Source organism: Faecalibacter bovis (genome assembly GCF_017948305.1).
GTDB classification, from domain to species: domain Bacteria; phylum Bacteroidota; class Bacteroidia; order Flavobacteriales; family Weeksellaceae; genus Empedobacter; species Empedobacter bovis.
In genome coordinates this window covers 732,058-847,400 of the sequence record NZ_CP072842.1, presented here as the reverse complement: position 1 = coordinate 847,400, position 115,343 = coordinate 732,058, and the positions used below count along the sequence as shown (strand labels likewise).

General features: G+C 31.7%; 95 protein-coding genes, 7 tRNA genes and 1 riboswitch (2 of these 103 only partly in view). Of the genes, 50 read left to right on the top strand and 52 right to left on the bottom strand.

The window, feature by feature from the left end; genetic code table 11:
- The 6 genes from J9309_RS04045 to J9309_RS04020 form a co-directional block, all read left to right on the top strand.
- Nucleotides 1-1,572: the 3' portion of a DUF5686 family protein gene (locus tag J9309_RS04045; RefSeq protein ID WP_230477222.1), read on the top strand. It extends 984 nt beyond the left edge of the window; 1,572 of the gene's 2,556 nt are visible here — the last part of the coding sequence; its start codon lies beyond the left edge, outside the window; it ends in the stop codon at nucleotides 1,570-1,572.
- 42 nt (nucleotides 1,573-1,614) lie between these two features.
- Entirely contained in the window at nucleotides 1,615-2,103 is a 489-nt protein-coding gene (locus tag J9309_RS04040; protein WP_230477221.1) for an inorganic diphosphatase, read from the top strand.
- 90 nt (nucleotides 2,104-2,193) lie between these two features.
- Nucleotides 2,194-3,645: a T9SS type A sorting domain-containing protein gene (locus J9309_RS04035; RefSeq protein ID WP_230477220.1), complete on the top strand. Its 1,452-nt coding sequence runs from the start codon at nucleotides 2,194-2,196 to the stop codon at nucleotides 3,643-3,645.
- A gap of 168 nt (nucleotides 3,646-3,813) precedes the next feature.
- Complete coding sequence (locus tag J9309_RS04030; protein WP_230477219.1) at nucleotides 3,814-4,311, top strand: lipocalin-like domain-containing protein; 498 nt, start codon at nucleotides 3,814-3,816, stop codon at nucleotides 4,309-4,311.
- A complete protein-coding gene (locus J9309_RS04025) occupies nucleotides 4,301-4,774 on the top strand; it encodes a hypothetical protein (RefSeq protein ID WP_230477218.1) in 474 nt (157 codons plus the stop codon). Before J9309_RS04030 ends, J9309_RS04025 begins: the two co-directional genes overlap by 11 nt.
- Nucleotides 4,775-4,866: 92 nt before the next feature.
- Nucleotides 4,867-6,300, top strand: a complete 1,434-nt coding sequence (locus J9309_RS04020) for a M28 family peptidase (protein WP_230477217.1) — start codon at nucleotides 4,867-4,869, stop codon at nucleotides 6,298-6,300.
- A gap of 42 nt (nucleotides 6,301-6,342) precedes the next feature.
- On the opposite strand, the gene J9309_RS04015 is transcribed toward J9309_RS04020, so the two are convergent.
- Nucleotides 6,343-7,719 (bottom strand): tryptophanase, encoded by a 1,377-nt coding sequence (locus J9309_RS04015; protein ID WP_230477216.1) that lies wholly within the window; start codon nucleotides 7,717-7,719, stop codon nucleotides 6,343-6,345.
- A gap of 115 nt (nucleotides 7,720-7,834) precedes the next feature.
- A complete protein-coding gene (locus J9309_RS04010) occupies nucleotides 7,835-8,248 on the bottom strand; it encodes an acyl-CoA thioesterase (protein ID WP_230477215.1) in 414 nt (137 codons plus the stop codon).
- 80 nt (nucleotides 8,249-8,328) lie between these two features.
- A riboswitch (adenosylcobalamin (AdoCbl) riboswitch) is annotated at nucleotides 8,329-8,483 on the bottom strand.
- A gap of 108 nt (nucleotides 8,484-8,591) precedes the next feature.
- On the opposite strand from J9309_RS04010, the gene J9309_RS04005 reads away from it, so the two are divergent.
- Nucleotides 8,592-9,743: an LOG family protein gene (locus tag J9309_RS04005; RefSeq protein ID WP_230477214.1), complete on the top strand. Its 1,152-nt coding sequence runs from the start codon at nucleotides 8,592-8,594 to the stop codon at nucleotides 9,741-9,743.
- 41 nt (nucleotides 9,744-9,784) lie between these two features.
- Here the strand turns inward: J9309_RS04005 and J9309_RS04000 are convergent, their stop codons facing one another.
- The 4 genes from J9309_RS04000 to J9309_RS03985 all read right to left on the bottom strand — a co-directional run bounded on the left by J9309_RS04000 (nucleotide 9,785) and on the right by J9309_RS03985 (nucleotide 13,224).
- Nucleotides 9,785-10,672, bottom strand: coding sequence for a hypothetical protein (locus J9309_RS04000; RefSeq protein ID WP_230477213.1), 888 nt, complete (start codon nucleotides 10,670-10,672; stop codon nucleotides 9,785-9,787).
- A 4-nt stretch (nucleotides 10,673-10,676) separates the two neighbouring features.
- Nucleotides 10,677-11,522, bottom strand: a complete 846-nt coding sequence (locus tag J9309_RS03995; protein WP_230477212.1) for a hypothetical protein — start codon at nucleotides 11,520-11,522, stop codon at nucleotides 10,677-10,679.
- Between the two features lie 10 nt (nucleotides 11,523-11,532).
- Nucleotides 11,533-12,369 carry a hypothetical protein gene (locus tag J9309_RS03990; RefSeq protein WP_230477211.1) on the bottom strand — a complete coding sequence of 279 codons (837 nt, stop codon included), beginning with the start codon at nucleotides 12,367-12,369 and terminating at the stop codon, nucleotides 11,533-11,535.
- 234 nt (nucleotides 12,370-12,603) lie between these two features.
- Nucleotides 12,604-13,224 (bottom strand): helix-turn-helix domain-containing protein, encoded by a 621-nt coding sequence (locus J9309_RS03985; RefSeq protein ID WP_230477210.1) that lies wholly within the window; start codon nucleotides 13,222-13,224, stop codon nucleotides 12,604-12,606.
- A gap of 149 nt (nucleotides 13,225-13,373) precedes the next feature.
- Between J9309_RS03985 and J9309_RS03980 the strand changes: the two genes are divergently transcribed.
- The 6 genes from J9309_RS03980 to trxA all read left to right on the top strand — a co-directional run bounded on the left by J9309_RS03980 (nucleotide 13,374) and on the right by trxA (nucleotide 15,166).
- A tRNA-Met gene (locus J9309_RS03980) sits at nucleotides 13,374-13,446 on the top strand.
- An 8-nt stretch (nucleotides 13,447-13,454) separates the two neighbouring features.
- Nucleotides 13,455-13,527 (top strand) — tRNA-Met (locus J9309_RS03975).
- A gap of 174 nt (nucleotides 13,528-13,701) precedes the next feature.
- A tRNA-Met gene (locus J9309_RS03970) sits at nucleotides 13,702-13,774 on the top strand.
- An 8-nt stretch (nucleotides 13,775-13,782) separates the two neighbouring features.
- Nucleotides 13,783-13,855: transfer RNA gene (locus J9309_RS03965), tRNA-Met, on the top strand.
- Nucleotides 13,856-13,935: 80 nt separating this feature from the next.
- Nucleotides 13,936-14,571 (top strand): suppressor of fused domain protein, encoded by a 636-nt coding sequence (locus tag J9309_RS03960; protein WP_230477209.1) that lies wholly within the window; start codon nucleotides 13,936-13,938, stop codon nucleotides 14,569-14,571.
- 229 nt (nucleotides 14,572-14,800) lie between these two features.
- A complete protein-coding gene (gene trxA, locus J9309_RS03955) occupies nucleotides 14,801-15,166 on the top strand; it encodes a thioredoxin (protein ID WP_317192143.1) in 366 nt (121 codons plus the stop codon).
- Nucleotides 15,167-15,227: 61 nt separating this feature from the next.
- Here the strand turns inward: trxA and J9309_RS03950 are convergent, their stop codons facing one another.
- Nucleotides 15,228-16,652 carry an amino acid permease gene (locus J9309_RS03950; protein ID WP_230477208.1) on the bottom strand — a complete coding sequence of 475 codons (1,425 nt, stop codon included), beginning with the start codon at nucleotides 16,650-16,652 and terminating at the stop codon, nucleotides 15,228-15,230.
- Nucleotides 16,653-16,777: 125 nt separating this feature from the next.
- On the opposite strand from J9309_RS03950, the gene J9309_RS03945 reads away from it, so the two are divergent.
- Nucleotides 16,778-17,686, top strand: a complete 909-nt coding sequence (locus tag J9309_RS03945) for a ketopantoate reductase family protein (protein ID WP_230477207.1) — start codon at nucleotides 16,778-16,780, stop codon at nucleotides 17,684-17,686.
- A gap of 58 nt (nucleotides 17,687-17,744) precedes the next feature.
- Here the strand turns inward: J9309_RS03945 and J9309_RS03940 are convergent.
- The 8 genes from J9309_RS03940 to J9309_RS03905 all read right to left on the bottom strand — a co-directional run bounded on the left by J9309_RS03940 (nucleotide 17,745) and on the right by J9309_RS03905 (nucleotide 23,601).
- Nucleotides 17,745-17,819 (bottom strand) — tRNA-Pro (locus tag J9309_RS03940).
- A gap of 45 nt (nucleotides 17,820-17,864) precedes the next feature.
- Nucleotides 17,865-17,939 (bottom strand) — tRNA-Pro (locus J9309_RS03935).
- Nucleotides 17,940-18,001: 62 nt separating this feature from the next.
- The gene (gene trpB / locus J9309_RS03930; protein ID WP_230477206.1) at nucleotides 18,002-19,183 is read right to left on the bottom strand and encodes a tryptophan synthase subunit beta; all 1,182 of its coding nucleotides are present in this window, start codon (nucleotides 19,181-19,183) and stop codon (nucleotides 18,002-18,004) included.
- 13 nt (nucleotides 19,184-19,196) lie between these two features.
- Nucleotides 19,197-19,868, bottom strand: a complete 672-nt coding sequence (locus J9309_RS03925; protein WP_230477205.1) for a phosphoribosylanthranilate isomerase — start codon at nucleotides 19,866-19,868, stop codon at nucleotides 19,197-19,199.
- The gene (gene trpC / locus J9309_RS03920) at nucleotides 19,868-20,650 is read right to left on the bottom strand and encodes an indole-3-glycerol phosphate synthase TrpC (protein WP_230477204.1); all 783 of its coding nucleotides are present in this window, start codon (nucleotides 20,648-20,650) and stop codon (nucleotides 19,868-19,870) included. Before trpC ends, J9309_RS03925 begins: the two co-directional genes overlap by 1 nt.
- Nucleotides 20,647-21,633 carry an anthranilate phosphoribosyltransferase gene (gene trpD / locus J9309_RS03915; RefSeq protein ID WP_230477203.1) on the bottom strand — a complete coding sequence of 329 codons (987 nt, stop codon included), beginning with the start codon at nucleotides 21,631-21,633 and terminating at the stop codon, nucleotides 20,647-20,649. Before trpD ends, trpC begins: the two co-directional genes overlap by 4 nt.
- Nucleotides 21,634-21,636: 3 nt before the next feature.
- Nucleotides 21,637-22,203 (bottom strand): anthranilate synthase component II, encoded by a 567-nt coding sequence (locus tag J9309_RS03910; protein WP_230477202.1) that lies wholly within the window; start codon nucleotides 22,201-22,203, stop codon nucleotides 21,637-21,639.
- Nucleotides 22,204-22,206: 3 nt separating this feature from the next.
- On the bottom strand, nucleotides 22,207-23,601 hold the full coding sequence (locus J9309_RS03905; protein WP_230477201.1) for an anthranilate synthase component I family protein: 1,395 nt from the start codon (nucleotides 23,599-23,601) through the stop codon (nucleotides 22,207-22,209).
- 337 nt (nucleotides 23,602-23,938) lie between these two features.
- On the opposite strand from J9309_RS03905, the gene J9309_RS03900 reads away from it, so the two are divergent.
- The 6 genes from J9309_RS03900 to J9309_RS03875 all read left to right on the top strand — a co-directional run bounded on the left by J9309_RS03900 (nucleotide 23,939) and on the right by J9309_RS03875 (nucleotide 31,827).
- Nucleotides 23,939-24,709 carry an enoyl-CoA hydratase/isomerase family protein gene (locus J9309_RS03900; RefSeq protein WP_230477200.1) on the top strand — a complete coding sequence of 257 codons (771 nt, stop codon included), beginning with the start codon at nucleotides 23,939-23,941 and terminating at the stop codon, nucleotides 24,707-24,709.
- A gap of 52 nt (nucleotides 24,710-24,761) precedes the next feature.
- Nucleotides 24,762-25,523 (top strand): SH3 domain-containing protein, encoded by a 762-nt coding sequence (locus J9309_RS03895; protein WP_230477199.1) that lies wholly within the window; start codon nucleotides 24,762-24,764, stop codon nucleotides 25,521-25,523.
- A 6-nt stretch (nucleotides 25,524-25,529) separates the two neighbouring features.
- Complete coding sequence (locus J9309_RS03890; protein ID WP_230477198.1) at nucleotides 25,530-26,234, top strand: SDR family oxidoreductase; 705 nt, start codon at nucleotides 25,530-25,532, stop codon at nucleotides 26,232-26,234.
- A 214-nt stretch (nucleotides 26,235-26,448) separates the two neighbouring features.
- Nucleotides 26,449-27,504: a glycosyltransferase family 9 protein gene (locus J9309_RS03885; protein ID WP_230477197.1), complete on the top strand. Its 1,056-nt coding sequence runs from the start codon at nucleotides 26,449-26,451 to the stop codon at nucleotides 27,502-27,504.
- An 87-nt stretch (nucleotides 27,505-27,591) separates the two neighbouring features.
- Nucleotides 27,592-31,002, top strand: coding sequence for a hypothetical protein (locus tag J9309_RS03880; protein ID WP_230477196.1), 3,411 nt, complete (start codon nucleotides 27,592-27,594; stop codon nucleotides 31,000-31,002).
- A gap of 93 nt (nucleotides 31,003-31,095) precedes the next feature.
- Nucleotides 31,096-31,827 (top strand): GLPGLI family protein, encoded by a 732-nt coding sequence (locus J9309_RS03875; protein WP_230477195.1) that lies wholly within the window; start codon nucleotides 31,096-31,098, stop codon nucleotides 31,825-31,827.
- Between the two features lie 52 nt (nucleotides 31,828-31,879).
- On the opposite strand, the gene J9309_RS03870 is transcribed toward J9309_RS03875, so the two are convergent.
- Nucleotides 31,880-34,099, bottom strand: coding sequence for an NADP-dependent isocitrate dehydrogenase (locus tag J9309_RS03870; RefSeq protein WP_230477842.1), 2,220 nt, complete (start codon nucleotides 34,097-34,099; stop codon nucleotides 31,880-31,882).
- A 347-nt stretch (nucleotides 34,100-34,446) separates the two neighbouring features.
- Between J9309_RS03870 and J9309_RS03865 the strand changes: the two genes are divergently transcribed.
- The 4 genes from J9309_RS03865 to J9309_RS03850 all read left to right on the top strand — a co-directional run bounded on the left by J9309_RS03865 (nucleotide 34,447) and on the right by J9309_RS03850 (nucleotide 37,477).
- Entirely contained in the window at nucleotides 34,447-35,400 is a 954-nt protein-coding gene (locus J9309_RS03865; RefSeq protein WP_230477194.1) for an endonuclease/exonuclease/phosphatase family protein, read from the top strand.
- Nucleotides 35,401-35,425: 25 nt separating this feature from the next.
- Nucleotides 35,426-35,899 carry an Lrp/AsnC ligand binding domain-containing protein gene (locus tag J9309_RS03860; protein ID WP_230477193.1) on the top strand — a complete coding sequence of 158 codons (474 nt, stop codon included), beginning with the start codon at nucleotides 35,426-35,428 and terminating at the stop codon, nucleotides 35,897-35,899.
- Nucleotides 35,900-35,908: 9 nt separating this feature from the next.
- Nucleotides 35,909-36,652 carry a deoxyribose-phosphate aldolase gene (gene deoC, locus J9309_RS03855; RefSeq protein ID WP_230477192.1) on the top strand — a complete coding sequence of 248 codons (744 nt, stop codon included), beginning with the start codon at nucleotides 35,909-35,911 and terminating at the stop codon, nucleotides 36,650-36,652.
- Nucleotides 36,653-36,739: 87 nt separating this feature from the next.
- Nucleotides 36,740-37,477: a DUF4184 family protein gene (locus J9309_RS03850; protein ID WP_230477191.1), complete on the top strand. Its 738-nt coding sequence runs from the start codon at nucleotides 36,740-36,742 to the stop codon at nucleotides 37,475-37,477.
- 22 nt (nucleotides 37,478-37,499) lie between these two features.
- Here the strand turns inward: J9309_RS03850 and J9309_RS03845 are convergent, their stop codons facing one another.
- Both J9309_RS03845 and J9309_RS03840 read right to left on the bottom strand, forming a co-directional pair.
- Nucleotides 37,500-38,564 (bottom strand): diphosphomevalonate/mevalonate 3,5-bisphosphate decarboxylase family protein, encoded by a 1,065-nt coding sequence (locus J9309_RS03845; RefSeq protein WP_230477190.1) that lies wholly within the window; start codon nucleotides 38,562-38,564, stop codon nucleotides 37,500-37,502.
- 15 nt (nucleotides 38,565-38,579) lie between these two features.
- Nucleotides 38,580-39,578: an NAD-dependent epimerase/dehydratase family protein gene (locus tag J9309_RS03840; protein WP_230477189.1), complete on the bottom strand. Its 999-nt coding sequence runs from the start codon at nucleotides 39,576-39,578 to the stop codon at nucleotides 38,580-38,582.
- A gap of 389 nt (nucleotides 39,579-39,967) precedes the next feature.
- Between J9309_RS03840 and J9309_RS03835 the strand changes: the two genes are divergently transcribed.
- Together J9309_RS03835 and J9309_RS03830 are read left to right on the top strand one after the other, a co-directional pair.
- On the top strand, nucleotides 39,968-43,099 hold the full coding sequence (locus tag J9309_RS03835) for a SusC/RagA family TonB-linked outer membrane protein (protein WP_230477188.1): 3,132 nt from the start codon (nucleotides 39,968-39,970) through the stop codon (nucleotides 43,097-43,099).
- Between the two features lie 11 nt (nucleotides 43,100-43,110).
- Nucleotides 43,111-44,613, top strand: a complete 1,503-nt coding sequence (locus tag J9309_RS03830) for a RagB/SusD family nutrient uptake outer membrane protein (protein ID WP_230477187.1) — start codon at nucleotides 43,111-43,113, stop codon at nucleotides 44,611-44,613.
- Nucleotides 44,614-44,673: 60 nt separating this feature from the next.
- Here the strand turns inward: J9309_RS03830 and J9309_RS03825 are convergent, their stop codons facing one another.
- Entirely contained in the window at nucleotides 44,674-45,573 is a 900-nt protein-coding gene (locus J9309_RS03825) for a CorA family divalent cation transporter (RefSeq protein WP_230477186.1), read from the bottom strand.
- A gap of 135 nt (nucleotides 45,574-45,708) precedes the next feature.
- Between J9309_RS03825 and tyrS the strand changes: the two genes are divergently transcribed.
- The gene (gene tyrS, locus J9309_RS03820) at nucleotides 45,709-47,004 is read left to right on the top strand and encodes a tyrosine--tRNA ligase (RefSeq protein ID WP_230477185.1); all 1,296 of its coding nucleotides are present in this window, start codon (nucleotides 45,709-45,711) and stop codon (nucleotides 47,002-47,004) included.
- A gap of 49 nt (nucleotides 47,005-47,053) precedes the next feature.
- Here the strand turns inward: tyrS and trpA are convergent, their stop codons facing one another.
- Together trpA and J9309_RS03810 are read right to left on the bottom strand one after the other, a co-directional pair.
- On the bottom strand, nucleotides 47,054-47,818 hold the full coding sequence (gene trpA, locus J9309_RS03815; RefSeq protein ID WP_230477184.1) for a tryptophan synthase subunit alpha: 765 nt from the start codon (nucleotides 47,816-47,818) through the stop codon (nucleotides 47,054-47,056).
- Nucleotides 47,819-49,024, bottom strand: coding sequence for an endonuclease/exonuclease/phosphatase family protein (locus tag J9309_RS03810; RefSeq protein WP_230477183.1), 1,206 nt, complete (start codon nucleotides 49,022-49,024; stop codon nucleotides 47,819-47,821).
- Between the two features lie 76 nt (nucleotides 49,025-49,100).
- Between J9309_RS03810 and J9309_RS03805 the strand changes: the two genes are divergently transcribed.
- From J9309_RS03805 to J9309_RS03790, 4 genes are all read left to right on the top strand, one after another.
- Nucleotides 49,101-51,818, top strand: a complete 2,718-nt coding sequence (locus J9309_RS03805) for a carboxypeptidase-like regulatory domain-containing protein (RefSeq protein ID WP_230477182.1) — start codon at nucleotides 49,101-49,103, stop codon at nucleotides 51,816-51,818.
- A gap of 33 nt (nucleotides 51,819-51,851) precedes the next feature.
- Nucleotides 51,852-53,243 carry a DUF5689 domain-containing protein gene (locus tag J9309_RS03800; RefSeq protein WP_230477181.1) on the top strand — a complete coding sequence of 464 codons (1,392 nt, stop codon included), beginning with the start codon at nucleotides 51,852-51,854 and terminating at the stop codon, nucleotides 53,241-53,243.
- 437 nt (nucleotides 53,244-53,680) lie between these two features.
- Nucleotides 53,681-56,785, top strand: a complete 3,105-nt coding sequence (locus tag J9309_RS03795; RefSeq protein ID WP_230477180.1) for a SusC/RagA family TonB-linked outer membrane protein — start codon at nucleotides 53,681-53,683, stop codon at nucleotides 56,783-56,785.
- 20 nt (nucleotides 56,786-56,805) lie between these two features.
- Nucleotides 56,806-58,242: a RagB/SusD family nutrient uptake outer membrane protein gene (locus J9309_RS03790; RefSeq protein WP_230477179.1), complete on the top strand. Its 1,437-nt coding sequence runs from the start codon at nucleotides 56,806-56,808 to the stop codon at nucleotides 58,240-58,242.
- 67 nt (nucleotides 58,243-58,309) lie between these two features.
- On the opposite strand, the gene J9309_RS03785 is transcribed toward J9309_RS03790, so the two are convergent.
- From J9309_RS03785 to recF, 3 genes are read right to left on the bottom strand one after another with little or no spacing between them, the layout of a single operon-like run.
- A complete protein-coding gene (locus tag J9309_RS03785; RefSeq protein ID WP_230477178.1) occupies nucleotides 58,310-59,269 on the bottom strand; it encodes a YheT family hydrolase in 960 nt (319 codons plus the stop codon).
- A gap of 9 nt (nucleotides 59,270-59,278) precedes the next feature.
- Nucleotides 59,279-59,581, bottom strand: coding sequence for a DUF721 domain-containing protein (locus J9309_RS03780; RefSeq protein ID WP_230477177.1), 303 nt, complete (start codon nucleotides 59,579-59,581; stop codon nucleotides 59,279-59,281).
- On the bottom strand, nucleotides 59,578-60,657 hold the full coding sequence (gene recF / locus J9309_RS03775) for a DNA replication/repair protein RecF (protein WP_230477176.1): 1,080 nt from the start codon (nucleotides 60,655-60,657) through the stop codon (nucleotides 59,578-59,580). Before recF ends, J9309_RS03780 begins: the two co-directional genes overlap by 4 nt.
- Nucleotides 60,658-60,779: 122 nt before the next feature.
- Between recF and J9309_RS03770 the strand changes: the two genes are divergently transcribed.
- The 4 genes from J9309_RS03770 (at nucleotide 60,780) to J9309_RS03755 (ending at nucleotide 65,432) form a co-directional block, all read left to right on the top strand.
- On the top strand, nucleotides 60,780-62,012 hold the full coding sequence (locus tag J9309_RS03770; protein WP_230477175.1) for a polysaccharide deacetylase family protein: 1,233 nt from the start codon (nucleotides 60,780-60,782) through the stop codon (nucleotides 62,010-62,012).
- Nucleotides 62,005-62,874 (top strand): hypothetical protein, encoded by an 870-nt coding sequence (locus tag J9309_RS03765; RefSeq protein WP_230477174.1) that lies wholly within the window; start codon nucleotides 62,005-62,007, stop codon nucleotides 62,872-62,874. The genes J9309_RS03770 and J9309_RS03765 overlap by 8 nt, the downstream gene beginning before the upstream one ends.
- A gap of 134 nt (nucleotides 62,875-63,008) precedes the next feature.
- On the top strand, nucleotides 63,009-64,151 hold the full coding sequence (locus J9309_RS03760) for a glycosyltransferase family 39 protein (RefSeq protein WP_230477173.1): 1,143 nt from the start codon (nucleotides 63,009-63,011) through the stop codon (nucleotides 64,149-64,151).
- 33 nt (nucleotides 64,152-64,184) lie between these two features.
- On the top strand, nucleotides 64,185-65,432 hold the full coding sequence (locus J9309_RS03755) for a hypothetical protein (protein WP_230477172.1): 1,248 nt from the start codon (nucleotides 64,185-64,187) through the stop codon (nucleotides 65,430-65,432).
- Here the strand turns inward: J9309_RS03755 and J9309_RS03750 are convergent.
- The 4 genes from J9309_RS03750 to J9309_RS03735 are packed head-to-tail and all read right to left on the bottom strand — an operon-like array spanning nucleotide 65,419 to nucleotide 69,864.
- Nucleotides 65,419-66,219: a class I SAM-dependent methyltransferase gene (locus tag J9309_RS03750; protein WP_230477171.1), complete on the bottom strand. Its 801-nt coding sequence runs from the start codon at nucleotides 66,217-66,219 to the stop codon at nucleotides 65,419-65,421. The two genes, J9309_RS03755 and J9309_RS03750, sit on opposite strands and share 14 nt — an antisense overlap.
- Nucleotides 66,212-67,471, bottom strand: a complete 1,260-nt coding sequence (locus J9309_RS03745; RefSeq protein WP_230477170.1) for an oligosaccharide flippase family protein — start codon at nucleotides 67,469-67,471, stop codon at nucleotides 66,212-66,214. Before J9309_RS03745 ends, J9309_RS03750 begins: the two co-directional genes overlap by 8 nt.
- Entirely contained in the window at nucleotides 67,464-68,615 is a 1,152-nt protein-coding gene (locus J9309_RS03740; protein WP_230477169.1) for a glycosyltransferase family 4 protein, read from the bottom strand. Before J9309_RS03740 ends, J9309_RS03745 begins: the two co-directional genes overlap by 8 nt.
- Complete coding sequence (locus J9309_RS03735) at nucleotides 68,599-69,864, bottom strand: lipopolysaccharide biosynthesis protein (protein WP_230477168.1); 1,266 nt, start codon at nucleotides 69,862-69,864, stop codon at nucleotides 68,599-68,601. The genes J9309_RS03740 and J9309_RS03735 overlap by 17 nt, the downstream gene beginning before the upstream one ends.
- Before the next feature lie 54 nt (nucleotides 69,865-69,918).
- On the opposite strand from J9309_RS03735, the gene J9309_RS03730 reads away from it, so the two are divergent.
- From J9309_RS03730 to J9309_RS03720, 3 genes are all read left to right on the top strand, one after another.
- Nucleotides 69,919-70,614: a YjjG family noncanonical pyrimidine nucleotidase gene (locus J9309_RS03730; protein ID WP_230477167.1), complete on the top strand. Its 696-nt coding sequence runs from the start codon at nucleotides 69,919-69,921 to the stop codon at nucleotides 70,612-70,614.
- 91 nt (nucleotides 70,615-70,705) lie between these two features.
- Entirely contained in the window at nucleotides 70,706-71,305 is a 600-nt protein-coding gene (locus tag J9309_RS03725) for an LURP-one-related family protein (protein WP_230477166.1), read from the top strand.
- Nucleotides 71,306-71,391: 86 nt separating this feature from the next.
- Nucleotides 71,392-71,465, top strand: a tRNA-Arg gene (locus J9309_RS03720).
- Nucleotides 71,466-71,500: 35 nt separating this feature from the next.
- Here J9309_RS03720 and J9309_RS03715 read toward each other — a convergent pair.
- The 7 genes from J9309_RS03715 to J9309_RS03685 all read right to left on the bottom strand — a co-directional run bounded on the left by J9309_RS03715 (nucleotide 71,501) and on the right by J9309_RS03685 (nucleotide 78,224).
- On the bottom strand, nucleotides 71,501-71,965 hold the full coding sequence (locus tag J9309_RS03715; protein WP_230477165.1) for a hypothetical protein: 465 nt from the start codon (nucleotides 71,963-71,965) through the stop codon (nucleotides 71,501-71,503).
- Between the two features lie 102 nt (nucleotides 71,966-72,067).
- The gene (locus J9309_RS03710; RefSeq protein WP_230477164.1) at nucleotides 72,068-72,991 is read right to left on the bottom strand and encodes a PfkB family carbohydrate kinase; all 924 of its coding nucleotides are present in this window, start codon (nucleotides 72,989-72,991) and stop codon (nucleotides 72,068-72,070) included.
- 49 nt (nucleotides 72,992-73,040) lie between these two features.
- A complete protein-coding gene (gene hisS, locus J9309_RS03705) occupies nucleotides 73,041-74,411 on the bottom strand; it encodes a histidine--tRNA ligase (RefSeq protein ID WP_230477163.1) in 1,371 nt (456 codons plus the stop codon).
- A gap of 102 nt (nucleotides 74,412-74,513) precedes the next feature.
- Nucleotides 74,514-75,215 carry a RadC family protein gene (gene radC, locus J9309_RS03700; protein ID WP_230477162.1) on the bottom strand — a complete coding sequence of 234 codons (702 nt, stop codon included), beginning with the start codon at nucleotides 75,213-75,215 and terminating at the stop codon, nucleotides 74,514-74,516.
- A gap of 105 nt (nucleotides 75,216-75,320) precedes the next feature.
- The gene (locus tag J9309_RS03695; RefSeq protein WP_230477161.1) at nucleotides 75,321-77,003 is read right to left on the bottom strand and encodes a glutamine--tRNA ligase/YqeY domain fusion protein; all 1,683 of its coding nucleotides are present in this window, start codon (nucleotides 77,001-77,003) and stop codon (nucleotides 75,321-75,323) included.
- A gap of 144 nt (nucleotides 77,004-77,147) precedes the next feature.
- On the bottom strand, nucleotides 77,148-77,672 hold the full coding sequence (rimM, locus tag J9309_RS03690) for a ribosome maturation factor RimM (RefSeq protein WP_230477160.1): 525 nt from the start codon (nucleotides 77,670-77,672) through the stop codon (nucleotides 77,148-77,150).
- Between the two features lie 24 nt (nucleotides 77,673-77,696).
- On the bottom strand, nucleotides 77,697-78,224 hold the full coding sequence (locus tag J9309_RS03685) for a 30S ribosomal protein S16 (protein ID WP_230477159.1): 528 nt from the start codon (nucleotides 78,222-78,224) through the stop codon (nucleotides 77,697-77,699).
- A gap of 380 nt (nucleotides 78,225-78,604) precedes the next feature.
- Between J9309_RS03685 and J9309_RS03680 the strand changes: the two genes are divergently transcribed.
- The 7 genes from J9309_RS03680 to J9309_RS03650 all read left to right on the top strand — a co-directional run bounded on the left by J9309_RS03680 (nucleotide 78,605) and on the right by J9309_RS03650 (nucleotide 86,164).
- On the top strand, nucleotides 78,605-78,742 hold the full coding sequence (locus tag J9309_RS03680; RefSeq protein WP_230477158.1) for a hypothetical protein: 138 nt from the start codon (nucleotides 78,605-78,607) through the stop codon (nucleotides 78,740-78,742).
- 25 nt (nucleotides 78,743-78,767) lie between these two features.
- Complete coding sequence (locus tag J9309_RS03675) at nucleotides 78,768-80,831, top strand: S8 family peptidase (protein WP_230477157.1); 2,064 nt, start codon at nucleotides 78,768-78,770, stop codon at nucleotides 80,829-80,831.
- Nucleotides 80,832-80,890: 59 nt separating this feature from the next.
- A complete protein-coding gene (locus J9309_RS03670) occupies nucleotides 80,891-81,919 on the top strand; it encodes a bifunctional UDP-sugar hydrolase/5'-nucleotidase (RefSeq protein WP_230477156.1) in 1,029 nt (342 codons plus the stop codon).
- Nucleotides 81,852-82,307, top strand: coding sequence for a 5'-nucleotidase C-terminal domain-containing protein (locus J9309_RS03665; protein ID WP_230477155.1), 456 nt, complete (start codon nucleotides 81,852-81,854; stop codon nucleotides 82,305-82,307). The genes J9309_RS03670 and J9309_RS03665 overlap by 68 nt, the downstream gene beginning before the upstream one ends.
- Nucleotides 82,300-82,902: an HD domain-containing protein gene (locus J9309_RS03660; RefSeq protein ID WP_230477154.1), complete on the top strand. Its 603-nt coding sequence runs from the start codon at nucleotides 82,300-82,302 to the stop codon at nucleotides 82,900-82,902. The genes J9309_RS03665 and J9309_RS03660 overlap by 8 nt, the downstream gene beginning before the upstream one ends.
- A 62-nt stretch (nucleotides 82,903-82,964) precedes the next feature.
- Entirely contained in the window at nucleotides 82,965-84,587 is a 1,623-nt protein-coding gene (locus J9309_RS03655; RefSeq protein WP_230477153.1) for a S41 family peptidase, read from the top strand.
- On the top strand, nucleotides 84,587-86,164 hold the full coding sequence (locus J9309_RS03650) for a S41 family peptidase (protein WP_230477152.1): 1,578 nt from the start codon (nucleotides 84,587-84,589) through the stop codon (nucleotides 86,162-86,164). The genes J9309_RS03655 and J9309_RS03650 overlap by 1 nt, the downstream gene beginning before the upstream one ends.
- 4 nt (nucleotides 86,165-86,168) lie before the next feature.
- Here J9309_RS03650 and J9309_RS03645 read toward each other — a convergent pair whose 3' ends face one another.
- Genes J9309_RS03645 through J9309_RS03625 form a run of 5 tightly spaced genes read right to left on the bottom strand, consistent with a single transcriptional unit; the run spans nucleotide 86,169 to nucleotide 92,193 of the window.
- Nucleotides 86,169-86,969, bottom strand: a complete 801-nt coding sequence (locus J9309_RS03645; protein ID WP_230477151.1) for an alpha/beta hydrolase — start codon at nucleotides 86,967-86,969, stop codon at nucleotides 86,169-86,171.
- Between the two features lie 22 nt (nucleotides 86,970-86,991).
- Nucleotides 86,992-87,996: an FAD:protein FMN transferase gene (locus J9309_RS03640; RefSeq protein WP_230477150.1), complete on the bottom strand. Its 1,005-nt coding sequence runs from the start codon at nucleotides 87,994-87,996 to the stop codon at nucleotides 86,992-86,994.
- A 38-nt stretch (nucleotides 87,997-88,034) separates the two neighbouring features.
- Nucleotides 88,035-90,227: a PepSY domain-containing protein gene (locus tag J9309_RS03635; RefSeq protein WP_230477149.1), complete on the bottom strand. Its 2,193-nt coding sequence runs from the start codon at nucleotides 90,225-90,227 to the stop codon at nucleotides 88,035-88,037.
- A gap of 2 nt (nucleotides 90,228-90,229) precedes the next feature.
- Nucleotides 90,230-90,721, bottom strand: a complete 492-nt coding sequence (locus J9309_RS03630; RefSeq protein ID WP_230477148.1) for a DUF2271 domain-containing protein — start codon at nucleotides 90,719-90,721, stop codon at nucleotides 90,230-90,232.
- A gap of 8 nt (nucleotides 90,722-90,729) precedes the next feature.
- Entirely contained in the window at nucleotides 90,730-92,193 is a 1,464-nt protein-coding gene (locus J9309_RS03625) for an ankyrin repeat domain-containing protein (protein WP_230477147.1), read from the bottom strand.
- Between the two features lie 235 nt (nucleotides 92,194-92,428).
- Here J9309_RS03625 and J9309_RS03620 point away from each other — a divergent pair, with 235 nt between their 5' ends.
- Both J9309_RS03620 and J9309_RS03615 read left to right on the top strand, forming a co-directional pair.
- Complete coding sequence (locus tag J9309_RS03620; protein ID WP_230477146.1) at nucleotides 92,429-94,822, top strand: TonB-dependent receptor; 2,394 nt, start codon at nucleotides 92,429-92,431, stop codon at nucleotides 94,820-94,822.
- 11 nt (nucleotides 94,823-94,833) lie between these two features.
- Nucleotides 94,834-96,168 (top strand): hypothetical protein, encoded by a 1,335-nt coding sequence (locus J9309_RS03615; RefSeq protein WP_230477145.1) that lies wholly within the window; start codon nucleotides 94,834-94,836, stop codon nucleotides 96,166-96,168.
- 56 nt (nucleotides 96,169-96,224) lie between these two features.
- Here the strand turns inward: J9309_RS03615 and hisIE are convergent, their stop codons facing one another.
- The 9 genes from hisIE to hisG all read right to left on the bottom strand — a co-directional run bounded on the left by hisIE (nucleotide 96,225) and on the right by hisG (nucleotide 103,850).
- Nucleotides 96,225-96,836 (bottom strand): bifunctional phosphoribosyl-AMP cyclohydrolase/phosphoribosyl-ATP diphosphatase HisIE, encoded by a 612-nt coding sequence (gene hisIE, locus J9309_RS03610; RefSeq protein ID WP_230477144.1) that lies wholly within the window; start codon nucleotides 96,834-96,836, stop codon nucleotides 96,225-96,227.
- Nucleotides 96,833-97,585 carry an imidazole glycerol phosphate synthase subunit HisF gene (gene hisF / locus J9309_RS03605; RefSeq protein ID WP_230477143.1) on the bottom strand — a complete coding sequence of 251 codons (753 nt, stop codon included), beginning with the start codon at nucleotides 97,583-97,585 and terminating at the stop codon, nucleotides 96,833-96,835. The genes hisIE and hisF overlap by 4 nt, the downstream gene beginning before the upstream one ends.
- A 95-nt stretch (nucleotides 97,586-97,680) precedes the next feature.
- Nucleotides 97,681-98,058: a four helix bundle protein gene (locus tag J9309_RS03600; RefSeq protein WP_230477142.1), complete on the bottom strand. Its 378-nt coding sequence runs from the start codon at nucleotides 98,056-98,058 to the stop codon at nucleotides 97,681-97,683.
- A 46-nt stretch (nucleotides 98,059-98,104) separates the two neighbouring features.
- Nucleotides 98,105-98,818 (bottom strand): 1-(5-phosphoribosyl)-5-[(5-phosphoribosylamino)methylideneamino]imidazole-4-carboxamide isomerase, encoded by a 714-nt coding sequence (gene hisA / locus J9309_RS03595; RefSeq protein ID WP_230477141.1) that lies wholly within the window; start codon nucleotides 98,816-98,818, stop codon nucleotides 98,105-98,107.
- Nucleotides 98,815-99,393, bottom strand: a complete 579-nt coding sequence (gene hisH, locus J9309_RS03590) for an imidazole glycerol phosphate synthase subunit HisH (protein ID WP_230477140.1) — start codon at nucleotides 99,391-99,393, stop codon at nucleotides 98,815-98,817. The genes hisA and hisH overlap by 4 nt, the downstream gene beginning before the upstream one ends.
- A complete protein-coding gene (gene hisB / locus J9309_RS03585; RefSeq protein ID WP_230477139.1) occupies nucleotides 99,393-100,526 on the bottom strand; it encodes a bifunctional histidinol-phosphatase/imidazoleglycerol-phosphate dehydratase HisB in 1,134 nt (377 codons plus the stop codon). Before hisB ends, hisH begins: the two co-directional genes overlap by 1 nt.
- A 2-nt stretch (nucleotides 100,527-100,528) precedes the next feature.
- The gene (gene hisC, locus J9309_RS03580; RefSeq protein WP_230477138.1) at nucleotides 100,529-101,551 is read right to left on the bottom strand and encodes a histidinol-phosphate transaminase; all 1,023 of its coding nucleotides are present in this window, start codon (nucleotides 101,549-101,551) and stop codon (nucleotides 100,529-100,531) included.
- 69 nt (nucleotides 101,552-101,620) lie between these two features.
- The gene (gene hisD, locus J9309_RS03575; protein WP_230477137.1) at nucleotides 101,621-102,913 is read right to left on the bottom strand and encodes a histidinol dehydrogenase; all 1,293 of its coding nucleotides are present in this window, start codon (nucleotides 102,911-102,913) and stop codon (nucleotides 101,621-101,623) included.
- Between the two features lie 79 nt (nucleotides 102,914-102,992).
- Nucleotides 102,993-103,850, bottom strand: coding sequence for an ATP phosphoribosyltransferase (hisG, locus tag J9309_RS03570; protein WP_230477136.1), 858 nt, complete (start codon nucleotides 103,848-103,850; stop codon nucleotides 102,993-102,995).
- 437 nt (nucleotides 103,851-104,287) lie between these two features.
- On the opposite strand from hisG, the gene hflX reads away from it, so the two are divergent.
- A complete protein-coding gene (gene hflX / locus J9309_RS03565; RefSeq protein ID WP_230477135.1) occupies nucleotides 104,288-105,511 on the top strand; it encodes a GTPase HflX in 1,224 nt (407 codons plus the stop codon).
- An 88-nt stretch (nucleotides 105,512-105,599) separates the two neighbouring features.
- On the opposite strand, the gene J9309_RS03560 is transcribed toward hflX, so the two are convergent.
- Nucleotides 105,600-106,349, bottom strand: coding sequence for an alpha/beta fold hydrolase (locus tag J9309_RS03560; protein ID WP_230477134.1), 750 nt, complete (start codon nucleotides 106,347-106,349; stop codon nucleotides 105,600-105,602).
- A 98-nt stretch (nucleotides 106,350-106,447) separates the two neighbouring features.
- Between J9309_RS03560 and J9309_RS03555 the strand changes: the two genes are divergently transcribed.
- A complete protein-coding gene (locus tag J9309_RS03555; RefSeq protein WP_230477133.1) occupies nucleotides 106,448-107,836 on the top strand; it encodes a leucyl aminopeptidase family protein in 1,389 nt (462 codons plus the stop codon).
- Between the two features lie 80 nt (nucleotides 107,837-107,916).
- Here the strand turns inward: J9309_RS03555 and J9309_RS03550 are convergent, their stop codons facing one another.
- Entirely contained in the window at nucleotides 107,917-112,341 is a 4,425-nt protein-coding gene (locus tag J9309_RS03550) for a T9SS type A sorting domain-containing protein (RefSeq protein ID WP_230477132.1), read from the bottom strand.
- 183 nt (nucleotides 112,342-112,524) lie between these two features.
- Nucleotides 112,525-113,232: a Crp/Fnr family transcriptional regulator gene (locus J9309_RS03545; RefSeq protein WP_230477131.1), complete on the bottom strand. Its 708-nt coding sequence runs from the start codon at nucleotides 113,230-113,232 to the stop codon at nucleotides 112,525-112,527.
- Nucleotides 113,233-113,307: 75 nt separating this feature from the next.
- On the opposite strand from J9309_RS03545, the gene J9309_RS03540 reads away from it, so the two are divergent.
- On the top strand, nucleotides 113,308-115,343 hold the 5' portion of the coding sequence (locus J9309_RS03540) for a heavy metal translocating P-type ATPase (protein WP_230477130.1). It continues 358 nt past the right edge of the window; the window shows 2,036 of its 2,394 coding nt (coding positions 1-2,036); its start codon is at nucleotides 113,308-113,310; its stop codon lies off the right edge, out of view.

Here is a 115,343-nt window from a genome sequence, read left to right as displayed (position 1 = left end):
TTAGAAACAACAAAGGATATGAATGTAAACTTTGTTCGTAATATTTTTATGCAATTAGATTATGACGTTGCAAACGATTCAGTCTTTTATCCAAAGAAAGAATATGCGATGTTGGATATGACTATTTTATCGAAAAAAGAAAATTCTAAAGGTATTTTTGCTCATAAAACGGTTAACTATTATAACTATGATTTTGAAACTCGTCAGCCTGAATCATATTATTCAGAGCGTATAGATCCTGCATTATCAGCAGTAAATGTTCAGACAAATGATTATTGGGAAAAAAATCGTCCAGAAGCTTTAACCAAAGATCAGGAAGGAATTTATGAGACTTTAGATCAGTTGAATGAAGTACCGAAATTTAATAGATTTGTTAAGACAATCGAAGTTTTAGGATCAGGATATTATCGCGTAGGAAATATTGATATCGGAAATTTATACTCCTCTTTTGGATATAATAAAATAGAAGGTGTTCGATTAAGAGCTGGTGCGAGAACTTATTTTTCTCAGAACGACATGTGGCGTGCACAAGGTTTCTTGGCTTATGGTTTTGATGATGATAAATTTAAATACGGAGCAGATGTTCGTTACATGTTCAATAAATTTAATCGTTTTCAAATCGGAGCTGGAACAAAACGAGATGTAGAACAATTGGCGGCTCAATTAACATCTTCGGATGGAATTATGACACGCAGTTTCGCTTCATCTTCGATTATTAATCAAGGAGATAATTTCTATTTAAGTTCTAATAATCTAACCAATGTTTACACTTCTATAGAACCTTGGAAAAATGTTGTTTTCCGTTTAGATGGAAATTATCAGCGTATTAAATCCGCATCCAGAGAACATTTTTCTATTGCTTATGATAAAGACGGAAAAGTTCAAGAAAATTTAACTAATTCATCCGTTAGCTTTTCTGTAATTGCAAAACCAGGAGCTAAATATTCTCAGTACGGAATAGATCGTGTAGAAATGTCAACCCTTGCGCCAACTTTAATGTTACGTTATACAAAAGGATTAAAAGGTGTAATAGATTCTGATTTCGAATACGATAAAATTCAATTTTTATATACTCAACCAATTTTAATTGGTTCTTTAGGACGTTCTTTAATGACTGTTGAAGCCGGGAAAACTTTCCAAGGTGTTCCATTATCTTTATTAAGTGCGATTCCAGGTAACGAAAGTTACGGACAAGTTTATGGTACATTTTCTCAGTTAGATTATTATGAATTTGTAACGGATGAATATGTAACAATGAATTGGGAACATCATTTTAATGGATGGATTTTAAACAAAATTCCATTAATTAAAGAATTAAAATTAAGAGAGGTTGGTTTTTTAAGAGCAGCTTACGGAGATATTTCTGATAAGAGTAAAGCAATAAATCGATCAACAATTAATTATACAGCTCCAAATCAACAAATCTATTACGAATACGGCTTTGGAATCGAAAATATTGGTTGGGGAAACATCCGTCCAATTCGATTTGATTTTAATTGGCGTGGAAATTATAATAATTTGCCAGATGTTCGTAAATTTGGGGTGACTTTAGGATTACAATGGGACTTCTAAAGTATTTTAAATTAAATAATAATAAATTAAAAATAAGCGAAAATGACTTTTGACGCGATTATTGAAATCCCAAGAGGATCTCGTAACAAATACGAAATGGATCACGAAACAGGAAGAATCCGTTTTGACCGTGTATTATACTCTCCAATGCAATACCCAGCAGATTACGGATTTGTAGAGAATACTTTAGCATTAGATGGTGATCCAATTGATGTTTTAGTTTTCTTAACTGAGCCAACTGTTCCTGGATGTGTTATCGAGGTTAAAACTATCGGTGTATTAAACATGTCTGACGACAAAGGTCGTGACGAAAAATTAATTTGTGTACCAGTTGCTGATCCAACTTGGAACAAATTAGAGGATATTACTGATATGAACGATCACACTTTAAAAGCTGTTGAGCATTTCTTTAAAGTATACAAAGATTTAGAAAACAAAACTTGTCAAGTAGACGGTTTTGGTGATAAAGCACAAGCGGAAAAATTATTCCACGAAGCTGTTGAGCGTTTCAAAACAGAAGGAGGTCACTAAGATTTTCTTTAAACATATAGTAAGCCACCCATTGGGTGGCTTTTTTTATTTTGAAATGTTTACCTTTATGTTACACTAAAATGAAAAAACATGAAGAAATTTTTTACTGCTTCCTTGGCATTAATTGGGGCAATTGTATTTGGTCAATTTACAACTCCAAATACAGGACAAACTTATACAATTGATCAATTAGACGCTTTAACAGATGTTATAAATTTTGACGAATCATCACAGAAATATATCTTATCAGAGAATTTAACTATTAGTGAAACAGATTCTTTTGTTGCAAATACAGATTTTGTATTGGCTATAGCAGATGGTAAATTGATAACTATTGCAGGAACTATTAATGTTAATGCACCTAATTTAGTACATTTTACTTCCACAGATCCAGGAACTGTTTACTTTAATGGATTAAGATTAGAAGACGGATCAACGGGGAATTTCAACAATTTTAAAATGACTTACGGAGGAGGAATTCGAGTTTTAGGCGAGAATTTCTTTATGGATAATTCGGAAGTTTCTTATCAAAATTCTGGTATTTCATCAGGTGCTGCGATAAATTTCTCAAGAGGAAATCCAACGATTCAAAATTCAAGATTCGAGCAAAATATTACGCCAGCTGTTGCTTCTGGAGCCAACCAATCGGTAGCTTTAACATACATCAATAATTATTTATCACATAATAATTTGTCTAATTCTAATCGCCCTCAAATTAATATGGGGCCAAGTGGAAATGATGCAATTACTACAATTTCAGGTAACACAATTATTGGTGATAGAACTATGACGCGTGTAGGTGGTGTTTCAGTTTCAAGTATGTTAGGTGTTAATAACGAATTTTTAATTGAAAATAATATCATTAAAGATAATCGATACGGAATAACAACTACTGGTGGAAATACAAAAGGAAATATCATCAATAATCAAATTATAGATAATAATACGGAACCTGTTCCAGCGAATGGAGGAAGTGGTATTAATATTTATTTAGCTCAGAATCGTGAAGGTTATGTTATTAACATTTTACAAAATGAAATTAAAGGTAATCTTTGGGGTATAACAAGTATTGGTGATGGAGCATTCATAAATTTAGGAAATGCTGAAGATGGAGGATATAATGTGTTTGAAAATAATGGGAATGAAGGTGTAACATATGCTTTGTACAATAATTCTCCAAATCCTATTTCAGCTCAAGGAAATTGTTGGGATCCAATTTTAACAAATGAGCGAGTAGAAGAAATAATTGTACATTACAATGATGATTCAACTTTAGGATTAGTAGATTATTCTAATTATGTCTGCTTATTAAATACATCAGATGTTAAATTAGATAAAGGTCTTTTATACCCTAATCCAAATAATGGAAATTTTGTATTTGATTCTAAAATTAAAGATCAATACACCATTTATAATGTATCGGGAAAATTAGTAGCAAAAGGAAATATAGAAGTTGGAAAAAATAACATAAAAACTAATTTATTAAAAGGATTATATGTGCTAAAGACATCTACTAGTTCTTTCAAAATATTAATCAAATAGATTATTTTTATTAAAATTAATTCGACATATATAAAAGAGTGAATTTTAAAAAGCCATCCGTTTCGGATGGCTTTTTTTATTGATAGAAAATTAATTGTAATCTTAATTTAATTGATTTTTAGCTTATAATATATTGTTTAATAACACGTTAAGTATTTAAACAATAATATGAAAACAAAATATTTATTAATCTTTTTTGCATTATTTGCATTATTGTCCTGTGACAATAATGACGACAATAATCGAAACACTGATACGATTGAAATTCCGGATGAGGTTAACATGGATTTGTTAATGGGAACTTGGGATTTTAGGGGTGAAGGGATATATGATGATTTTTTTCCAGGATATCATAATATCGTTGTTTCAGAAGTAGGGTTAGAGTGTGTATATCAAGGATATCTAAAATTCAATCCATCTGATAATACATTTACGCAGGTAAGTTATAATTATAATGGTTATGATAATAGTTGTTCTCCTAAATACTATACGGGAACTTTTTCAGTAAGCGGTAAGACATTTACTTTAAATTTTATAAGATACGGACAAGCGGTTTCTGTTACATATCAAGTTAAACGTTTATATCAAAACAAATTAGAAATCATACAACCGTCTTGGAGTGAGGAAAATAGAAGTTCATTAAATGTTACTTATTATGAAAGATAAATTACAAATACTATTTATATTATTGGGAATATTAGGATTGTATTCTTGTAATAACGATGATGATAGCAATTCGAATTCGAACTCCAATTATTTAGAAGGAATATGGCAATGGGAAAATGTAGGTACCTATAAATTTGAGAATGACGTACTGATTGATTCAACCATAGAAGCCTTTACATTACCTAATCGTCAGGCGTGTATGAAACAGAAAAAAATTCAATTTACTTCAGACGATTTTTTAGAAAATCATTTGATCCATTATAATAATGGTTGTGAATTTAGAACGATGAAATTCCCATACGAATTTGATGATGGCGAATTTAGAATCAATACAGAGGAGTATAAAAGAAAATTCTTTTACAAGAAAATTTCAAATACAGAAATGAAAGTATATTACTATAAGATGTATATGCCAAATGGTCAAGTATGGTATGATTATGAGACTTATAAAAGAATAAATTAATCATTAAAATCCACTTTTTAAAGGTGGATTTTTTATTTGAAATAATGGCAAATATGAGAATTATAGCTAAGTTTAGTATAGAATTTTAATACATGAAGATTATACCAATACTTGCTTTTACGATTTTATCAACATTATCGTTAAAAGCGCAATCAAATCAGTTGATTTTAGAACAAATCAATACAGAAGTTTCTAATCATTCAGAAGCTTATTATTTATTACAAAAAGCAACTGAAAATATTGGTCATCGAGCAACAGGGACGAAAAATGGAGTAGAAGCAGAAGAATTTGCTGCGGATATTTTACAATCATTTGGTTATGATGTTTCTTTCCAAGAATTTAATTTTAATGGTTGGAATAGAAATAGTTTGACCTTAGAAATTAATGGAAAAAAGATTGAAGCTGTTGCACTAGCACATTCACCCGAAATTGCTAAAATTAACTCAACATTAATTGATTTAGGAAATGGTTTAGAGGATGATTATAAACAATTAGGAAAAGAAGTTGAAGGTAAAATTGTTTTTGCAGCTTTAGGTTTGAATGAAGGGACGCCAAAAGAAGTGAAAAATTTACATCGTTCTGAGAAAACAGCTTTGGCTATAAAATATGGAGCAAAAGGTATAATCTTATATAATAACGCAAAAGGTGGAGTCCTTTTAACAGGAACTGCTTCGGTAACTGGAGATTTAATTGATATTCCTGCAGTTAATATTTCTTACGAAGATGGAATGTTGATTAAACAAGCTCTGAAATCAAATATCATTGCGGGTCAAATTGATATGAAGAATGATGTTGGCCCAATGAAAGGTCGAAATATAATTGCTCGTCGATTAGGTCAAGCTATTCCAGAGGAAAAAATTGTACTTGGTGGGCATTTGGATAGTTGGGATTTAGCTACGGGAGCCATAGATAATGGAGTTGGTAGTTTCTCTATTATTGATGTAGCCCGAACATTTCAGAAATTAAATATAGAAAATAACAGAACAATAGAATTTGTTCTTTTCATGGGCGAAGAGATAGGTTTATTAGGATCTAAACATTATGTAGATGAGGCGATTAAAGATGGATCTATCAAACAGATAAAAGCCATGTCGAATATGGATATGACAACAAATCCAAAAGCGTATTTTTCATCAACAAATTCCAGTTTATCATTTTTAAATGAAATTGCAAAAGATGTTAAAAATTATATTTCAGATTTTAAAGAAACAGCATCCGTTAATGTAGGATTACATTCAGATCATCAACCGTTTATGTTACAAGGAATTCCAATTATTGGATTAACAGAAAGTAAATTTAAAAAAGGTGCTTTAAATTGTTATCATGCAAATTGTGATTCTTTTGAATTTGTGGAAGAACAAGGTTTAAAAAATAACGTAGTATTAGAAACGTATTTGTTGTATAGATTAAGTAATGTAAAGAATTTTCCTTCGAAAAGATGGACAGATAATGAAATTCAAAAACAATTAATTGATGCAAATTTAGAAACTCCATTACGTATTTCAGGCGATTGGAGATGGAAATAAAAATAAAAAAAATCCACCAATTGGTGGATTTTTTTTATATCATTATTTTTCTTTCAATTTTACTGTAAAGTGTCTTAAAATATCTGCTTCCCAAGTAATTTCGTAACCTTTAGAAATTTCTTCGCGTCTATCAAAAATATTTTTTAACGCTACCGCGATGTAATCCATATGACTTTGAAAATAAGTTCTTCTAGGAATTGCTAAACGCAATAATTCTAATTTTGGATAACGATTTTCTCTAGTTTCAGGATCACGATCGGCCAAGATTGTTCCAATTTCTACACCTCGTACTCCAGCTTCTTTGTACAACTCGATTCCTAAAGTTTGTGCAGGAAATTCTTCGCGTGGTACATTAGGTAAAAATTTTACCGCATCTATAAAAATTGCATGTCCACCAATAGGTTGTTGAATCGGAATTCCGTATTCAATCAATTTATTTCCAAGGTATTCAACTTGTGAAATTCGAGATTTTAAGTACGGATATTCTGTTGCTTCATCTAAACCTTGTGCTAAAGCTGCTAAATCACGTCCAGCTAAACCACCATAACTTAAATAACCTTCGTAAATAATTCCGAAATTACCACATATTTTATATAGCTCTTCATTATTAAGTGCTATAAAACCTCCGATATTTACCAATCCATCTTTTTTAGACGACATTGTCATACCATCACCAAGATCAAATACTATTTTAGAAATTTCTTTGATCGTATGATTTTTAAATTCTTCTTCCCTTTCTTTGATGAAATATGCATTTTCTGCAAAACGAGCAGAATCAAAGAAAATCGGAATACCATATTTGTCTGATAAAGCTTTTACTTTTCTAATGTTTTCTACAGAAACGGGCTGGCCACCTGATGAATTACAAGTGATTGTGATTAAAGTAAATGGAATATTTTCTTTTCCATGTTCCTTATATACTTTTTCAAGTTTATCTAAATCGATATTTCCTTTAAATGGATGAATTAATTCGCTATCAAAAGCTTCGTCAATTGTACAATCTATGGCATGTGCTTTTCTAAATTCTATATGACCTTTAGTTGTATCAAAATGCGAATTTCCAGGAATTACATTTCCTTCTTTAACTAAAGCTGAAAATAATACATTTTCTGCTGCACGACCTTGATGTGTAGGCAAAACGTATTCGTATCCAGTAATTTTATTTACTGTTGCTTTTAATTTTTGGAAAGATTGTGAACCAGCATAGCTTTCGTCACCTGTCATCATTGCTCCCCATTGTTTATCAGACATTGCTCCAGTTCCTGAATCTGTCAATAAATCAACAAAAACTTTTTGGCTTTCTAAGTTGAATAAGTTATAATCTTTTTCCTTAATCCATTGTTCACGTTCCTCACGTGTAGATTGGTAAATTTCTTCGACCATTTTTATTCGAAACGGTTCAGCGAAAGGTAGTTCCATTTTATTGTTTGTTTTGCGTTATATTTTAAAGATAACGATGATTTTTAACAAAAATTGAATGCAACAAAAAAATCCTTCACAAATTAATGTGAAGGATTAAATTTTATTCTAATAATTAGTCAATTACCGGAACTGGTCTTTTGTTTTCATTGATTGCTACTAATGTAAAAGTTCCTGTAATCGCTTTTTCGCGACCATCACGGTACATACTTTCAATAAAAACATCAATCTGAACGTCCAAACTTGTACGTCCTACTCTTGTAACTTTTCCTACGAATTCAACTAAAGTTCCTGCAGGAATTGAGTGTTTAAAATCGATTTTGTCACTACTTACCGTTACAATAGGTTTGCGACAAAAACGTGTAGCTGTCATAAAAGCAATTTCGTCCATTAAATACATTACTGCACCACCAAACATTGTTTTGTGATGGTTTGTATCTCCAGGGAAAACTGCTTTAAAAACTCTGGTTTCAGAATCATTGATACGTTGTTCAATTAATTCCTCTCTTTGTGTTTTTTCCATTTCCATTATCATGTGTTAGCACGTTATTTCTTTTTGAATAAAAATTTGATAATGTTTTTTATGGCGTTTGTTGGTTATAGATTTCATAGAACAATAGAATTAGCTTCAAATCGCGAAAGCATTATCGAAAAGCTCATAAATTGGTAATCTGACTTTATATTTTTCACAAAATATTTTACAGTTGCGCGACAGCTCGTGAATTTCACACGATTCCCCAATCTTTGAGCGTTAATATTTTGCAAATATAGATTAGTTAAATGGATTTTATTAAACTTAACTATCCTTTTATGTAGATTGGAACAATTAGTGTAACTTGAAATGTTAATAATGAAGAAAGATAAATTACTATATGAAAATAAAATTAATTAAGAATTTAATTCATAATGATAAAGAGTGGAACGATTTAATTTCTACAACAAATAATTTAACTAATAAGGTAATTCAAGACATTAATTTCTGCAATAAAGATGTAGATTGGGACAATATTATTTTAAATAATACAACTTTTTTAGGCTGTACTTTTAAACAAGAAACAGCAATTCCGTTAATTGAACGTGGCGCATTTGTTTATCCAAAATTCAAAAATTTACCATATAATCCGTACCGAGGAAAACTATATTCTTGGCAAGAATTGATGGAAGGTTACGATCCTGTGAATGACAATAGCGTAGATATTAATATTTATAAACATTTTGTAAAAAATAAATATAATCCAGCAGTTTCTGAAGCATTAGCTCAACGTCTTCATGATCATTCTATTGATGATGGTTTGCGTCGTATTTTAGAATATGACGATGAAGGAATGACAAAGAAAAAAGTAGTTGGTTTTATGGGAGGACACTCAACTCGACGTGGAAATCAATTTTATGTAGAAACGGCGATTGCTGCACAATTAGCTACAAAAAAAGGCTTTTATGTGGTGACAGGTGGTGGACCAGGTATTATGGAAGCGGCTAATTTAGGAGCTTATATGGGTAATTACTCGAAAGAGGAATTATTTGATGCTATTAAAATATTAAAAGATTTAGAATTCCAAGATCCGAATGATGCAGATTATTTAGCTAAAAATTTTAATCAACGTTCGATGGAAGTTTTAGAGAAATATCCCAATGGATGCGAAAGTTTAGCGATTCCGACTTGGTTCTACGGACATGAACCTTCTAATTTATTTGCGAAGTATATTGCAAAATATTTTTCGAACAGTATTCGTGAAGATATTCTATTAACAATTAGTTTGTACGGATTAGTTTTCGCGCCAGGAAGTGCAGGAACTACACAAGAAATCTTCCAAGAAGCGGCTCAAAATCACTACGGAACTTCTGGCTATCATAGTCCAATGGTGTTTTTAGGTAAAAAAAGATATGTAGAAGATACATCAATATATTCGGTAGTTCATCAATTAGCTGTTGGCCGAGTTTATAAAGATTTACTATTCTTAACCGATAGTGCAGAACTAACAATTGATTTTATTGAGAAACATCCACCAATTAAGGTAATATAAAAAAAAGAGAACCGAAAGGTTCTCTTTTTTTTGTTATGTATTTATTGTTCAACTTGTTCAATAACAAATGAAGTTTGAACATTATTTGGTGTTAAGATACTTCTAGTACTTTCAGTATATCCACTTGTTACAGATTTACCAATAAGTAATTCACGATCATTTTGATCACCAATATTTCTACCTCTACAAGCTGGTGTAATGTAATAATCTGTATCAATTTCTAAATTACCAATTCCATCTATTCCACTTTGTCTTTTAATCATTCCAGACATTGTTAATAGTTTGAATGAATTTGGAGGTCCAGTAATAACTTCAGGTCTAATATGGAATAATTTAAATTCATTAATGTTATGATTATTAGCTTTTTTTATAAAGAATCCACATGTATAACTAACAATAGTTTGATCATTATTTGTGCTATATTTTAATACCATAGTTTGTATAGTCGCATTAATACTACTGTTTGTTGAAGTAAATCTAACTTTACTAACTAAAGGATTTTCATCAAGATTGGTATTACTATTTAACATTTTCCATTGTTTGTTAGAAGCATTATTACCGTGAATAAATGAATCACCCAATTCATCTTTACTTGTATTACTACTATGTCTAATTGTAATACCATCGATGTCAGAATTTAAAATTTTATTCTTAATCAAAGTAGAACTTGCAAAGTCATAAGGCTCGGAAATATTTTCCCATCCAATACCTTGTCCATTACCTTCATATACTAAATATTTAGTGTTATCTCCATACGGTATTATATTCCCGTTAGCATCTTCAAAATGTAACATCCCTCTGAAATCGACACTTTTAACATGTAATCTTTCTTCTGGTTCTGCATTATTATCTAACCCTATTCCTACATTTTGTCCTTTTGAATTGATTAAAGACAAAGTTCCTATAATAATAAATATATATTTTTTCATATGATTATTGGTTTGTAGTGTTTTCGTAACGGCTAATTTTTAAGAATGTTCTTGCAGTTGTATTACTAATATTTGAAGTTCCGGTTGCTGCTTTTCCGATAGCTAAACTAATATTTGTAGCACCAAAATTTTCTCTTCTTGTACAACCAATTTTTACTTCATATTTTTGATTTTCTAAAAGTGTAGATTTATCTAAAATTGTAGAGACACGTATATTAAAGAAAGGGTCACTGTTGGCACCTCTATTAGCTGTAAATGTTCTAACACCTTTTAGCTTGAAATCAGCATTAGAAGGACTAGATGTTCCAGTTTTTTGAGCAACAAATATACCACATGCAAACATAGCTCCTGTATCTGTACCAGATCCAGCAATATGCGCCACACTCTCAAATGTGATATAAACTGTAGGATTGTTTCTTTGTACTGTAAATTCTTGATTTGATCCGGCAATTACTTGCCAGTTAGAACTTAATGATTGATCAATAGTATATTTAAGAGTTGGATTTGTAGGTGCATTATCTAGATTTATACCTGTTAAATTATCAAACGTTTGTGTATACAATAAGTAATTTAAATTTTCTAAACGCTGAATCTGTCCTAAAACTGTTTGCCAAGTGGGTTCTTGTCCAGGACCATTAGAACGTAATACTTGTCCCGGTTGTCCTTCTTTAAAAATTAATTTTCCTTTAACTAAAACATTATCATCTACTATTAACGAGGGAACTTCAGAAGTTCCATATGTTTGACTTAATTTTGCTTCAGTTAATTGCTCTGGGTCATTACCTATGTATAGCTGAGAATAAACTAAGCTAGATACTGATAATATAATATATGTAAAATATGCTTTCATAATTCTCATGTTATAATTTAAATGAAACATCAACTTTGTATACAGATTGATTATTAAATTTCGAAATCTTTTCTTCATCAGAAGAACTACCGATATATAATTGGAAATTACTTGAATTACCAGTTATAAGGGGAAATTCATTGAATTTTTTACAACCGATGAAACTATCATAAGTTCCAATAGCAGTTTCAGGATCTAAATTTATTGTGTAGATCATATCAAAATTAGATTGCACAATACTTACGTTACCAATGGCAGTAACCTGTCCTAATCTGTATCCTTTTAGTTTATAAGAAGTTTCGTTTTGTTTCTTTAAAAATACTCCACATGCAAATTGGGTAAAATCACCTGATCGAATGCTTGATTTTGTTAATGTAACACCAGTTTGAAAATCAACATTAATAAAAGTCTTTTTCTCAGAAACAACAATGTTATTAATTTCAATAATTTTTTTCCAATTATTGGTATTTGTTGAAGTATAAAGTTCTCCAGGAGTTATTGAAGGTATAGTTGAAATTCTATTATTTAATACATTTTCAGCTCCGTTTTCTTGAATTTTTGTATATGTATTTTCAATAAATAACATACCTTCAGGAAGTTCAACATCAGGATTATCAACCCAAACTGGTCTTGAATTTGGTCCAGTTGATTTTAGAACTTGTCCAGGTTCACCATCAGTTTCAGCTAGTTTAATACCTGAATCAACTTTTAAATTACCATCAATTTGAAGTGCATATCCGCTACGAGGCTGAAAGTCTGTTTTATCAGAAATCCAAACCTGTGCATGCACCCCTTGGAAAATAAAAAGCGCAGCAATGGCTATTGCTTTTTGATAAAGATTTACCATAGTTTTATTAGTTTAGTTAAATTAGTTGTTTGTTAGTTTTCCAAAATTATATTATTAATTGTTTAAAAATTTTTATTACGTATTCATTTTCACGAAAATGGATATAAAAAATTAATTAATTAACAGAACAATATTGGGTTGTTAGTCACTAAAATCCACAGGTTTCGATAGTATTGAAATAATCAATATTACCATCTGAATTGCGGAATTTAGCCAGTAGAATTTTCTAATATTCTAAAATTTAATCTTATCGATTTGAAAAGATTTTCGTTTTTTAATTTTAGAAATGTAAGTAGATGGTGACTCTCCTAGATTTAATTTAAAAAAATGAGCGAATTTACTGTGTGATGAAAAACCAGCTTCATCAGCAATTGCACTAATTTTAAAATTTAAAAATTTAGGATCATCATTTAGTTTATTTACTACGTATTGGATTCGTAGTAAATTGATGTAGTTATTAAAATCACGATCACTATGTGCTTTTATCACATGTGATAGATATTTTGTATTTGTATCTAAATGACTTGAAACTTTAGCTAATGAAATGTTTTTTTCTAGAAAAATTGTAGAATTTTCAAATTCAATAAGCTTTTTAATTAAATCTTGCTTTTTTACATCTGATATACCAATAGATTTGGAAGTTGAAGAATTTATATCAGAGTGAATAAATTTTAGATTAGCTTGAACATTCTGAGTGTTTGAATGTTTTGCTCTATCCTTATTTTTATAATAAGAATAAATGCCATAGACAAGGATAATTGATATCAAGACAGTGTTAAGCACACTATGCAAGTCAGTACTGTGAAAAATATAAAGAATACTTTCCACTGCACCTTCAAAATGCAACAGGTTCATACGAAATTTTTAATTAGTTAGGACTGTAAATTTATTTCTTAAAAATTTACTATCAAATACCTATAAATGGGTATTTTCGGTTTATTGTTAAAATAATTGTTTAAAAGTTTGGTAATCTAAAAAATGTTAGTACATTTGCAATCCAATATCGCGAGATGGAGCAGTAGGTAGCTCGTCGGGCTCATAACCCGAAGGTCACAGGTTCGAGTCCTGTTCTCGCTACTAAATATCGCGAGGTGGAGCAGTAGGTAGCTCGTCGGGCTCATAACCCGAAGGTCATCGGTTCGAGTCCGGTCCTCGCTACTAAGTAGCAAAAAGAGTTTCAATTTTATTGAAGCTCTTTTTTTTTGAAATTTATTTTACCAGTTACTTCGTTGATATCTAACAGTTTTGCTTGTGTAAAAGTGTAGAGTGGCGAAAAAAAATAAATTAATAGTATAAAATCAAATATCTCATTGTATATTTGCAGTCTAATATCGCGAGATGGAGCAGTAGGTAGCTCGTCGGGCTCATAACCCGAAGGTCACAGGTTCGAGTCCTGTTCTCGCTACTAAATATCGCGAGGTGGAGCAGTAGGTAGCTCGTCGGGCTCATAACCCGAAGGTCATCGGTTCGAGTCCGGTCCTCGCTACTAAGTAGCAAAAAGAGTTTCAATTATATTGAAACTCTTTTTTTTTATGCCGTTTAATTAAGTTCAATTATTTTTGTATCATGAATTTAGAAGAATACAGAAGTCAATTCAAAAAAGATCAAGCTGTTGGTGCTTTATCGATAGAAAATAGATTAAAAGAGGTTTACGGAGATTTAGAGCCTCGTTTTTATTCTCCACAAGTGATGTCTTTCCAAGGTGGCGAAGATCCAATTGATGGTGTTGCTGTTTTTGATAATGATGGATATCGTCATTTAATTTCTTACGGAATGTCTCATTTATACTATAATGAAGAAGCTGTTGGTGAAGAATTTAGTAAATGGGGAATGGAATTTACATTTCGAGTTAAGCCGTTTGATGCTGACGGAGATGAAGATCCTTTCTGGGTGATACAATTAATGAATAATTTGGCTCGTTTTGTTCACGAAACAAAAGTTTGGTTTGATGAATATCAATTTCTACCGCTAGGAGGACCAATCCGTTCTGAATGTGATACAGATATTGTAGGATTAGCATTTGTAAAAGATGTTGATTTAGATGAAATTGAAACTCCGCACGGTAAAGTTCTTTTCATGCAAATGGTTGGATTAAATTCTGAACAATTGAAAAGGCTTGAAGAAAATTCTACAAAAGAAGAAGTTATGTCAGTTTTAAATGAGATTAAAGCTGTCAATCCAAAATATATTTGTCAGTTATAAGTTAATTGATTTAAGATTACCGATTTAAAATGTTAATATAAAACTAAAAACATTTAAACTATTGAATAATAGTATGTTTTGGTATTTATATTGCAATGATACAAATGTTATTAATCGTTAGAGTTAATAATTTTTCATAGGTTTAGGTTGGTAATTAGGCAAAAGCTTAATTCAGCACTCCTTCGGGAGTGCTTTTTTATATCTTAGTATTAAATATAATTTATTAGATATGAATTTCTTTAATAACCTATTTTCTAAAAGAAAAGAAACTGAACACAATATAAAAGAACAAAAAACTATGACGTTTGAAGAGGTAATCGCATCGGATAAGCCGGTTTTAATAGATTTTTTTGCAACATGGTGTGGACCATGTCAAATGATGGGTCCGATTTTGCAACAGGTTAAACAAGAGCTTGGTGATGGAGTTACAATATTAAAAGTTGATGTTGATAAATATCAAAATTTAGCATCAAGATATCAAGTGCAAGGTGTTCCTACATTTGCTATTTTTAAGAAAGGAGAGTTACTTTGGAAACAAAGTGGAGCAAAGCCTAAAGAACAATTAGTGCAAATTTTAAATCAATATATAGATTAGAATTTATTTTCAATTAGAGTCGATTTAAAAAGCCATCAATCTCAGATTGATGGCTTTTTTTTTATTTTTTAAATCTCTTAACTAAATTGTAGGAAACATATAGGAATACTAACCAAATTGGTATTAAAATTACAGACGTTTCCATTCCTGTAAAATACATTATTATTAATATACTGAATAGAAATACTAAACAGATATAATTACTAATAGGGTATAAGAAAGAAGGAAATAAAGTTTTTACATTTTCAATTTTCTTCTGTTGACGATATTTTAAATGCGTATAAGAAATCATTATCCAATTTATAACTAACGTAGAAACCACTAAAGACATAAGTATCTCAAAAGCAGATTCTGGAATAACTTTGTTAATTATAATACATATTGCAGCAAATATAGATGATACTACTATTGCCATAACAGGTACACTGTTTTTGTTTAATTTCATTAAAAACTTAGGTGCATTTCCTTGTTCAGCTAACCCGTATAGCATTCTAGAATTACTATAAACCGAGCTGTTGTAAACTGATAATGCTGCCGTTAAAACAATTAAATTTAACGCATTAGCAATGATTCTAGAAAATTGAACATCTTGTCCGAATAGATTTACATTTAAGCTTTTTAAATTATCAAAAACAGTTACAAAAGGACTACTTTCTACCGTTATTGTTTCCCATGGCGATAACGAAAATAAAATCACTAACGCACCAACATAAAAGATTAAAATTCTATAAATTACTTGATTAGTAGCTTGTGGAATAGTTTTTTCTGGATTTTTCGCCTCAGCAGCTGTAATACCAATTAATTCTAATCCTCCGAAAGAGAACATAATTAAAGCCATAGCAGCTAATAAACCACTAAAACCGCTAGCACTGTCACCAGAAAACCAGCCTTTTGGTAAAAATCCACCGTTATTCCATAAATTCTGAATGCTTGCTTGTTCGCCTCCGGTTCCACTTAATAATAAGTAACTACCGAAAATAATCATAGCGATAATTGCAATTACTTTAATAATAGAGAACCAAAATTCAGCTTCTCCAAACATTTTTACAGAACCTAAATTCAGTGCATTAATTACTAAAAAGAAAAATAAACTTGATGCCCAAAGTGGTATTTCAGGCCACCAAAATTGTACATATATACCGATTGCAGTTAATTCGGCCATACTTACCAATACATACAAAATCCAATAATTCCAGCCAGACGCGAACCCTGCAAAAGGTCCCCAATACTTATATGCAAAATGACTAAAACTTCCCGATACTGGTTCGTTTACGACCATCTCACCTAATTGACGCATAATAAAAAATGCAATAATTCCTGCGATTGCATATCCTAAAATAACAGAAGGTCCTGCTAAAACTGCTGCTGGACCAATTCCAAGGAATAAGCCGGTTCCAATAGCTCCACCCAAAGCAATTAATTGGATGTGTCTGTTGGTAAGTCCGCGCTGAAGTTCCTTATTCTCAGTATTTTCTTTCTGACTCACTTTGTTTTATAAATTTTGTTAAAGATATGTAAAAAAATATAGCTGAACTTCTTGTTTATTAATTTGGCAAAATACAATTAATAATATTCGGTTTTTCGTTTATATTTATTGAAAATTTTAAACAAATGTCTATTAATTCGGTATATTTTTTAGGTTTGGGAGCATTAGGAGCAAAATATGCTGCTAGCTTTTATGAATACAAACCAGAAATTGTAAAAGTTATTGTAAATCAAAAAAGAAAAGTTCGTTATAAAAATGAAAAAATTTATGTTAACGAGAAAGAATATGATTTTGATTATATAACACCTGAGGATAAATATAATATTCCTGATTATATTTTTTTAGTTGTAAAAAGTTCACATTTAGATCAAGCAATTGAAGATTTGAAGCCTTTTGTTGGTGAAAATACTAAGATTATCAGTTTGATGAATGGAATTTCTTCTGAAAGTATTTTGGCTGAACATTTTGGTTGGCATCGTGTTTTAAATGCAGTTGCCTACATGGATGCAATTAAAATTGGAAATAAAGTCGCTTATGGTAGCATTGGTAAAATTGTTTTTGGACATGTTAATAATGAATTCCAAGAAGAGTTGACAGAATTGCATCAATTTATGCTTGACGCAAATATTCCGAACGAATTATCACAGGAAATTCAGAAAGCACAATGGGCAAAATATTTAATTAATGTTGTAGCAAATCAATTAAGTTTCATATTAGAATTTCAGTATAAAGAATTCGTGTCAAACGAGTCTGTCTTAAAATTAATGGATATGGTAGCTGACGAAGTTATTTCGGTTGGTAATGCTTTAGGAATTGAAATTGGAGAGGAGGAAATAAAACGAATGAAATCGACTTTAACAAAAGTTGATGGCGAGGCTAAAACATCAATGCTACAAGATCGTGAAGCAAAAAGAAATTCTGAAGTTGATGAATTTTCTGGTGAAATTATAAAACTTGGAAAAGAAGTTGGAGTGAAAACACCATGTAACGAATTAATATATAATATGGTAAAAGCCATTGAAAAGACCTATTAGTCTTAAAGATTATATAAAATAAAAAAGCCTCTTCATTTTGAAGAGGCTTTTTGTTTCGTCGGGGTGGCAGGATTCGAACCTGCGACCTCCTGCTCCCAAAGCAGGCGCGATGACCGGGCTACGCTACACCCCGATTAAGGTGTTTTTTTTCGATAATCAAATTTTCGGTAAAAATTTGTCGGGGTGGCAGGATTCGAACCTGCGACCTCCTGCTCCCAAAGCAGGCGCGATGACCGGGCTACGCTACACCCCGATATCTTTGATTATCGAGGTGCAAATGTAGGATTATTTTTTAATTATAACCAAATTATTTGATTAATATTTTTCAGAAAATTTCATATACGTTTCTAAATCTTTATCTCCACGGCCTGAAAGGTTCAGAACCACAATGTCTTGCGGTTTAAAATCGATTTTTTCTAATACAGCTAAAGCGTGTGAAGATTCTAAGGCTGGAATGATTCCTTCTTCTCTTGTTAATAAAAATGCAGCTTGCAATGCTTCTTCATCTGTAGCGTTTAAAAACGTTCCACGTCCAGTTTTGAATAAATGCGCATGTAAAGGTCCGACTCCAGGATAATCTAATCCTGCAGAGATCGAATAAGGCTCAACAATTTGTCCATCTTCATCCTGCATTAACATGGTTTTACTACCGTGGATAATTCCTTCGGTACCTTTTTGCATGGTTGCAGCAGTTTCTCCAGAATCAACTCCTAATCCAGCCGCTTCAACCGCAATTAATTTCACTTCTTCATCATCTAAAAAGTGATAAAATGCGCCAGCTGCATTACTTCCTCCACCGACACAAGCAATCACATAATCCGGCGTTTCTTTCCCGTATTTCTCTAATAATTGTTTACGAATCTCTTCCGAAATAATCGCTTGGAATTCGGCAACAATCGCAGGATAAGGATGAGGTCCAACGACAGAACCTATTAAATAATAGGTTTCAGGATTATTAATCCAGTAACGAATCGCTTCGTTTGTTGCATCTTTTAAAGTTTTACTTCCAGAAGTTGCTGCGACTACAGTTGCTCCTAACATTTGCATACGAGCTACATTCGGTGCTTGACGCGCAATATCAATTTCGCCCATAAAAACAGTACATTCTAAACCTAATAAGGCACAGATTGTTGCTGTAGCTACACCGTGTTGTCCAGCTCCTGTTTCCGCTAAAATCTTTGTTTTACCCATTCGTTTCGCCAGCAAAGCTTGTCCAATGGTATTGTTTACTTTGTGTGCTCCAGTATGGTTTAAATCCTCACGTTTTAATAAAATGTTTGCACCGTAACGTTCCGATAATTTTGGTGCATAATATAATGGACTTGGTCGACCAACGTAATCTTTTAATAAACCACGAAATTCACTTTGGAATTCTTCTGTATAAAAGTATTTATCGAATGCATCTTTTAATTCTTGACAATTGTGATGTAATAATTCAGGGATAAATGCTCCTCCAAAATCACCATAAAATCCGTTCTCGTCTACTGAATATTTCATTTTGTTTGTTCTCTTAATTTTGTTCAATTCGACCATCAATCGTGTCGATAAATTGTTTTACTTTTTCGATGTTTTTGATTCCGGGTTCAATTTCAAAACCACTGTTGATATCAAAACCGATGCATTGGGAATGTTGGAAATTTTTCAAAACCAAGGCATCTTCTAATTGAATTCCACCACTTAATAAAAAGGGTGTTGATAACTGATAGGTTTTCAATATTTGCCAATCAAATTTCTGTCCTGTACCGCCATATTGCTTTGATTTGGTGTCGAATACAAAACTATCAACAACTTGTTGATAACCTCTTAATTGTTCAAAATCTGTATCTTCATTAACACCGATAGCTTTCCAAATTTTAAAATCTAAAAACTGTTCAGAAGTTAATAATTGTTGATGTTTGGCTTCAATTAATTCTTGACAATATGCTGGTGTTTCATCTCCGTGTAATTGCACCACATCCAATTCAAATTGTTGAACTTTTTGTATAATAGTTTCAATGGTTTCATTCACAAAAACCCCTACACGTTCAGCATTAGGAAAAATGTCGAAAATGGTTTCATCTTTTACAAATCGTGGAGATTTTGGATAAAAGATAAATCCAACATAATCGGGTTCGATTTCGGTTAAGGCTTTAAAATTCTCAACCGAATTATTACCACATACTTTAACTTGAAATCTTTTCATTACAATTGATTGACAAATTCTTGAAAGGCTTTCCCAGGATTTTCATTTTTCATAAAGTTTTCACCGATTAAAAATGATTGAAATCCAGCTTCTTTTAAATCTTTGACTACTTCTGGATCAGTAATTCCGCTTTCCGCGACTTTAATCAAATCCTCCGGTAGTTGTTGTAATATCTGTTTCGATTTTTCCGTATCCACAACAAATGTTTTTAAATTTCTGTTATTGATTCCGATTAAATCGATGTATTCATTTACTTTTTCTAATTGGTCTTCCGAATGAATTTCCAACAAAACTTCTAATCCGATTTCTTTCGCCAATTTGGCTAAATCGTGTACTTCGTCTTTCGTTAAACATTCGGCAATCAATAACATCAAATCGGCTCCAATTGCTTTCGTTTCATACACTTGGTATACATCGATAATAAAATCCTTGCGAAGCACAGGAATCGATAAAACTTCCTTCGCTTGCTGTAAATCTTCAAGGCTTCCGCCAAAGAAATTTTCATCCGTTAAAACCGAAACCACAGAAGCACCAAATTGTTCATAACCTGCAACGACTTCTTTTACGTTAGCATTTTCGTTGATAAATCCTTTCGATGGCGATTTACGTTTAAATTCTGCAATAATTCCCGTTTTAGTTGCATCTAAAACTGAAGCTTTCGCGGAACGAACCGGATTTAAAAAGTGAATACTTTGTTTTAAATCCTCAATGGATTGAATTTGTTGTTTTTGTTGAACTTCGATTCGTTTTTGTTCAACGATTTGGTCTAATATATTTTTCATCGGTTGGTTAGTTTTTGAAAGATTTCGAATGCTTTTCCTGAGGCTAAACTTTCGTTTGCAATCGCTACACATTCTTTTAAATCTTTGGTTAGATGAATTGTTTTTAATCCTAAAGCTGAATTGGCTAAAACGACTTCTTTTTGCGCTTTGGTGCTTTCGTTCTGTAAAACGGAGATGAAAATTTTTGCGTTTTCTTCTACCGTTTTTCCTCCTGCAATTTGGTCGGCTTGAATCGTTTCTAATCCAAAATCCTCACTTTGGTACAAGAATTCACCTTGATTCGTATATACTTTCGTTGGTGACGTTAATGAGATTTCATCATATCCTGCTAAGGCAGTTGAAATCGCATAACTTTTACCCGAATTTTGCATCACATAATGATACAAACGAGCCGTTTTAACATCAAATGTTCCCAAATTCTGAAAATCGGGTTGTACCGGATTCACTAAAGGTCCCATTAAATTAAAGAACGTTTTTACACCTAATTCACGTCTTAAATTCGCAACTTTTTTCAATGCGGGATGGAATAAAGGTGCGTGTAAAAAGGTTAATCCAATTTCTTCATATTCTTGGTTTAATTTCGCTTCATCCGAAGAAAATTGATACCCAAATTGTTCCAACATATTCGATGAACCACTGACTGACGAAGCACCATAATTACCTTGTTTAATCACTTTTTCGCCTGTTCCGGCAATCACAAAAGCACTTAAAGTTGAAATATTAAATGTGTCTTTTCCATCTCCACCGGTTCCAACAATATCTAAAGCGTTTTTCGGAAGATTAACCTTTAAACATAAATCCAATAAAGCTCTACGATAACCTTTTAATTCTTCTAACGTAATATTACGCATATTGAAAACCGTTAAAAATGAAGCCAATTCGATATCCGAATACTTGGATTCAGAAATATCCACCATAATTTGGTAGGCTTCTTCTTCGTTTAACGTATAGTTTTCAAATAATTGATTCAATAACTTTTTCATCGCTTAAGCTTTTAACCAGTTTTCAATCATTTGTTCTCCTTCGGGTGTTAATATTGATTCGGGATGAAATTGGACACCACGTACATCATACGTTTTATGTCTTAAAGCCATTACTTCCCCTTTAGGTCCTTTCGCTGTAATTTCTAAAGTATCAGGAAAGTTATCATTCGAAACCACCCAAGAATGGTAACGACCCACTTGTAAGTGAGACGGCATATTTTGAAATAAAATTTCGTCCGAATGAACGACTTCAATTTCTGATTGTACGCCGTGAAAAACTTCTTGTGTATTCAATAACGTTCCTCCAAAAACTTCACCAATTGCTTGTTGCCCTAAACAAATTCCAAAAATGGATTTGGTCGGCGCATATTTCTCAATAATTGGTTTTAATAAATTCGCCTCGTCTGGAATTCCAGGACCTGGAGAAAGTAAGATTTTATCGTATTGTTCGACGTCTTCCAACGCAATTTCATCGTTGCGAAAAACATCAATAGTATCCGTGAATTTGCGTAGTGCGTGAACGATATTGTAAGTAAACGAATCGTAATTATCTAAAACTAAAATTTTCATGGTTTAAATGTTTTCTGCTAATTGAATGGCTTTGCGTAAAGCGCCTAATTTGTGATTAACTTCTTGTAACTCGTTTTCTTCAATGGATTTAGAAACGACTCCAGCACCCGCTTGGAAATATAATGTATTCTGTTTACTGACGAATGTTCGGATCGCAATCGCCATATTAATGTCGCCATTAAATCCTAAATACCCAATGGCTCCACCGTAAATTCCACGGTTTTGATTTTCGTATTGATCCAATAATTCCATCGCTTTAAATTTTGGAGCGCCCGATAATGTGCCTGCTGGAAAAGAATCGGCGAAAACTTTCATGGTATTAATTGATGGTTCGATATCGGCAATGACTTTAGAAACCATATGAATCACATGAGAAAAAACTTGAATTTCTTTGTAAGATTCTACAGTAACCGCTTTCGAATTTCGACTTAAATCATTTCGAGCCAAATCAACTAACATCACGTGTTCTTCATTTTCTTTTGGATCCTTAATCAATTGATCCGTTAATTCCTTGTCTAATTCTGGCGAACCAGTACGACGAACAGTTCCAGCAATCGGGTGAATTTGTGCTTGATTATCGCGAACAATCAATTGGGCTTCAGGTGAAGATCCAAGAATCTTATAATTTCCATAATCGAAATAAAATAGGTAGGGAGAGGGATTGATGGAACGTAATACACGATAAACATTGAACTCGTCACCCGAGAACTTTTGCTTGAACTGTCTTGACGGAACAATTTGAAAAACATCTCCTCTGAAACACGATTGTTTGCATTGGCTCACGATATTTTTAAATTCTTCATCGGTCAAGTTGGATTCGATTTCACTTTCGATTTGGAATGGATATTCCACAAAAGTTTTGTTTCGAATAATATCTTTAATTTCATCAAAACGAGAATCAGTTTCATTATTTTGGAATTCTAAATACTGAATTTCGTTGTGGAAATGATTGAAAACAATGATGTTTTGATAGAAAGAATAACGAACTTCTGGAATCGTTGCTTCATTACCTTCATTCTTAAATTTTACCGTTTCGAAATACGGAATGGCATCCCAACCAATGTATCCAAATAAACCATTTACGATTAAATTTTCTTCTGTTTCAATTTTGAATTGGGTAGCAAAATTCTTAATCACTTCTGCTGATTCTTGTCCTAGTAACGGATAATTTTTTGTTTCACCATTCGAATAAGATTCGGTTACAATTCCTTTATTTACCTCAATTGTCGCAATTGGATTTAAGCAAATAAAAGAGTTAGCATCTGATTTCGAATGATAATCTGAACTTTCTAAAAGCAATGCATTTGGAAAGATGTCACGCAATTTTAAGTACATCTGTACTGGAGTTCTTAAATCTCCTAAGCGTTTTTCAGATTGTGTTTTGAATGTTAAATTCATTGTTTTTAATATTTGAAATTGGGATGTTTTTTTAATTTTTGGGTACAAAAAAAGGCTTGTCGGTTCCGACAAGCCTTTTTCTACATATAACTATATAGCGCTCCTACGAACCAACGTTTTGCTGTTCGAATTTCCACCACCAGTTATTTGTAAATAATGTTTTCATTGGGACAAATGTATAAAGGATTTTGATTTTAGCAAATATTTTCAGGTTAAATTTTAAATACTGAATCAGAGAGTGGAATGAAATAGAAATATCATAAAAGTAAATAATTAATAAAAATCCATTATTTTTAGAATCGAATTCAAAACATAATCAAACACAAAAAAAAATATAATGTCATACGAGAATTTATTAGTAGAAATTGAAAACAGAATTGCTGTTGTAACATTAAACCGCCCTCAAGCATTAAATGCTTTAAACAAAGGTTTATTAGAAGATTTATCTACTTTTTTTGATGAAGCAAAATCTAATGATAATATTCGTGCAGTAATCTTAACAGGAGCTGGAGAAAAATCATTTGTTGCGGGAGCAGATATTAAAGAATTTGCAAGTTTTAATGCAGAAGAAGGAAAAGAATTAGCTGGTAAAGGTCAAGAAAGAGTTTTCGATAAAATTGAGAATTTTACTAAACCTGTCATTGCCGCAGTTAACGGATTTGCTTTAGGTGGCGGATTAGAGTTAGCAATGGCGGCTCATTTCCGTATTGCATCAACGAATGCGAAATTAGGTTTACCAGAAGTAACGTTAGGTTTAATACCAGGTTATGGAGGAACACAACGTTTGCCAAAATTAATAGGAAAAGGACGTGCAATGCAGGCCATTATGACAGCAGATATGTTTACTGCTGAAAAGGCAGAACAAATTGGCTTAGTAAATGAAGTTGTTGAGCAAGCAGAATTAATCAATCGAGCAAAAGAAATTGCTGGTAAAATCACGCGAAACTCTTCAATTGCAATTAGTCAGGCAATTAATGCAATTAATGCTTCAGACAAAGAAAATGGATTTGCGATAGAAATCGAAAGTTTTGGTAACCTTTTTGAAGAAGAAGATTTCAAGGAAGGAACAACAGCTTTCGTAGAGAAAAGAAAGCCAAATTTTAAATAATAAAAATTGATTTTTAAAGCTCCTTTCAAAAGGAGCTTTTTTATTAAAAAAAATGAAAAACAAACTTTTAGTTTTATTCATGTCGATAGGAACAATGCTATCGGCACAAGGAATTTATCATGTAAATGCAGTAGAAGGTTTAACTGTAAGAACCAAGATTAGTGGACAAAAGATAGGTAAGATTCCGTACGGATACCAAGTTAAAGTGATTGAAAAATCAGATCCTTTAGTGATTAAAGATGATGGTAAATCAATCAGCGGAAATTGGGTGAAAATTGATGGCAAATCAACACAAATTATCATTGATCCAAGTTTTACAGAAAGTTACGATCCAAAAGGTGTATATGTTTTTGATGGTTATTTAACAGAGCAAAGTCAATTCATCAAACAAGCAGAAAGTAAAATTGCTAAACATCCAGCTTTAAAAGATTATTATTTAGCTACCTCTTATAAAGTCTTTGCATTGAAAGGTGATTTTTTTGCAGATGGTGTACAAGATGATGTTTTTCGATTAATATCACCAGAAGGAAATGTTCGTGTAATGGCAATCAACAATAAGAAAGTTGGTAGCGATATTTATGGTTTAGGTGGCCCAAAAGATCCTTTCGGATTTACTGATTACGATTTTGATTATTTTTATCGTGTACCTGCAAAAACGCCATTTTGGTCAGCAGAATTTAATACTAAACCTATGAATCAAATATCTAAAAATGACATTAAAACTTTAGGTTACGATGCGATTTATATACACGATGGAAAATGGAAAGGTGGTTATATATACCGCATGAATAAAAAGTGGAATTTATTAAAATAATAAAAAATGCAAACGATAGAAAATAAAGTCGCTTATATCACAGGAGGGACAAAAGGAATTGGTTTTGGGATTGCAAAATCTTTATTAGAGAATGGTGTTAAAGTTGCTATCTCTGGCCGTAATATTGAAGATGTAGAAAAAGCTAAGGCTGATTTAGGTTCAACAAATGTTTTAGCAATTCAATCTGATGTAAGAAATTTTGAAGATGAGGTTAAAGCGGTTGAATTAATTGTTTCTGAATTTGGTCAGTTAGATATTGTAATTGCAAATGCTGGTTTAGGAAAATTCGCGCCTGTTGATGAACTTTCTTTGGAAGATTGGAATGCGATGATTGATACAAATTTAACTGGAGTTTTTCATACAATGAAAGCTACGGTTGATCAATTAAAAGCCAACAAAGGGTATTATATTTCTATTGCTTCTTTGGCTGGAACAAACTTTTTTGCTCAAGGGGCTGGTTACAATGCATCAAAATTCGGGGTTGTCGGTTTTACGCAAGCTGCAATGTTGGATTTAAGAAATTACGATATCAAGTGTACGACAATTATGCCAGGTTCAGTAACTTCGCATTTCAATGAACATGTTCCGAATGATAATGACGGTTGGAAAATTCAACCTGAAGATTTAGGACAAATGGTTGTAGATTTATTAAAAATGAATCCTAATGTTCTTCCAAGTAAAATTGAAGTTCGTCCAACGAAAACTAAATAATTTATGGTAAGCTCTTTATGAGCTTATTTTTTTTGGAATAAACTGAAAATGAGGATTTAATAGGAATTAAAATAAATAACAAACTATGTCGTTTTTTTGTATAACAAATTCAATTCTTCGTCGTTATTTTACTACATCAATCATGGAGTAATTTTTAAGTAATTATACTTGATTTTAAGCATACAAAAATTAAAAGCATCCGCAGTTTAAAACAATGAGTTTTAAGAGTAAAATTAATCATTACCGCCGAACGATTATGAAATCGTTAACTGGCAATGTTCAAAACTATGAATCTTACCAAAAGATTCCTTATCAAAACCTGAAAATTGATCGTGTATTAATTTCAAGACCCAATCAACGTTTAGGAAATACCTTGTTAATTACTCCTTTAGTACAAGAGATTGTAAAATTTAATCCCAATGTTACGATTGATTTATTTGTAAAAGGAGGAGTTTCACATGTCGTTTTTGAAAATTATCCACAAGTCAATCAGATTATAAAATTACCACGCAAACCTTTTAAGGAACTGATTGATTATATTAAAGTTTGGATTAAAATTCGTGGTAATAAATACGATTTAGTCATAAATGTTCACGAAGAATCAGCTTCTGGTCGTATCTCAACAAAAGTTGCCCGTGCAAAATATAAATTATTCGGTAACGAATTTTTGAATGATTTGAATTCTAATGAACAAGTTCATTTAGGTAAAATTCCTGTTTATCAATTCAGAAAATTTATCGAAAATGTAACGGATCATAAAATTGAAACAGAATATCCAAAATTAGATCTAAAATTATCAGAGAAAGAGGTTGATAATGGGAAGAAAATTTTATCCGAATTAGTACAAGATCCATCCAAAAAAACGTTAGCTTTTTTCACTTATGCAACTGGAAGTAAGTGTTATTTTGCAGATTGGTGGGATAAATTTCACGAAGATTTTAAAGAAGAATTTGAACAAGATTATAATTTAATTGAAATTTTACCAGTCGAAAACATCTCGATGCTAAATCATAAATTACCTACTTTTTACAGTCAAGATATTCGTGAAATTGCTTCAGTAATGGATAATTGCGAACTTTTAGTTGCTGCAGATTCAGGTATGATGCATTTAGGTTGTGCAACATCTACGCGTAATCTTGGGTTATTCAAATCTGGAAATACAGAAAAATATAAACCTTACGGTAAAGGTAATGCTATGGCTTTGGTTACTGATACTTCTTCGGAAGGATTAGTTAATAAAATGAAAGAAATTTTAAATTATCAAAATTAAACTGATTTCAGTGCGTTTAATTTATATTAATTTGCACTAAAATTATTTGTGACCAACCGACTTACATATTTAATTCTTTTTCTTTTGATGTTTGTAAATCTGCAAGCACAAGAAATTGGTTGGCAAAATCCTAACTTCAGACAAGAAAATCACATTGTTTCGGATACTATAAAGCTTAACAATTTTGGAATTTTAAATGAAAAATTCCAGATTTTTGATGAACAAGGTCATGTAATTTCTAAAGCAAATTATTCTGTCGATTTTACTCGAAATGAAATCTATATTCATCCTATTTATAAAGGAATTAATGTTAAGATTACTTATTACATCAATCCACAATTAGCAAAGTCAATCATTTCAAAACGAGATTCATCTCTTATTGTTTTTAATAATCAAAAAGTAGACGAATTTCATCAAATTAATCCTTCACAATCCTTTCAAAAAACAGATTTTTTTAAAGGTTTAAGTAGTAAAGGATCTTTGGTGCGTGGAATTCGTTTCGGAAACAATCAAAGCGGTTCAGTTCAGTCTTCATTGGATTTGGAGTTAAGCGGAAATCTTTCTGATGATTTAACGATTAAAGCTGCAATATCAGATAATAATGTACCGATTGAAACGGATGGTTATACTCAAAAATTACAAGATTTTGATAAAGTTTTTATCGAGATAGCGAATAAAAAATCTAAGGTTAGAGCTGGTCATATTGATATTTTTCAGGAAGATGATCATTTCAATAATTTTCAACAAAAAGTTACAGGACTACAACTTTCTACACAAATTGGTGAAACCAAAATTAATTCTGAAACCAACGAAGTTTATGGCACAAATGCTTTTGTAACTGGAAGTGTTACTCGAGGTGAATTTGCAGAAATTGATATGATTGGACAAGACGGTAATCAAGGGCCTTATCGTTTAGCGGGGCAGAATAACGAATTGTTTGTAATCATACTTTCAGGAACTGAAAAAGTTTATATCGATGGCGTACAATTAACTCGTGGCGAAACCAATGATTATGTAATAAATTACAATACGGGTGAGATCACTTTTACTACCAATAGATTAATCACATCCAATACTCGTATTCACGTTGAATATCTGTATAATAGCCGAAATTACTCGCAATTATTTCTTTATGGTGGTCTTTGTCATACGAGCGAACGTTTTAAAATTGCAGGTCATTTTTATTCAAAATCAGATGCAAAAAATAATAGTTTAGGAACCGAATTATCTGATGGCGATAAGCAAATATTAGCTGATGCTGGAAATGATACAGATAGAATGTATTCAGTTTCTGCAATTCTTTCCGAATATGATTCTAATAAAATTTTATATCGAAAATTAGATCAAAACGGAACCCAAATTTTCGAATATTCAACTAATCCTGACGATGAATTATATCAAGTAACTTTTACCTATATGGGGAATAATCAAGGGAATTATCGCTCGATTAATGCTACCCAAAACGGAAAAGTTTTTGAATTTGTAGAACCAATTGCTGGAATTCCACAAGGAGATTACGAACCGATTCGACGATTAATTCCACCAAAAAAATCACAAGTTTACACGGTTAATTCGCGTTATGATTTTAAAAATAATGCTGGATTTGTACAGTTTGATGGAGGTTTAAGTAACAACGATTTTAACCTGTTTTCTTCAATTGATGATGATGAAAATATTGGTTTTGCTGGTAGAATTTTAGCTCAGAAAAATTTTAAATTCAATAATTGGAAGATTTCTCCTTTAGCTGAAATTGATATGATGAGTCAAAATTATTTTACAGTTGAAGGTGTTCGTGACATCGAATTTGCACGAGATTTTAATGTCGAAAATGAATTTTTAAATCTTCGTCAATTATGGGCGAAAGTTGGTTTTGATTCAGATTGGAATGAAAAATTTAACGCTTCTTATCGTTTACAATATTTAGATTTTAAAGATTATTATAAAGGTTACAAAAATGAATTTACTTCAAACTTCGTAACGGAAAAGGATAATTGGAAAGCAAATATTAATCACTTATCAAGTGAAGCAACAGATAAAAATTCTAATTTTTTACGCTATGATTTAGAGGGACAACGTAAAATTGGTAAGAAAAATAAATTTTGGTTAGGTACGCGAATCTATGGCGAAAACAATGAAGTTGATTTGCATCAGACTCAGTCCAAATCACCATTAAGTTTTAAGTTTAATGAATTTCAAATCAAAGGAGGTTGGGCCGATTCGATTGGTCGTAAAATCGATGTAACATTGTATACTCGTAAAGACGATTCAATCCGATTGAATAATTGGGTTCGAATGCAAAATAGCCAAGGGATTATTTTAAATTCACAATTAATTCAGAAAGCTGATCATCAATTAGGTTTAAATTTTCATTACAGAAAAGTTAATTACGACTACGAAAATTCGCCTAATGAAGCGTTTATGGTCGGAAATGTAAAATGGTACAAAGCTCTTTTTCATCAAGGGTTAACAGTTAATTTAGATTATGGTTTAGGCAGTGGTGTAGAACCTCAGCGTGAGTTCCAATATGTAAAAGTAGCTGACGGAATGGGGGTTTATAAATGGACAGATTATAATGGAGATGGAATTGAACAGTTAGACGAATTTGAAGCAGCTGAATTTATAGATCAAGCCAATTATATCCGTGTGTATACCAACACAATTGAGTATTTGAAAACGAATAAAAACGAATTCAATTTTTCGATGCGAATTCGTCCACAGCAAATTTTTCAATCTCAAAATAAATTCTTAGCACGTTGGTCTTTTCAACAAGTTATTTCAGCAACTAATTCCTTACGAAAAGAAGATGAAACTTTAGAGTGGAATCCTTTTACAAATTCCGATTTAATCATAGGGAAATCAAGAAACATTCGTTCGATTGTTTACTTTAATCAAGGCGCCAATTACAAATGGTTAGCGACGTACACGTTCAACCAACAAGCGAATCAAACTTATGTATATACGGGCGCTGAAGCACGCGAAATGCAGACGAATACTTTTTTAGTGAAATATAACATCAAACCTTCGTTCTCGATACAGAATGAGTTTGAAATTGGAAAGGTAAAAAACTATTCAGATGTGTTCTCTTCACGCCGATTTGAGTTAGAAAATTTCAAAATTCATCCCAAATTAACGTATCAACATGGGAAAAGTTTTTCAGCTTCGGTATTTTATTCCTATCAAAATAAGTTGAATAAAATTGGAATTGAAGAATTAAACCAATCGGATTTAGGAACTGAATTGCAATGGAACGAAATTTCTAAAATGAGTTTATTGGGAAGTTTTTCTTTTATTAAAAATTCATTTACAGGTAATGGAGATTCGGTTGTTGGAAACCAAATGATGGAAGGTTTACGTGCCGGAAATAATATGGTTTGGCAACTACAAGTGCAACGTCAAATCAATTCTTTTTTACAATTGAATATTTCATACGATGGTCGTAAAACTGAAGAAAATAAAGCAATTCATACGGGAAGTGTACAATTACAAGCAAGGTTTTAGTGTAATGCTGAATTTTTTGTCAAGCTGAATTTATTTCAGCTTTTCATTAAATGCGTTCCTGAATTAAATATATATATTTATTAAAACATTACTATGAAATATTTCAATCTATTATTTCTTTTGCCAATTATTAGTTTTAGTCAAGAAAAATTTAAAGCAGAATATAAGGTAAGAAATTTTGTGTCGGTAACGAATACAACACCAGAAAAAGCTAAGAAATTAGAAGAGGCGTTTTCTAAACCTAAATTTTTTGAACTTTTAGTAGATAAAAATCAATGTTTAAGTAAAGAGGTTCAGCGTATTGATAATTCTCAAAATAATTCAACTATAATTGATTATATCGATGGGAATGTTACTGATGTTGAAACTTATCTGAATTTAGAATTAAATAAGAAATTAATAACAAAAAATGTTGATGGTAAGTTCTACTTAGTTTCTGATGATGTAAATAAGGAAGATTGGGTTATTACAAAAGAATCTAAATTGATTAATGGATTTAAGTCTTATAAAGCAACATTATTAAAAGAGCCATATACGATAGAAGCTTGGTTTACAAAAGAGATTAAGACGAAATGTGGACCTAATGGCTATTCTAATTTACCAGGTTTAATAGTAGAAGTGAAATCTGTTTTTACGGATAAACCATCAACTTATTCAACGGTTAAATTAGAAACAATAAAATTAGATTCTAAATTATCTATTAAAGAACCTTCGAAAGGAATTAGAATGACTAATGTAGAGTTTAAAGAATTTATCAATGATTATTATCGTAAGATAGATGAGAAGTATAAACAAATGCAATCTCAAGGTGTAGATAGAAAATAAAAAAAACCTCGCTCAATGAGCGAGGTTTTATATTTAGAATCTAGTTTAAAAATTAGATCGCATCTACGATTGCATTTAAAGTTGCAGAAGGACGCATTGCTGCAGATGTAGCAGCGAAATCTGGTTGGTAGTAACCTTTGATTTCTTGTGCAGTTCCTTGAGAACCGATTAACTCAGCGTTGATAGTTTCTTCTTGAGCTGTCATTGCTTCAGCAACTGGAGCAAATTTAGCAGCTAACTCAGCATCTTTTGTTTGAGCAGCTAATGCTTGTGCCCAGTACATTGCTAAGTAGAAGTGAGAACCACGGTTATCGATAGTTCCTAATTTACGACCTGGAGATTTATCTGTGTCTAAGAATTTATCGTTCGCCTCATCTAAAGTATCAGCTAAAACTTGCGCTTTTGCGTTTCCTTGAGTTTGAGCTACGTGCTCTAAAGAAGCTTGTAATGCTAAGAATTCACCTAATGAATCCCAACGTAAGTAACCTTCTTCTTTGAATTGCTCGATGTGTTTAGGAGCAGATCCACCCGCACCAGTTTCGAATAATCCACCTCCGTTCATTAATGGAACGATAGATAACATTTTCGCAGAAGTACCAACTTCTAAAATTGGGAATAAATCTGTTAAGTAGTCACGTAATACGTTACCTGTAACAGAAATCGTATCTAAACCTTGACGGATTCTGTCTAAAGTTAATTTAGTAGCATCAACTGGGTTTAAGATACGGATATCTAAACCTGTCGTATCAAATTCTGGTAAGTATTTGTTTACTTTAGCGATCATTTCTCTATCGTGCGCACGGTTTTCGTCTAACCAGAAAATAGCTGGAGTAGAAGATAAACGAGCACGAGTTACAGCTAATTTAACCCAGTCTTTAATTGGAGCATCTTTTGTTTGACACATACGGAAAATGTCACCAGCTTCAACAGCTTGTTCCATGAATACATTTCCTTCAGCATCAACAACACGAATAGCACCATCAGCATCAGCTTGGAAAGTTTTATCGTGAGAACCGTATTCTTCAGCTTTTTGAGCCATTAAACCAACGTTTGGAACAGATCCCATAGTTGTTGGATCTAAAGCACCGTTTGCTTTACAATCTTCGATTGTTGCTTGGTAAACACCAGCGTAGTTACGGTCTGGAATTAAAGCGAAAGTATCTTGTTGATTTCCTTCAGCATTCCACATTTGTCCAGAAGTACGGATCATTGCTGGCATAGAAGCATCAACAATAACGTCAGATGGAACGTGTAAGTTTGTAATTCCTTTATCAGAATTAACCATTGCTAATGCAGGTCCGTTAGCAATAGCAGCATCGATAGCAGCTTTTACTTCAGCTTCTTGTGCGTGACCAGCGATTTTGTTGTATAATTCACCTAAACCATTGTTAGGGTTTACATTTAATTCAGCAAATAGATCAGTGAATTGAGCGAATACTTCTTCGAAGTAAACAGAAACTACAGCTCCAAAGATAATAGGATCAGAAACCTTCATCATTGTAGCTTTTAAGTGAGCAGATAATAATACACCTGCAGCTTTAGCTTCTTCTTTAGTTTGTTTAACGAAAGCTTTTAAAGCAGCTAAGTTCATTACTGAAGAGTCAATCACTTCACCAGCTTTTAATGGAGCTAATCCTTTTAATTCTTTCACTGATCCGTCTTTACCAACGAATTCGATTTTGAATTGAGAATCGTTTTCAACAGTAACTGATTGTTCAGTTCCGTAGAAATCACCAGCTTCCATGTGAGCCACTTTTGTTTTAGAATCTGCTGACCAAGCTCCCATTGAGTGTGGGTGTTTTTTAGCATAATTCTTAACTGCTTTAGGTGCACGACGGTCAGAGTTTCCTTCACGTAAAACTGGGTTTACCGCAGAACCTAAAACTTTAGCATATTTCGCTTTGATTGCTTTTTCTTCTTCAGTTGCAGCATCAGCTGGATAGTTTGGTACAGCGTATCCGTGTGCTTGTAATTCTGCGATAGCAGCTGTTAACTGAGGAATAGAAGCAGAGATATTTGGTAATTTAATGATGTTTGCTTCTGGAGTATTAGCTAATTCTCCTAATTCCGCTAAGGCATCACCAATTTTTTGGTCGTCTTTTAAAAACTCTGGGAAATTTGCTAAGATTCTTCCTGCTAAAGAGATATCACGAGTTTCAACCTCGATATCAGCTGTAGAAGTGAAAGCTTTAACAATAGGTAATAATGAGTATGTTGCCAACATTGGCGCCTCATCAGTAAGAGTGTAAATAATTTTTGACTTTGACATTATTTTTAAATTTTTGTGACCTCTTGCGAAATCAATTTAAATACTACTTTTCAATTGTTTGATTTTGACTAAAAAAGTCAAGGTGTGCAAATATACGATTTTTAATGTTTTTTGAAAGTTGTAACCTATTGTTTTCCTTGAATTTTAGGATAAATTTCACAGTCGTATCATTATTATTCAAGTTGATAATTTTTAAATCAATTTTTAGTGAAATTGAAAAATAATAGCACTGAATATTATCAATTTAAGACATCTATTGAGAAAAAATAGTTTGGTTTTATGCTTTAAAATTCAAAAAAATATCTGTTTTTTCTTCATCAATTAATTATTTTAGCAAAAATCATCAAATTTTGAAAGATCAAAAAGCTACTTTGGCGTTTTACAACGTAGAAAATTTTTATGCTAAAACAAATTCTACGGAACATTCATTTTTACCAAGTAATTATGCAAAATGGATTGATAATCGTTATGAAACTAAAGTGGACAGAATTTCGCATGCAATATCAAGAATCGGATTCAAAGAAACTGAAGATTTACCATTATTTGTAGGTTTAGCAGAAGTGGAAAATGAGAGTGTATTAGAAGATATTATTAAGAATGCGCGTCTGCAAAAAGCGAATTATAATTATGTTTTTTATGAATCTTTAGATGAACGAAAAATTAATGTTTGTTGTATTTATCAAAAGGACAGGATTACGATTTTAAAATCAGAACCAATACGTGTGATTTTTAAAGATAGTTCTGGAAACAAATCTTATACAAGAGATGTTCTTTATGTTGAAGCTGAGTTTGAGAGGGAGAAAATCTATTTTTTTGTAGTGCATTTACCTTCAAAATTAGATCAAGAAATTAATCAAGAAAAGCGTAGAATTTTATTAAGTAAAATTCGAAAACAAATAGATTTAATTCTGAACGAAAATTCTGAAGCTAAAATCGTTGTGATGGGAGATTTTAATGATACGCCAACAGCAGATAATATAAGATTAGAGCTAAATACAAGAGCAAAACAAGATGAGGTAAAATATAACGAAATTTATAACCCAATGGTAGGTTTAATGAGTTATAAAAGAGGTTCATTAGTACATAAAAAACAATGGATGTTATTCGACCAGATTATGGTTACCAAAGGGTTTTTAACTGTTGATAGCCGTCTTCAATTCTTAAAAGCCGATATTTTTGATTCAGCATTTTTAACCCAAAACATAGACAAAATGGGAGCTTTCCCAAATCGTACTTTTATAGGTTCAAAATATTTAGGTGGATATAGCGATCATTTTCCCGTTTATGCCATAATTAAATATTAAATTTGCAATATAAAACTGAAAGGAAGTGAGAATTCATGACAACGGTCAAGTTGAACTTGACGGAATTGATAAATTGATTTTGAATGCTTTTATGGATAATGCAAATATTCCTGTATCTCAATTAGCAAAAGAATTGTCAATTTCTAATACAGCTGTACATCAACGTATCAAGAAATTGGAAACTTCAGGATTAATTAATTCGACAAAGACTATAATAAATCCGAGTGTATTGGGTTATTTAACAATGTCATTTGTTGGGGTTTTTATGGATAAATCATCATCATACATCAATGTGATTAAATCTTTAGAAGCAATTCCAGAAGTTGTAGAGGCTCATTTTACCACAGGTAATTACGGGATCTTTTTAAAGATTCTTTGCAAAGATAATATGCATTTGATGAATGTTTTGAATCAGAAAATTCAGCAAATAGACGGTGTAACTCGTACCGAAACGATTATTTCGTTGGAACAAACAATAAATAGACAAATCAAACTTTAATATATAAAGATGAGTATTAAAACATATTTAGACTCGACGTATCTTAAAACTCCAGAACAAGCCGGAATTTCAAATTCTGAAACTTTGGATCAAGTTAGAGCATTAGCTCAAGAAGCAATGGAAAATGGGATTTATGCAGTAATGATTCGCCCAGATTACGTACGCTCGGTTCGTGAATTGTTAGATGAAAATAAATCAGAAGTTGTTTTAGGAACTGTAATTGGTTTCCATGAAGGTACGAATGATGTAAACGAAAAATTAAGAGAAGCACAAAAAGCGATTGCTGATGGTGCGGATGAATTAGATTTCGTTATTAATTTCGAAGCTTTCAAAAAAGGTGAAGTGGAGAAAGTGGCTGATGAGGTTGAATCATGTACAACGGTTGCGTTAAGAGAAGGTAAAGTTGTAAAATGGATCATTGAAACGGCAGCTTTAACTGATGAAGAAATTATTTCTATTACACAATTAATTCGTGATATTGTAATAAATAAAATTGGTGAAGAACATGCACAAAATGTATTTGTAAAATCTTCTACTGGTTTTTATCAAACTCCAAATGGTGAGCCGAATGGAGCAAATGAGCATGTGATTAAATTAATGTTAGAACATGCAGGAATTTTACCGGTAAAAGCATCGGGAGGTGTTCGTAACATCGAGGAAGCACAGAAAATGATTGATTTAGGCGTAAAACGTATCGGAACTTCTTCAGCTTTAGCAATTGCAAAAGGAGAGCAAGTTAACGGAGGTTACTAAAAAAATATTATCCAATAAATTTTAAAAAACGTCTTTATTTTTAAGGACGTTTTTTTTATATCTTTCTTTATAAATTTCAGAATTGCGATGCCATTTACATTATCACACGCCTCAATATTTTTACCGTTTCATAAAATTTCAGGGAAATATGTTTCTTTAACAGGACTTGTCGTTGGATCGATGTCGCCTGATTTGGAATATTTTTCTCGAATGAAAATTTTAGCTACTTATGGACATGATTGGTTGGGTGCTTTGTATTTCGATTTACCACTAGCTTTAATTTATTGTTTTATTTTCCAGCTTTTCGTTCGAAATATTTTAATCGAAAAACTTCCAATTTATTTCAAATCGAGATGTATAAATTTTACAGCATTCGATTGGTGGAATTATTTTAAAAATAATTGGTTTGTAGTAATTTTTTCAATAATCATCGGTACATATTCACATTTAATTTGGGATGCTTTTACGCACGAATGGGGATTTTTCGTCAATCAAATTTCTTTCTTAAAATCAGTGTGGTTTGATGTTGGATTTGAAGTGAAAGGATTTAAATTTTTACAACATTTTAGTTCTGTTGTGGGATTGTGTTATATACTTTATTGGATACACCAACTTCCAATTTCTTCAATCGCAACCAAATCTTTTGACTATCAATTTTGGATGAAAATATTCGTTTTTACACTTATCTTTTCAATCATAAGATTTGAATTATTTCCGATAGAAATTACAGTTGGGAATTTAATAGTTGTTCTGATGATGAGTGGTTTTATAGCTTTAACTATAGCGGGAATTTTACATAAGATCAATAAAAAACCTCAAGTTTAAAACTTGAGGTTTTTTTTAATATTTAGAAATTTACTTTGTCTTTAATGTATTTTCCACTTTGGCAGAATTGTTTCAATTCATTCTCAATGAAAATTTCAATCGCTTCAGCATCTTCAGCAGGATACAATAAATGCACGTTTGCACCTGCATCCAAAGTAAAATACAATTGATTTCCAGTTTCACGACGGAATTCCCATAATTTATCAAGAGCCGCAACTGTATTAGGTTTCATTAAAATAAAAGCTGGGCTCGACATCATCATCATTGCATGTAAAGTTAAGGCTTCGTGTTCAACTAATTCTCCAAACGCTTTTACATCACCTGATTTTAAAATCGGAAGTAATTTTTGTAGATTCTCGTTTGCTTCATCAAAACGACGTTCAGCATAAGGATGACCGTTCATTAAATTATGACCAACAGTAGAAGAAACAGATTTTTCTCCTTCATGAATTAATAAAATCGTATCATGAAATGTTTTAAAAACATCATGAATTTCAGTGTCAGGATATTTTGTTCCATATAAGTCAGAACTTCCTTTCATAAAGTTGTTTCCACCCCATTCAACTAATCCTTTATAAACAGATCTACATGCGCTTCCAGATCCTAATCTTGCTAAAAATGATGCTTTCTTTAAAGCTTCATCTTCCGTTAAATTTGCGCCTAATAATTGTTCAATCTGTACTAAACAAAGTGCTAAAGCACTCATTCCAGATGCTGATGATGCAATACCAGAACTATGTGGAAATGAATTTGAGGTATGAACTTCAAAACTATATTGTTCCAAAAACGGAATATATGCCGTAATTCTCTCGAAGAACGTTATGATTTTAGGTGCAAAACTTTCTTTAAATTCGCCTTCTAAATGAACTTTTACATCAAAACCATCTTCCTGTTTTGGAGTAAATTTTAAAGTAGTTTCTGTGTACGAATTGGTTAAAGTATAACTGATAGAACTATTGGTAGGAATTTGATTTTCCTTTTTCCCCCAATATTTAATCAAGGCAATATTTGAAGGACTTTTCGCTGAAACTTCACCTTCCTTTAATAAATATATTGTGTCTAATGTTGTTTGAAATTGCTTTTCCATGTGGGCAAAAATATCTTATTTAGAAGAAATAATTTTTTGGTAATTATTATAATGATAATCAATTGCTTCTTTAACAGGAATAAATTTGTAATTTAAAGTATTGATTATTTTTGAATTATCGTATTTGGTAAACGTCGTTAACGCATGATAAGTTCCACTATCTAAAGTTGGAGTTCCGAAATGTTTTGTGACAGATGTTACTAATTGTAAAACTTTTAAAGTTTTATTAGAAATTGAATTGATTTCTTTTTGTTTCTTTTTCGCAACATGTGCTAAAACTTCTGCATAAGTAACGTTTTCAGCGTTGATTATATATTTTTGATTATATAAATTTTGGTCGTATAAACTGATAATTATTTTAGTTACATCGCGAACATCTACAAAACCAGTTCCGCCTGTAGGAGCGTAATTATTAATGAAATTGTCTTGGAATAATTTTTCACTTTCGCGATGTCCATCGTAAGAACCAATTATGATTGAAGGATTAACAACAATAACATTTAGACCTTCTTGTGAACCTCTCCAAACCTCCATCTCTGAACGGTATTTTGAAATGGCGTAAGCCGAATGTTTAGCGTCATTGTTCCAAGTAGATTTTTCATCAATCAATTTAGTTACTGGATTAATATCATCCATTGCAGCTATCGAACTTACATATATAAAATTCCCAACTCCAGAATCAATTGCTTCATTAATTAAACCTTCAGTTCCGAAAACATTTGTTTGGATTACTTTTTCGGCATCTTTCGGATCAAAACTTACAAATGCCGCTGTATGGAAGATTGTTTTTACATCTTTTAAAGCGATAGATAAAAATGTAATATCTAAAATATCACCTTCTATCCATTCAATTTTATGAAAAATTTCCTGTGATTTATTTCGCTTAAAAAACAATTCAACTTCTCTGATATTAGAATCTGAGCGTTTTAAGGCACGTACTTTTTCACCTTTATCTATTAATTGTAATAATAAATTACTGCCGACTAAACCTGTACCTCCTGTAACAAATATCATTATTGTTTTTTTAAACGCTATCAAAAATATGAATTTTTAAAGAGCGAGGATGTTTTTGTTTATTTTTTTAAGATTGAAAATGATTTTAAAATCACAAAAAACTTAATAAAAACTTAAATTATAAATCAAAAGTTAAAAAAATAGGTGATTTAAGAAGTGTTTTTAGTTAAAAACAGTGTAAGTATTTGATAAATAAACTTGTTTTTATCAAATAAAATAAATTTTATTATTAACAAAAATTTAAAAAACAGTCAAAATGATTAAATATAACGTCGTTTTAACCTAGTTTATTGTGATGATTTTTCAAATTTTAAACAAAACAACGTTAAATTTATATTAATATTCTTAAGAAAATGTTATTATTGTACCACTAAATAATAAATTGACACATGAGAAGAAAGTTAACTTCATTAAGTCTTTTAGCTTTTCTTGGGTTTGGAGCTGTAGCATACGCTCAAACTACAGGAACTGTAAATGATAAAAATGGTTTTCCTGAAATGGACGTTCCAGTTCAAATCAAAGGAACTAATACGGTGGTTTATACAGATGAGAATGGTGAATTCTCTATCGATGCGAAAGTTGGTGATGTATTATTAATTAACGGAAAAGAAGTAGTTGTTACTTCTACTACGTTAGGTACATTAGAAACAGCATCAGTTTCAGATAATATCGATTTAGAAGAAACAGTTATCGTTGCTTACGGTGTTCAAAAGAAAGAAACAGTTGTAGGTTCTAATATTCAAATTAAATCTGAAGCTTTTGAAGATCGTCCTTTAACAAACGTTGCTAAGGCATTAGAAGGAGCTCCAGGGGTGCAATTCTCAACGACTACTGGACAACCAGGTTCAGGAGTTGATATCCGTATTCGTGGTATCTCTTCATATAATTTATCAAACTCTCCATTATATATTGTTGATGGTGCTGTATTTACAGGATCATTATCTGATCTTAACCCTAATGATATCGAGTCGTTTAGCGTGTTAAAAGATGCAGCTTCTACGTCATTATACGGTTCGTCAGCAGCGAATGGGGTTGTTATGATTACGACTAAAAAAGGTAAAAAAGGTAAAAAAGGTACTTTCACATTATCTACAAATACAGGGGTAGTAACTCGTGGTATTCCTGAGTATGATAGAATTGGAACTGAAGATTACTACAAATTAACTTGGACTGCAATGCGTAATGGATACCAAGAGTCAAATCCAAATGCAACTTTAGAACAAGCGAATACGTGGGCATCTGAAAACTTAATTTCTCAAAACTTACAAAATAATATTTATAACGTTGCAAATAATGCAGTTGTTATCAATGGGGAATTAAACCCAAATGCATCAATGTTATTTAATGATTTTGATTGGCAAGATTATGTAACAAGAGTTGGATCTATCCAACAATATAGTTTAGGATATGCAGGAGCGACAGAAAATACGTCATATAATGCTTCGATGTCTTATAACAATGAAGAAGGTTATGTGATTAAATCAGATTTTGAGCGTTATACTGCTCGTGCAGGTGCAACTACTGATGTTTCTAAATGGTTAAAGTTAGGAACAGATGTTGCTGGTACCTTAACTAAATCTAATCAAGCTGAAGATGGAGAAGGTACTTCTTACATCAATCCTTTCTACACAGCTCGTTACATGGCACCAATTTATTCTCCATTCTTATATGATGCACAAGGGAATAGAATGTATGATGCAAACGGAAATGTTAGATATGATGGTACTTTTACAAGAGGACGTGGTGCTGGTGCTGGAGCAGGACGTAATGTTTTACAAGAAACATTATTAAATGACCGTATCAGAGAAACAAATGCTGTTAATGTACGTTCTTTTGCAGAGTTTAAATTATTACCAGGTTTAACTTTCAGAACTAACGTTGCATACGATGTTCAAAACTTCAGATTCAAAGCTTACGGAAATAAAGAAATTGGTGATGCAATTGGTACTGCAGCATTAGCAATTGAAAGTCAAAAAACATCAGGTTTAACATTAAACCAGATTTTAACATACCAAAAATCTATTGGATTAAATAACTTTACAGTTGATTTAGGACACGAGTCTTTTGACAGACACATCGATTACCAATACACTAGAAAAACTGGTGAGGTAATGGCTGGAATTAAAGAGTTGTCAAATTACTTAACTACTACTAGTGCGAGTGGATATACTTATGATTTAAGAAAAGAATCTTACTTTGCACGTTTAGGATACGATTATGATAGTAAATATTCTTTATCTGCTTCTATTCGTCAAGATAAATCGTCTCGTTTTGCTGAGGATAATAATAAAGGTATATTCTGGTCTGCTGGTGCAGCTTGGAACTTACACAGAGAATCATTCTTAGTTAATTCTAACGTAGTTAATTTATTAAAATTAAGAGGGTCTTACGGGGAAGTTGGTAATGATGGTGGTATTTCTTCAGCACCTGGTTATCAAACTGACTTAAATTTATTCTCTTTAGGATATAATAATGCAGGTGAAACAGGAGTATTATTAACTCAAATTGGTTCTGCTGATTTAACATGGGAAACTAATGCACAATTTGATGTAGCAGTTGAATTTGGATTATTTAACAACCGTGTTGCTGGTACTGTTGAATACTACAACAGAAAAACATCTGACTTAATTTTTGCTGTTCCTACTCCAGGATCTGACGGGGTTCCAGGAAATTCTATCAACAAGAATATGGGAGATATGCAAAATTCAGGTATTGAGGTTGCATTACAATTCGGAATCGTACGTAACGAAAACTTTCGTTGGGACTTCAATGTGGATGGGGCAACAATTAAAAATGAGATCACAAAATTACCAGATGGTCAAGAAGAAATTATTAATGGTACAAAGCGTTTAGCTGTTGGTTCTTCTATCTATGATTTCTGGTTAAGAAAATTCCATGGAATTGACCCTAACGATGGACGTTCATTATACGTGCAAGATCCTACTCGTGCTGACGATGCTAGTACACGTGAAATTGATGGTAAAAAGTATACAATTAACCACAATAATGCAGAATATGGTTATGTAGGTTCTGCAATGCCAGATTTATACGGAAGTTTCTCTAATAACTTCTCATACAAAGGGTTCTTCTTGAATACGTTATTTACATATCAAATTGGTGGACAAACGTATGATACAAACTATGCAAGTTTTATTGATACTGCACCAGATGGAGGAGCGTTACACGTAGATATGTTAAATGCTTGGACTACTCCAGGACAAGTAACAAACATGAACAAGTTAACTACAAATAATACAACGCAAAACTTAGCAGCTTCGTCTCGTTGGTTAGTAGATTCAGATTACTTAGCGTTTAGATCTGCAACTTTTGGATACACATTCAAAAAAGAACAATTAGAAAGTTTAGGATTCTCTTCTTTAAAACTTTACTTAAGTGGAGAAAACCTTGTAAGTTGGACAGCAAGAAAAGGTTTAGAACCAGTTCAGTCATTTAACGGTACAACATCTTATCGTTTTACTCCTGCTAGAACTATTTCTGTTGGATTAAATGTTCAATTTTAAAAATTAATAAAATGAAAAAAGCAAAATATATATTAGCAGCATTAGTTTTAGGGTCTTCATTAACTCTAACTTCATGTTCTGATGATTTTTTAGATACGACTCCGACATCAAGTGTTTCTGATGCTGTAGCATATGCGACAGGCGAAAACTTAATGGTAATCATTAACGGTATGCACAGAAATATGTATGTTCGTCAAAACTCTTCACAAGGGCAAAACGGATATACAGCTCAATTAATTGTGAATGAGATTTTAGGTGAAGATGTTATTTTTCCTACTCAAGGTAATGGATGGTTTGTAAGTGGAATGAGATGGTTAACTAATAATAACGAATCTTCTACAGATTTATCTTACCCATGGAATTTCTGGTACGGGATGATCCGTTCTGCTAATAACGTAATTGTTTACGGAGAGGCAGCTACAGGTGATCAAACGTTAAAAGAAAAAGCTATTGGAGAAGCTTATGCTTACCGTGCTTACTCACATTTCGAATTAGTACAACGTTATGCTAACCGTTATGTAAAAGGACAAAATAACTCTCAATTAGGAGTTATTATCCGCACAGATCCATCTTCATCAGAAATCTTAGTGCCTAAAGCAAGAAATACTGTAGAAGAAGTTTATGCTCAAATTTGGGCTGACTTAGATAAAGCAGAGCAATTATTAACTGGTAAAACTAAAACTAATAGTTCTCACTTTGCTTTAGATAATGTTTTAGGACTTAAAGCACGTATTGCTTTAGTACAGCAAGATTATGAAAAAGCAGCACAATATGCAGCTTTAGCGCGTCAAGGTAAATCATTAATGACTCAAGCGCAATACAAGCAAGGGTTTAATGATTATACTAATCCTGAGTGGATGTGGGGTATCACAATTGTTGCAGATCAAACAGATTACTTTGGTAACTTCCATGCTTACATGTCTCGTAACTATAACTCGACGCAAATTCGTCAAGCGCCTAAGGTTATGAACCATGCATTATATGCAGCTTTCCCAACAACTGACGTTCGTACACAAGTAGTTGATCCAACAGGACAGCATGCATCTTTAAATTTAGCATCTAGTTATTCTAAATTCCCATATACGTCTGAGAAGTTTATAACTAAAAATCGTGACAATAACACACCATTAGGTGATGTACCATTTATGCGTGTTGCAGAAATGTACTTAATTGAAGCTGAAGCGAAATATTTCTTAGGAGATGAAGCTGGTTCTAAAGCTATTTTAGCTCAGTTAGCAACAGCTCGTGATACTGCTTTTACAGGATTTACAACTTCTGGTCAAGCGTATTTAGATGAATTATACTTACATCGTCGTATCGAATTATGGGGTGAAGGATTCCGTTTCTTTGATTTAAAACGTACTGCTTCTCCATTAAATCGTCGTGACACAGGTGCTGTTGCAGCTGTTATTAACAATGTATGGGAAATTCCTGCAAATGACTTAAGATGGACTTGGGTAATTCCACGTTCTGAGTTAAATGCAAACCCATTATGTGAACAAAACCCATCATAATTGAACAAATAGTCAATTATATAACATTATAAAAGGTCGGCAATTGCCGACCTTTTTTATTTATAGATATTTTTTACGTTTAAACCATGCATAGATAAAAATTACGAGTATTAACATGGATAAGATACAAATTGGATAACCCCATTTATAACTTAATTCAGGCATGTAATTAAAATTCATTCCATAAATTCCAACGATAAATGTAAGAGGTAAAAAAAAGGCTGAAAAAATGGTTAAAGTTTTCATGATATCATTCGATTTTTGGCTATTTAAAGACAAATAAATCGATAATAGGTTTTGTACATCTTCAACGATTTGGGTATGTAAATGCAGCATTTTTATACAATCTTCTTTCAAATCTTGCATTGTACTTGTTTTATTATTCGAGAGTGTATATTCGTTTAATGCATCAAGCGTGTAATCTAAAATTTTTCGACAAGCAGATGCTTCTCTTTTTAAATGATATAAATTTTGAAGTTTTAATTTTTCAAAATTATTGCTAAAAACCATTTCTTCTAATGTATTAATTTCCTCATCCATTCGGTCAGCTGGAGGTTCGAAAGTTTTTAAAGTTTCGTTTATAATATTATAAATGATACCCTTTTTAGTAACTTTATTAGAATCTGTTTTATGGATGTATTTTTGTAGGACACGATCAAATACCGACGCTTCTTTTTGGTGTACGGTAATGATAAAATCTTTCCCAAAGTAAATACTTATTTTGTGGCTAAATTCCCGAACTACATTTTTTAATGTTCTTTTTTCTTGATCAAAAAATCGAACTAATAGAAATGATATATGCTCATCAGATTCAAATTTTGGCAAATGTCCAGGCTCTAAACTGTCTTCAATTGTTAATTTTAAAAAGCCATATTGAGAAGCAATTTCTTCTAATTGTTTAGTGGTAGGATGATGTAAATTAATCCATTTGATTTGTTGATTTTGAAAAAAAACTTCCATATGTAAGCAAGGATTTAGTTGATTTTCTATTAAAGATATAGAATTTAACGTTATAAGATATTTTCAATTTAAATAATAGATTAGAAATTTATAACTTTACACCTCGCAAATTTTTTTTAAAATATAATATATATTATGAATCCATTCATTGAAGAACTTACTTGGAGAGGGCTAGTTCACAACATTATGCCAGGGACTGAAGAGCAATTGTCTAAAGAAATGACTTCAGGGTATGTGGGATTCGATCCAACTGCCGATTCTTTACACGTAGGTAGCTTAGTGCCGATCTTCTTGTTAGTTCATTTACAACGCCACGGGCACCGTCCGATCGCGTTAGTTGGTGGAGCAACAGGATTTATTGGTGATCCAACAGGAAAAGCAGCAGAAAGAAGTTTATTAGACGAAGAAACTTTAGATAAATATGTTGCTGGTATTAAAGGACAATTAGCACGATTCTTAGATTTTGATTCTAATAATGGGAATTCTGCAATTTTAGTTAATAACTACGATTGGATGAAAGAATTTTCATTCATTGATTTTGCACGTACTGTAGGAAAACACATTACTGTAAATTATATGATGTCTAAGGATTCGGTTAAAAACCGTTTATCTGCAGAATCTAACGTAGGAATGTCTTTCACAGAGTTTACATACCAATTAATTCAAGGATATGATTTTGTTCATTTATACCGTGAGTTAGGAGCTAAATTACAAATGGGTGGTTCTGATCAATGGGGTAATATTACAACTGGTACAGAATTAATTCGTCGTATGGATGGTGGTGAAGGTTTTGCTTTTACATGTCCATTAACTACAAAAGCGGATGGAACTAAATTTGGTAAGTCTGAAGGTGGAGAAAATATTTGGTTAGACAAAAACCGTACATCTCCTTATAAATTCTACCAATTCTGGTTAAATCAAGCGGATGCTGATGCAGAAAAATACATCAAAATTTATACGTTCTTAGATAAAGAAACAATTGATGAATTAATTGAGCGTCACCGTCAAGAACCACATTTACGTGAATTACAACGTAAGTTAGCAACTGAAATTACAATTTTAGTTCATGGTGTTGATGAGTTACGTAAAGCGGAAAAAGCATCTCAAGTTTTATTCGGTAAGTCAACTTCAGAAGATTTAAAAGAATTAGATGCAGATACTTTCTTATCAGTATTTGAGGGTGTTCCACAAGGTACAATCGATAAAGCTGATATTGATGCTGGATTAGATATTGTTGCTGCTTTAGCTGAAAAATCAGGGTTTTTAAAATCAAATTCAGAAGCAAGACGTGAGTTAACGGCAAATTCTATTTCGGTTAATAAAGAAAAAGTAACTGAAGAGTTTGTTTTAACTGCAGATAACTTAATTGCTGATAAATACGTTTTATTACAAAAAGGAAAGAAAAATTACTTCATCTTAATTGTTGAGTAATCTTATATAATAAAAAAACAAAAAAAAGGAGCTTATTAAAGCTCCTTTTTTATTTGATAGAATTGATAAATGAATCAACCGATTCTGTTATATTATCTGTTTCTGAAATTGTTCTTAAAAAAGCACTTCCGATAATTGCTCCGTTAGAATATTTCCAAGCTTTCTCTACATCTTGTTTCGTAGAAATACCAAATCCGATTTGATAAGGTTTAGTTAATCCTAAGTCTTTTAATCGAGCTAAGAAATCTTCATTATAATTAGCTTCAGTTGCACCCGTTGTAGCAGAATTTGAAACTACATAAATGAAGCCTGTTGTCGCATCATTAATTTCTTTTATACGATCTGCCGGAGTTTGTGGAGTTATTAAGAATACTACACGTTGTTCATATTTTTCAAATAGCTCCTTGTGTTGGTCTAAATAAATTTGGAAAGGCATATCAGGTAAAATTAAACCAGAAACACCAGCATCCTTACATTGTTTTAAAAACTCTTCTGCTCCATATTTTAATAATTGGTTGTAATAACCCATTAAAACTATTGGTGTATGAATTTCGTCTTTCACACTTTTTAATTGCTCAAAAAGTATATTTAATTTCATCCCGTTTGCTAAAGCTTTTTCACTTGTCGCTTGGATAGTTGGACCATCGGCTAACGGATCTGAATAGGGGATACCAACCTCGATAATATCAACTTTGTTATTTTGTAATTGTTTTAAAATAACAGGGGTATCCAAAAGATTTGGATACCCCGCTGTTGTATATATCGTGATTAGATTTTTCTTTTTTTCTTGAAGTTTTAAATCTAATGCGTTCATTTATTTTATTGATTTTAATAATATAGTATATACAGGGAAGTGGTCAGAGTATCCATTTGCACGGTAAGTATCGCCGCTCCACATTCTGTTTGGATAACCTTTATACTGACCTTCTTTAGATACTAAGTAATCTTTGTTGTAGATTTCTGTTTTAAAAACTTTATAAGTAGAATAATCTTTATCTTTTGTAGTTAAAGAAGCAGTTGTGATAATTTGATCAAATAAATTCCAAGAATCACGGTAAGCTAACGTTCCAATTCCTTTTTTAAATAATGGAATCATTGGATTGTAATACCCATCTTTCTGAACATTATTGATATCACCTGCTGGATTAAATACCTCCTTCACACTTGGATCAACAGGATCATCATTTAAATCACCCATTAAAATTACTTTTGCATCTTTGTTTTTAGCTTTTAAAACGTCAATAACATTTTTAGCAACTTTAGCAGCTTCAATACGGCTTGGTCTTGAAACTTTTTCACCTCCACTACGTGATGGCCAGTGATTAACTAAGAAAGTAATTTCTTCACCATCTAATAAACCTGTAACTTGTAAAACATCACGTGTGTATTTTCTTTTTCCGTCATTATCAAAAATGAAAACAGGATGAGGAGCCGCTTCTGTTACAACAAATCTACCTTTCTGATAAATTAATGCAACATCAACTCCACGAGCATCAAATGAATTAAAATGTACAACACCGTAGTTGTATTTTTTTAATGCAGGAGAATTCGTAATGTCAATAACAACTTCACGATTTTCAATTTCAGATAAACCTACAATTACAGGAGCATTACCAGTTACATCTTTACCTAAATCTGCAATAACAGAAGAAATGTTATTAATTTTTTGTGTGTATCTTTCTTTTCCCCAAACTTTTTTTCCATTCGGTAAAAATTCATCTTGTAAAATTAACGGACGAATAATTTTTTTCCCTTCAATGTTTTCAAAAGTGTACTGTTGTTTAAAAGATACGGTATCGTATTTAGAAATATCAGAAACAGGAATTGACTTATGATAGTTTGGATCGTTAAATTTTAACGTTCCATCTATATAACCAGCAGATTCTATTGTGTCAAAAATATTTTCAACATTGTAAAAACCAACAGCTGCACTAGCGTATTTAGTTTGCGCAGAAGTGTTTACTGTTAAAAATAAGAAAGTTAATAGAAAAAAACTTAAAGATTTCTTAAATTTGAACATATATTATTAATTATGATTTTATTAAATTTGTTGTCCTTTTTTTAAAGGGCTAATTTATAAATAAAAATTCTTTTGAATGAATAAATTATTGTTAAGTATTTCTCTCTTCGCAGCAGTCGTTGGAGTTGCGCAGGCTCAGACTAAAATCACGGGTACTGCAAAAAATTCTGCAACTGGAGAAGAGGTTTACAATCTTACGGTAAGATTAGACGGTATGTCTAATGATGCTGTACTAACCGACCGAATCGGATACTTCCAATTTGTAGATGTGCCAGATGGTACTTATAAATTACAAGTTTTTGGTGTTGGATTTGATCCTTATGAGCAAACAATTTCTGTAGCAGGGCAAAAAGAAATTGAATTGGGTGAAATTTTATTATCATACAACCCAAATAATGTTGATGTAGGTTTAATCACATTAAACGATGATGAATTATCATCAGATGAATCTTCAACTTCTTCAAGTGCTGGATTATTACAATCTTCTAGAGATGTTTTCGCTCGTGTAGCAGCATTCGAATTAGGATCGTACTGGTTTAGACCAAGAGGATATGACAATAAGTATAACGATGTTCATTTTAATGGTGTTCGTATGAACAAAATTGATAATGGTCGTGCTACTTTTAACAACTGGGGAGGTCTTAATGATGTAACAAGAAGACCAGACGAATTAACTTATGCTTTAGAACCATCTACTTATACATTTGGTGATATTGGTGGAGTTACAAACTTCGATACTCGTCCTTCTACCATGAGAAAAGGTGTAAGTTTATCTTATTCTGCAACGAACAGATCGTACAGAAACCGTGTTATGGCAACTTATAACACTGGATTAATGGACAACGGATGGGCAGTTATGTTCTCTGGTTCTCGTCGTTGGGCTGAAGAAGGATTAGTGGAAGGAACTTTTCATGATTCTTGGGGATATTTCTTAGGTGTTGAAAAAAGAATTAATAAAAATCATACATTAAATTTTACTACTTTCGGTGCTCCTAACCGTCGTTCTACTGGATCTGCAAATACGCAAGAAATGGTGGATATGAAAGGGATTTACTACAACTCTTTCTGGGGTTGGCAAGATGGTGAAAAACGTAATGAGCGTGTAAGAGAAACTTACGAGCCAGTTTACCAATTATCTCACCATTGGAATATTAACGAGAAATCGAAATTATTAACTACAGTTTCTTACCAAACAGGTCGCGAACAAGGATCTCGTTTAGATTGGTACAATGCACCAAATGCAACACCAAACTATTACCGTAATTTACCTAGTTGGTATTTGTTTAACGAAGATCAAGAAGGATTTGAAAGACAAAGAGAAAACTGGTTAAATGGTTCGGCTTCTCAATTAAATTGGAATAGTTTATATCAAGCAAACTTAAATGTTAATAAACATTCTGTTTACTACTTAACAAATGATGTAAACGAAGATAAAACAGCTTCTTTCTACACAAACTTTAAAACTGAATTAACAGATAATATTGATATTGTTGTTGCTGCAACGTATCAAAATGTAAAATCTGAATTATTCCGTGAAGTTGAAGATTTATTAGGAGGTAACTACGTTTTAAACTACGATGATTTCAATAATTATTATTTTGATGAAAATAATAAAGATTACGTAGCTAGAGTTGGTGATCGACACGAATATAACTACGAAATTAATCGTAATTATGCTGATTTATATTTCCAATCAAAGATTAAAGGAAGTTTCTTAGACTTAACAGTTGGTATGAAAACTTCTTATACAGATTTTTATCGTGATGGTAAATTCTTAAACGGTTTATATCGTGAGAATTCTTTCGGGAAATCTAAAACTTATGATTTCTTAAACTTCGGTGTTAAATCAAACTTCTTATTCAAATTAGATGGACGTAACTTTATTTCTTTAAACGGACAATATTCTACGGAAGCTCCTACAGCTGATGAGGTTTTCCCAAATGCACGTTTGCACGATATTACTGTTGAAGAAGGAATTGTTAACGCTAAAATTTTAGCTACTGATTTATCTTACGTTTACCGTGGGCCACGTGTAAAAGCTAGAGCAACAGGTTACTATACAAAAATTGAAGACGAAATTGAAAAAGGTTTCGGATACATTGATGGTGGTGAAGGGCAATATTTCGTTGCTGAGATAATGACTGGTGTAGATAAGCAATACGTTGGAGGTGAGGTTGCGATAGAAGCACAAATTACTCCAACAATTAAAGTGACTGGAGCTGCAGCTGTTGGTCAATACACTTACACAAACAATCCAAATTATTACTTATTCTCTGATGATTTCATGGTTGATGGAGGCGAAGCTTTCAAAAACTATGGTACAGCTTATTTAAAAGATTATAAATTACAATCAGGACCTCAATCAGGTTACTCTTTAGGTGTTGAATATCGTGATCCAAAATTTTGGTGGGTTGGTGTTTCTGGTAATTATTTAACAAATAACTACTTAGATGTAGCGCCATACCGTAGAACTACGAACTTTATTACGAATACACAAAATACAGTTACAGAAGAGTCTTTAAGAGAAGTACTTAAACAAGAACGTGTATCTGATGAATTTATGTTAAATCTTAATGTTGGTAAAACTTTCCGTTTTGGACAGTATTATTTAGGTACAAGTTTAACTGTTAACAACTTGTTAGACAACAAAAATTATGTTACAGGTGGATTTGAGCAATTACGTTTAGGTAACTATGATAATGCGGTTAATCAACATCAACAAACATTATTTGGACCTAGAATGTTCTACGGAGCAGGAAGAACATTTTTCTTTAATGTTTATTTAAGATTCTAATTAGGTATTATTTACGATTAAAAAAATATAAAAATGAATAAATTCAATAAAATATCATTAGTTCTTGCCTTAACAGGTGGACTATTTTTTACACAATCTTGTGTTCAGGATGACGAATATTCGATTCCTCCAATGGATTGTACAGGTTTAACAACTACAATGTCAATTCCTCAGTTAATTGAAGATGTACAATCTTCTACAGAGCCAAATAATTTAAGACCTTATCTTGAAAATGCAGTTATTGAAGGATATGTAATTTCAAGTGACGAAACAGGAAATTTCTTTAAAACTATTTCTATACAAGATCATCCAACAAATCCTACAACAAATGGAATTCAGATAGAGATTGATGCAAATTCTTTATATACACAATATCCAATTGGTTCAAAAATTCAAATTGAATTAAAAGGATTAGTTGCAGGTTACGATAGAGGTGTGATTAAATTAGGTACAACTTATGTACAAAATGATGAAACACGAGTTGGTCGTATGCCATCTGCATTAGCTACAACAAACGTTAAGAAAACTTGTGAATCAGTTGAGCCTTTAGCTCCAAAAGTTGTAAATACAATCGCGGAAGCTTTAAAACCAGAGAACATTAATACATTAGTTACGATTAAAAACGTTCAGTTTGCAAATCCAACTGAAGATGTAACTTATGGTGATGCAGTAGGTTTAACAACTGTAAACCGTCAATTAATCGATAGAAAAGGTAAAGTTGTTGATTTACGTAACAGTGGATATGCAACATTTGCTGGTGAAAATTTACCTACTAAATCAGGAGAAATTACAGTAGTAGTATCTATCTATAACTCAAGTTACCAATTATATATTCGTGATTTAAACGATGTTAAATTTGATCAAGACCGTTTCGAGCCAGGTCAAGCAGAATTACCAACATCAGCAGCGAAATTCCCATTCTTAGGTGCAGACTTTAACAACTGGGCTGATTTCTTAGCAAGTGCAAATAACTTTGCGTATGATCCGATGGTAAAAGAAGCAGCAGGACAAGGTATCAATGGATCTGGAGCTTTATTAATTGATGGTCAAAGATCTGCAAATGGATTTGTATTCACAACTCGTCCAACAGTTACAGATTTACCAGCTAATCCAACAAAATTACACTTCTGGGTAAAAGGTACAGCTGCAAAATCGTTAAACATCTATTTATATAAAAATGATGGAACTAACTATTCTTTCAATGTAGGTTCTTTAACAGATAATAAATTAGTTACTGAAAATAATGGAGGTAACAACAGTTATACTGGAACAATTAATACAAACGGTGAATGGAAGGTTGTTCAATTAGATTTAGAAGGATTAACTGATATTAATACGTCTAACATTAATGGTAATTTCATCGCTTTCCGTGTAGGAAATAATGCGAATTACAACTTATTAGTTGATAATATTACAATAGAATAACGATATCCTTACAATGATATTTAAAAAAAAGAGACTCTATATGAGTCTCTTTTTTATTTATAAAAATAAATAATTCGTACATAAAATGCTTTAAAATTGATTAAATGGATATGGTCTTGATTATCATTGTTTTTATTTTATAAGCATATTTATATCAATGATAATTCTGATTACAACTTATCTGTTAAAATTAGTTAATAATAATGATTCTGAAATAGTAATATTTCTCAAAATTATATTCAAACATAGAATATTTAAACCTTAAAATTCACTATATTTTAATAATAAATTAATAAATAACTCATGTTTTTATTGATTTATCACATGACTTAATATTTGATTGTTAAATATGTATAAAAACGAAAAAATATTTTGTAGGTCTTGTTTATCTTAAAAAAAAGTTAGAGTTTTGTCCAAAGTGTTATAAAAATTAGACTATGAGGAGAACATTAACTTCCCTTAGCTTTGTTGCTTTCCTAGGATTAGGAGGTTTAGCAATGGCTCAGGTGACAGGTGTGGTTAACGACGCGAATAATTTTCCAGAAATGGACGCAGAGGTTGTCGTTAAAGGAACTGACAAAGTTGCTTACACAGATGAAAACGGAAAATTCGATATCGATGCTAAAATCGGTGACGTTTTAATCATTAACGGTAAAGAATTTACTGTAACATCTAACAACTTAGGTGTTGTAAAATACGCAGAAGAAGACGTAACATTACAAGAAGTAATCGTTACAGCATATGGTACTCAAACGAAAGAATCTTTAACAGGTTCTGTAGGTGAAGTAAAATCAGAAGAATTAGCGAAAGTTACTTCTGGTAACGTTGTACAAGGTATGACAGGTAAAATTGCTGGGGTTCAAATTGTTTCTAACAATGGTTTACCAGGAACTGCACCTAATGTACGTTTCAGAGGTATTGGATCTATCAATGGTTCATCTGCTCCGTTATACGTTGTAGATGGTGTTCCATTCAACGGAGATGTATCAGGTATTAATAACCAAGATATTGAATCTATCTCTTTCTTAAAAGACGCTTCTGCTGCTGCATTATACGGAAATCGTGGAGCTAACGGGGTTATTATCATTACAACTAAAAAAGGTGTAAAAGGTAAAACTCGTTATACTTTAGATTTAAAATCAGGTGTTGCAATGCGTGGTGTTCCAGAATACAACATTTCTAAAAATGCTGCTGGTTACTACGAGGATTACCACAGAATGCTTAAAAACACAAGTATTCACAATGGTTCTTCAGAAGCTGATGCTCACACATTCGCATCAAACAATTTAATTACAGGATCTAACGGATTAGCTTACAATGTAACTAATGTTGCTAACAACGCAATTATTGGTGCTGATGGTAAGTTCAATTCTAATGCATCTATTTTATACCAAGAAGATTGGGCAGATTTCATGTTCAAAGATGGAGGTTTCTACACAAACACTTACTTTAGTGCAAATGGAGCAACAGATGATACATCTTACTTCTTCTCTGTAGGTTACGAAAAGAATGATACTTACATGGTAAATTCTACTTTCGAGAAATTTACAGGACGTTTAAAAGTTGATAACAAAATTGGAGATAGAATTAAAGTAGGAGGTAACTTAGCTTATACTTTATTATTAAGAAATATGCCTGATGGTTTTGATGGTGGTACTTCTTACTCTAATCCATTCCAATGGACTAGAAACATCGCTCCAATTTATCCATTATATGCATACGATGCACAAGGAAATGCTGTTTATACTTCAAACGGAGATAGAGCTTATGATGATGGTACAGGAGTTTACTCACCATTCGTAAGACCTTACGGAGGTATGCAAAATCCTTATGCAACTGCACTTTATGATGTTAAGAAAAGTAGAGTAAACCAAGTTTTTGCTAATACTTATGCTACATTTAATATCTTAGAAGGATTAGATTTTACTTATTCTGTAACAGGTGAGTTTGCAAATAATGATTGGAAAAGTTTAGATACATCATTATACGGAGATGCTGTTGGTGTTAATGGGCGTGTATATAATTCTATGCAAAACACTTATTCTATTACGCAACAACAGTTATTAACATATAAGAAAAGAATTAACGATCACAATTTCGATGTTTTATTAGGACACGAAACTATGGATCGCCAAGTGGACTTTTTAGAAGCGCACTCTACTAATGGTTTATTAGTTGATAGCCCATATTTAAACCACTACGCGTTATTACGTGATGCTACAGGAAACGGTACTCCTTACGCAACTGAAGGTTTCTTCGCTCGTTTTAACTATGATTACGGAAACAAATACTACATCAACGCGAATGTTCGTCGTGATGGATCATCTCGTTTCCACCCAGATAACAGATGGGGTAACTTCTTTGGAGTTGGTGCTGCATGGCGTGTTTCTCAAGAAGCTTTCTTAAAAAATTCGAAAGTAATTAACGAATTAAAATTAAAAGCATCTTACGGTGAACAAGGAAATGATAACTTAGGATATAACTTCCCATACAAGGATTTATATACTATCGTTCAAACTACTAACGCTGGTGAAACTGCAATTTCTTACAACCAAACGTTTAAAGGAAACAAAGACATCACTTGGGAAACTAACGCAAACTTAAATGCTGGTATTGAATTAGCTTTATTCAACAGCCGTGTTACAGTTGATGCTGAGTATTTCTTAAGAAAATCTCAAGATATGTTATACATGAGACCATTAAATGTTTCTGAAGGATTCTCATCTTACCCAGAAAATATTGGTGACATGGAAAACAGAGGTTTCGAAGTTACAGTTAATGCTGATGTAATTAGAACTAAAGATTTCAGATTAGGTGTTTTTGCTAACGTAACTACATTAACAAATGAAATTACTAAATTACCAGAAAACAACGTAGTTTCAGGAAGTTACTTATTAAGAGAAGGTGAGTCTATGTACAGCTGGTACTTAAGAGAATATGCTGGAGTAAACCAAGAAACTGGAGCTGCACAATTCTACAAAGTTGATGCTACTACAGGTGAGAAAACAATCACTGAAAACCACGCAGAAGCTACATTACAATTCATTGGTAAAAATGCTGTTGCTAAAGTTTACGGAGGATTCGGTTTAAACATGGATTACAAAGGACTTGATTTCGGAGTTAACTTCGCTTACCAAGCAGGTGGTTGGGGTTACGATTCTCAATACATGACATTATTTGACGGTGGTCGTGGTGAAACTTTCCACAATGATTATGCAAATACATGGACAAGTGAAAATAGAAATGCTGCATTACCAGTAGTTATAGCAGATAATGCTAAACAATACTACAGCACTTCTACTTTAGGATTAATTAAATCTGATTATATTTCTTTACAAAATATATCTTTAGGATATACATTCAAAAAAGGATTAGTTGATAATTTAGGATTAACAGCTTTAAGAGTTTATGCTTTAGCTGATAATGTTTGGGTTTGGTCTAAACGTAAAGGATACGATCCAAGAATGAGTTATACAGGTATTTCTGATACAACGTATTCTCCTATTAGAACAATTTCTGCAGGTGTAAACTTTGCATTCTAACATTTTTAAAGAAAATAATTATGAAAAAATATATCTTAACAATTTTATCAGCAGCTTTATTTGTTAGCTGTTCAGACGATTTCTTAGATAAAGATGCTCAAGGAACAGTTTCTGCTGATCAATTATCAGACGTAATTAAAAATTTCCCAGAGAAAGCTTTAACAATTGTTGAAGGTGCTGAATCTGGTAACAATAAGTATTTAATTCAATTTAATACAAACGGTGCTGCTGCTCACGATGATTTCGGTTACATGTCAGTTAAATTAGGTTTAGACCACATGACAAACGATTTCGTTGCTACAGCTTCACACTGGTTCAACTCTTACTACATGTATGTAGCAAGACAAGAATCAAACTCAAGAAACTTAATGGTTTGGAAATACAATTATAAAGTAATTTATAATATGAATAACGTTTTATCATTAATCCCTGCGGATGCTAATGATGAATCAGTATTACAAATAAAAGGTAGAGCATTAGCTATGCGTGCACAGGCATATTTAGATTTAATTCGTTTATACGGTAACGGAGATTTAGGTATTCCTTACTACAGCCAAGAATTATACGATACTAACCGTGTACCTACAAACGTAGTTTACCAAAACATCGAGAATGATTTATTAGAAGCTTACGAGTTATTACAAAACTATACTCCAGCTAATAAGCAAATGATTTCTAAAAACGTTGTTGCAGGTTTCTTATCAAGATTATACTTAACAACAGGTAACAATGCTGCTGCTGCACAATACGCAAACGCTGCACGTCAAGGTTACGCACCAATGAACGAAGCTCAATTAAAAGACGGATTTGATGATATTTCTAATCCAGAGTGGATGTGGGGAGGTGATATCGATGGATCTACTTCTACATCGTACGCATCTTTCTTCTCTAACATTGGTAACTTAAACGACGGTTACGCTGGTTTATTACAAGTATACAAAGGAATTGACAAACGTTTCTATGATGCTTTACCAAGTACAGATATTCGTAAAAACAACTGGTTCGTAACTGAAGGAAATTCTTACGGTTTACCAGCTTACGCAAATATCAAATTCGTTGATGCTACATTCTTCGTAGGAGATTACGTATTCATGCGTGCTGCTGAAATGTACTTTAACGAGGCTGAAGCATTAGCATTATCAGGAAATGAAGCTCAAGCAAAACAAGTTTTATTTGAGATCATGTCAACTCGTGATACTGCTTACCAATTATCTTCTAATTCTGGACAAGCTTTATTAGACGAAATTCGTTTAAACAAGCGTGTTGAGATGTGGGGTGAAGGAACAACATTCTTTGACATGAAACGTTGGAATGAAGGTTTAGATAGAACTTACACAGGATCTAACCACGGTTCTCACGGGTTATTAAATTACCCAGCAGGTTCTACGAAATTTACTTTCCAAATTCCAATTTCAGAGATCAATACAAATCCAAATATTGTTCAAAATCCATTATAATTTTGGAAACAGTATAAAAATAAAAATCCCCTCATTTGAGGGGATTTTTTATTTATATCAATATTGATTAATAATCATTAAAAAATTCAAAAGCACGAATTTCACACCAAGAATTAGATTCATTTCTTAACGGAAATGCACAATGTCCTCCATGTTTTGGTACTTCAAAGAAAATGTGCGGATATTGTTTAAAACGATCTTTTGGATAACATTCTGCTCCCAAAAATGGATCGTTTGCAGCATTTACAATTAATGTAGGAATTTTTACATGATCTAAAAATGTCGATGGACTTGCTTTATGGTAATAATCTTCTTTGGATTCATATCCATGCAATGGAGCGGTAAAATATTCATCAATTTCATCGAAAGATTTAATTTTCGAAATCATCGCTTCATTTAATTTTCCAGGAAATTGTTTGGCTTTTTCTTCAAACTTTGGAACCAAAGTCTTTTTAAAATTGTTTAAATAAACGGTGTTTGGAAACACTTTTAAAGTTTCCGAACATGATTTTAAAGATATTGGAATAGAAAACACACAGGCTGCTTTAATTGCTGCTGGTACAGTATATTGTCCCATATAATTTACTACAATAGCCCCGCCCATAGAATAACCAATTAAATAAATGTTTTCAAAGCCCTCGGTTATAGCTTTTTCTATCACACGATTAGCATCGTCAGTTACTCCATGATGATATAATCGTAAAGTTTGGTTCATTTCACCACCACAACTGCGATGATTCCAAGCTAAAATATTAAATCCTTTATCATAGAAATAATCCGAGCAAGTATTCAAATATGTACGTTTAGAGTCGCCTTCTAAACCATGAAAAAGAATAACCAATTTCTTTTTATCAGACTGAAATCTCCAATCCAAATTTAAGAAATCGCCATCATCAGTTTTAATTTTCTCTCGTGTATAATTTGGTACAGGATATTTTTTATAACGTGTACCAAGAATAGTAGATAAATGGGCATTTTTTCGCCAAAAACCTTCGGCTTTGTAGGTCGATTTTTCGATGATTGGCATATTGTTTATTTAGTAGATTTTGACATCCATCAAGAAGTTATTTTTAATTTCTTCATTGATGTTTGCGATAATTTTAGATTTTCCGTAAGTTAATTCTTGTCGCATAGCAGGCGAATTAATTTTTACATATAATACGCGTTGTCTTACTTCAACACGTTCAGTATATTTCTCAAAAAATTTACCCATTACAGTTTTCCAAGCTTCTTCTGCTTTTACTTCCCACATTAGTTCTTCTTTACCATTTAAGCGCATGAAATGGCTAAAAGCATCGCCTATTGATTGTGTATTTTGTCTTTTTTCATACTTTTTCATAAACGGAAAACTTTACTTTCAGAATTAATTTGTTTGATGATATTTTCTGTACGATCGGAGTGAGTATCAGTAATAAAAATTTGACCAAATCGTTCTTCATTCACCAATTTGATTAATTGAGTGACACGATGTTCGTCTAATTTATCAAAAATATCATCCAATAATAAAATAGGAGTAACATTTAAAACATTTTTTATAACGTCTAATTGCGCTAATTTTAATGCAATTAGATATGATTTTTGCTGCCCCTGAGAACCAAATTTCTTTATTGGATAATTGGTAATGGTAAAAAGTAAATCATCTTTATGTATCCCAGTAGTTGTATATTGTGCCGCACGATCTTTAAACAAAGCTTGTTTTAAAGCATCTTCAAATAGTGCGTCATTCAATTGTGATACATATTCTATATTTACAATTTCACGACCTTCAGAAATTTCAGCGTAATATTTTAAAAATGCATTTAGAAAAGTTGAAACAAACTCTTTTCGAACTTGATGTATTTTTTTTCCTAAATGAATTAATTCTTCATCATAAATTTCTAAAGTTACCGCATCAAAAGTATTGTTAGCCGCAAAATATTTTAAAAGAGTATTTCGTTGTACTAATACTTTATTGTATCTCATCAAATCAGCTAAATACTGTTTATTTGATTGTGAAATAATATTATCTAAAAATTTACGTCTAACTTCACTTCCTTCCTTGATTAAATCACTGTCGTAAGGAGAAATCATCACCAAAGGATATTGGCCAATATGTTCAGAAATACGATCATAAGATTTAGAATTTCGCTTCAATTGTTTGGCTTGTCCAGAACGTACTAAACAAAAAATAATGTCTTCTTTTTCGTTTTTATCAAAAGTTCCTTCTAATGTAAAATATTCACAATCAAATTTAATATTCATCGCATCTGAATGATTCAGGTACGATTTACTTAAAGCTAAATAATGGATAGCATCCAAAATATTGGTTTTACCTTTCCCATTTTGTCCTACAAATGCATTAATTTTTGGTGAAAATTCGAAATTCTTTTCCTCAAAATTCTTGAATTGTCTTGCTTTAAGTTCTTTTAAATACATAATGCAAAATTACGATATTTTTAGTGATATAATTTCTGGATTTTAGCAGCTAAAATCTAATGAAGTTCAAGGAATATTGTAAATTATGTTTACTTTTATTTTTGAACCAAATTTGAACGATTTTGAATCAATTTATCCTTATATACACTGAAAAAAACACCAATAGAATTGAGTATATTTTCGATTTTATATGTTGTGATTTTTTGGGTATTGATTTTAAAATTACAACTGATGTTACGGAATTTATAAATTCAGATTTGCCTAAAATAAATTTTTCAACTCATTTTTTTGAGGATGAAATTAATTTCCAAATAGATGATATTTTAGTGGAGAATGAAATTAGAGATGATGTAAATTATAATCAACTAAGTGAAATTGGTAAATGTTTTTATTGGTTGAGTCGATATGAAGAATATATTGCACAACAGCACCAATTTGATCACCATAATCGATTTTTAGGTTCCGAATTAGATTATTCTAAACCAATTGTTGATCTAATAGTTTTAGAAATTCAGAAAATTATTCAATTAAAATACCCACATTTTCAGTTTAATAAAAGAGAATTTAAGCAAATTAATACACATGATGTAGATTTCAGTTGGAAGTATTTGAACAAACCTTGGTTTGAAACAATTGGCTCGATCGGAAAGAAGGTTTTAAAAGGAAATTTTAAAGAAATAAAATCTCAAATAGACGTTCTAAGTTATAAAATAAAGGATCCATATGATCAATTTAATTACATCAAACAACTATCAGATAAATATAAAATTGAATCTATTTTCTTTTGGCTTTTAGGCGATAAAACTGAATTTGACCGAAATCTAAATTGGGAGAATCAAGCTCAAGCTGATTTAATTAAAGCAACAAATCAATGGGCAAAAGTAGGAATTCATCCTTCATACATTTCAAATTTTAATGAAAGTTCACAAGCTTTAGAAATTAAAAGATTAGAAAAAATACTGAATAAAAAGGTTTTAATTTCAAGACAGCATTTCATTAAACTTAACTTTCCAAACACTTATCAACAGTTGTTAATAAATGGAATTAAGGAAGATTACTCCATGGGATTTGCACATAAAACAGGTTTTAGAGCTGGAACATCAACACCTTTTAAATGGTTTGATTTATCAACAAATCAACAAACAATGTTAATAACGTATCCTTTTGTTGCAATGGATGTTACGTTGCGAAATTATATGAAATTAACAATTGAAGATGCAATAATTGAATTGAAAAATCTGAAAAATAACGTAAAAGAAGTAAATGGAACTTTTATAACCTTGTTTCATCAATCTAATTTTGAGGACGAGTGGTCAGATTGGAAAATTGTTTACGAAAGCCTTTTTAATGATTAAAAGAATTAAAAGAAAAGATTTAGATCTTGAAAAATATACAAGATGTTTAGCGCAATCAATTAATTATATGATTTATGCAGAACATTGGTATTTGGATATTTTAACCAATAAACAATGGGATTGTTTGATTTTGAATGATTACGAAGCGATTATGCCTTTACCTTTTGTCAAAAAAATTGGCATTAAGTTTATTTCTCAACCCATATATTGCCAACAATTAGGTGTTTTTCATTCAAAAAATTTTACAAAAGAATTATTTTTAGAATTTCAGAAAATATTACAAACAAATATTGTTAGGTATTACTGTTTTAACGAACAAAATGTCTTGGATTATGAAATAGAAAATGCGACTAAATTAAATCAGATTTTAAGTCTTAATTTCGATTATGATTCTTATACTTCAACTATAAGAAAGAATAGAAAACAAGAAATTAGAAAAGGTTTACCAAAGCAATTTTCAATCGTAGAATCTTCTAATGATCAGAGTTTTATTGCGTTATTGAAAGAAGATTATCAAGAAATTAAAAACAATTTATCATTGGATAAATTACAGCTTTTGGTGATTGAAATTCAGAACAGAAATTTAGGTAAAACAATTTCAATTCTTGAGGAAGGAAAAGTTGTAGCCAGTTCTTTTTACATTGTTTCGGGCAACCGATTAATTCAGTTGTGTAATGCAAAAAGAATAAATTATTCAATAAACTTTAATACGTTTATCGTAGATTTTATGATAAAAAAATACACGAAAAAAGGATTGATATTAGATTTTGAAGGTTCATCAATAAAAGGTGTTAACGAATTTAATTCAAGTTTCAGAGCTGAAAATAGATATTTAAAAGTGTATCAAAATCTTAAATTTTAAAAATGAAAAAGAATTTCTACGTACTCTTAATTTCAATCTTTTTCATCATTCTTTACAGATTTACGAGTTTTAGCAAAATAACATTCGGTGATTCTCTGGGAAAGATTTTGGATATAGAAAACAATAAGTTTAACATGGAAACATATTCGATAACGCATTTTTTGTATCAAAATTTTACCGTTTTAATCTATAAAATAGTTCCATTTATAGATCCAATCGAAATAGGCAGATGGGTAAATATTTTATGTGCAGTATTGGTATTGGCAATTTTGTTTAAAACAATAGAGAAGATTTTCAACGAAAAATGGATCGCAATTTTAGGAACTTTAGCCTTTGGTTTTTCATTTACTTTTTGGAAAAATACATCCAATGTCGAAGTTTACACGTTTTCGCTGATGTGGATTATTTCTTACGTTTATTTTTCTGTTCGTTATTTTAAAGAACAACATAAAAAATTTTTCATTTATGCAGGAGTTATCTTAGGAATTAGCTTGTATAGTCATATTCAAGGGATTTTGTTACTTCCGTCTTATGCTTTTCTTTGTTTTGTGAATTTCAAGAATTCTAACAATCTAAAACATACAATATTTTGTCTCTTAATACCTGTTTTGTTTTTGTGCAGTTTATATATTTACCCGATTTTGAATCAAGAAAGTATAAAAAATGTACTTTCTTCATCTACACAAACATGGGTTTCTGATACTTATAATAAGCCAATTTCTTCTTTTGCAAAAGATATCGCAAAAGCTATATTTTATTTGGCTTATAACTTTTGGTTTTTAAATTTATTGGTGCTTTTTCTACCTTTTAAAACCTTATATAAGAATTACATTTTTTTATTTTTGGTAATTATTTGTATTCCTGTGTTTTGTTTTTCAACAATTTATGCAGTCAGTGATAATTATGTCTTTTTCTTGAATTTTAACATCTGTTACATGATCATTTTATGTTTCGGAGTCGCAAATATTTCATTAAGAAATCAAGCGTTTAAAAGACTGGTTTTTATTTCAATTTTAGCAACTCCTTTTTATTATTTTTCGACAAGAGAAATTGCTTTAATGACAAGTTTAGGGAATAAATTTCATACTGAAAATGCATACAAAGGCGGATTAAATTATTACATGGTTCCTTGGCTAAACAATAACAAAGGATTAATCGAGGTTTATTTAAATAATGAAGCTGAAGGGAAAGATATTGATTGGATGTTTCAATCAGTTAAAGAATTTATTGAAATTCGTTCTGATAAAATGAGTTTAAACGAAATTAAAAAATTGTAATATTTTAACTAAATTAGTAATAAACAATCTGATATGAAGTTATTTGTTTATTTTTCGATTCTAATTAGTTTTATTTCATGTGCTGTTAACCCAACTATTGGTTTAACAATGCCAAATCAGCAAAGCGGAAATACAACGACACCTTCTAATACTTCAAATTCAAATCAGGGTGGACAACTAACTACAATAGATAATTTTAAAATCACAAATGACTTAAATCCAATCACATTAAATGTAAATGTGTTTGTGTTAAAGCGTGACAATAAAAATCAAACAAATTTTGATCTAAAAAATGCTGAAGAAAAGCAATTATTGACAGAATATTTTGATAAAATTAATACCTATTGGAACAATTTTAAAAAACCGCAAGATTTTAGTGGATGCTATACAGGAACAGATTTTTATAGCGATTCTAAAATCAGATTTAAATTTAATTTTATTGAATTGGTAGATGCTTATGCTTGGGATTACATGAATAGTGGAGCCGATTTAGCTGCGAAAAAATACAATGGATTATCGCCATCAGAAAATTGGTATTTGAGTAATTTGGATAAAAAATTATCTGCAGATTCGTCAATCCCAAAAGGTGTATTTCTTTACCTAACTATGGAAGGGAAAAATTTTGATGAATTAAATAAAACCAAAGGTAAAGGCTTTCATTTAATTGGGACTGAAGCTTCTCAATTTCCCTCTACAACTAATTTAGAGCGAACTTCTAGCGTTCATGTTCCTAATCGATATTTAAAATATTTATGGCATCGTTATCAGGCGCCGATAGAACATAAAACAAATTGGAATGACACTCGTAATTGGCATTTAGGCGATGCAGTTGGTACTGCTCACGAATTGGGGCATACTTTAGGTTTGTCGCATAGTAACGAATATCACGGCGTAAACAAATGTCAATACAGCATTATGTCGCAGGCTGCTGGTCATGCTCGTAATTATTTACAACCGACAGAAATCCTTAAAGCACATAAAAATTTACGTGAATCAAATCTGATTCAGTTTGTAACAGACGATTCTTTTTTAGGAAATACTTTCTCTATCAATAAAAATGAAACATGGTCAAAAAAGCAGCGTTTTTATTCTAATTTAAAACTAGAAGATCAAGTCATTTTGACTATTACTGAACCAATAATTTTACCACCTCAAGCAAAAGTAACTTTTGGTAAAAACGCTAAAATTATATTCACTAAAAATGGAAAATTAACTCAACCAAATGGAGCTGAATTTTCAAATTTTGTGAATAAATCATCAAATTCAATTACAAAGAATTAAGCTGAATATTTGCACGAAAAGTACGTCTTGGATTTTCGTATTCCTGCCACAATCTTGTTTTAAAATTCTTTGGATGATAAATTGCGCACATTGTATTTTCAACATGATATAAATTTTTATGCATTTCAGTTGGTGTACCATCTAAAATTGCATTCAAAATCTCATATCTAATTTTTTCTGGAGAATAGGCGTAGTCATGCCAAATTACGATTGAATTTTCATGAACCAAATGTTTAAAAACATTTTTAGTGTCTGAAACTACAAAATCATATTCGTGATTTCCATCGATAAAAATAACATCAAATTTTTGATCTAATCCAGCAAAATCAAATTGCGTAGAATCACCTAAATGTTGTTTGATTTTAGAATTATTTTTGATGAAAAATCCATGAGCATCAGCGTAAGCTTGAGATAAATTAAATTTTTTAAAATCGTTTGCTCCTAAATCCAATGTATTTAAATCTTTCGCAACGTTGATAAGATTAATAATACTTTCACCTCGCCACGTTCCAATTTCAAAATATTTACAATTTTCGAATTGAATACACGCGTTTTTTAAAAGCAATAAATCGGTTATCATAGATCCACCATCTAAAAAAGCAACCGTATCTAATTCACCATTAAATTGTGGAAATATTTCGTTTAAAGCAACTTGATTAAAACCATTTTGGTAACTATTAGAGGTCTTATCTTTCCAATTTTCATTTTGGTTAATCAATAGGTTGATTAATGAAGGTTTTTTCAATAAAATTTGAATTCCTTTCACTATTTTTTTTAATTTATTCATTTGTTTTTAGAGCGTTTAAGTATGTTTTAAATAGATAAGCCGAATATAATCCAATTGTTGTAAAAGTCAGCATTAATCCTGTTGCAGCACCTTCAATTCCATATTTTGGGATTAATAATAAATCGAAAATAACTAATAAAATGATTGAAAGTATCGAAATTCGAATGTTCCAATTTGCTTTCCCAATTGCACTATTTAGATTTATAAATATTACACGTGTTAACATAGCTGCAACAACGGCTAATGTAGCGATAAAAAAAGTAATATTTCCGCCGCTATAATCGCTGTTAAAAAACAGTTTTATTAACCATTCTTTCAAAAAAAAGCTGCCAACAAGTATAATTATACTAAGAGGAATAAATAATCGATAATAATTAAATATATATTGTTTTAAAAACGTCTTATTTGTGCTGTTTTGTATGATTCTAGGCATGTCTGTTTGGAACAACATAGACGGTATAAACAATAAATTTAATGGTAAGATGATGGCTACTTTGTATAAAGAAATGTCTTTGTCTGTCATAAACAAAGCAATCATTGCAATGTCAATAGAGAATAAAAGTTCTGACGCAAAATAAGCAACAGATTCAACCCATCCATAACGCCACATTTTTTTCCAATCTAAAGTTTGTACAGTATTTCTTGTGAGTAGAAATAAATTTTTTGTGTAAAAAAACAAACTAATAAACGGAGAAATCGCTAAAGAAATCATGTAACCGAAAACTCCAAAGTAAAAGGTTAGCATAAAAGTTAGCGCTAAACCAATTAAATTAACCAGAATATTTACAGTTGCAAATTTTTGATTTTGACCATTTATTCGGAAAAAAATAGTCAAATGTGATTGTAAAAACACACCGATTAATCGAATGGTAAACATTGCGATAATCCAACCTAAATGTTCAAATTTTAGTGAATATAGATTTGAAATGATTATAAATCCAACCGCAAGAATGAATTGATTTCGAAGTCCTTTCCTGAAAATTTCTTGACTTAATTGTAATTTTTCCTCTTCTGTTTTTTGTTCAGAACCAAATTTTAAAAACATAGAAAATGTTCCGAATCCACTTAATGGAATAAAGAAGGCTAAAACGGACGCAATTAAAGTAACACGACCAAATTCTTCCTGAGAAATCATTTTTACGATGAAAATCGTATTGATTAACATAACCAACTTTTCAACGATAAAAGCCGAAAAAACGAATAATCCTTTATTCTTGAAAAAATCTTTTAAGAAATTGATTAAACTATTCATGTTTGGAAGAATTTAACTCGTTATAAATTTTATCGTAAGCTAACGAAATTTCTTCTTTAGAAAAATGTTCTTTGGCGTAATTGTGCATAGCTTTAGGTGCAGCAAAATCTTTTCCTTCGATTACACTTTTCATTGCATCATACAATTGATTTTCGTTTTCAGAATCGATAAGAATTCCGAAATTGTTTGGTAAATATTCATTGATCCCACCAACATTTGTTGCAATAATTGGTAAACCACAAGCAAAGGCTTCTGCTTGTACACAAGGCTGATTTTCGTATCGACTAAATAGTACAAAACAATCTGAATCATTCATTTTCTGATTCACTTCATGATGTTCAAGTCGACCAAAAGGGAAAATATATTTATCTAAATTATTGGTTTTAACGAATTCATGAATTGGTTGTAAATCGCCATTTCCACCGATTTGGAATTCAAATTCGTAACCATCATTTGCTAGCTGTTTTGCAACATGCAACATTCCTGAAATATTTTTATGTTGATCGCCTAAATGAGAAAGATGTAAGAATTTTATTCTTCCAGTAGGTAAAGTCTTTCTAGGAGTGAATTTCGACAAATCAACCACGTTAGGAATAACTTTATAATTTATAGATGGATTAATTTTTTTAATCGATTCCCCTAAATGTTTGGAAACAGGCAAAACCAAATCAACAGAATCCAAAATTCGACGGATTGCAGTTTGTTTATATTTTGCAAGAGTTTTAAAATTTTCAGGATGTAATTGTGTCCAATGCTCTGTAAGAATGAGGTTTTTCTTGTATTTATATTTTAAATATACAGCAACTAATCCTGCGGGATATACAACGTTTAGGTGAATTAGATCAAAAGGTTTAATAGATTTGGTTCCGATTAAATAAGCTTGAATTATCAACAACAAATTAAATGCACTTATTTTTGAAGGTTTAAAATAAACGATTATTTCTTTCAAACCCTTTTGTTCAGAAGATTCAATTTCGAATTTCTTACCTTTTAAATTTGGATCTTTGATTGCGTGAACCACCGTAACATCATGATGTAAACTTATAGCTTGTGCATGGCGTTGAATAAAATCACCATTATCTATTAAAATTCGATCTGGATACCAAGATGTAAGAAATAAAATATGTTTACGCTTTTTTACCACTTAATTTAAGTTGTTTTAGTTCTCTTAAAACGAAATATAATTGAATTAAATATCCTATACCAGCTAGGATAGAATATACATATAACGTGGTAAGCATATCTTTTCTTATACCTCCGATTATTACAGAAAAAATAGTAATTAAAACCAAATAAATATTGAAGTATAAAGCGTAATGATTTTTACGAATAACAACTACGATTTGAGAAATTGGATTCATCGCACTTCGACACAAAATCCAAAATGATAATATAAATACATAAACACTCAATCCATGCCATTCATCTCCTAAAACCCATTCTAAAATGTATACGCCAATAACATTCATTCCTAATAAAAATGCAGCAATTGCACCAACATTATACAAGATAACTTTTAAAGAAAGATCATATAACTTTTCTGGTTGATGATTCATCATACTTGCAGATTTCTGAAAGAAAACTTTAGACATTGCATTAGATAAAATCAATAAAGGTGTAATTAACATCTTAGCCGACATTGCAAAAAATGCAACTTCTATTTTTGTGAAATAAAACACGATTAAAATCGGCATTAAATTATTTGCAATTGCATTTAATGAGTCAGATGGTAAAGTGTATTTTATAATTTCTTTGTTCTTCGCAACAGTGTTTTTAAAGAGACTGAATTTTGGTTTCTTTAATCGACCTTTCGTTATCGAAAAGAAATAAATACAAGAAATAATAGTTCCGACTATAGTTCCGTAAATCAATCCGTTTTCTTTGTATCCTAAAAAGTAAAATAAAAACTGAAAACCTACTGAAATTAAAGCATTTATAATAAATCCTTGGGAGATGATATTAAATAATTGATACTTTGTAAATAAGGAAGTTTGTAAATTATACCAAGCTGTAAACAATCCTGCAACAGAACTTAATAAAACAACCCAAAGTGAAGTTCTAAGTGTAAAAATTTCGTCTGCAATCGCATATCCCAAAAAGAAAATTAACGTTGCAATAGACGTAATAACCAACAACGTAGAAAATAGATTTCGAATAGCTTTTGTTGATTTTGAGATAACGAAGATGTTTTCTAATCGGAAGGTTGTCAAAATCGAAAGTATCGCAACAAAACTTAAAAATACATTGTATGTTCCGTTATGTTCCGGTCCGTACCATCTACCAAGTACAAATCCGCCTAAAATCATAATGATTTGAGCAACTGTATTTCCAGCCAACAAGGAAAGCACTCCTTTGGCATTCTTGGTTTTAAATTTTTCTAACCTCTTTTTCAATCTTAGAATTTCTTGAACACAAATCTACATCATAAATCATTAACTTTGCGACCTATGAATACGATTAAACATGTCTTTTTCGACTTAGACAATACCTTATGGGATTTCCGTAAAAACGCAAGGTTCGCTTTAGCTGAATTATATATAAAATACGATGTTGAAAACCGATATGGTTTTACGTTTGAAGAGTTTCATCCACATTACCACGAAAGTAACGAAGGGCTTTGGGCGTTGATTCGTGATAAAAAAATTACAAAAGAAGAATTACGCGCGCGTCGTTTTAAAGAAGCTTTTGACAATTTAGGAATTGATAACGATGCATTAGCTCGAATTTTTGAGGACGAATACATGGAAACTATAACAAATTACAATGAAGTAGTTGATGGTGCGATGGAATTGTTAAATTATTTGAAGCCAAAATATAAATTACATATTATAACAAATGGATTTATTGAAGTTTCAAAACGTAAGATTGAAACTTCTGATTTAAATGGATATTTTGATACAGTAACTTATGCTGATGAAATACAAATTTTGAAGCCAGATCCGCGAATTTATAGCTATGCAATGGAAAAATCTGGAGCCAATAAAAAAGAATCAATTTATATTGGTGATGATTGGATTGCTGACGCTGTTGGAGCAAAAGCATTTGGAATGTCAGCTATTTTCTTCGATCGGTTAGATGATAATTTTGAAATGGACGACGTACCGACAATTAAACATTTAGATGAAGTAAGAAAATTCTTATAAATTGTTTTTGATTTTGCCTGTTATGTTTACTTAAATAAATGGTAATAATTAACTTATTTCATTATTTTTGATAATATATAACGATAAAAATATGTCAATCAATCAACTACAATTTCCTTTAGATTTTAAATTTCATATCGCGACTTTTTCAAACGATTTTACAGTTTCTGATGCAAATGGAAACTCGGTATTCTATGTAAGAGAAAAAATGTTTTCTTGGAGAGATGTGATTAAAGTGTATAAAGATTCAAATAAAACGGAGATATTATACGAATTACGCTCGAATAAATTAATCGATTTTCAGCAGACTTTTACAATTACAAATGCAAATGGAGAAGTGGTTGGAAAAGCGCGTCGTAAGACTTTAAAATCTCTTTGGACAGCTACTTTTCATTTATATGATGCGAATGATAATCATATTTTCACGATTAATGAACGTAGTGGTTTAGTAAGAATGATGGACGGATTGTTGGGGCAAATTCCGGTTTTAGGATTCTTTTCAGGATATGTATTTAATCCAAAATATGTACTAAAAGAATTGAATGGAACTGAATTAATGGAAATTTCTAAGGAACCTTCATTTTTTGGTAGAAAATTTAAATTAGAAAATTATAAAGCTCAACCAGAACAGTACGAGTTGTTTATACTTTCTTATATGATGCTATTAATTGCAGATCGTAACAGAGGTTAAAAAAAATAATTAAAAATATTTGGAGTTTCAAAAATCTGCCTTATATTTGCAGTCCAAAATAAGAACAACAGTTTCTTGTTGGAAATGGCGTCGTGGCGCAACTGAATAGCGCACTTGATTACGGCTCAAGAGGTTGCAGGTTTGAATCCTGCCGACGTCACAAAAGAAAAGCTCATCAAAAATGATGAGCTTTTTTTATTGGTGCATATTTTCTTGATCTGATAAAATATCAACACTTTCTTTAGTAATAATATTTGGCTTTTTGTTCAAAAAAAAGCTAAGACTATTTCCTATCCAAGTTAGCCAAAATAAATAAAATCCTATTTTAAAACTATTGTTCATTAATCGGTTGGAAGTTTCTGTAAAATTAAAATACGTCATATAAAATCCAACAGTTCCAATGATGATTATAATTAAAGGAAAACCATAATATCTAACCTTTTTATCTGTGTTTTTTTGTATAATACTTAAAATGAAAAAGATAATTATTTGAATAACGAACATAATTAATCCCGTTTTCCACCAAGATTTTAGTATGCTATATTCATTGTAAATAAATGTAATTCCAGCTTTGCTTAATAATGACATTTTTGAAATTAATATTCCTGATAACAACGATAAAAATGCAAGTAGAAGAACAAGTATAATTTTATTTTTCATAGTTTATAAAATTGGTTTCAGGGAAAAAAGAAACAAAATTTAAGCCATAAAAAAAATCCCTTTCGTTAGAAAGGGATTTAAAATATCTTGATCCAATTTGGATTAAAATTCAATTTGCTCGAAACGCATTAATTCGCGGAAATCGTTTAAACGATCATTTAAAGCTTCAACATCTAAATTTTGTAAAGATTCAGTACCGAATTTTTCACAAGTTACAGAAGCTAATGCAGATCCGAAGATAATTGCACGTTTCATGTTCTCGAAAGAGAAATCGTTAGTTTTTGCTAAGTATCCAGAGAATCCTCCAGCGAAAGTATCTCCGGCTCCTGTTGGATCGAAAACTTCTTCCATTGGTAATGCTGGTGCGTAGAATACTTGTTCGTCTTGGAATAATAAAGCACCATGCTCACCTTTTTTGATGATTACAGTTTTTGGTCCCATAGAAGCAATCTTACGAGCTGCTTTACGTAAGCTGTATTCACCTGACATTTGACGAGCTTCTTCGTCGTTGATAGAAATTACATCAACATTTTTGATCACTGCCATTAAATCTTCCCAAGCACAATCCATCCAGAAATTCATTGTATCTAAAACAACTAATTTAGGACGATTTTCCATTTGCTCTAAAACTCCTGCTTGTACTAATGGGTGTAAGTTTCCTAACATTAATACATCAGCATTTTTCCAATCCTGAGGAACAACTGGGTTGAAAGTTTCTAATACGTTTAACTCTGTAGTTAATGTATCACGCGTATTTAAATCGTTGTGGTATTTACCTTCCCAGAAGAAAGTTTTACCATCAGCTACAATTTCTAAACCTGCTAAATCTACATTTTTCGATTTTAATAAATCAATGTATTCCTGTGGGAAATCTCCACCTACTACAGAAACTAATCCAGTTTTAACTCCTAATAAAGAAGAAGCCATACTGATATAAGTTGCTGCTCCACCTAAAATTTTATCTGTTTTCCCGAAAGGAGATTCTAATTTATCGAAGGCAACTGTACCTACTGTTAATAAACTCATTTTATCTTGTAAATTAAATAGTTTGCAAATATATTAAGTAATTTTCAGATTATAAAGCATTTACCAAATCTGTAAAAGCAACTTCAGTTTGTTCACCCGTAATCATATCTTTTACGGTTGCTTTTTGTTCTTGGATTTCTTTTTCTCCTAATAAAATTACTTTCTTAATTCCTTTTTTGTCCGCATATCCCATTTGCTTTTTCATTTTAGTATCATCTGGATATACTTCTGTATTAATTCCTTGCTGACGTAATTGTTTTACTAATTTCATCGCTTCACTCGCTTCTTTTTGTCCAAAGTTGATGAATAAAGCTTGGATATTAGTTGTATCCTCTAACGCAGGGAATAAATTATTTTCTTCTAATACTAAATATGTACGGTCTAATCCGAATGAAATTCCAACTCCAGAAATATCTTTTAATCCGAAAATTCCAGTTAAATCGTCGTAACGACCTCCACCACCAATTGATGATGAGAATTCACCGATTTTCGCTTTCACTTCGAATATTGCACCTGTGTAATAATCTAAACCACGAGCTAATGTTAAGTTTAAAACTAATTCTGCAGATTGTAATCCGATGTTTTCAGTATTTTCAAAAACGAATTCTAATTCTTCGATTCCTTTTAAACCAGTTTCAGAAGTGGCTAAAATTTCTTTTAATTGAGCAAATTGAGTTTTATAATCTCCATTCATATTGAATAAAGGTGATAAAATTTCAATCGCTTGTTCAGAAATTCCTTTTCCACGCATTTCTTCTTTTACCGCTTCTTCACCAATTTTATCTAACTTATCTAAAGCAACTGTAAAGTCAATTAATTGAGCTGAAATATCAGCTACTTCCGCTAAACCAGATAAGATTTTACGGTTATTGATATGAATTTCAACCGGCGCTTTTAATTCTGTAAAAACTGTATCGTATAATTGTACAAAATCAACTTCTTGTAATAAAGAATCAGATCCTACAACGTCAGCATCACATTGGTAAAATTCGCGGAAACGACCTTTTTGAGGACGATCTGCACGCCATACAGGTTGAATTTGGTATCTTTTAAAAGGAAATGTAATTTCGTTTTGATGTTGCACAACGTAACGTGCAAACGGAACAGTTAAGTCGTAACGTAAAGCCTTCTCTGAAATTTGAGAAATTACTTTTTGACTGTTTCTTTCTGTTAATAATTGTTCATCAACTTTAGCTAAATAATCTCCTGAATTTAAAATTTTGAAGATTAAACGATCACCTTCTTCACCATATTTACCAGTTAAAGTCGATAAATTTTCGAATGAAGGAGTTTCAATCGGAGAGAATCCGAATAAAACGAATTGTTTTTTGATTGTATTGATGATATATTGACGGCGATTCACTTCTAAAGGTGAAAAATCTCTAGTTCCTTTTGGAATCGATGGTTTTTGAACTGCCATTTTTGTTTTTCTAATAATTTAACATGCAAAAATACATCAAATTCAACTTTTAACCGATTTTTAAAATATGAATTCTGTTATAAATAGTTGAAAAAAATCATTTTACATAAATCCTTCATCTGCAAAGGAAAAATAAGATTTCTGTGTCACAATAATATGATCTAAAACTTGTAGGTCTAAATATTTTGCCGCTTCAGAAAATTTTCGAGTTAAGTTTTTATCAGATTCACTCGGATTCAAATTTCCAGAGGGATGATTATGCGAAAGTATGATTGCGGTGGCCATCAATTCGATAGCACGTTTAAAAACAATACGAACATCGACTGAAGTTTGTGTAATTCCTCCACGGGAAATTTGTTCAGTTTTAATTATTCGATTCCCTTGATTAAGGAACATCACCCAAAATTCTTCGGTTGGTAAATCACCAATTTGTTGTTGTAAAATTGTAGCAGCATCGTGACTTGAGGTGATTTTTGCTCGTTCCAAAACTTCTTGCGTGTTTCGTCTTCGTCCAATTTCTAAAGCTGTGATGATTGAAATGGCTTTTGCTTCGCCAACTCCTTTAAATTTACATAAATCAGTTATTGAATATTTTGCTAATTCATTCCAGTTATTATTTACTGTTTGCAAAATTCTTTTCGCTAATTCTACTGCAGATTCTTCACGATTTCCACTTCCCATAATTATTGCCAATAATTCAGCATCAGATAATGAACTTTTACCTTTTAAAGCCATTTTTTCGCGTGGACGATCATCTTCATTCCAGTTTTTTATCGATTGTTTGCTCTGATTGTAATCTTTCATTTCAATAATTTACAATCAAAATGAATAAATATTTGGTTAATAATTGATTAAATAAAAAAAGCTCGAACAATTACGTTCGAGCTTTCTATATTAAAGAGGAAATTTTTATTTATTGATTTTCGCCCAAGTATCTTTTAAAGTTACTGTACGGTTGAAAACTAATTTATCTTCTGTAGAATCTTTGTCTAAAGCAAAGTATCCGATACGTTGGAATTGGAATTTATCTTCCACTTTTGCATCTTTTAAAGCTGGTTCCGCAAATCCTTGTTTTACAGTTAAAGAGTTAGGATTTACATATTGTAAGAAATCTACATCTTTTTCTGCATCCGGAGCTTCTACTGTAAATAAACGATCGTATTCACGAATTTCTACTGGAATATTTTCAGTTGCAGAAACCCAATGTAATGTTCCTTTTACTTTACGTTTAGATGCCTCAGAACCACTTCCTGATTTTGTATCTGCATCGTAAGTTGCAAAAATTGTAGTGATATTTCCTTCCGCATCTTTCTCCACACGTTCAGCTTTGATAATGTAAGCTCCTTTTAAACGAACTTCGTTACCTAAAGATAAACGGAAGAATTTTTTAGGTGCTTCTTCCATGAAATCATCACGCTCGATGTAAATTTCACGAGTGAATGGAACTATACGAGAACCTGCGTTTTCGTCTTCTGGATTATTCTCTAAAGTTAATTCTTCAACTTGTCCTTCTGGATAGTTTTCAATTACTACTTTAACAGGATCAACAACTGCCATAACACGTGGAGCAGTTTTATTTAAAATTTCACGAATAGAGAATTCTAATAAAGAAATATCTAATACGTTATCACGTTTAGCGATACCTGCTTTTTCCCAGAAATTACGAATTGCTTCTGCAGTATACCCACGACGACGTAAACCAGAAATTGTAGGCATACGAGGATCGTCCCATCCAGTAACGATACCTTCTTCTACTAATTTCATTAATTTACGCTTAGAAGTAATCATATAAGATACATTTCCGCGCGCAAATTCACGTTGTTTTGGTTTTTGAGGTTGACCTTCAATCTCAACTTGATCTTTGTACCAGTTGTATAAATCACGGTGATTTTTAAACTCTAAAGAACATAATGAGTGAGAGATCCCTTCGATATAATCAGACTCTCCATGTGTCCAGTCGTACATTGGATAAATTTTCCAAGTATCTCCTGTACGGTGGTGAGGACGTTTTAAAACACGATACATAACAGGGTCGCGCATATTCATGTTTGGCGATGTCATGTCGATTTTTGCACGTAAAACGTGAGAACCTTCTTCAAATTCACCCGCTTTCATTTTTTCGAATAATTCTAAATTTTCTTCGACAGAACGATTACGGTTAGGAGAATCAATACCAGGTTCGAATGGAGTTTTACGTTGTTCATTGATTAATTCAGATGATTGGTCGTCAACATATGCTTTTCCGTCTTTGATCATCTGCACAGCCCAATCGTAAAGCTGCTGGAAGTAATCAGAAGCATAACGTTCTTCAGCCCACTCAAATCCCATCCATTTTACATCTTCGCGGATAGAATCTACGAATTCTTGCTCTTCTTTCGCTGGGTTAGTGTCGTCAAAACGTAAGTTTACCGGTGCACCGTATTTTTCACCTAAACCAAAGTTTAAGCAAATAGCTTTTGCGTGCCCGATGTGTAAATAACCATTTGGCTCTGGTGGGAAACGAAAACGTAAATTTTCTTTCGGCATCCCATTAGCTAAATCATCTTCAATGATTTGCTCAATAAAGTTCAAAGATTTTTTTTCTTCTTCCATTGTTTTTTACGATTGAGTTTGCAAAGATACGGAATTGACAATAAATATAAAGACCAAAGATTTAGTTTTTATGCATGCGAAAGTAATTCAGTTACAATAGTAAAAGAATGTGCTATATAAAAGATATTGTGTTTGTTAGGGAATTTATCCTAAATAGATATCCAATAATCCGTCCGGAATTTGAACCAACATTGCTTTTTCTTCGCGGTTAAGTTCTAAAATCCATTCGTCTATCATTGGAATTAAGATTTCTTTGCCTTGTGCATCCACTTCAAAATAAGCTTGTGCAGCAGAATCGTTTACAGCTTTTATGGTACCAACTTCAGTATTTGATTGGTCAAAAATTGTAAATCCGATAATTTCGTGATAGTAGAAATCTGTTCCAGATAATTCTGGTAATGTAGTTAAAGGAAGATAAACTTCACGATTTACTAATCGTTCAGCTTCTTCTGGAGTAATATCTTCAAACTTCACTAATAATTTAGTTCCTTGATAAGGCTGAGAAGTTTCAAAGAAAAAAGGAACCAGTGTTCCATCTTGCTCGATGAACACTGCTTCCAAAGTATCGTATAATTCGGGTTCGTCTGTATCCAAATGAATGATTAAATTACCTTTAAAACCATGTTTCTTAGTAACTTTACCTAAATAGTAACAATCATTCTTTGTCATTGGATCTTTTCTTGAACTTATAAATTATTCTTCTGTAGCAACTTCTTCAGTTGTACCTTCTGTTTCTTCAACAGTAGTTTCTTCAGCTTGTGCAGCAGCTTCAGCTTCTTGAGCAGCTTTAACACGAGCAGCATTTACAGCTTTCTCAGCATCTAAAGCAGCTAATTTAGCAGCAGTAGCATCAGCAGATAAACCGTCTTTTTTAGCTTGAATTTTAGCGTCTTTAGACTCTAACCAAGCAGCGAAACGAGTTTCAGCTTCTTCTTGAGAGAATGCTCCTTTAGCAACACCACCTAATAAGTGTTTCTTCATGTAAGCACCTTTGTAAGATAATAAAGCTTTAGCTGTGTTTGTAGGCTCAGCACCAGTTAATAACCATTTAACAGCAGAATCAACGTTTAATTCAACAGTTGCAGGGTTAGTAATTGGGTTGTAAGTACCTAATTTTTCGATGAAACGACCATCACGTCTTGCTCTTGAGTCAGCAACTACGATGTGAAAGAATGGTTTTCCTTTACGACCATGTCTTTGTAATCTAATCTTTGTAGCCATAGTATAACTAATTATTATGGGATCTCGTCCCGTTTTACAATTTGAGGTGCAAAGATATAAATTTTATTTGATATAATATTTATGTATAAAAAATTCAGAATTAAATAAATTCTTGCTTTTGAAGCTTTTCCATAAAGAAATCATAAAGAGTACGATTTCTATGGATAATTTTTTTATAGAAGGGTATTATTTTAGTCTATACAATTGTTGTTCAGGTTTTTTGATTAAATGTTAAATGAAAGAATTTGTAAAAGTTTTTATTATTTTTAAAAAATGATTTTTTGAGCAATTAAAAGATGAAAAGGATTTATAAAATTGTAGGTTTAAGTTTGCTTCTTTTACTATTTTTTAAAAGTTGTCGAACTAAAACACAGTCTACAATGAAAGATAATGAGAAATCGATTGAAGATTCAATCTCAGAGAAAAAAAGAAAATTAAAAGAGAAGTTTCAAAAAATGGATGTAAACAAACATTCTGAAGATGAAGCTCCACCGATTAATCAACTTGAAGTAAAATAAATATAATAAATTAACAAGAATTAACATGAAGAAAAAACTACTTTCTTTAGCATTGATTACCCTTGTATATGGAGGAGTTAATGCTCAAACTACTGAACGTCTTAAAGAAAATTTTAATGCAGAAACTATTAATAAAAATACTTTAGTTGATAGCTATCAAGCAAAAGGTGGATCAACTTTTTTACAAGAGAAAAAAGATGTTATCACTGAAATTTCTAAAGATCATATTGCAATAGTTCAATCTGATGATTTTCGTGCTAATAATGCATCTAATATCGAGCAATTACAAGCTGGAGCTGTCGGTGGTTTTGCGCTAAATGGTGAAAACATGAGCATTGCAATTTTTGATGGTGGAACAGTATTGTATAATCATAACGAGTTTAGAGACTTAGCTAATCCAGGTCAATTTCGTATTATCGATTTAGAAAATGGTGCTCAAGGTCTTAGTTCTCACGCAACTTCTGTAGCAGGTTTTATCATGGGAGAAGGTCGTGGAACTGTATTCAATATCCCAAATATTGCAAAAGGAGTACTACCTAAAGCTGTTGTAAAGCACGCAGGATTCGCAGATACATCAAATGGAAATCGTTTCACAAAGATTTTAGAATATGGTGAGTATATTTCCAATCATTCGTATGGAGTAAACAATGGTTGGTCTTATGATAGTGCAGGATCTCTTGGAGCTGGTTATTATTATCCAGTTAATACTACAATTATGACAAGTCCTTCACAAACATTAGCAGGAGCTTATCAATCAAATGATGCAAATATTGATATGATTGTGTATGCTGATCCTAAATTTTCGATTGTAAAATCTTCAGGAAATTATTTTGGTACTGTTCCAGGACCAAATGATGCGAAATACAGATGGGGAAATGGAGCCTATACAACTTTTGCAGAAGGTGAAATAGTTCCAGTAGCAAATTGTGCGTCAGGTGCATATTGTATCGGAAACGGATCATTAGCAAAAAACATTATAGTTGTTGGAGCTATAGATTTACCATTAGATCAATCGACTTATAAATTTGCTAATTCAGCAGAAATTAAACGTTCGAGCTATAGTAGTGCAGGACCTAGAAAAGATGGTGCAATTAAACCTGATTTAGTAGCTGTAGGAACTCAAGTTATTTCAGCGACAATTTCAAGTACAAATCCAGCATCTCTTGGTACATACACAAGAGGAAATGGAACTTCTTATTCAGCTCCAAAAGTTACAGGAGCAATTGGATCTATAACTCAATTAAAACGTTTATTATCGAATGATAATGAATTCTATTTCTATGCAGATGAAGTCAAAGCTATTTTAACTCATACTGCAATGGAAGCGGGTAATCATGATGGGCCAGATAACTGGCACGGATGGGGATTACTTGACGGATTAAAAGCTGCTGAAGTAGTTTTATCAACGCATAATAATGAAGATACTTTAGAGAGAAAAACTAAAGTTTCTGGAGTAAATGATGAAAAAGTTGTTTCAGGGCGTGAAGGTGAAGAATTAAAAGTTACAATTTCTTGGATTGATCCAGCAGCTGAATTTGCAGCAGGAACTTTAGATCGTATGAATGACACTTCTTCTAAAATTGTAAATGATTTTGATTTACGTGTAATTGATACAGAAACTAACGAAGTTTATTTTCCTTGGAAATTAGATTTATCTAATCCGATTGGTGCAGCTGTTAAAGGTGATAATACAGTAGATAATATTGAACAAGTTGTTATAAATACGCCAGTAGCTGGTCGTAATTACAAAGTTGTAGTTTCTAACAAAGGACAATTAGTAAATGATGAAGGTGTAGCAGCAGACCAATATTATACGTTATTAATTACTGGTGCTAATGCAGAAGTTTTATCAACTACAGATATTGCATCTAAAGATAAAGTTTCTGTTTATCCAACGGTAGCCAAAGATGTTGTGAATATAGTTACGAAAGCAACAATTCAATCAGTAGATTTAATTGATTTAACAGGAAAATTAATTTCTACATCTAAAACTGAAAAAGTAAATGTATCTTCTTTACCAAGTGGTGTTTATGTATTAAATATTACAACAGATGAAGGAGTAACAAGTAAAAAAATTGTAAAACAATAACTTTCAAAGTTGAAATAATTATAAAAACTTCAATAGCTTTAAGCTGTTGAAGTTTTTTTATGAAATCAATTTATTACATACTTTTATTTTTAATGTTTCCGTTGCTAGGAAATGCACAAGTACAACTGATTTACTTTACAGATGCACATCAATTATACGAGTTAGACGATGTTGTTGGAGGTAGAGGTGGAGTTGCACGATTAAAAACTGTTGTTGATTTAGCGAAGAAAGAAAATAATCAAACAATAACCATTCATGGTGGTGATTTTGTTGGTGGAGTGCTTTATGGTGGAATTTATAAAGGAGAGCATATGTTGCCAGTGTTTAACCAGATTCCAGTTGATTTATTTAATTTCGGACAGCACGAATTTGATTATGGTGTAGATCATCTTACAAAATTAATGCAGTCTACAAATGGTCAGTTTTTTACTTCTAATTTAATCAATGAAAATGGACGACCATTTAATGAATTACCTTCTTACATCATAAAGAAAATTAAAAATCAAACGTTGCTTTTTATCGGATTAACAGATCAGATGGAAACAACGAAGAAAGATGCAAGAGTTCAGCAAGCTGATTTATTTTCGTCTGTAGAAAAAGTTTTAAAATCTGTTGATTTAACTTCAATTGATCAAATTATTGCGGTAACGCAAATGGATTTAGAAAAAAATAAACAATTAATTCATCAATTTCCACAAATAAATCTTGTATTAACGGAAGAGTTAGAAGAATATCACACCCAAATTCATTATCAAAATAATGTTCCAATAATTGCAACTGCGGGTAACATGAGTTCGGTTGCTAAAGTTAATTTGTCGCAGAATAAAAATCCAATCATAGAAATTATTGCTTTAGATTCTAAAGTTAATTATGATCGAAAATTCAGGGAAATGGAACTTAAAGTTAAAGTAAGAGTTGATGCCATTTTACAAGAAAATTTAGCAGAATTAAAAGTTGATTTAGATGCGTTCGAAAGTTTAAAAAAAAGAATCTCTTGCAGGGAATTTAATAACCGATGCAATGAGAAATCATTACAAAACAGATTTGGCTATTATAGATGGTTCTGGTATTCGCAAAAGTGTAAGTAAGGGAGATTTTACTTTGGAAAAAGTTAGAACGCTTTTACCTTTTGGAAATAAAATAGTTGTTGTGAAATTGTTGGGTAAAGATTTTAAAAAGTTTATTCATTCTTATTTATCTAATTCAAAACCAAAATTGATTCAGATTTCTGGAGCAACATATCAATGGAATCCTGAAACAAAAGAACTTGTATTTGATGATATAAAGGATGATTTTTTATATAGCTTGTGCTTAAATGATTATAATTTTGGTAAATTAAGTACTTACGATGAGGTTTTAATCGATTCAAATCACATCGATTCTTTGGAAGATTATATCGTTTTAAAGCAGTATATTCAACAATTAAAAATCATAAATCCTACAATCGAAAATAGAATTACAATTACTCATGAATAAGAATGAAATTTTAAAAGAAGTACAATCTTACATCAGAAAGACTTTTTTAGAGGAAGGAACAGGACACGATTATTTTCATATAGAGCGTGTTGTTACAAATGCAAGAAAGATTATAGAAAAAGAAAATGCTGATCCATTTTTGGTAGAATTGGCAGCATGGGTTCATGATATTGGTGATTATAAATTACACGATGGTGTTGATAAATCGAAAGAATTAATAACTAGTTATTTGGAATCTTTGTGTTTAGACGATTCGTTGATTAATCAAGTGAATGAAATTGTATCTCAAGTTTCTTATAGTAAAGGAAATAAACCGACAACTATAGAAGCAGAAATTGTACAGGATGCGGATCGTTTAGATGCTATTGGCGCAGTTGGTATAGCGCGTTGTTTTGCATACGGTGGAAGTACGGGGAATATATTATTTAATCCAGAAGATAATTCTAAAAACGCTTCAAGTATTCAGCATTTTTATGATAAATTATTCAAATTAAAAGACTTGATGAATACGAAAACAGCAAAAGCTATAGCAGAAGAACGTCATGCATACATGGAAGGTTTTGTGCAACAGTTTTATAAAGAAGTCAATTTTTAAACTCATCAGAAATCTAACGATGATTTAATTTTCTATTTAAATTTCTAAAGCTAATTATTAAAATGAATAAATTTTTAGGATTATTATTCCTCCTTTTTAGCGCATATTCTTGTACGTCTGCTAAAAAGCATAATGCACACATGAATCGAGAAATTTCTGTTGATGAATTGCACAAAGACATCGAATTTGCAAAGAAGAAGGTATTATCAAAACATGTTGATGTAGATTGGTATTATTCTAAAAATGAAATTTCAAACAAGATTGATAGTTTTAGAAAATCGGTAAATTCACCGATGAAACCGAATGATTTTTCGAGAGAATTTTCCCGTGTTGTAGCTTCATTAGGTCATGGCCATACACATATTACATCTTTGGGGAGACGTTTTGAAAAAGAAGAAAAAAAGAAATATAAAGATTCAAAAGGTCCAATTGGTTTACTACAATTCAAATCTTTAGATAATCGTTTAATTTTAGAAAAAAGTTTTTCAAAAGACACAACAATTGCTATAAATTCAGAAGTTTTAGCCGTAAATATGATCAATTATCAAGATTTCTATAATCAATACAAAGATTTTAGAAAAGGCGATGGTTATATTACAACTTTTCAAAAACATTATTACGGTCGTTATTTTTCAAATTATCTGTCACGCGAACTTGCTCCACAAGATTCTTTGGTTTTAACCTTAAAAAAGAACGATTCAATATTTACACAAATAGTAAAAAGAGAATATACAAAGAAGGATAAAAATGTAAAAGATGCTGTAAAAAAAGATACGGTAGAAACAGAAAAAAAAGTAGAACCTAAGAAAAAAATAACGAAAGAAGAAAAGTTAATTGCGATTCAAAAAGCGAAACATAAGAGAGAGGTTAACAAGTCTTTTGCTTTTCAAAAATCAACAAAATCTTATTTAAGAGAATTACAATTTCCAGTTAAAAATGATTCCACAATAGCTGTTTTAAAGATTAAATCTTTTACTGCAGGCTATCATAAAAAAGCTTATAAATTTATTTTTGATTCGATTCAAAAACACAACGTTCAACATCTAATTTTAGATATTAGAAATAATGGAGGTGGTTATCCAACTGATATTAACCATTTATATTCATTTTTAACAACACGAGATGAGCCTCAAATGGTTATAACGAATGATGTAAAAGTGAATTCAAAAACAGCTAAAGCAGCTCTTAATTTTCGTAATCCAAACATTATAAGTCATACTTTGTTTTTACCATTTTTTATAGGAAATTCGATTAACGATTTCTTTAGAACGCACAAAAAAGATGATGCTTATTATTATCGAGTGAATAGTAAGAAACAGATGTTAAACGAAAATAATAAATACAGAGGAAATTTGTATGTTTTAACAAATGGAATGTCTTATTCAGCTTCATCAATTATCGCTGCTTCGTTACAAAACGAAGGTAAAGCAATTTTTGTAGGAGAAGAAACTGGAGGTGATTACAATGGAACGGTTGCGGGTGTTACAGATTTTTATAAATTACCAAATTCTAAAATAAAATTAGGAATTGGAATGATGACATTTACGCCAAATACTTCCAGAGAGTTAAAAGGTCGTGGAGTAATTCCGAATGTCCCGATTGATATTACTTTTGATGATTTATTACAACAAAAAGATCCACAATTAGAATGGATTTTGAATAATATAGAAGCTGGAAATAAGTAATGAATAAAATTGTTTTTGTTTTAGGATTACTTCTAATGTACGGTTGTCAGTCGGTTAGTCGATTCAATGCGCATATTGAAAAAGATATTCCCGTTGATCAACTGCAACAAGACGTGGATTATATTTATAAGAAATTGAAAAAAAATCATGTGAAGCTAGATTTGTATCTTCCTCAAGATTCGATTGATTATAAGTTTGATTCTTTAAAACAGTCTTTTCATAAACCCTTAAAACCAAACGAGTTTTATACTAAGATTCAACCTGTGATTCGAAAGCTTCGTCATGGCCATACAGATGTGATTCCGCTCTTTAGAAAATCGGAAAAAAATGAGTTGAAAAGAATTAAAAATTCTGTTGGACCATTTGGTCAATTAACTACTTATTGGGAGAAAGATTCATTATACGTTTTAAGTACTTCTGAAAAGGATTTAGGTATAAAACCAGGTTCTATAATTTTAAAAATTGATTCGATTTCGCCCTATTATTTGAAAGAGAAATACAAGAATACTTTTTATGGTGATGGCTTTAATGAAACCTATTTTGAGAATCGCTTAAATCGTAATTTCTTTAATTATTTTTATACCTTAGAATCGCAAGTGAAAGATTCTATTTTATATACTTTTTCGTACAATGGAGAATCTTATCAAAAGATAATCGGTAGAAAATTTGAAAAGAAAACAGAAGAGAAAAAACATCAAAAAGACACAATAAAAATTGCTGTTACAAAGCCTAAAGTTGATGCTCCGAAAATTAAAAATTTCCAATTTTCTTACAATAAAGTATCAAAATCTTATGCCAAAACGTTGTCATTTCCTACAAATGATAGTGCATTTGCTGTTTTAAAAGTTTCGACATTTAGTTATGGCAAATATAACGATGACTATAAAAATGCTTTCCAAATAATTAAGGATTATAAAGTTAAGAATCTTGTTTTAGATCTTCGCAACAATGGTGGTGGTCGCTTGGCAGATTCGTATCAACTATTTTCTTATTTTGTGCCTAATCAACACGATTATTTAGGTGAACAATTAGTGGTGAATTCCTCTTCTTTTCAACGAGCAATTGTAAACGTTTTTCCAAATGTTACATTGCCATTGGCTTATCCAATTTCTTTGGTTTCTTATGGAATTACTTCAAAAAATCAGAAAAATGAAAACTATATCAAACCAGCTTTAAGTCGCATAAAATCGACTAAACCAGAGAATGTTTATAACGGTAATTTGTATGTGATAATCAACGGCGGATCATATTCTGCTTCGGCTATAATTTCCTCAAATTTGAAAGGTTTTAATAGAGCTTATTTTGTTGGTGAAGAAACAGGTGGTGATGCAAATGGAAGTGTAGCAGGTTTAATGCCGAAATACAAATTGCCAAATTCAAAATTAAAGTTACAAATTGGCACAATTTATTTGAAACCGAATTATTTTGAAACGGATACGATAGGACATGGAATTTATCCTCACAAAGAAATTAAAACTACTTTTAAGGATAAACTAAACAAAGTTGATCCACAAATTCGTTGGATTTTAAATGATATTAAAAATGATAATATTGAATTAAAATCAGTTGTGAAGTAATTTTTTAATTCATTATTGAATCCATTTTATTTAAAAATGAATAATTCTTCAGAATTCCATTATGTCCTTGCCCAATTATAGGATAAAAATTCACATTTTTATTCTTCAACTCACTTGCTAATTTTTTCGCGTGATGAATCGGAATTAATTGGTCTTCATCTCCGTGAAAAATAGTGATAGGAGCTTTGGATTCTTTTAAATATTGGTTTGATTCTAAAGGGTATTTCAGAATAAATATTGGTAAGAAAGGGATTTTTTCTTTTGCTAAACTTTTAAAACTATAAAATGGTGAGGCTAAGACCACATTTCTTGGATTATTTTTCGAGGCTAAATATGATGCAGGTCCAGATCCAATTGAATAACCTAAAATGATAATTTCATTTTCAGGATGTAAAGTTTTTAAAAAGTCATATCCAACTTGTGCATCATTCAGAAATTGATTTTCACTAAATATTTTCCCTCCACTTTTACCAAATCCCCGATAATCAATCATAAAAACATTATAATTTTTCCTTGTAAAATGTGGAGCAACATCGCCCCAACCACTTAAATCACCCGAATTTCCGTGTAGAAAATATATAACACCTTTTGGTTCTTTTGCATAAAAATATAAACTGTTTATGGTGTCTTTTTGTTCAGTAAGAATTGAAATTTCTTCATGATTTTCATCAAATCTGTAAGTATAATCTTTTGGTAATTTAGTCGGATGAAAGATGAGTTTTTCTTGATAAAAATAAATCAACGTAAAGGCAAGAAGCACGATTCCCAAGAAGAAACTAAATATTTTTAAAAGGATTTTATTCATTGAAGTTCAAAACTTAAAGGTATTATTTTTTCAATAATTTCTTAAGGATTTTATAGCGTTTTGAATGAATGATTTTTCCTTCATCTGTAATCAATAAAGCAGCATAATTCTGTTCTTTATTTATTAATTCTAGTCCTTTTTCTAATCCTAAAACCATGAGTGATGTTGAAAATCCGTTACACATTTCAGCATTAGGACCTATAACCGTTACGCTTGTTAAACCAGTTGAAGGCATTCCAGTTTTAGGATTGATAATATGCGAATAACGAACATCATCAATCAGAATAAATTTTTCATAATCGCCTGAAGTTGTAACAGCTCCATTTTTCATAGTGAGAATATCCGCTGTTTTTTGTCGATGAAAAGGATTTGTAATTCCTATTTTCCAAAGTTTTTTATTGGGTTGATTTCCCCAAGTTGTTATATCTCCAGAAGCATCAATTATTCCTGCATTTATGCCAATATTTTGTAAAAATTCTTTTGCTTTATCAGCCGCATATCCTTTTCCTGTTGATCCAAAACCAATTTTCATTCCTTTGTTTTTTAGGAAAATAGTAGAATTTTTCTCGTCGAGAATAATGTTTTGATATCCAATATTTCTGATTGCTTTCTGAATATTTACTTGACTTGGAATTTCTTCCATTGTCCCATCAAATTTCCATATTTTATCCATTGCAGCAAAGCTGATATCAAAAGCTCCATTAGTAATTTCGGAAAAATAAATGGCGCGTTTAGTTATTTCAAAAACTTCACGATCTACTTGCACTGGTCTTATTCCCGCGTTTTGATTAATTTCTGAAACTTGTGAAGTGGGTATCCAATCTGAGATTAAATTTTCAATTCTGATTATTTCATCTATAGCTTTGTTAATGTTTTTTTCGACTGAAATAGAATCTTTATCGACTAATGTGATTTTAAATTTGCTCCCCATCAAAATAGAATCTCTAATTCCAACAACTTGTGCATTTGAAGGAATTAGAGAAAAAAATAGTATAAAAATGAGTGTGTATTTTTGAATGGATTTCATTGTTTTAAAATGAATTTGAGGTTCTCTTAAAAATTTACTTAATAACAATCTGTTAAAAACTGACCATTAGTTTTAAAATCATTAAAAGATTGGTTAAGGTGTGATTGACAAATTTCTTCCAATACCTTTTCGATATCGTGTTGCATCGCTAATGCACCACAAATCATAATAATTCCACCATTTTTTAAAGTTTGAGCAAAAAAATCATCATCTCGCTTAACTAAGTCCATAACATATTGTCTATTTTCTTCGCGGGAAAAAGCGAAGTGAAATTCATTTAATTGTTTATTCTGAATTTGCTTTTGCGCGAAATTTTGATATTCTTTCGAAATGTGATTATTAAATCGTAAACCCGTGTACAAATAAGTTTCAATCTTGTTTTTGTTTTCATCAATCATTCCTAAAAATGGTGCAATTCCTGTCCCATTTGCAATCATAATAACTTTACTCGCTTTTTTAGGAAAATGGAATGCTTTATTCTTTACAATTCGGGCTTTAATTGTGGTGTTTTCTGATAAATTATGCAAAAATTGAGAACCCAAACCAAATTCATGTAACTTAACAATTAATTGCATTTTGCTATCAACTTTTCCTATCGAATACAAACGTTCGCGGTGATCATGAGCTGGATAAATGGCTAATAAATCACCTGATTGATACTTTATTTTGGAGTCAAATATAACTTTGAAAGTTGCATCTTCTGTTGATGTTTTAGTTACTTTTTCTACTTTAATATTTTTCAATCTCGGAGCTTTACCAGCGTATAAAGCAGGAGTAGAAGCAAGTTGAATTTCAGTAATTTCGTTCCAAGCATTTACCCAATTTGTAAATTCTTCAGGCGACTTATCGTTGATTGTTTTTAATTCAAGTAATCGAGTTGCCCAAGCTTGTTTTGCTAGTAATTGATCCACTTTTATAGCGTATCCACAAAATTCTGAATATGCTATAGATCCAAATCCGATAACAGAGAAACTAATGTTATTTTTTTGAGGATTTTTTATAACTAATTCTTCAAATTTTTTGGCATTTGTAGGTGCATCACCTAATCCGTAAGTAGAAGTTAAAATTATTATGTTTTTAGCATTTGGATATACTTCGTATTGATTCATTTGTGCCATGTACGATTTTTGGCCATTGGCTAAAAACTGCGCATGAATTTTATTTGCAAATCCTAATGTTGAACCATTTTCTGAACCAACTAATAATACGATTTCGGCTTGATTAGCAGTGTATTTATTCTTTCCAATTTTAGTACGTGTACGTTTTATTGTAATTACAAATCCAGACCAAATAAAGAATAGGATATTTAAAGAAGCAATACCTAAAATTGCTGCCCAAATAACGTTAGTTCGACCAGTATGTAAATCGATATTGAATTTTTCTACAATAGCTGAATAAGGATGAATTGATTCTGAAATAATAGAACCATTCACTTGATTTATTGTTACAGTTTTCTTTCTTAAATGTACAATAAATGGTTCGGCTTCGTCATCAGGAATAAATGGAAATTCTATCTTTTCGACCTTGCTTAATTTCGTGTTTTGAAAGAATTCGATTTCTTTCAATTCTTTTGCGGGTAAATTTTCTTTGATTTGATGTTCAACTTCAGTAGGTTTTCCGATCAAAGGTTCTAATCGAGCTAAGAAAATAAATGTTCCGGTTAATGCGATGATGAAAATTGGTATTAATAACCAACGACCAGTAACAACATGAAAATATTGGGAGAAGGAATCTTTGTTCACTTTCGTGAAAAAGTTTTTAATTCCTTGCTGTCTTTTAATTACTAAGATTAAACCACTGATAGAAATTAGTAATAATAAAAACGATACAACACCTACAATAGCACGGCCTGTTTCCTTTAAAAATAGGGAACGATGTAAAGAAGTTATCCAGTTGATGAAATCACTTTTCGGAACAATTTCACCTAATTTTTTTCCAGTAGATGGATTTATATATGCTTGGAAAGAATTTCCATTTTCGTCCATGGCGTCAATCGTAACAAAATCGTTATGATCCACTTTTATTTCTAATATTTCAAAATAATTCTCGCGCAATGTCGGTATGACTTGCGCGAGCGTTAAATTTTCAAAATTATCAACTTTGTATGCAGGCGATTTTTCATTAATTGCATCAACAGCTAAAATAACTCCAGTAATCGATAAGATTATAAGAAAAGCTGAAGATAGTATTGCAAGTGCTAAATGTGCATATCTCCAAATAGATAATGTCATTTTTATTGTACTTTAATAAAGCGAACTGCTTTGATGTATTCTGTTCCTTTAATACCAGCCTTGTTGTCTAAAGCGGCAGATGTTAATGCAATTTCAGCATCTTTAACTACATATTTTTGAGTCTCCACTGCAGATTCGAATCGGATTTTGTAACCTTTATTAAGTTTAGCTGTATCAAATTCGATTACTCGAGTTGCTCTTGCTCCGCCAGCAACAGAAGCTCCAGTAATTCCGTTTAGTTTTTCTTTCTTCTTGCTATTAAATTTGTGCCATTCTTTTAAAGTATTGTACCATTCGTTATCAGGTCCAAGAACTGCTAAAGTTTTTTCGTATTGTCCTTTAGGATTGATCAATGAAATCACTACATAGGCTTCTTTACCTGTGTAATTTTCCATCTGAATCATGGTTTTATATTTTGTTGTTTGCGCAAAAGTGGCAGTAGCCATTAATAGTACAACTAATCCAATTATTTTTTTTAATACGTTAAATTTCATCTTCTTAATTATTTTAAAAAGTCAGCAGATACATTATTTTTTGATAAGAAATCGTTTTGAGAAGCTAAATCATAAGCAGTTTCATCGAATTCAGTTTTTAAGTCTTTTTTAGCTCCAGCTTTTACTAACGCTTTTAAAACGATGTCATCTTTAGCGATTAAAGCAGCTTTGTGTAGTGCAGTATTTCCGTCTTCATCTTGTGCATTCACATCAATACCTAATTCAATTGCTTTATTCACTAATTCTATATTTCCTTTGTCTACAGCCAAATGCAATAATGTTGAACCTTTGTGTTGTTTTGCTTTAAAATCCACTCCGTTTTTGGATAGAATTTCATGCTTTTTAAGGAATGCTTCATCTTTTGGTTTGAATGAATTAAACCAATGTGCTGCTAAACTGTTTCCTTCTTTATCAATAAGATTAGTTTTAGCTCCATTTTGAATTAAAAAAGTAACGATTTCTGGAGTGCCAGTAGCAACAGCTTTTGTAAGTGCAGATTCAACTTTATTATTTACAATATTTATATTGTTTGTTTTACTTAAAAATAATTTAACTAATTCTGAATTTTTACCTGAAGAAGCTATCATTAAAGCAGTGTTTCCTTCTTTGTCAATAATTTTAGCATCAGCACCTTTTGCAATAAAATAATTAATAATATCTAGATTACCACGACGAGCTAAAGCATGAAGTATGGTTTGCCCTTCTGGATTTAAAGCTTTTGGATTTAATTTATATTTATTTACCAATTCTTCGTAAACTTCTAAACCATTTTCCTTAGTTCTTGATCCTTGCGTAGCAAAAAATAAAGCTTGATCTGTAGGTTTTATTCCTTTCGCAACTAACTTATCAATAATAGTAAGGTTTCCTAATTTCGCTGCATAATCAGCAACAGTACGTCCTGCATTGTCTTTTTCTGATAGTGCTAATCCTTTTGATACGAAATATTCTGTAATCTTTAAATCCTTATCGTTTGCGATGGATTCCATGATTAAATTAGAACCACTTTCACTTTTAATTTTAGGATTTGCACCTGCTTTAATTAATGCATCATAAACATCTAAATTGCTATTCCCAACACTTGCAGCGTAAGTAATAACATCATCACCATGACTGTCAATGTAATTTACATCTGAACCTTTAGCTAATAAATAATTTACTAATTCTAAATTTCCAGCTGCAGCCGCCCATTGTAAATAAATACGTGAATGATGTGTTTTTTTATCAACAGAATTTCCTTCCTGATCAATTAAGAATTTGATTACTTCTAAATCTGCTTTATTGTTAATTGCAATTACTACTGGGTCAAAAAATCCACCATTCTGAAAGGAAGGATCATTTCCTTTTGAAATCTCATTTTTTACAGCTTCAATTGTTGGATTTTTCTTCCAAAAAGCTGCATCCATTAACGTATTTGTTTGAGCTTGTATAAATGATGTTATCAAGACCGCAACAGTAATGAATATTTTTTTCATATGATAGTGTATATGTAATTAATTATTATTTAGACTAATTTTATTTAGAGTCAAAAATAGGATATTATTTATAATAATTCTAAACATTAATTATAAATATTCTAAATAATGAATTATATCATTAAATGTGTAAATTTTATATAGGTCTGTAAATTAATAGATTAAATTATTTACAGATAATTAAATTTATTTGGACTTAATCCAAATAAATATTAGGTTTGGGAAAAATTTAACAATGATTAAGAAACTAACCTTCTATTTATTACTCTTATTAACAAATCAAATTTATGCGCAGCATTCTATTTCTGGATCGGTTTACGACAATAATAATCAAATTGTAGAAGCATCAGGAATCCAGTTGTTACGTGATGAAACTTCAAAATTTACAAAATCAGGGAAAGATGGTAAATACAAATTTACTGATGTAGCTAATGGAGAATATTCGTTAAAAGTTACAGTCGGAGATCGAGAAGAAGTTTTCTTTATTACGGTAGATAATAACGATTTGGTTTATGATGTCGAATTATCGGCTGCAGAAAATATTAAATTAAAAACAGTAGAAATACGTAAAAACAAATCACTAAAAAAAGAGATTGAAAATAAAGGATTTGCAGCAAATGTGATCGAAACTAAAGAAGCATCGAAAAGAAATATTCAAACAAACGAATTGTTGGATCGTACGGTCGGCGTTCGTGTTCGTCAAAGTGGTGGTGTAGGTTCAAGTGTTGAGTATAATCTAAACGGAATGTCTGGTCGTTCAGTTGGTGTTTTTTTAGATGGTATTGATGTTTCAACTTATGGTTCATCTTTTAATTTAAATAATATTCCACCCGCAATGATTGAAAGGATTGAAGTGTATAAAGGTGTTTTACCTGCACATTTGTCTGGAGATTATTTGGGTGGAGCAATTAATATTATTTTAAAAGAAGGTATCTCTCAAAATAGTCTATCAGCAGCAATTTCGTACGGATCTTTCAATACGTTTCAAACTGATATTAACGGAATGTATCGAAACAAATCGAATGGATTTACCACTCGTGTTTCAGCTTTTTATACATATTCTGATAACGATTATGAAATTTTCGGAAAGTTTGCCCATATCACTGAACAAGACGGTAGTACAACTTACGGTAAATACAAAAGATTTAATGATGCGTACAAAACGTATGGAGGTAGAATTGAAGCGGGTTTTACAAACGTAAAATGGGCTGATAGTTTTTTTATTGGGTTGAATTCTACACACGCTTACAAGGAAATTCAACACGGATTATACATGACAAGACCTTACAAAGGTCGTTTCACTGAATCGGATGCAAACGTATTTAGTTTGGTGTATAAAAAGAAGGATTTCTTAATCAAAAATTTAGATTTAAACTTTACGGGTAATTACAGCGACAGAGATCAATATATACAAGATACGGTTACGTGGTCCTATAACTGGGACGGAAATATTCAGCTAGACGTTAATGGAAATCCAATGAGAAGACGCGATGGTGGCGCTCAGCAAGGAAAACCTCAAATGTTAACTGTTAATAGAAAAATTTATACGTTTCGTGCGGGTTTAAATTATAATATTTCGGATCAACATCGAATCTCTTTCAACCATAATTTTTATACGCTTGATAGACATGATGATGATAAAATGAAGCATGTTTTAGAATCGAGAATGGAGTCAAACAGTGATTTAACAAAACATGTAAGTGCTTTAAATTACGAAGCTGAATGGTTTACTAAACGATTAAGAACAAATGTTTTTGGTAAATTTTATCACCAGCAAACAAATACATATCGTCCCAAACTTGTCAATGATGTTTTTTCAATCGATTACTTACAAAATAATAAAGAAGTTTTTGGTTACGGACTTGCAACTTCATATGCTTTATCTAAAAAATTTAACATCTTATTTTCTGCAGAAAGAGCTGTAAGAATGCCTGATGCAAGAGAAATTTTTGGTGACGAGGCCGATAATGTTGCTGCAAATCTTGGAATAAATCCAGAGGTTAGTCACAATTTTAATTTAGGTTTTAGAACTTCAAATTACAAATTCGGAAATCACGAATTAGCACTTTCAGCCAATGGATTTTTACGCAATGTAAAAGATCGAATTGTGCAAAGAGCAGAACGTACAACATCTAACCAAAGTGCCGAAGTGCAACCTTTTGAAAATTTAACAAAAGCAAGATCAATTGGTTATGAAGCGGAATTGAATTACATCTATCAGAAAAATCTAAATATTGTTTTGAATTTCTCAAAATTCAATTCGCTTTTCATGGACAAAAATTCACAATACTACAAAAGTCAAGTTCCGAATGAACCTTTTTTCACATTTAACGGAAATGTGCAATATCGTTTGAAAGATTTACTTCAAAATCAATCAGTTTTAAATGTTTATTATTCATTTAATTATGTTGATTCCTTTAACACTGTTTGGTACAAAAACAACTATTTCTGGACACCTGTTCAATTTTCTCAAAATATAGGTTTGAGTTATAGATTTCCTAACAAAAATTTTATTGTCAGTTTCGATGCTAAAAATATTTTCAATGCAGAGGTTTATGATAATTATGCTGCACAAAAGCCAGGTAGAGCCTTCTATTTAAAATTAAATTATACAATCAATAAATTATAAAACAAACAATTATGAAAAAGAAATTCTTTAGAATTTTAATGTGTAGTGCATTTTTTGTACCATTAGCAATGATAAGTTGTAATGATGATGATGCAGGAGCAGGAAATGAAATCGTAAATCCAACTAATGAAAGATATTTAACAATTGGTGGTGCATTAATGCAAACTGAACCTGGTGATGGGAACGGCGGAATGATGGTCTACAGTGTAAAAAGATCAGATGCGATTAACCCTAATCATACGATTAATGTCTTCGACCAAGGATTCCCTGTAAAATCTGCTCGTACTGCTCGAATACAATCATCTAACGATGGAAAATATTTATACAATATTCAATATACTGGCGCTGATGGAGGTGTTTTTAATAAATATCAAGTAAATGGTGGAGATTCCTTTTCGATGGTTGGTTCTGAAATTCGAACAGATTCTTATGTTGGAACTTCTCCACGTTGGGCAAAAGCAGAAGAAAGTACAGGAATTGCGGTTAACATAGGTAATGTGATAAACTTATTTAATGGGGAAGGAACTAACGCAACATATTTAGGTACGAAAGGTACAGCAGCAGTAATTTCTTTAGATTTAAATAATCCAAGAATTAAAGCTTCTGTTGAGTATGATCTTCGTTTATCAGCTGCAGAGGAAGTGCAAGGTTATCACATTTTTCGTTTAGATGCTCCGGTTGTGAACAAAGCAGGGAATAAAGCGTACATCGGGACATGGATGCGTAAAATAAATCCAGAAACTTTGGCTAATCAATCAACTTTTGAGCGTTTAGGAACTAAAACTGTGGTTGTAGATTATCCTTCATTACAAAATCCACGTATCATCACTTCTACAATTTCAACTGGAGATAATAGTGGATATAGAAGTCCAATGTCTTACGTTGCTTCTGACGGAAATGTTTATCAGGCAACTCACCGAGAAAATTCAGGTGGTTCTTACATTCTAAAAATAGGACAGAACAACGAATACGATAATTCGTACAATTTTAGTTTGGATCAAAAATTAGGAGTTACTAATAGTTATATTGAAACTTGGAAATACGCAGGAAACGGAATTGGATATGCTATTTATTCGATTTCTGTTAACGGTTCTCGTACAGGTGGTTATATTGCACGTTTGGATTTAAATAATAAAACTGCGACAAAAGTAACTTTACCAAATGAAGCAAACTTAGATTTTAGCCAATACCAAGGAATCACAGTTGTGGGTGATGAAGTTTTTGTAGCTGTTGCAGAAACTGGTCAAAATGGTAATATTTATGTTATTAATTCTCGTACTAATCAAGTAACAAAAGGTGCGCAATTGATTAATAAGCCAGGTAATCGTTATATCGGAATTTATTAATTATTTAATAGATTTATTTTAAAAAAGGGATTGCTAATGCAGTCCCTTTTTAATTTTTATTCTGGTCTTCTTGGACCATTTTCTCTTGATTTCAGTATGTTTTCAACGTCTTCTAATTTAAATCCTTTCGCTTTTAAAAGAATTAAATAGTGATACATCAAATCGGCTGCTTCACCTAAGAATAAGTCGTCGTTGTTGTCTTTGGCTTCGATCACAATTTCAACGGCTTCTTCACCGACTTTCTGCGCAATTTTATTGATTCCTTTGTTGTATAATTTATACGTGTATGAATCTTTGTCTTCCGCTAAATCGATTCGATCATTAATCGTTTGTTCTAATTCATAAACAAATCCACGATTCGAAACTTCGTTGAAACAAGTTGTAGAACCTGTATGACACGTTGGTCCAAAAGGTTTTGCTTTGATTAAAATTGTATCGTTGTCGCAATCAATCGCGATGGATTTTACTTCTAAAAAGTTTCCTGATGCTTCACCTTTTGTCCATAATCTATTTTTTGAACGAGAATAGAATGTTACTTTTCCTAATTCTTCTGTTTTTGTAAAAGCTTCTTCGTTCATATAACCCAACATCAACACTTGATTGTTGAGGTAATTTTGAATAACAACAGGAACTAATCCGTCGTTACTTTTTGTGAAATCGATTTTCATCGTATCGGAATGTTTTGTTCTTTTAAATAATTTTTAAGCGTCGGGATTGGAATTTCACCAAAGTGAAAAATACTTGCGGCTAACCCTCCACTTGCTTTTGTTTCGGTAAAAACTTCGGTGAAATGTTCCATTTTTCCTGCTCCACCAGAAGCAATCACCGGAAGATTTACCGCATCAGCAACCGCTTTTGTAATATCAATTTTGAAACCAGCTTTTGTTCCATCACCATCCATTGAGGTTAATAAAATCTCACCAGCTCCTAATTCTTCCACTTTCTTTACCCAATCTAACGTTTCCCAATCGGTTTCAATTTTTCCACCGCTGACAAACACTTTTTGCGTTCCATTGACGTCGCGAGTATCTACTGCAACCACCACACATTGGGATCCAAAACGAGCCGCTAAATCAGCCACCAATTGAGGATTTTTCACCGCAGAAGAATTTACAGATACTTTATCTGCACCTGCTTGGATTACAGCCGAAGCATCTTCAACCGAATTGATTCCGCCACCAACTGTAAATGGAATATTTATCGCCGCCGCAATTTTCTTAACCATTTCAGCTAAGGTTTTACGTTTTTCAATTGTCGCTGTAATATCCAAAAACACCAATTCGTCAGCGCCTTCTTCTACATATTTCTTTGCCAATTCTACTGGATCTCCGGCGTCGCGTAATCCTTCGAAATTAACTCCTTTTACTGTTCTTCCATCTTTGATGTCGAGACAGGGGATGATTCTTTTCTTCAGCATAATAGTTACAAGTTCTAAGTTCTAAGACGTAAGGTTTTAAATTACTTCTTAGCAACTGAACTACTTTAATTATAATTATTTGAACACATTAGATCTTAAGTCCTAGAACCAAAGTTGTCGTTCTTTGTAAACTTTTCGTAACCACTTAACAATCTTCCAACTTCTTCAGTCAACGGAAAAATTTCATCGTAAATAGTTTGAGTAATATATGCTAGATCTTTAGATAGTAATAAAAAATATTTCACTTCTTCTAAAGATCCTATTGAATGACTAAGAAAACTAAGTTTATGAGCAGTTGTACTTTTCTTTCTTCCTTCAACAATATTTGCCGGAATAGAATATGCCGCTCGCCTAATTTGACTTGTAATACCAAATATTTCTTCTCTTGGGAAGTCCTTGGTAATCTCATAAATTTTCAAAGTTAATTCGTGAGATTTCTGCCAAACAACTAATGATTCGAAATTTGTTGCCATTGTATAAGTTATTATTTCATTAATTTACAAAATATAACCTTAGACCTTAGAACATTCGACTTAGATCTTTAAGATTAATTCTTCCTTCGTAAATCGCTTTTCCTAAAATCGCTCCTTCACAACCTAATTCTTTTATTTTAATTAAATCGTCGATGGAAGAAACGCCTCCAGAAGCAATTAATTTGACGTCTGCAGCAGCTAAGATTTCTGCATACAATTCGTTCGATGTTCCTTGCAACATACCATCTTTAGCAATGTCTGTACAAATGACATAATCAATTCCTTTTGCTTTGTATTCTTGGATAAAATCAATCACATCTAATTCAGAAGTTTCTAACCAACCGTGTGTCGCAATTTTACGATCTTTGGCATCAGCTCCTAAAATGATTTTTTCGCTTCCGTATTGCGCAATCCATTCTTGAAATAACGTCGGATTTTGCACAGCAATACTTCCACCTGTTATTTGATTCGCACCACATTCAAATGCAATACGAATATCATCATCTGCTTTAATTCCTCCACCAAAATCAACTTTTAAATTGGTTTTAGAAGCAATTAATTCTAAGGTTTTATAGTTGATGATTTGCTTTGATTTCGCACCATCTAAATCCACTAAGTGTAAATATTCGATTCCGTAATCCTCGAATTCTTTCGCAACTTCTAATGGATTTTCGTTGTATATTTTTTTTGTATCGTAATCGCCTTGTGATAAACGAACGCATTTTCCGTCGATAATATCTATTGCTGGGATGATTCTCATAATGCTAAAAAGTTCTTCAATATTTGTTCCCCAATTCCAGCTGATTTTTCCGGGTGAAATTGAGTGGCGTAAAAATTATCTTTATTCAAAGAAGCTGAATATTCTAAAATATAATTGGTTTTAGCAATTGTATATTCTGAAAGTTCGCAGTAAAAACTGTGTACATAATAAATATCCGAGTTTTCTTCTATTTCGCTGTATAAAGATGTTTTTAAATCGTAAATGGTATTCCATCCCATATGTGGAACGATTTCCGTTGATGGAAATAATTTCACCTGAATTGGAAAAATTCCTAAACAATCTGTATTTCCTTCTTCCGAAAAAGCACACATCAATTGCTGACCTAAACAAATTCCTAAAGTTGGTTGTTTTAAGTTTTTTATGACTTCATCTAAACCTTTTTCTTTTAAATAAGTCATCGCAGAACTCGCTTCTCCAACACCAGGGAAAATTACTTTATCTGCATTTTGCAAGGTTTCAAAATCGTCTGTAATTACCGCTTCGTAACCCAAACGAGTTACGGCATTGTAAACCGATTTTACATTTCCTGCGTTATATTTTATAATCGCAATCATTATAACATTCCTTTTGTTGAAGGTAAAATCATTTTTTCTGGATCACGCTTTACCGCAACTTTAATCGCTTTCGCAAACGCTTTAAAAATTGCTTCGATTTTGTGGTGTTCGTTTGTCCCTTCCGCTTTAATATTTAAGTTGGCTTTTGCTCCATCAGTAAATGATTTAAAGAAGTGATAGAACATTTCCGTTGGCATTTGACCAATCATCTCACGGTTAAATTCAGCTTCCCAAACTAACCAGTTTCTTCCACCAAAATCAATTGCAGCTTGTGCTAAACAATCGTCCATTGGTAAAGTGAAACCGTAACGTTCGATTCCTAATTTATTTCCTAAAGCTTGAGCAAAAACTTCACCTAAAGCAATGGCTGTATCTTCAATCGTGTGGTGTTCGTCAACTTCTAAATCTCCGTCAACTTTAATCACTAAATCCATTTGCCCGTGACGCGCAATTTGATCTAACATATGATCGAAAAAGTGTAAACCAGTCGAAATATCTGATTTTCCTGTTCCGTCTAAATTTAAGTCGATTTTAATTTTTGTTTCATTGGTATTACGAACAATTGAAGCTGTACGATTTTGTAATTTTAAGAACTCGTAAATCTCTTTCCAAGAAGTTGTTTTTAATGCAATTGCCTCATTCAAACCTTCATTATCTTTAATTTCGTCAGCTCCTAAAGCTTCATCATTCGCAATAAAAATTCCTTTTCCACCTAAATTCTGCGCTAATTTTACATCGGTAATACGATCTCCAATTACAAAAGAATTTGCTAAATCATATTCCGGATTGTTGATGTATTTTGTTAATAAAGCTGTTCCAGGTTTACGTGTTGGTGCATTTTCGTATGCAAATGTTTTATCGATGTAAATATCTTCAAATTTTACTCCTTCGTTTTCGAATGCTTTTACTACGAAATTTTGAATTGGCCAGAACAATTCATCTGGATTTGAAGGTGTTCCTAAACCATCTTGGTTCGTTACCATCGCTAATTCGTAATCCAATTCTTTTGCAATTTTACCTAAATAAGTAAATGCTTCTGGATAGAATTCTAATTTAGAAAAGCTGTCTACTTGATAGTCAGCCGGCTCTAAAATCATTGTTCCATCTCTATCTATAAAAAGTACGCGTTTCAAAGTTATATTGTTTTAAGTGTTTGTATTAATTTTTGATTTTCCTCTGCTGTTCCCAAGTTGATACGTAATGCATTTGGAATTGAAGGAAAACGTTTGCTTGTTAAAATCTGATTTTCGACCAATTTTAGATAGATTTCTTCTGCATTTTTGAATTCAATTAAAAAGAAATTCGCATCCGAATGATAAATCTTAATGACTGATTCGATTTGAGATAATTGAGAATAGAATAGCTCTTTTTGTTCTATCAAATACGCTAAATTCGTTTCGAAAGTTTCCACTTGATCTAAACCAATTAACGCCTTTTCGATATTAATAGCACTAATATTGTAAGGCGATTTGGTACGATTGAATAAGCTAATGATAAATTCAGAAGCCAAAGCCATTCCGATTCTCAAACCTGCCATTCCCCAAGCTTTAGAAAGGGTTTGAAGAACGATTAAATTATCATATTGATTCAACTTTGAAACCATTGATGCTTTAGCCGAAAACTCAATATATGCTTCATCAATCACCACAATTCCATCAAAATTTTCGATATAAAATTCTAAATCTGAAATCGAATTTCCTATTGGATTATTCGGCGTACATAAGAACAAAACTTTAGCGCCACTATCTTTAGTTTTCGCTAAGAATTCTTCTTTCGTCAATTGGAAATTTTCGTCTAAATCCAATTCGATGACTTCATTTCCGTTCACGCTTGCATAAAATTCATACATCGCAAACGAAGGTTTCATTACCACAATTTTATCTTCGTTTGGACGACAAAAGATTTTAATGATTAAGTCAATCAACTCATCACTTCCGTTACCAACTGCAATTTGAGTAGAAGGAACATTCTTAATTGAAGAAAGCTTTTCTCTTAAAACTTTTTGTGTAGAATCTGGATAACGATTGTAATCTCCGAAAGGATTTTCATTCGCATCTAATTTCGTGTAATCTGATGTATCGAAAGTATCTCTAAAACTGACGTAAGGTTTTAAAGCTAATATATTGGGACGAACGTATTTTTCGATTCTATTTTCCATATTTTTTTAAAGTTCTTAGTTCCTAGTTGTAGATTTTAAGGCTTGACTATTCTAATTTATCCTTAAGTCTTACGCCTTATAACTTAAGTCTTGTAGTCGTAAGGTAACCGCATTTTTGTGCGCAAATAATTCTTCAGCTTCTGCCATAGATTCGATTGCAGGACCAATATTCTGAATTCCTTCTGCTGATAATTTTTGGAACGTAATTTTCTTGATGAAACTATCTAAAGAAACTCCCGAATAATTCTTCGCGTAGCCATTTGTTGGTAAGGTATGATTGGTTCCAGAAGCGTAATCTCCAGCCGATTCACACGAATAGTTCCCTAAGAAAACCGAACCCGCATTGATGATAGTTGGAATAAAATCTTCAGCTGTTTCGCAAGCGAAAATTAAGTGCTCAGGTGCGTAAATATTCGAGAAAGCAACACATTCTTCGATAGAATTTAAAACTATTCCTCTTGAATTTTCTAAAGCTTTAGCCGCTAACTCTTTTCTTGGTAAAATTTCTAATTGCGCATTGATTTCTTCAATCGTTTCGTTTAACGTTTGCTCATTTGTTGTTAATAAAATCACCTGAGAATCAATACCATGCTCCGCTTGAGACAATAAATCTGCAGCCACATATTTAGGAACGGAAGTTTCATCTGCAATGACTAATACTTCACTTGGACCTGCAGGCATATCAATCGCCACTCCAAAATTTTGAGCCACTTGTTTCGCAGCCGTTACGTATTGATTTCCTGGACCAAAAATTTTATCAACTTTCTGAATCGTTTCTGTTCCAAAAGTTAAAGCGCCAATCGCTTGTATTCCTCCAACTTTGTAAATTTTTTCAATGCCGATTAAGTTCGCTGTATATAAAATTGCAGGGTGAATTTTACCTTCTTGATTAGGAGGTGTACATAAAATAATGTTTTGGCAACCCGCTAATTTCGCAGGAATTCCTAACATCAACGTTGTTGAAAATAATGGAGCTGTTCCGCCAGGAATGTAGATTCCAACATTTTCGATTCCGCGAGATTCTCTCCAACAATTAACCCCTTTTGTTGTTTCAATTACTTTCACTTCCTCACGTTGTACCGCATGGAATTTTTCAATATTAGAAGCTGCTATTTGAATCGCTTGTTTTAAATCTTCGGAAATTAAATCTTTGGCTTCTTCAATTTCTTCAATCGAAACTTCTAAAGAAGTTAATCGAACTTTATCAAATTGTTCTGTAAAGTCAATTAATGCTTGATCTTTTTCTTTTTGAATTTTTCCAAAAACATCTAAAACGATTTTTTGTAAATCTTGCGCTTCTTTCGTTGGTCGAGAAGTCAAAGCTGACCAATCTGAAAGTTGTGGGTTTATATAGGTTTGCATCTATTCTTAGTTTTAAGTTCTAAGACTTAAGTTGTAAGGTTTATAGCGTCCTTATGACTTATACCTTAAGACTTACGTCTTATAAAATCATTTTCTCAATTTCTAACACTAAAATTCCTTCGGCACCGAAAGCTTTTAGTTGCTCGATGATATCCCAGAAAGTATCTTCTTTAATTACGGTGTGGATAGAAGACCAACCTTCTTGCGCCAATGGTAAAATGGTCGGTGATTTCATTCCGGGCAATAAAGTGATGATTTCTTCTAACTTATCGTTTGGCGCGTTTAATAAGATGTATTTGTTTTCTGAAGATTGTTTTACCGCTTCGATTCTGAACAATAATCGATCTAAAATTGCTTGTTTTTCAGTGTCTAAACTTTTGTTCGCGATTAAAACTGCTTGAGATTCAACAACCGTTTCTACTTGTTTTAATCCATTAGTTAATAGCGTAGAACCTGTAGAAACAATGTCGAAAATGGCGTTCGCTAAACCGATGCTTGGGGCGATTTCTACACTTCCTCCAATTTCTTCAATCTTTACATTCAACCCTTTTTCTTGAAAGAAATTTCCTAAAATACGTGGGTAAGAAGTAGCAATTTTTTTGTTTTCGAAGTACGATAAATCGGTATAGACTTCATCTTTGGGAATGGCTAAACATAATTTGCATCCCGCAAAACCTAATTGACGAACGATGTTGATGTCTTTATTTTTTTCCCACACTTCATTCTCACCTAAGATTCCGATATCAGCAACTCCTTGTTCTACATATTGCGGAATATCGTCGTCGCGTAAGAATAAAACTTCGATAGGGAAGTTTGATGATTCGGTTCTTAATTTTCGACCACTTGCAGAGATTTTAATCCCACAATCTTTTAATAATTCTAGGGATTTTTCACTTAATCTTCCGCTTTTCTGAATGGCAATTTTTAATTTACTCATTTTAATTTTATTGTGAAGTCTGAGTAAAAAAGCGGAGAGTGAAAAGATAGAAATAAAAAAAACCGACTGATTTACTCAGACGGTTTCATTAATATTTTTAGTTCACTTCAAAATACAACAAATCAGGCCGCCTAAAAGGAGCTATGATGATGATGTACATGATGTTTTTGAGTGAATGACATATTCTTTATTTGTGTTTACAAAATTAGAAAGGATAATTTAATTATGAGTTATAAAATTTAAATATTTAATAAATTTTGTATTTAATAGGGTTTTGGCTGATTAATTTAGATAATATTTCTATTTAATTAAATTTTTATAGAAAAATATCATATCAAATAAACGACTCACAATTAGGTATAATTATTGGAGATATTACATTAATTAAGTAGAATTACTTTACTTTGTAGAATATTTAAGAAATCTTGAATTTTTAGATGTTAGAAAAAAAAGAAGCAAATTACGAAAGAGTAGTTTTAGTAGGATTGGTAACACAAAAGCAATCTGAAGAAAAACTAACTGAATATATGGATGAATTAGAGTTTTTAACTTTTACGGCTGGTGCTGAAGTTGCTGCTCGATTTATTCAAAAAGTAGATAAACCAGATCCAAAAACTTTTGTTGGAAGTGGTAAATTAAATGAAATCTTAGATTATGTAGTTGAACATAATATTGATACTTTAATCTTTGATGATGAATTAACACCATCACAATTAAAAAATATTGAGAAAGTTGTAGAACGTAAGGTGATTGACCGTACGCAGTTGATTCTTGATATTTTTGCGCAACGTGCACAAACATCGTATGCCCGTACCCAAGTAGAATTAGCACAATATCAATATTTATTACCTCGTCTTACGCGCATGTGGACTCACTTAGAGCGTCAGCGTGGTGGAATTGGGATGAGAGGTCCTGGTGAAACTGAGATTGAAACGGATAGACGTATTATTCGTGATCGAATTACATTATTAAAGGAAAAACTAAAAGTTGTTGATAAACAAATGGCAACGCAGCGTAAAAATCGCGGACAATTAGTTCGTGTTGCGTTAGTTGGTTATACGAATGTTGGTAAATCAACATTGATGAATGTTTTATCTAAATCTGAAGTTTTTGCTGAAAACAAATTATTTGCAACCTTAGACACAACTGTACGTAAAGTTGTTGTTGGTAATTTACCTTTCTTGCTAACTGATACTGTTGGTTTTATTCGAAAATTACCTACACAATTAGTAGAATCATTTAAATCTACGTTAGATGAGGTTCGCGAAGCTGATTTATTGGTGCATGTTGTAGATATTTCTCACGAAAGTTTTGAAGGTCATGTAGATTCTGTTAATCAAATCTTAGCTGAAATTCAATCTAACGACAAGCCAACAATTATGGTTTTTAATAAGATTGATAATTTCTCATATACTCCAAAAGAAGATGATGACTTAACGGAAATGAAATTCGAGAATTATTCTTTAGAAGATTGGAAACGTACTTGGATGGCGAAAACAGATTACAAAACTTTATTTATTTCGGCAACGGAAAAAGATAATTTAGAGGATTTACGCAAAACAATTTACGATGAAGTAAAAGATATTCATACGAAGCGATTCCCATACAATAATTTCTTATTTCAATATTACGAAGAAGAAGATATGACTGAAGAAGAATAAAATATTTATAGAAGAGTTCAAGAAATTGAACTCTTTTTTTTGTTCTTGAATTTGACAAATCATTTCATGAATTATCAATATTTAAAGTTTACAGAAATGAAGATAAAATTTTAATAAATTCTTCCCTTTGCTCTATAAAAGCCACATGTCCACAATCAAGTTTTTCAACTTTAATATTTTCTTTTTCAGGAATTACAGTTTCAAACAAATCAACATCAATCGTAGAATCTTTAGAACCATTTATAATCAAGAAAGGTTTATCAATATCATAAAAAACATGTGTACGATCTGGTCTCTCTCTCATACCTCGTAAAGTAGCTTCAATTCCTTTAACAGAATTTTCAAGTGCGATATTTTTTAATTCATTTATTTCATTTTCCAACTGAAGTTTCAATTCTTCAGCGAAAAGCATTGGGATACTTAATCGAACAAATAGGGGATAATTTTTTTGAATAGTTGGGATTACTTTTAATCGTTGTTCCTTTTTCTCCTTGTTATCTGGTAACGAAGTTGAATTTACTAAAACCACTTTATTAACAAATTGTGGATAACCTTCGGCAATGGCTAAACTAACATATCCGCCCATTGAATGACCAATAAAAGTAGCATTCGAAATTTTCAGAAATTCTAAAACTTCAATTACTTTTTCAGCCATTATTTCAATGGTATTTATGTCTTGATTACTTTCACTTTTTCCGTGTCCAGGTAAATCAATTGTTATGACTTGGAATGTTTTTGAGAATTCTGAAATAAATGAATTCCAAATGTTAGAATTTTCCATAAATCCATGCAAAAAAACTACAGAATTACCTGTTCCTTCAGTCGTGTAATGTAACATTTAGATCTAATTTTAATCAAAATTACATTTAAATCTTTAATTATAAATCGTAATAATTAAACTTTCGTTTTTGTACTTTTGAAACAAATTTTTTAAAAATGATTACAATATCACAAAGCTATACTTTACAAGAGAATGTTGTTTTTATGCTTGATAAATCAGCTGATTTTAAAGTTGAAAATAACGAATTGATTCAAAATATTATTGAAGAATTTAAACAAGGAGAAGCAAAATTTGATTTTATTAAATTAGGAAAACAAACAGTTTTTTTAGTTGATGAAAACCAAGAGTTAGAACCTTTGCGTGTTGCAGGATTTTCAATTAGACAACAATTAGATAAAAAAGCAACTAAAATAACTTTAGTAGGAAATGGTGCAAAAGTGTTGTCGGTTGCAGAAGGTTTAGAATTATCTAACTATCAATTCTTGAAATATTTTAAAGATGCAGATGAAAAAGAATTTGCATTGAATGAAGTTTCAATAGTTGGTGATGTTACAGCTGAACAAGTTGCTGAGCTGAACAATATCATAAAAGCTGTTTATTGGGGAAGAGATATGGTGAATGAGCCAAACTCTTATTTGACTTCATTACAATTGGCGAAAGAATTAGAAGAGATTGCGAAAGAAGCTAAAATTAAAATTGAAGTTTTACATAAAGATGAAATTGACAAACTGAAGTTAGGTGGATTATTAGCAGTGAATAAAGGTTCTGTACAACCGCCTACTTTTACAATTTTAGAATATAAACCAACAAATCCTCGCAACGAAAAACCAATTGTTTTAGTTGGGAAAGGAATTGTATATGATACTGGTGGATTATCCCTGAAACCTACACCAAATTCGATGGATCTTATGAAATCTGATATGGGTGGAGCGGCTTGTATGGGTGGAGCAATTTATGCTGCAGCATTAAATCAATTAGATTTACATCTTATCGCTTTAATTCCTTCTACTGATAACCGTCCAGGAGGAGATGCTTATGCTCCGGGTGATGTGATTACGATGTATGATGGAACAACTGTTGAGGTATTAAATACAGATGCGGAAGGGCGTATGATTTTAGCAGATGCAATTGCGTATGCGAATCAATATGAGCCAGAATTAATTATTGATGCAGCAACATTAACAGGAGCAGCTTTAGTTGCAGCGGGAACTCGTGCTACTTGTATGATGAGTAATGCAAATGTTGAGATTAATTCTAAATTAAAAACTGCTGGAAACGAAGTGTATGAGCGTTTAGTTGAATTACCACTTTGGGACGACTATAAAGAGCAAATTAAATCTCAAATTGCAGATCTTAAAAATATTGGTGGAAGCTATGCAGGTACAATTACTGCGGGTAAATTTTTAGAGCATTTTACAACTTATCCATTTATTCATTTAGATATTGCTGGGCCTGCGTTTACAACTGCACCAGAAAATTACAAAGGAAATGGAGGAACTGGTGTTGGAATCCGTTTGCTAAACCAATTTTTCAAGAAATATTAAGCATGATTTTTTAAATCAATTATAAAATAAAACGCCTCGGATTTCTCCGAGGCGTTTTTTATTTCAGATGATATCAAATTTTATTTTTTGATAATCTTAACTGTTTTAGATGATCCGTTTTCGAAAGTAACTTTAACCATATAAACACCTGCAGTTAATTTTGCAGTATTTAATTGATAAGTTTTTCCTCCAACTTTAACACTATTTACAGTTTGACCAGCTAAGTTATAAACTTCAATATTTGCAATTGTTTGCTCACCTTTGAAGTTTAATTCGTTTTGAACTGGATTTGGATAGTAAGCGAAATTCGCTTTATTCATATCACCAACAGCTAATTCTGTACATTCATTAGCGAAACAGAAGTTGTCGATTGATAATGGAGGTTGAACTCCGTCTGAAGCATCATTTTTCCAGTAGAATAATAAACGAACAGTTTGTCCAGCAACAGCTGATAAATCAACTTGTTCATTTAATACTGCAGTTCCGTTAGATAAATTAAGTTTAGTTGAACCGAAATACTGACCTGTGATAGTACCTGTAGAAGTAATATTAGTAGCATTATTAGGAACGTATGAAGTAGGTACGATAAAGAAACGACCGTAATCATATGTTGTTTCACCTGTAGCAGTCCAGTCAAATTTAACGTTTGCAGTTGTAATATCAGTAGGTAATTCAACGTCTGCATAAGCATAAGCTCTACTTGTAGCTTCTACATTATAAGTGTTAGTATTACCATTTTCAGAAATAAATAATTTACCATTATCAGAACCTGATGGAGTTCCTACATTGAATTTATTAGTCTCATTACCATTAACTAAATTCCATTTTAATGTTTCGAAATCATCAGTAAATGGATAAGCTTGTGGTGTTGCATTTGTAGTAAATGAAGGTCCTTGGTACCAATTATCTCCTGAATCACAATCAGATTTCATCCACCAGTAGTATGTAGTAGCTGAGTTTAAATCTGATAAATTTACAGTATTTTCTGTAGTAGAAACTCCTGTATCACCAGTCGGTGCTTCATTAGTTGTAGAAACTACATAAGAATATGTATCTGAATTTCCTGTCCAGCTGATTGTAGCTGCGTTATAAGTAACATTAGATGTTGCTAAATTAGTTGGAGTTAAACAACTCGGAGCATAATCAATAGCAAAGTTATCAATTGTTAATGCAGGTGGATGTGTTCCTGAATCATTTTTGAAATAGAAAACTAAACGAATTGTTTGTCCAGCGTACGCACTTAAATCTACACCTTCGTCAATAAATGTGTGTTTGATGTCTTCGAATGCACCACTATAAGTATGTGATGGATTATAAATTAAATGCGGATGAACTGTATTAAATTCATTAGAAACTATATCTCCAGGTATGTAAATAGAGTTAACTCCATTCATAATAATTGGATTCGCTTCAGTATCAATGCTAGTACCTGCTGTAGGTATTGCAGAAGCTGGCATGATAAAGAATCTTCCATGATCCCATGGTGTACTAACAGTTCCTTCTCCTTTAAAAATCCAATCGAATGTAATTTTTGCTAAAGTTAAGTCAGCAGGTAAAACTACATCACGATAAGCGTAAATTAAAGATCCTGTTCCAGAATATGTGTTATCTGTTCCATTCTGAGAAACAAATAATTTATTATCTGCATAAGTTACATTATTAGCCTCTGCAGGTGTACCAATGTAGAATTTATTTGTTTGTGATCCGTTAGCGAATACCCATTGAGGATTGTCGAAATTATCAGCAAATGGGAATGTTGCTGGCACTTGTGCTGTTTGGAAAGAAGAACCTAACCAACTAGATTTATCATCTTCACCACAAACTGTTCTAACCCACCAATAGTAAGTTGTCGTACTATCTAATCCAGTTATTTCAGCTGTATTTCCACTTACTAAAGTTCCTGTAGCTGATGCTTCTGGAGCCGTGTTAGTTGTAGAATAAATATACTCAAAATCTGTTGCAGTTGATGTCCAACCTATTGTAGCACTAGATGTAGTGATATTTGTAGTTGTAGGAGCCGTAGGTGCAGGACAAGAAATTGTTGTTGTGAATGTTAATGGGCTAGCAGTCCATTCTGATTTACCAGCGTCAGAACAATCTGTTTTAGTCCAAACATAATAAGTAGTTTCAGGAGTTAAATTAGCTAAAGAAATTGTAGTTTCTGTAGTTGTTCCTGAAGCTTCTGTAGTTTCTGTAGGAGCAGTTGCTTCTGTAGAATAGTAGTATTCATATCCATTAACATCAGATGTTGAAGCTGTCCAAGAAATATCAGCAGTTCTAGCTTCGACATTAGAAGCCGTCATCTGAGTAGGAGCTAAACATGATGGAGTATAATCAAATACAAAATCATCAATAATTAATGATGGCGCATTTTGTGTAGAACCATCAGATCTGAAATAGAATAATACACGTACAGTTTGTCCAGCATGAGCTGATAAATCAATCGCATTGTTTTGGAAAACATTAGCTTTCTCTTCATATGCTCCATTAAACACAGTATTAGCAGCAGCAACATGACTCATTAAATGTTTGAAATCTCCCGATAAATATGGATTTTCATTAAATGAGAAAATATTATTTAAAGCTGTTGGATCTTGTGTTAATGGAGTGGTCGTTTGTAAAGTAGATGTGATAGGTACAATTAAAAATCGTCCGAAATCCCATGCATATGTAGTTCCTTCTCCTTTAATTAACCATTTGAAGCTAACTTTAGCAGTAGTAATATCAGCAGGTAAAGTAACGTCTCTATAAGCGTACGCGATTGAATTTGATTTATAAACAGGACTTAAGTTATCTGTTTCAGATGAAACAAATAATTTACCATTAGCAAATGTTAAATTCGCAGCAGTAGTCCCAGTTCCAATTGTCAAAGAAGTTGGAGTGTCTATATAGAAAGTAGATAATTGATTCGTTGCTGTAGAGTTTGATAAAATTCCCCATCCATTATTAGCACCATCAAAATTGTCTGTAAATGGGAATGTAGCTGCTAATTGTCCAGTTTGGAATGTAGTAACTGAAGTCCATTCAGATTTATCAGTATCAGAACATACAGATCTAACCCATAAATTGTAATTTGTTGTTTGAGATAAATTACTTAATGTAGCAGAAGTTGTAGTTGTTGTTCCAGTAGCTGTTGTTGTAGCTGTTGGAGCTGTTGCATCTGTAGAAATGTAATATTCGTAGCTTGATGCTTCTGTCAAAGCAGCTGTCCAACTAGCTTGTGCAGTATTATGTGTAATGTTAGACATTGTTACTGCCGAAGGAGGTAAACATGTAGGAGCTAAATCGACGATAATATCATCTAAGTAAAGATAGAATTGATTTGCAGCTGAATATGAGTGAAAGCCGATGTAATAATTTCCAGATGTTGTAACTGTGAAATATTTCTCTACACTTATTGTGCTTCCGTTAGCTCTAAATACACCATGATCAAAAATAACTTGGTTCATTGCAGAACTATTTTGCTCCTGACCAATGCTAACTTTTAATTTTTCATCATAACCTCCTGTTCCAGTTTTGTAGCGTATTCTATAGTTTACTCCAGCTTCTAAAGCTAAACCTTTAGTAAAGAACCAATCATTAGCAGCGTTTGTAGATTGATATCTATATCTTAGATATGGTGCAGTGAATCCTGATTGGCTTGATGTAAGAATTTTCCAAGTTTCAGAATCGTTATTAGTATTTTCAACTAAAGTACACTCGCGTACGTCAGTTGTTAGTTCTGAAAAATCTTCAGTGTATGGTATCGGATTGTTGGCACATGGATCAGTAATACCTGTAACTTCTACATTATCAATAGAAAATCCTAAGTTATCTCCAGATCCACCTTGTAAACGTGCGGTAACCCAACGAAATTGTACGTTTTCTTTAAACGCAACTTCTGCAGGAAGACTAATTTCTTTCGTACGAGTTTCAACTACATTTGTCCCAGAATTGTTCGTTCCAGAACCAGCACCAGTAAAAATTTCTTCTGATTCCGTTATAGGTGTAAAATCACCTTCTGTACCAATGCGATATTGTAACTGTACTGCTAAAACACGATCACTATTAACACGTTGTAAATTAATGTCGTATTTGATTTTAATCTGTTGACGATCTAAAGTACTAACTGCTAAAGCAGGAATTGTTCTAGTTGTTGTTGTGTTTAAGAATCCTAATCTTTGCCCAATGTTTCCAATATGTGCGGCACTTGTTGAATTTGAAAGATTAGATGTATAAAACGCAAAATCTGCAGAAGGTGAAACAATCTCAAAGTTTCCCGAAATGTTTCCGGCAATTCTCCAACCTTGCCAACCAGCAGGGTAAGCATTTGTTAAGTCATTAAAATTTTGTGTGTATGGAACCGGTTGAGGTGTCGGATTTGTTTGTGCAAGAGCACCAGTCATACCAACCCCTGTTAATAACAGAGTCCCTACATAGTTTCTAAATGATCGCTTAATTAGGGTTTCGAACGAATCCGAACCTTTATCACGCGTCATTTTAGAAGATGTGTAAGTTTTCTTCATAAAATATGTGTTAATTAAATATTAGTGTTGTTTCAAATTTAGTTAAAAATTTAACATTTTATAAGTTGAATATTAAATTTATTATCAAATAAATTTGAGTTTTACAATAAATGGTTGGATTTAGTTCAAAAAAAAAGAGTTTCAAATTAATTTGAAACTCTTAAGTTTTTAATATATAGAACCTTATAAAATAACGTGTCCTAGCTTTGTTAATTTTTGATGGTCTAAAATTTTAATTTTACGACCTTCAACTTCAATTAGTTCATCTGTTTTAAATTCTGATATTAATCGAATAGCAGACTCAGTTGCAGTACCAATTAAGTTGGCCATTTCTTCTCTTGTTAAAGAAATATTGATGAATCCATCTTTATCAGTACCTAATTTTCCTTCTAATAACAATAAAACTTCAGCTAAACGTTCGCGAACAGTTTTTTGTGCTAAATAGGTAATTGTACGTGCGTATTCGCCTAAATCTTTTGCAATTCGTTGTAGAATATCGAAGGCTAATTTTGGATTAAATTCTAATAATTTTAAAAAGAATTTTTCAGGGATGTAATAAATTTCAACCGGATTCATAGCAGTAGCTGATGCACCAAAAACTTCTTGGCTCAAGATAGATCTGTAACCAATAATATCTCCTGCATTCGCAAATCGTAAAATTTGCTCTTTACCATTAAAACCGATTTTAAATAATTTAGCTGTTCCGTTAATTAAACAGTAAATTCCCTTAGGTGTCGCTCCTTCTTGGATGATTTCGTCACCCTTTTTCAATGTAAGAACTCTCTTTTCTTGTTCAAATTCTATTAACTCTTCTTTCGTAAAAACGCCCAAACTATCAGGGTTCTCAAACAACATTTTGATAGATTCTAGATTTTCATTAAATTCTGACATTGCTTTGTGTTATGACTTATCTCATACAAAGTTAAGGTTATTTCTGATAAAAGGAAAGTAATTTTGCAAAAGAATATGGCAGAGAATTGTTTCCACTGTGGGCAAGGAATTGAAGAAGAGAGAATTGAGTTCGATCAAAAAGAGTTCTGTTGTCAAGGTTGTAAGACTGTATATGAGGTCTTAAACATAAATAATTTAAGTGATTATTACCATTTAAATCAAAATGCAGGTGTTCGTCCCGATTCTCGTGGAGATCACCAATTCGACTTTCTAAACACCAAGGAAATCTTTGACAAAGTCGTAGATTTTTCTGATGATGGTATTTCGGTGGTCTCATTCGAGGTACCTGTAATTCATTGTACATCGTGTATTTGGTTATTAGAGAGTTTAGAAACCATTAATCCTTCGATTATTTCTTCAAACGTAAACTTCACGAAGAAAATCGTACAAATTACTTTTAGACACGAAGATTTAAAATTAGGAGATTTAGCAAGGTTGATGACCAATCTTGGATATAAACCATCTGTTAATTTAAAATCGATTGATAAAAAAGAAGGTTCTAAAACCGACCGTTCATTAGTTAGTAAACTTGTTGTCGCAGGTTTCGCTTTCGGAAATATCATGTTGTTATCATTTCCAGAGTATGTAGAGTTTTTTGGAGACGTTAAAGAATCGTGGTTGGAAGAGAACAAAGAATACTTTAGATGGGCCATGTTTTTCTTATCATTACCTGTTTTCTTTTACTCATCAACTGATTATTTTAGATCAGCATGGCAAGGGTTAAAAAATAAATATATCAATTTAGATATTCCGATTGCTTTAGGAATTATCGTGATCATGTTTAAATCGACTTATGATATCATTTTTGATTTATCACCAGGTTATTTTGACACGCTTGCTGCCTTGTTGTTTTTAATGTTAACAGGAAAATGGTTTCAACAACAAACAATCAAATCGTTAGCTTTTGATCGTGATTACAAGTCATTTTATCCAGTTGCAGTTGCACGCCTTGAAGATGGAGTAGAACAACCTATTTTATTATCTGAGTTAAAGAAAGGAGATCGTATTTTAGTCAGAAATGAAGAAATTATACCTGCTGATGCAATCTTAATTCGAGGCGAAGCTATGATTGATAATTCATTCGTTACAGGTGAATCGCGTTTGATTCCGAAAAAATCGGGAGATAAGATTTTTGCTGGAGGAAAACAATCAGGTCATGCGATAGAATTAGAAATTGTTTCAGAAGTAAATCAAAGTTACCTAACACAGTTATGGAATAATGATGCTTTTAGTAAACAAGAATCTGAATTAAATGCGTTTACAAATCATATAAGTCATTATTTTACGTTAATCATTTTAGGAATTACACTTTTATCAGCTATCGCTTGGTGGTTTTTAGATGCTTCATTAATTCTAAAGGTAGTTACATCTATTTTAATTATTGCTTGTCCTTGTGCATTAGGGTTATCGTCGCCTTTTATTTTGGGTAACATAATGCGTGTTTTTGGGAACAAGAAATTTTATGTAAAGAACACCGCTACCATAGAAAATTTAGCAAAAATTACGGATGTCGTATTTGATAAAACAGGTACAATTACTGAAAGTGATGATGCAAATATTTCTTACGTTGGTAAAGAGTTAACAAGCGATTTACAAGTGTTAGTGCGTAGTTTGTTGCGAAATTCTAATCACCCGTTGAGCAGAACTTTACATCGAAAATTGAATGTGAATGATCATGCAAATGTGCAAGATTATGAAGAAATAATTGGGAAAGGGCAACAAGGGAATGTAGATGGTTATTTTATTAAAGTAGGTTCCAGAAGTTTTGTAAATGCTGAAGGGAATTCATCATTAAATCAAACAGAGGTTTATATTTCCATTAATCACGTGGTTTATGGAAAATATATTTATAAAAACAGATACAGAAAAGGATTAAATTCTCTAATTTCTAAATTAGAAGGTTATAATTTACATATTTTATCAGGTGATAATGATTCTGAAAAAGAATTTTTACAAGGAATTTTCCCTAAGAATACTTCTTTTATGTTTAATCAATCGCCGACAGATAAATTAGAATATATTAAAAAGTTAGAAGCAGAAGGTAAGAAGGT

What these genes read in the sequence shown, in the direction of transcription:
- J9309_RS03620 (WP_230477146.1), top strand. Translation starts at nt 92,429, where the DNA reads ATGATTAAGAAACTAACCTTCTATTTATTACTCTTATTAACAAATCAA.
- J9309_RS03910 (WP_230477202.1), bottom strand. Translation starts at nt 22,203, where the DNA reads ATGAAAATTTTAGTTTTAGATAATTACGATTCGTTTACTTACAATATC.
- J9309_RS03995 (WP_230477212.1), bottom strand. Translation starts at nt 11,522, where the DNA reads ATGAAAGCATATTTTACATATATTATATTATCAGTATCTAGCTTAGTT.
- hisA (WP_230477141.1), bottom strand. Translation starts at nt 98,818, where the DNA reads ATGAGAATCATCCCAGCAATAGATATTATCGACGGAAAATGCGTTCGT.
- J9309_RS03555 (WP_230477133.1), top strand. Translation starts at nt 106,448, where the DNA reads ATGATTACAATATCACAAAGCTATACTTTACAAGAGAATGTTGTTTTT.
- trpC (WP_230477204.1), bottom strand. Translation starts at nt 20,650, where the DNA reads ATGAAAAATATATTAGACCAAATCGTTGAACAAAAACGAATCGAAGTT.
- J9309_RS03825 (WP_230477186.1), bottom strand. Translation starts at nt 45,573, where the DNA reads ATGGAAGTTTTTTTTCAAAATCAACAAATCAAATGGATTAATTTACAT.
- J9309_RS03795 (WP_230477180.1), top strand. Translation starts at nt 53,681, where the DNA reads ATGAGGAGAACATTAACTTCCCTTAGCTTTGTTGCTTTCCTAGGATTA.
- J9309_RS03635 (WP_230477149.1), bottom strand. Translation starts at nt 90,227, where the DNA reads ATGACATTATCTATTTGGAGATATGCACATTTAGCACTTGCAATACTA.
- trxA (WP_317192143.1), top strand. Translation starts at nt 14,801, where the DNA reads ATGAATTTCTTTAATAACCTATTTTCTAAAAGAAAAGAAACTGAACAC.
- trpB (WP_230477206.1), bottom strand. Translation starts at nt 19,183, where the DNA reads ATGAAATATTCAGTAGACGAGAACGGATTTTATGGTGATTTTGGAGGA.
- J9309_RS03560 (WP_230477134.1), bottom strand. Translation starts at nt 106,349, where the DNA reads ATGTTACATTACACGACTGAAGGAACAGGTAATTCTGTAGTTTTTTTG.
- J9309_RS03645 (WP_230477151.1), bottom strand. Translation starts at nt 86,969, where the DNA reads ATGAATAAAATCCTTTTAAAAATATTTAGTTTCTTCTTGGGAATCGTG.
- J9309_RS03845 (WP_230477190.1), bottom strand. Translation starts at nt 38,564, where the DNA reads ATGGAAAAGCAATTTCAAACAACATTAGACACAATATATTTATTAAAG.
- J9309_RS03800 (WP_230477181.1), top strand. Translation starts at nt 51,852, where the DNA reads ATGAATAAATTCAATAAAATATCATTAGTTCTTGCCTTAACAGGTGGA.
- J9309_RS03745 (WP_230477170.1), bottom strand. Translation starts at nt 67,471, where the DNA reads ATGAATAGTTTAATCAATTTCTTAAAAGATTTTTTCAAGAATAAAGGA.
- J9309_RS04025 (WP_230477218.1), top strand. Translation starts at nt 4,301, where the DNA reads ATGAAAGATAAATTACAAATACTATTTATATTATTGGGAATATTAGGA.
- J9309_RS03660 (WP_230477154.1), top strand. Translation starts at nt 82,300, where the DNA reads ATGAATAAGAATGAAATTTTAAAAGAAGTACAATCTTACATCAGAAAG.
- J9309_RS03830 (WP_230477187.1), top strand. Translation starts at nt 43,111, where the DNA reads ATGAAAAAAGCAAAATATATATTAGCAGCATTAGTTTTAGGGTCTTCA.
- J9309_RS03715 (WP_230477165.1), bottom strand. Translation starts at nt 71,965, where the DNA reads ATGAAAAATAAAATTATACTTGTTCTTCTACTTGCATTTTTATCGTTG.
- hisH (WP_230477140.1), bottom strand. Translation starts at nt 99,393, where the DNA reads ATGATTGCGATTATAAAATATAACGCAGGAAATGTAAAATCGGTTTAC.
- J9309_RS03655 (WP_230477153.1), top strand. Translation starts at nt 82,965, where the DNA reads ATGAATAAATTTTTAGGATTATTATTCCTCCTTTTTAGCGCATATTCT.
- J9309_RS04005 (WP_230477214.1), top strand. Translation starts at nt 8,592, where the DNA reads ATGAAAATAAAATTAATTAAGAATTTAATTCATAATGATAAAGAGTGG.
- J9309_RS03625 (WP_230477147.1), bottom strand. Translation starts at nt 92,193, where the DNA reads ATGAAAAAAATATTCATTACTGTTGCGGTCTTGATAACATCATTTATA.
- J9309_RS03685 (WP_230477159.1), bottom strand. Translation starts at nt 78,224, where the DNA reads ATGGCTACAAAGATTAGATTACAAAGACATGGTCGTAAAGGAAAACCA.
- J9309_RS03630 (WP_230477148.1), bottom strand. Translation starts at nt 90,721, where the DNA reads ATGAAATTTAACGTATTAAAAAAAATAATTGGATTAGTTGTACTATTA.
- J9309_RS03990 (WP_230477211.1), bottom strand. Translation starts at nt 12,369, where the DNA reads ATGGTAAATCTTTATCAAAAAGCAATAGCCATTGCTGCGCTTTTTATT.
- J9309_RS03805 (WP_230477182.1), top strand. Translation starts at nt 49,101, where the DNA reads ATGAATAAATTATTGTTAAGTATTTCTCTCTTCGCAGCAGTCGTTGGA.
- J9309_RS03885 (WP_230477197.1), top strand. Translation starts at nt 26,449, where the DNA reads ATGAGTTTTAAGAGTAAAATTAATCATTACCGCCGAACGATTATGAAA.
- J9309_RS03905 (WP_230477201.1), bottom strand. Translation starts at nt 23,601, where the DNA reads ATGAATTTAACATTCAAAACACAATCTGAAAAACGCTTAGGAGATTTA.
- hisS (WP_230477163.1), bottom strand. Translation starts at nt 74,411, where the DNA reads ATGGCAGTTCAAAAACCATCGATTCCAAAAGGAACTAGAGATTTTTCA.
- J9309_RS03725 (WP_230477166.1), top strand. Translation starts at nt 70,706, where the DNA reads ATGTCAATCAATCAACTACAATTTCCTTTAGATTTTAAATTTCATATC.
- hflX (WP_230477135.1), top strand. Translation starts at nt 104,288, where the DNA reads ATGTTAGAAAAAAAAGAAGCAAATTACGAAAGAGTAGTTTTAGTAGGA.
- J9309_RS03890 (WP_230477198.1), top strand. Translation starts at nt 25,530, where the DNA reads ATGCAAACGATAGAAAATAAAGTCGCTTATATCACAGGAGGGACAAAA.
- J9309_RS03750 (WP_230477171.1), bottom strand. Translation starts at nt 66,219, where the DNA reads ATGAATAAATTAAAAAAAATAGTGAAAGGAATTCAAATTTTATTGAAA.
- J9309_RS03985 (WP_230477210.1), bottom strand. Translation starts at nt 13,224, where the DNA reads ATGAACCTGTTGCATTTTGAAGGTGCAGTGGAAAGTATTCTTTATATT.
- J9309_RS03900 (WP_230477200.1), top strand. Translation starts at nt 23,939, where the DNA reads ATGTCATACGAGAATTTATTAGTAGAAATTGAAAACAGAATTGCTGTT.
- J9309_RS03760 (WP_230477173.1), top strand. Translation starts at nt 63,009, where the DNA reads ATGGAAACATATTCGATAACGCATTTTTTGTATCAAAATTTTACCGTT.
- radC (WP_230477162.1), bottom strand. Translation starts at nt 75,215, where the DNA reads ATGAAAGATTACAATCAGAGCAAACAATCGATAAAAAACTGGAATGAA.
- recF (WP_230477176.1), bottom strand. Translation starts at nt 60,657, where the DNA reads ATGTATTTAAAAGAACTTAAAGCAAGACAATTCAAGAATTTTGAGGAA.
- J9309_RS03670 (WP_230477156.1), top strand. Translation starts at nt 80,891, where the DNA reads ATGAAATCAATTTATTACATACTTTTATTTTTAATGTTTCCGTTGCTA.
- J9309_RS03755 (WP_230477172.1), top strand. Translation starts at nt 64,185, where the DNA reads ATGAAGTTATTTGTTTATTTTTCGATTCTAATTAGTTTTATTTCATGT.
- J9309_RS04020 (WP_230477217.1), top strand. Translation starts at nt 4,867, where the DNA reads ATGAAGATTATACCAATACTTGCTTTTACGATTTTATCAACATTATCG.
- J9309_RS03550 (WP_230477132.1), bottom strand. Translation starts at nt 112,341, where the DNA reads ATGAAGAAAACTTACACATCTTCTAAAATGACGCGTGATAAAGGTTCG.
- trpA (WP_230477184.1), bottom strand. Translation starts at nt 47,818, where the DNA reads ATGAACGCATTAGATTTAAAACTTCAAGAAAAAAAGAAAAATCTAATC.
- J9309_RS04040 (WP_230477221.1), top strand. Translation starts at nt 1,615, where the DNA reads ATGACTTTTGACGCGATTATTGAAATCCCAAGAGGATCTCGTAACAAA.
- J9309_RS03545 (WP_230477131.1), bottom strand. Translation starts at nt 113,232, where the DNA reads ATGTCAGAATTTAATGAAAATCTAGAATCTATCAAAATGTTGTTTGAG.
- J9309_RS03835 (WP_230477188.1), top strand. Translation starts at nt 39,968, where the DNA reads ATGAGAAGAAAGTTAACTTCATTAAGTCTTTTAGCTTTTCTTGGGTTT.
- tyrS (WP_230477185.1), top strand. Translation starts at nt 45,709, where the DNA reads ATGAATCCATTCATTGAAGAACTTACTTGGAGAGGGCTAGTTCACAAC.
- J9309_RS03710 (WP_230477164.1), bottom strand. Translation starts at nt 72,991, where the DNA reads ATGAGTTTATTAACAGTAGGTACAGTTGCCTTCGATAAATTAGAATCT.
- J9309_RS03810 (WP_230477183.1), bottom strand. Translation starts at nt 49,024, where the DNA reads ATGTTCAAATTTAAGAAATCTTTAAGTTTTTTTCTATTAACTTTCTTA.
- J9309_RS03840 (WP_230477189.1), bottom strand. Translation starts at nt 39,578, where the DNA reads ATGATATTTGTTACAGGAGGTACAGGTTTAGTCGGCAGTAATTTATTA.
- trpD (WP_230477203.1), bottom strand. Translation starts at nt 21,633, where the DNA reads ATGAAAAAGTTATTGAATCAATTATTTGAAAACTATACGTTAAACGAA.
- J9309_RS03765 (WP_230477174.1), top strand. Translation starts at nt 62,005, where the DNA reads ATGATTAAAAGAATTAAAAGAAAAGATTTAGATCTTGAAAAATATACA.
- J9309_RS04030 (WP_230477219.1), top strand. Translation starts at nt 3,814, where the DNA reads ATGAAAACAAAATATTTATTAATCTTTTTTGCATTATTTGCATTATTG.
- J9309_RS04035 (WP_230477220.1), top strand. Translation starts at nt 2,194, where the DNA reads ATGAAGAAATTTTTTACTGCTTCCTTGGCATTAATTGGGGCAATTGTA.
- J9309_RS03675 (WP_230477157.1), top strand. Translation starts at nt 78,768, where the DNA reads ATGAAGAAAAAACTACTTTCTTTAGCATTGATTACCCTTGTATATGGA.
- J9309_RS03785 (WP_230477178.1), bottom strand. Translation starts at nt 59,269, where the DNA reads ATGCCAATCATCGAAAAATCGACCTACAAAGCCGAAGGTTTTTGGCGA.
- J9309_RS03850 (WP_230477191.1), top strand. Translation starts at nt 36,740, where the DNA reads ATGCCATTTACATTATCACACGCCTCAATATTTTTACCGTTTCATAAA.
- J9309_RS03615 (WP_230477145.1), top strand. Translation starts at nt 94,834, where the DNA reads ATGAAAAAGAAATTCTTTAGAATTTTAATGTGTAGTGCATTTTTTGTA.
- hisG (WP_230477136.1), bottom strand. Translation starts at nt 103,850, where the DNA reads ATGAGTAAATTAAAAATTGCCATTCAGAAAAGCGGAAGATTAAGTGAA.
- J9309_RS03780 (WP_230477177.1), bottom strand. Translation starts at nt 59,581, where the DNA reads ATGAAAAAGTATGAAAAAAGACAAAATACACAATCAATAGGCGATGCT.
- J9309_RS03640 (WP_230477150.1), bottom strand. Translation starts at nt 87,996, where the DNA reads ATGAAATCCATTCAAAAATACACACTCATTTTTATACTATTTTTTTCT.
- hisC (WP_230477138.1), bottom strand. Translation starts at nt 101,551, where the DNA reads ATGGAAAATAGAATCGAAAAATACGTTCGTCCCAATATATTAGCTTTA.
- J9309_RS04010 (WP_230477215.1), bottom strand. Translation starts at nt 8,248, where the DNA reads ATGGAAATGGAAAAAACACAAAGAGAGGAATTAATTGAACAACGTATC.
- J9309_RS03895 (WP_230477199.1), top strand. Translation starts at nt 24,762, where the DNA reads ATGAAAAACAAACTTTTAGTTTTATTCATGTCGATAGGAACAATGCTA.
- J9309_RS03680 (WP_230477158.1), top strand. Translation starts at nt 78,605, where the DNA reads ATGAAAGATAATGAGAAATCGATTGAAGATTCAATCTCAGAGAAAAAA.
- J9309_RS04000 (WP_230477213.1), bottom strand. Translation starts at nt 10,672, where the DNA reads ATGAAAAAATATATATTTATTATTATAGGAACTTTGTCTTTAATCAAT.
- rimM (WP_230477160.1), bottom strand. Translation starts at nt 77,672, where the DNA reads ATGACAAAGAATGATTGTTACTATTTAGGTAAAGTTACTAAGAAACAT.
- J9309_RS03880 (WP_230477196.1), top strand. Translation starts at nt 27,592, where the DNA reads ATGTTTGTAAATCTGCAAGCACAAGAAATTGGTTGGCAAAATCCTAAC.
- J9309_RS03695 (WP_230477161.1), bottom strand. Translation starts at nt 77,003, where the DNA reads ATGGAAGAAGAAAAAAAATCTTTGAACTTTATTGAGCAAATCATTGAA.
- J9309_RS03730 (WP_230477167.1), top strand. Translation starts at nt 69,919, where the DNA reads ATGAATACGATTAAACATGTCTTTTTCGACTTAGACAATACCTTATGG.
- hisF (WP_230477143.1), bottom strand. Translation starts at nt 97,585, where the DNA reads ATGCTGAAGAAAAGAATCATCCCCTGTCTCGACATCAAAGATGGAAGA.
- hisIE (WP_230477144.1), bottom strand. Translation starts at nt 96,836, where the DNA reads ATGAAAATCGATTTCACAAAAAGTAACGACGGATTAGTTCCTGTTGTT.
- J9309_RS03925 (WP_230477205.1), bottom strand. Translation starts at nt 19,868, where the DNA reads ATGAAAAGATTTCAAGTTAAAGTATGTGGTAATAATTCGGTTGAGAAT.
- J9309_RS03960 (WP_230477209.1), top strand. Translation starts at nt 13,936, where the DNA reads ATGAATTTAGAAGAATACAGAAGTCAATTCAAAAAAGATCAAGCTGTT.
- J9309_RS03945 (WP_230477207.1), top strand. Translation starts at nt 16,778, where the DNA reads ATGTCTATTAATTCGGTATATTTTTTAGGTTTGGGAGCATTAGGAGCA.
- deoC (WP_230477192.1), top strand. Translation starts at nt 35,909, where the DNA reads ATGAGTATTAAAACATATTTAGACTCGACGTATCTTAAAACTCCAGAA.
- J9309_RS03600 (WP_230477142.1), bottom strand. Translation starts at nt 98,058, where the DNA reads ATGGCAACAAATTTCGAATCATTAGTTGTTTGGCAGAAATCTCACGAA.
- hisD (WP_230477137.1), bottom strand. Translation starts at nt 102,913, where the DNA reads ATGCAAACCTATATAAACCCACAACTTTCAGATTGGTCAGCTTTGACT.
- J9309_RS04015 (WP_230477216.1), bottom strand. Translation starts at nt 7,719, where the DNA reads ATGGAACTACCTTTCGCTGAACCGTTTCGAATAAAAATGGTCGAAGAA.
- J9309_RS03650 (WP_230477152.1), top strand. Translation starts at nt 84,587, where the DNA reads ATGAATAAAATTGTTTTTGTTTTAGGATTACTTCTAATGTACGGTTGT.
- J9309_RS03875 (WP_230477195.1), top strand. Translation starts at nt 31,096, where the DNA reads ATGAAATATTTCAATCTATTATTTCTTTTGCCAATTATTAGTTTTAGT.
- J9309_RS03665 (WP_230477155.1), top strand. Translation starts at nt 81,852, where the DNA reads ATGAGAAATCATTACAAAACAGATTTGGCTATTATAGATGGTTCTGGT.
- J9309_RS03790 (WP_230477179.1), top strand. Translation starts at nt 56,806, where the DNA reads ATGAAAAAATATATCTTAACAATTTTATCAGCAGCTTTATTTGTTAGC.